At 65.8% G+C, this 89421-nt stretch carries 86 protein-coding genes, 2 tRNA genes and 1 riboswitch; of the genes, 39 read left to right on the forward strand and 49 right to left on the reverse strand.

Annotation, left to right across the window (positions count from 1 at the left end; translation table 11 throughout):
* Nucleotides 1-42: 42 nt before the first annotated feature.
* Nucleotides 43-381 carry a P-II family nitrogen regulator gene (locus ACE3RQ_RS10765; protein WP_374521979.1) on the forward strand — a complete coding sequence of 113 codons (339 nt, stop codon included), beginning with the start codon at nt 43-45 and terminating at the stop codon, nt 379-381.
* A 33-nt stretch (nt 382-414) separates the two neighbouring features.
* Here ACE3RQ_RS10765 and ACE3RQ_RS10770 read toward each other — a convergent pair whose 3' ends face one another.
* From ACE3RQ_RS10770 to ACE3RQ_RS10780, 3 genes are read right to left on the reverse strand one after another with little or no spacing between them, the layout of a single operon-like run.
* Nucleotides 415-1005: a TIGR00730 family Rossman fold protein gene (locus ACE3RQ_RS10770; protein ID WP_374521980.1), complete on the reverse strand. Its 591-nt coding sequence runs from the start codon at nt 1003-1005 to the stop codon at nt 415-417.
* Nucleotide 1006: 1 nt separating this feature from the next.
* Nucleotides 1007-1414 carry a diacylglycerol kinase gene (locus ACE3RQ_RS10775; RefSeq protein WP_374521981.1) on the reverse strand — a complete coding sequence of 136 codons (408 nt, stop codon included), beginning with the start codon at nt 1412-1414 and terminating at the stop codon, nt 1007-1009.
* A 4-nt stretch (nt 1415-1418) separates the two neighbouring features.
* On the reverse strand, nt 1419-1949 hold the full coding sequence (locus tag ACE3RQ_RS10780; RefSeq protein ID WP_374521982.1) for an RDD family protein: 531 nt from the start codon (nt 1947-1949) through the stop codon (nt 1419-1421).
* A 266-nt stretch (nt 1950-2215) separates the two neighbouring features.
* On the opposite strand from ACE3RQ_RS10780, the gene ACE3RQ_RS10785 reads away from it, so the two are divergent.
* From ACE3RQ_RS10785 to ACE3RQ_RS10810, 6 genes are all read left to right on the forward strand, one after another.
* The gene (locus ACE3RQ_RS10785; protein ID WP_374521984.1) at nt 2216-3988 is read left to right on the forward strand and encodes an acetolactate synthase 3 catalytic subunit; all 1773 of its coding nucleotides are present in this window, start codon (nt 2216-2218) and stop codon (nt 3986-3988) included.
* A gap of 110 nt (nt 3989-4098) precedes the next feature.
* Nucleotides 4099-4590, forward strand: a complete 492-nt coding sequence (gene ilvN, locus ACE3RQ_RS10790) for an acetolactate synthase small subunit (RefSeq protein ID WP_374521985.1) — start codon at nt 4099-4101, stop codon at nt 4588-4590.
* A 154-nt stretch (nt 4591-4744) separates the two neighbouring features.
* The gene (ilvC, locus tag ACE3RQ_RS10795; RefSeq protein ID WP_374521986.1) at nt 4745-5761 is read left to right on the forward strand and encodes a ketol-acid reductoisomerase; all 1017 of its coding nucleotides are present in this window, start codon (nt 4745-4747) and stop codon (nt 5759-5761) included.
* A gap of 122 nt (nt 5762-5883) precedes the next feature.
* Complete coding sequence (gene pssA / locus ACE3RQ_RS10800; RefSeq protein WP_374521987.1) at nt 5884-6693, forward strand: CDP-diacylglycerol--serine O-phosphatidyltransferase; 810 nt, start codon at nt 5884-5886, stop codon at nt 6691-6693.
* A gap of 235 nt (nt 6694-6928) precedes the next feature.
* The gene (locus ACE3RQ_RS10805) at nt 6929-8470 is read left to right on the forward strand and encodes a 2-isopropylmalate synthase (protein ID WP_374521988.1); all 1542 of its coding nucleotides are present in this window, start codon (nt 6929-6931) and stop codon (nt 8468-8470) included.
* Nucleotides 8471-8727: 257 nt separating this feature from the next.
* Entirely contained in the window at nt 8728-9798 is a 1071-nt protein-coding gene (locus ACE3RQ_RS10810) for a serine hydrolase (RefSeq protein ID WP_374522076.1), read from the forward strand.
* Nucleotides 9799-9853: 55 nt separating this feature from the next.
* On the opposite strand, the gene ACE3RQ_RS10815 is transcribed toward ACE3RQ_RS10810, so the two are convergent.
* The 14 genes from ACE3RQ_RS10815 to ACE3RQ_RS10880 all read right to left on the reverse strand — a co-directional run bounded on the left by ACE3RQ_RS10815 (nt 9854) and on the right by ACE3RQ_RS10880 (nt 22601).
* Nucleotides 9854-10648: an IclR family transcriptional regulator gene (locus tag ACE3RQ_RS10815; RefSeq protein ID WP_374521989.1), complete on the reverse strand. Its 795-nt coding sequence runs from the start codon at nt 10646-10648 to the stop codon at nt 9854-9856.
* A gap of 67 nt (nt 10649-10715) precedes the next feature.
* Nucleotides 10716-11453, reverse strand: a complete 738-nt coding sequence (locus tag ACE3RQ_RS10820) for an arginyltransferase (RefSeq protein WP_374521990.1) — start codon at nt 11451-11453, stop codon at nt 10716-10718.
* Nucleotides 11450-12217: a leucyl/phenylalanyl-tRNA--protein transferase gene (gene aat, locus ACE3RQ_RS10825; RefSeq protein WP_374521991.1), complete on the reverse strand. Its 768-nt coding sequence runs from the start codon at nt 12215-12217 to the stop codon at nt 11450-11452. The genes ACE3RQ_RS10820 and aat overlap by 4 nt, the downstream gene beginning before the upstream one ends.
* Before the next feature lie 4 nt (nt 12218-12221).
* Nucleotides 12222-12563, reverse strand: coding sequence for a VanZ family protein (locus ACE3RQ_RS10830; RefSeq protein WP_374521992.1), 342 nt, complete (start codon nt 12561-12563; stop codon nt 12222-12224).
* 98 nt (nt 12564-12661) lie between these two features.
* A tRNA-Asn gene (locus ACE3RQ_RS10835) sits at nt 12662-12737 on the reverse strand.
* 48 nt (nt 12738-12785) lie between these two features.
* Entirely contained in the window at nt 12786-14906 is a 2121-nt protein-coding gene (locus tag ACE3RQ_RS10840) for a TonB-dependent siderophore receptor (RefSeq protein WP_374521993.1), read from the reverse strand.
* A 67-nt stretch (nt 14907-14973) separates the two neighbouring features.
* Nucleotides 14974-15074: riboswitch (TPP riboswitch) on the reverse strand.
* Between the two features lie 56 nt (nt 15075-15130).
* Nucleotides 15131-16174, reverse strand: coding sequence for an NAD(P)/FAD-dependent oxidoreductase (locus ACE3RQ_RS10845; RefSeq protein WP_374521994.1), 1044 nt, complete (start codon nt 16172-16174; stop codon nt 15131-15133).
* Nucleotides 16175-16178: 4 nt separating this feature from the next.
* A complete protein-coding gene (fdxA, locus tag ACE3RQ_RS10850; protein WP_374521995.1) occupies nt 16179-16508 on the reverse strand; it encodes a ferredoxin FdxA in 330 nt (109 codons plus the stop codon).
* A 99-nt stretch (nt 16509-16607) separates the two neighbouring features.
* Entirely contained in the window at nt 16608-17897 is a 1290-nt protein-coding gene (locus tag ACE3RQ_RS10855) for a sulfate adenylyltransferase subunit 1 (RefSeq protein WP_374521996.1), read from the reverse strand.
* The gene (gene cysD / locus ACE3RQ_RS10860) at nt 17897-18856 is read right to left on the reverse strand and encodes a sulfate adenylyltransferase subunit CysD (RefSeq protein WP_374521997.1); all 960 of its coding nucleotides are present in this window, start codon (nt 18854-18856) and stop codon (nt 17897-17899) included. Before cysD ends, ACE3RQ_RS10855 begins: the two co-directional genes overlap by 1 nt.
* Nucleotides 18853-19602 carry a phosphoadenylyl-sulfate reductase gene (locus ACE3RQ_RS10865; RefSeq protein ID WP_374521998.1) on the reverse strand — a complete coding sequence of 250 codons (750 nt, stop codon included), beginning with the start codon at nt 19600-19602 and terminating at the stop codon, nt 18853-18855. Before ACE3RQ_RS10865 ends, cysD begins: the two co-directional genes overlap by 4 nt.
* 11 nt (nt 19603-19613) lie before the next feature.
* Nucleotides 19614-19997: a DUF934 domain-containing protein gene (locus ACE3RQ_RS10870; RefSeq protein ID WP_374521999.1), complete on the reverse strand. Its 384-nt coding sequence runs from the start codon at nt 19995-19997 to the stop codon at nt 19614-19616.
* A gap of 9 nt (nt 19998-20006) precedes the next feature.
* Complete coding sequence (locus ACE3RQ_RS10875; RefSeq protein WP_374522000.1) at nt 20007-21788, reverse strand: nitrite/sulfite reductase; 1782 nt, start codon at nt 21786-21788, stop codon at nt 20007-20009.
* A 21-nt stretch (nt 21789-21809) separates the two neighbouring features.
* Complete coding sequence (locus tag ACE3RQ_RS10880) at nt 21810-22601, reverse strand: sulfite exporter TauE/SafE family protein (RefSeq protein ID WP_374522001.1); 792 nt, start codon at nt 22599-22601, stop codon at nt 21810-21812.
* A gap of 181 nt (nt 22602-22782) precedes the next feature.
* Here ACE3RQ_RS10880 and ACE3RQ_RS10885 point away from each other — a divergent pair, with 181 nt between their 5' ends.
* Nucleotides 22783-23583 carry a hypothetical protein gene (locus tag ACE3RQ_RS10885; protein WP_374522002.1) on the forward strand — a complete coding sequence of 267 codons (801 nt, stop codon included), beginning with the start codon at nt 22783-22785 and terminating at the stop codon, nt 23581-23583.
* 4 nt (nt 23584-23587) lie between these two features.
* On the opposite strand, the gene ACE3RQ_RS10890 is transcribed toward ACE3RQ_RS10885, so the two are convergent.
* Both ACE3RQ_RS10890 and ACE3RQ_RS10895 read right to left on the reverse strand, forming a co-directional pair.
* Complete coding sequence (locus ACE3RQ_RS10890; RefSeq protein ID WP_374522003.1) at nt 23588-24718, reverse strand: FAD-dependent oxidoreductase; 1131 nt, start codon at nt 24716-24718, stop codon at nt 23588-23590.
* A 41-nt stretch (nt 24719-24759) separates the two neighbouring features.
* Complete coding sequence (locus tag ACE3RQ_RS10895) at nt 24760-25038, reverse strand: oxidative damage protection protein (RefSeq protein WP_374522004.1); 279 nt, start codon at nt 25036-25038, stop codon at nt 24760-24762.
* Between the two features lie 229 nt (nt 25039-25267).
* On the opposite strand from ACE3RQ_RS10895, the gene ACE3RQ_RS10900 reads away from it, so the two are divergent.
* The gene (locus tag ACE3RQ_RS10900; protein WP_374522005.1) at nt 25268-26038 is read left to right on the forward strand and encodes a ferredoxin--NADP reductase; all 771 of its coding nucleotides are present in this window, start codon (nt 25268-25270) and stop codon (nt 26036-26038) included.
* 5 nt (nt 26039-26043) lie between these two features.
* Entirely contained in the window at nt 26044-26553 is a 510-nt protein-coding gene (locus ACE3RQ_RS10905) for a disulfide bond formation protein B (protein WP_374522006.1), read from the forward strand.
* A 1-nt stretch (nt 26554) separates the two neighbouring features.
* Here ACE3RQ_RS10905 and argA read toward each other — a convergent pair whose 3' ends face one another.
* Nucleotides 26555-27895 (reverse strand): amino-acid N-acetyltransferase, encoded by a 1341-nt coding sequence (gene argA, locus ACE3RQ_RS10910; protein WP_374522008.1) that lies wholly within the window; start codon nt 27893-27895, stop codon nt 26555-26557.
* A gap of 36 nt (nt 27896-27931) precedes the next feature.
* Here argA and hrpA point away from each other — a divergent pair, with 36 nt between their 5' ends.
* Nucleotides 27932-31852 (forward strand): ATP-dependent RNA helicase HrpA, encoded by a 3921-nt coding sequence (gene hrpA / locus ACE3RQ_RS10915; RefSeq protein ID WP_374522009.1) that lies wholly within the window; start codon nt 27932-27934, stop codon nt 31850-31852.
* A gap of 81 nt (nt 31853-31933) precedes the next feature.
* Here hrpA and katG read toward each other — a convergent pair whose 3' ends face one another.
* The 6 genes from katG to lptF all read right to left on the reverse strand — a co-directional run bounded on the left by katG (nt 31934) and on the right by lptF (nt 39093).
* Complete coding sequence (gene katG, locus ACE3RQ_RS10920) at nt 31934-34108, reverse strand: catalase/peroxidase HPI (RefSeq protein WP_374522010.1); 2175 nt, start codon at nt 34106-34108, stop codon at nt 31934-31936.
* A 263-nt stretch (nt 34109-34371) separates the two neighbouring features.
* Nucleotides 34372-35547 carry a pyridoxal phosphate-dependent aminotransferase gene (locus tag ACE3RQ_RS10925; protein ID WP_374522011.1) on the reverse strand — a complete coding sequence of 392 codons (1176 nt, stop codon included), beginning with the start codon at nt 35545-35547 and terminating at the stop codon, nt 34372-34374.
* A 13-nt stretch (nt 35548-35560) separates the two neighbouring features.
* The gene (locus ACE3RQ_RS10930; protein ID WP_374522012.1) at nt 35561-36505 is read right to left on the reverse strand and encodes a CysB family HTH-type transcriptional regulator; all 945 of its coding nucleotides are present in this window, start codon (nt 36503-36505) and stop codon (nt 35561-35563) included.
* The gene (locus ACE3RQ_RS10935) at nt 36502-36867 is read right to left on the reverse strand and encodes a sirohydrochlorin chelatase (RefSeq protein ID WP_374522013.1); all 366 of its coding nucleotides are present in this window, start codon (nt 36865-36867) and stop codon (nt 36502-36504) included. Before ACE3RQ_RS10935 ends, ACE3RQ_RS10930 begins: the two co-directional genes overlap by 4 nt.
* Nucleotides 36868-36871: 4 nt before the next feature.
* The gene (gene lptG / locus ACE3RQ_RS10940; RefSeq protein ID WP_374522014.1) at nt 36872-37990 is read right to left on the reverse strand and encodes an LPS export ABC transporter permease LptG; all 1119 of its coding nucleotides are present in this window, start codon (nt 37988-37990) and stop codon (nt 36872-36874) included.
* Nucleotides 37987-39093 carry an LPS export ABC transporter permease LptF gene (gene lptF / locus ACE3RQ_RS10945; RefSeq protein ID WP_374522015.1) on the reverse strand — a complete coding sequence of 369 codons (1107 nt, stop codon included), beginning with the start codon at nt 39091-39093 and terminating at the stop codon, nt 37987-37989. Before lptF ends, lptG begins: the two co-directional genes overlap by 4 nt.
* A 23-nt stretch (nt 39094-39116) precedes the next feature.
* Here lptF and ACE3RQ_RS10950 point away from each other — a divergent pair, with 23 nt between their 5' ends.
* From ACE3RQ_RS10950 to ACE3RQ_RS10960, 3 genes are all read left to right on the forward strand, one after another.
* Nucleotides 39117-40616: a leucyl aminopeptidase gene (locus ACE3RQ_RS10950; protein WP_374522017.1), complete on the forward strand. Its 1500-nt coding sequence runs from the start codon at nt 39117-39119 to the stop codon at nt 40614-40616.
* Complete coding sequence (locus tag ACE3RQ_RS10955; protein ID WP_374522018.1) at nt 40613-41044, forward strand: DNA polymerase III subunit chi; 432 nt, start codon at nt 40613-40615, stop codon at nt 41042-41044. The genes ACE3RQ_RS10950 and ACE3RQ_RS10955 overlap by 4 nt, the downstream gene beginning before the upstream one ends.
* Before the next feature lie 193 nt (nt 41045-41237).
* Complete coding sequence (locus ACE3RQ_RS10960) at nt 41238-42416, forward strand: branched-chain amino acid ABC transporter substrate-binding protein (protein ID WP_374522019.1); 1179 nt, start codon at nt 41238-41240, stop codon at nt 42414-42416.
* 263 nt (nt 42417-42679) lie between these two features.
* Here ACE3RQ_RS10960 and ACE3RQ_RS10965 read toward each other — a convergent pair whose 3' ends face one another.
* The 4 genes from ACE3RQ_RS10965 to ACE3RQ_RS10980 all read right to left on the reverse strand — a co-directional run bounded on the left by ACE3RQ_RS10965 (nt 42680) and on the right by ACE3RQ_RS10980 (nt 46537).
* Nucleotides 42680-44008 carry a TRAP transporter large permease gene (locus tag ACE3RQ_RS10965; protein WP_374522020.1) on the reverse strand — a complete coding sequence of 443 codons (1329 nt, stop codon included), beginning with the start codon at nt 44006-44008 and terminating at the stop codon, nt 42680-42682.
* Entirely contained in the window at nt 44005-44562 is a 558-nt protein-coding gene (locus ACE3RQ_RS10970; protein WP_374522021.1) for a TRAP transporter small permease subunit, read from the reverse strand. Before ACE3RQ_RS10970 ends, ACE3RQ_RS10965 begins: the two co-directional genes overlap by 4 nt.
* 103 nt (nt 44563-44665) lie before the next feature.
* Nucleotides 44666-45736, reverse strand: coding sequence for a C4-dicarboxylate TRAP transporter substrate-binding protein (locus tag ACE3RQ_RS10975; RefSeq protein ID WP_374522023.1), 1071 nt, complete (start codon nt 45734-45736; stop codon nt 44666-44668).
* 105 nt (nt 45737-45841) lie between these two features.
* Complete coding sequence (locus tag ACE3RQ_RS10980; protein WP_374522024.1) at nt 45842-46537, reverse strand: TetR/AcrR family transcriptional regulator; 696 nt, start codon at nt 46535-46537, stop codon at nt 45842-45844.
* A gap of 130 nt (nt 46538-46667) precedes the next feature.
* On the opposite strand from ACE3RQ_RS10980, the gene ACE3RQ_RS10985 reads away from it, so the two are divergent.
* From ACE3RQ_RS10985 to ACE3RQ_RS11000, 4 genes are read left to right on the forward strand one after another with little or no spacing between them, the layout of a single operon-like run.
* Nucleotides 46668-47357, forward strand: coding sequence for a CoxG family protein (locus ACE3RQ_RS10985; protein WP_374522025.1), 690 nt, complete (start codon nt 46668-46670; stop codon nt 47355-47357).
* A gap of 9 nt (nt 47358-47366) precedes the next feature.
* Nucleotides 47367-48236 (forward strand): xanthine dehydrogenase family protein subunit M, encoded by an 870-nt coding sequence (locus tag ACE3RQ_RS10990; protein ID WP_374522026.1) that lies wholly within the window; start codon nt 47367-47369, stop codon nt 48234-48236.
* A 20-nt stretch (nt 48237-48256) separates the two neighbouring features.
* Nucleotides 48257-48742 carry a (2Fe-2S)-binding protein gene (locus ACE3RQ_RS10995; protein WP_374522027.1) on the forward strand — a complete coding sequence of 162 codons (486 nt, stop codon included), beginning with the start codon at nt 48257-48259 and terminating at the stop codon, nt 48740-48742.
* Nucleotides 48739-51156: a xanthine dehydrogenase family protein molybdopterin-binding subunit gene (locus tag ACE3RQ_RS11000; RefSeq protein WP_374522028.1), complete on the forward strand. Its 2418-nt coding sequence runs from the start codon at nt 48739-48741 to the stop codon at nt 51154-51156. Before ACE3RQ_RS10995 ends, ACE3RQ_RS11000 begins: the two co-directional genes overlap by 4 nt.
* 117 nt (nt 51157-51273) lie before the next feature.
* On the opposite strand, the gene ACE3RQ_RS11005 is transcribed toward ACE3RQ_RS11000, so the two are convergent.
* From ACE3RQ_RS11005 to ACE3RQ_RS11020, 4 genes are all read right to left on the reverse strand, one after another.
* Nucleotides 51274-51363 (reverse strand) — tRNA-Ser (locus ACE3RQ_RS11005).
* Between the two features lie 36 nt (nt 51364-51399).
* On the reverse strand, nt 51400-51795 hold the full coding sequence (locus ACE3RQ_RS11010) for a DUF2237 family protein (protein WP_374522029.1): 396 nt from the start codon (nt 51793-51795) through the stop codon (nt 51400-51402).
* Entirely contained in the window at nt 51795-52712 is a 918-nt protein-coding gene (locus ACE3RQ_RS11015; protein WP_374522030.1) for an SPFH domain-containing protein, read from the reverse strand. Before ACE3RQ_RS11015 ends, ACE3RQ_RS11010 begins: the two co-directional genes overlap by 1 nt.
* 10 nt (nt 52713-52722) lie before the next feature.
* Complete coding sequence (locus tag ACE3RQ_RS11020) at nt 52723-53157, reverse strand: NfeD family protein (RefSeq protein WP_374522031.1); 435 nt, start codon at nt 53155-53157, stop codon at nt 52723-52725.
* Nucleotides 53158-53333: 176 nt separating this feature from the next.
* On the opposite strand from ACE3RQ_RS11020, the gene ACE3RQ_RS11025 reads away from it, so the two are divergent.
* A complete protein-coding gene (locus ACE3RQ_RS11025; protein WP_374522032.1) occupies nt 53334-55616 on the forward strand; it encodes an Orn/Lys/Arg decarboxylase N-terminal domain-containing protein in 2283 nt (760 codons plus the stop codon).
* Nucleotides 55617-55686: 70 nt separating this feature from the next.
* On the opposite strand, the gene fabI is transcribed toward ACE3RQ_RS11025, so the two are convergent.
* Nucleotides 55687-56481, reverse strand: a complete 795-nt coding sequence (gene fabI, locus ACE3RQ_RS11030; protein WP_374522033.1) for an enoyl-ACP reductase FabI — start codon at nt 56479-56481, stop codon at nt 55687-55689.
* 38 nt (nt 56482-56519) lie between these two features.
* On the opposite strand from fabI, the gene ACE3RQ_RS11035 reads away from it, so the two are divergent.
* The 14 genes from ACE3RQ_RS11035 (at nt 56520) to ACE3RQ_RS11100 (ending at nt 73720) form a co-directional block, all read left to right on the forward strand.
* The gene (locus tag ACE3RQ_RS11035; protein WP_374522034.1) at nt 56520-58355 is read left to right on the forward strand and encodes an extracellular solute-binding protein; all 1836 of its coding nucleotides are present in this window, start codon (nt 56520-56522) and stop codon (nt 58353-58355) included.
* A 155-nt stretch (nt 58356-58510) separates the two neighbouring features.
* Nucleotides 58511-59539, forward strand: coding sequence for a microcin C ABC transporter permease YejB (locus ACE3RQ_RS11040; RefSeq protein ID WP_374522035.1), 1029 nt, complete (start codon nt 58511-58513; stop codon nt 59537-59539).
* A complete protein-coding gene (locus tag ACE3RQ_RS11045) occupies nt 59539-60576 on the forward strand; it encodes an ABC transporter permease (protein WP_374522036.1) in 1038 nt (345 codons plus the stop codon). The genes ACE3RQ_RS11040 and ACE3RQ_RS11045 overlap by 1 nt, the downstream gene beginning before the upstream one ends.
* A 6-nt stretch (nt 60577-60582) precedes the next feature.
* Nucleotides 60583-62181 carry an ABC transporter ATP-binding protein gene (locus ACE3RQ_RS11050; protein WP_374522037.1) on the forward strand — a complete coding sequence of 533 codons (1599 nt, stop codon included), beginning with the start codon at nt 60583-60585 and terminating at the stop codon, nt 62179-62181.
* Nucleotides 62182-62233: 52 nt separating this feature from the next.
* Nucleotides 62234-62974, forward strand: a complete 741-nt coding sequence (locus ACE3RQ_RS11055) for a DUF2189 domain-containing protein (protein WP_374522038.1) — start codon at nt 62234-62236, stop codon at nt 62972-62974.
* A gap of 1 nt (nt 62975) precedes the next feature.
* Nucleotides 62976-63197, forward strand: a complete 222-nt coding sequence (locus ACE3RQ_RS11060) for a DUF2788 domain-containing protein (protein WP_374522039.1) — start codon at nt 62976-62978, stop codon at nt 63195-63197.
* A gap of 134 nt (nt 63198-63331) precedes the next feature.
* Entirely contained in the window at nt 63332-63931 is a 600-nt protein-coding gene (rimP, locus tag ACE3RQ_RS11065; protein WP_374522040.1) for a ribosome maturation factor RimP, read from the forward strand.
* Between the two features lie 50 nt (nt 63932-63981).
* Nucleotides 63982-65481: a transcription termination factor NusA gene (gene nusA / locus ACE3RQ_RS11070; RefSeq protein ID WP_374522041.1), complete on the forward strand. Its 1500-nt coding sequence runs from the start codon at nt 63982-63984 to the stop codon at nt 65479-65481.
* A 29-nt stretch (nt 65482-65510) separates the two neighbouring features.
* Complete coding sequence (gene infB, locus ACE3RQ_RS11075) at nt 65511-68396, forward strand: translation initiation factor IF-2 (RefSeq protein WP_374522042.1); 2886 nt, start codon at nt 65511-65513, stop codon at nt 68394-68396.
* 12 nt (nt 68397-68408) lie between these two features.
* Nucleotides 68409-68780 (forward strand): 30S ribosome-binding factor RbfA, encoded by a 372-nt coding sequence (gene rbfA / locus ACE3RQ_RS11080; RefSeq protein WP_374522043.1) that lies wholly within the window; start codon nt 68409-68411, stop codon nt 68778-68780.
* Between the two features lie 2 nt (nt 68781-68782).
* Nucleotides 68783-69748: a tRNA pseudouridine(55) synthase TruB gene (gene truB / locus ACE3RQ_RS11085; RefSeq protein WP_374522044.1), complete on the forward strand. Its 966-nt coding sequence runs from the start codon at nt 68783-68785 to the stop codon at nt 69746-69748.
* The gene (typA, locus tag ACE3RQ_RS11090; RefSeq protein ID WP_374522045.1) at nt 69745-71571 is read left to right on the forward strand and encodes a translational GTPase TypA; all 1827 of its coding nucleotides are present in this window, start codon (nt 69745-69747) and stop codon (nt 71569-71571) included. Before truB ends, typA begins: the two co-directional genes overlap by 4 nt.
* Nucleotides 71572-71583: 12 nt before the next feature.
* Nucleotides 71584-72594, forward strand: coding sequence for a DMT family transporter (locus tag ACE3RQ_RS11095; protein ID WP_374522046.1), 1011 nt, complete (start codon nt 71584-71586; stop codon nt 72592-72594).
* A 28-nt stretch (nt 72595-72622) separates the two neighbouring features.
* Nucleotides 72623-73720, forward strand: coding sequence for an enoyl-CoA hydratase/isomerase family protein (locus tag ACE3RQ_RS11100; RefSeq protein ID WP_374522047.1), 1098 nt, complete (start codon nt 72623-72625; stop codon nt 73718-73720).
* A gap of 16 nt (nt 73721-73736) precedes the next feature.
* Here ACE3RQ_RS11100 and ACE3RQ_RS11105 read toward each other — a convergent pair whose 3' ends face one another.
* The 4 genes from ACE3RQ_RS11105 to smpB form a co-directional block, all read right to left on the reverse strand.
* Nucleotides 73737-74570 (reverse strand): anti-sigma factor, encoded by an 834-nt coding sequence (locus ACE3RQ_RS11105; protein ID WP_374522048.1) that lies wholly within the window; start codon nt 74568-74570, stop codon nt 73737-73739.
* A 13-nt stretch (nt 74571-74583) separates the two neighbouring features.
* Nucleotides 74584-75120, reverse strand: coding sequence for an RNA polymerase sigma factor (locus ACE3RQ_RS11110; RefSeq protein WP_374522049.1), 537 nt, complete (start codon nt 75118-75120; stop codon nt 74584-74586).
* Between the two features lie 9 nt (nt 75121-75129).
* The gene (locus ACE3RQ_RS11115; protein ID WP_374522050.1) at nt 75130-75507 is read right to left on the reverse strand and encodes a hypothetical protein; all 378 of its coding nucleotides are present in this window, start codon (nt 75505-75507) and stop codon (nt 75130-75132) included.
* A 93-nt stretch (nt 75508-75600) separates the two neighbouring features.
* Nucleotides 75601-76092, reverse strand: coding sequence for an SsrA-binding protein SmpB (gene smpB, locus ACE3RQ_RS11120; protein WP_374522051.1), 492 nt, complete (start codon nt 76090-76092; stop codon nt 75601-75603).
* Nucleotides 76093-76196: 104 nt separating this feature from the next.
* Here smpB and ACE3RQ_RS11125 point away from each other — a divergent pair, with 104 nt between their 5' ends.
* Both ACE3RQ_RS11125 and ACE3RQ_RS11130 read left to right on the forward strand, forming a co-directional pair.
* A complete protein-coding gene (locus ACE3RQ_RS11125) occupies nt 76197-76640 on the forward strand; it encodes a type II toxin-antitoxin system RatA family toxin (protein WP_374522052.1) in 444 nt (147 codons plus the stop codon).
* Complete coding sequence (locus ACE3RQ_RS11130; RefSeq protein WP_374522054.1) at nt 76637-76975, forward strand: RnfH family protein; 339 nt, start codon at nt 76637-76639, stop codon at nt 76973-76975. The genes ACE3RQ_RS11125 and ACE3RQ_RS11130 overlap by 4 nt, the downstream gene beginning before the upstream one ends.
* Nucleotides 76976-76996: 21 nt before the next feature.
* Here the strand turns inward: ACE3RQ_RS11130 and ACE3RQ_RS11135 are convergent, their stop codons facing one another.
* The gene (locus ACE3RQ_RS11135; protein WP_374522055.1) at nt 76997-77509 is read right to left on the reverse strand and encodes a DUF4124 domain-containing protein; all 513 of its coding nucleotides are present in this window, start codon (nt 77507-77509) and stop codon (nt 76997-76999) included.
* Nucleotides 77510-77632: 123 nt separating this feature from the next.
* On the opposite strand from ACE3RQ_RS11135, the gene guaB reads away from it, so the two are divergent.
* Nucleotides 77633-79102 (forward strand): IMP dehydrogenase, encoded by a 1470-nt coding sequence (gene guaB / locus ACE3RQ_RS11140; RefSeq protein ID WP_374522057.1) that lies wholly within the window; start codon nt 77633-77635, stop codon nt 79100-79102.
* 66 nt (nt 79103-79168) lie between these two features.
* On the opposite strand, the gene hpxZ is transcribed toward guaB, so the two are convergent.
* The 9 genes from hpxZ to ACE3RQ_RS11185 all read right to left on the reverse strand — a co-directional run bounded on the left by hpxZ (nt 79169) and on the right by ACE3RQ_RS11185 (nt 87481).
* Complete coding sequence (gene hpxZ, locus ACE3RQ_RS11145; protein WP_374522059.1) at nt 79169-79552, reverse strand: oxalurate catabolism protein HpxZ; 384 nt, start codon at nt 79550-79552, stop codon at nt 79169-79171.
* An 8-nt stretch (nt 79553-79560) separates the two neighbouring features.
* A complete protein-coding gene (locus ACE3RQ_RS11150; RefSeq protein ID WP_374522060.1) occupies nt 79561-80325 on the reverse strand; it encodes an ABC transporter permease in 765 nt (254 codons plus the stop codon).
* Nucleotides 80322-81170 carry an ABC transporter ATP-binding protein gene (locus ACE3RQ_RS11155; RefSeq protein ID WP_374522061.1) on the reverse strand — a complete coding sequence of 283 codons (849 nt, stop codon included), beginning with the start codon at nt 81168-81170 and terminating at the stop codon, nt 80322-80324. The genes ACE3RQ_RS11150 and ACE3RQ_RS11155 overlap by 4 nt, the downstream gene beginning before the upstream one ends.
* A 26-nt stretch (nt 81171-81196) precedes the next feature.
* A complete protein-coding gene (locus tag ACE3RQ_RS11160; RefSeq protein ID WP_374522062.1) occupies nt 81197-82183 on the reverse strand; it encodes an ABC transporter substrate-binding protein in 987 nt (328 codons plus the stop codon).
* Nucleotides 82170-82739 carry a VOC family protein gene (locus tag ACE3RQ_RS11165; RefSeq protein WP_374522063.1) on the reverse strand — a complete coding sequence of 190 codons (570 nt, stop codon included), beginning with the start codon at nt 82737-82739 and terminating at the stop codon, nt 82170-82172. The genes ACE3RQ_RS11160 and ACE3RQ_RS11165 overlap by 14 nt, the downstream gene beginning before the upstream one ends.
* Nucleotides 82739-83953, reverse strand: a complete 1215-nt coding sequence (locus tag ACE3RQ_RS11170; protein ID WP_374522064.1) for an FAD-dependent monooxygenase — start codon at nt 83951-83953, stop codon at nt 82739-82741. Before ACE3RQ_RS11170 ends, ACE3RQ_RS11165 begins: the two co-directional genes overlap by 1 nt.
* Nucleotides 83954-83977: 24 nt before the next feature.
* On the reverse strand, nt 83978-85381 hold the full coding sequence (locus ACE3RQ_RS11175) for an amidase (protein ID WP_374522065.1): 1404 nt from the start codon (nt 85379-85381) through the stop codon (nt 83978-83980).
* Complete coding sequence (locus ACE3RQ_RS11180) at nt 85378-86499, reverse strand: ring-opening amidohydrolase (RefSeq protein WP_374522066.1); 1122 nt, start codon at nt 86497-86499, stop codon at nt 85378-85380. The genes ACE3RQ_RS11175 and ACE3RQ_RS11180 overlap by 4 nt, the downstream gene beginning before the upstream one ends.
* Nucleotides 86500-86575: 76 nt before the next feature.
* Nucleotides 86576-87481, reverse strand: coding sequence for a LysR family transcriptional regulator (locus ACE3RQ_RS11185; RefSeq protein ID WP_374522067.1), 906 nt, complete (start codon nt 87479-87481; stop codon nt 86576-86578).
* Nucleotides 87482-87631: 150 nt separating this feature from the next.
* On the opposite strand from ACE3RQ_RS11185, the gene ACE3RQ_RS11190 reads away from it, so the two are divergent.
* The 3 genes from ACE3RQ_RS11190 to guaA all read left to right on the forward strand — a co-directional run.
* Complete coding sequence (locus ACE3RQ_RS11190) at nt 87632-87859, forward strand: type II toxin-antitoxin system Phd/YefM family antitoxin (RefSeq protein WP_374522068.1); 228 nt, start codon at nt 87632-87634, stop codon at nt 87857-87859.
* Nucleotides 87856-88278, forward strand: a complete 423-nt coding sequence (locus ACE3RQ_RS11195; RefSeq protein WP_374522069.1) for a type II toxin-antitoxin system VapC family toxin — start codon at nt 87856-87858, stop codon at nt 88276-88278. Before ACE3RQ_RS11190 ends, ACE3RQ_RS11195 begins: the two co-directional genes overlap by 4 nt.
* A 17-nt stretch (nt 88279-88295) precedes the next feature.
* Nucleotides 88296-89421: glutamine-hydrolyzing GMP synthase (gene guaA / locus ACE3RQ_RS11200; protein WP_374522071.1), on the forward strand; the 1126-nt coding region annotated here is incomplete at its 3' end.

Below are 89421 nucleotides of genomic sequence, written 5' to 3' on the forward strand. Positions count from 1 at the left end.
TACATTTTTGCGTTTGCCATACCCCACCCAGGAGCCCCTCGAATGAAGCAGATCACCGCCGTCATCAAACCCTTCAAGCTGGAAGAGGTGCGCGAGGCCTTGGCCGAGCAGGGCGTGACGGGGTTGACCGTGACCGAGGTCAAGGGCTTTGGCCGCCAGAAGGGCCACACCGAGCTCTATCGCGGTGCCGAGTACGTGGTGGACTTTCTGCCCAAGGTGAAGGTGGAAGTGGTCGTGAAGACCGACGACGTGGACCGCTGTGTGGACGCCATCATCCGCGCCGCCCGCACCGGCAAGATCGGTGACGGCAAGATTTTCGTCACGCCGGTGGAACGTGTGGTTCGCATCCGCACCGGTGAGCAGGACGAAGGCGCAATTTGAACGAGGTTGCAGGGGCGCACTGCGCCCCTGCTGTCAGATGGTGTCCAGCATCGGGGCGGGCGCCAGCCCGGCCTCTTGAACCAGAGCAGGCAGCAGCGCTGCGTGGTCTGAGTCGCTGCGAATCAGGTCCATTTGCCACGGATTCATGAAACCCTGGTCGACGCCCGTTTTCAGGAACGCGAGCAGGCCATCGTAATAGCCGCCTTGGTTCAGCAGGCCAACGGGTTTGTCGTGATAGCCCAGTTGTCGCCAAGTCCACACCTCGAAGAACTCTTCAAAGGTGCCGATGCCACCCGGCAGGGCCAGGAAGGCGTCGGCCCGCTCGGCCATCATGCGCTTGCGCTCGTGCATAGTGTCCACCACGTGCAGCTCGGTGCAGGCCGTGTGCGCCCATTCTTTCTCGACCAGGGCCTTGGGGATGATGCCCACCACCCGGCCGCCTGCCGCCAGGGTGGCGTCGGCCACCACGCCCATCAGGCCATTGCGCCCGCCGCCATAGACCAACTGACCGCCGCGGCGACCGATCCACTGCCCCACCAGCGCGGCAGTGGCCGCAAAGGAGGCGTCTTCCCCCAGGCGGGAGCCGCAGTACACACAAAGCGAAAAGGACGGCGACTTGCTCATGTCAGGCGTGAAAGTGGTGCCACAAGGCGGCGCCCCAGATGCCGGCGCACAGCAGCAGGCTGAGCAGCACGGCTGCACTTCCCATGTCCTTGGCGCGCTTGGAGAGGGCGTGCCATTCGGGGCCGATGCGGTCCACCGCGGTCTCGATGCCGGTGTTCAGCAGCTCCACCACCATCACCAGCACCACGCTGCCCGCCAGGGCCGCCACCTCAATCCACGTCCGGCCGACCCAGAAGGCCAGTGGCAGCATGAGCAGGGCGAGAGTAGCTTCCTGGCGGAAGGCGGTTTCGCCCCAGCCCGCACGCAGACCCGCCATCGAATAGCCAAAGGCATGCCAGACCCGGGAAAGGCCTCTGCGCTGCTTTTGAGCCAGGGGCGACTCTTGTTTTTCTTGGGGCATGGGGCTCATCGATTTATTTTTTGGGTCGGACAGGTGGCAGTTGCTGCACCAGACGTGTACCCGCGAGCGCGTCGTGCAGGAATTGGCGTTGTTTGTGCAGTCGCGAGAGCAGGGCGTAGAAGATCACCCAACCGGGGAAGAGCACCGCCAGGTCACGCCCGCTCAGGCCCAAGGCGTAGGTCAATCCCAGCGGTGGCAGCAACCAGAGCCATGAGAGCACATAGCGGGCCAATGCCCGCGCCTGGGTGAGCGGGCGACCTTGGGCGTCAACCACGCGGATGTGCCACGTCTTCATGGCCAGCGTCTGCCCCTTGGCCCAGAACCAAGTGAAGTAGATGCCGAACACCACGAACAAGAAGGCCTGTTGGGCATGGCGGTTGTCCAGAGCATGGCGCGTCTGGGTGAGCGTGGAGAAGAGATAGCCGGCGATGAAGACCACGCCGAAGAGCAGCATGCCTTCGTAGAGCCAGCAGGCCATGCGACGCTTGAGGGACGGCGCCGTGAGGTCGGGCGCGAGGGGGGATGGGGCGGGAGCCTGTGTCATGGAGTTACGCAAAAAATGCGCGCGCATTGTCGCATTCCTGCTTTTTTCATCGCTTAGGCAGGGGTCGGTGCGGCGCCGGGTGCTTGGCAAGCCTTGTTGCAGTGCGATAATGCCCGCTTGCAATTCATCACAAGGCAAACGGATCAGGGTTCGGCGGGGTATGTGTCCGCTCATGGCCACTGGTCTTAAGTCCCGACGTCGCCTCACAAGGGTGGGCCAAGGGGCACCCAAGGTTTTTCGTCAGAGAAATTCTCGAAAGGTTGATCATGGAAGTCACCAAGGCCGAAATGGCCTCCGCCGCTGCTGCACAGGCTGCCGGCCAAGAACTCCGCGGAGCAGAAATCCTCGTCAAGGCCCTTCAGGCCGAGGGCGTGAAGTACATCTGGGGCTACCCCGGTGGCGCTGTTCTGCACATCTACGACGCTTTCTACAAGCAAGACACCATTCAGCACGTGCTGGTGCGTCACGAGCAGGCGGCCGTGCACGCGGCCGACGGGTACGCACGCGCCACCGGCGAGGTGGGCGTGGCACTGGTCACCTCCGGTCCTGGTCTGACCAACGCCGTCACCGGTATCGCCACCGCCTACATGGACAGCATTCCCATGGTGGTCATCAGTGGCCAGGTGCCCACGGCCGCCATCGGCCTGGACGCCTTCCAGGAGTGCGACACCGTTGGCATCACGCGCCCCATCGTCAAGCACAACTTCCTGGTGAAGGACGTGCGCGACATGGCCACCGTGATGAAGAAGGCCTTCCACATTGCGCGCAGCGGTCGTCCGGGCCCGGTGGTGGTGGACATTCCGAAGGACGTGTCTTTCAACAAGACGGCCTACCACGGATACCCCGAGTCCATCGAGATGCGCTCGTACAACCCGGTGCGCAAGGGCCACGGCGGACAGATTCGCAAGGCCCTGCAGCTGTTGCTGAACGCCAAGCGTCCCTACATTTACACCGGTGGTGGTGTGCTGCTGGGCAACGCCACGGGTGAGCTGCGCACCTTGGTCGACCTGCTGAACTACCCCGTCACGAACACGCTGATGGGGCTGGGCGCCTTCCCCGCCACCGATCGCCGCTTCCTGGGCATGCTGGGCATGCACGGCACGATCGAGGCCAACAACGCCATGCAGAACTGCGACGTTCTGTTGGCGGTGGGCGCCCGTTTCGATGACCGCGTGATCGGCAACCCCAAGCACTTCGCGTCGGTGGACCGCAAGATCATCCACATCGACATCGACCCGTCGAGCATCTCCAAGCGGGTGAAGGTGGACGTGCCCATCGTCGGCGACGTGAAAGACGTGCTGACCGAACTCATCCACATGGTGCGCGAAAGCACGGCGAGAGCCGATGAGAAGGCCCTGGGCGAATGGTGGAAGACCATCGAGACCTGGCGCGACCGCGACTGCCTGAAGTACGACCGCGACAACACAGACGTCATCAAACCGCAGAAGGTCATTGAGACCCTGTGGGACATGACCAAGGACGCCGACGCCTACATCACCTCCGACGTGGGTCAGCACCAGATGTGGGCGGCCCAGTACTACCGCTTCAACGAGCCGCGCCGTTGGATCAACTCCGGCGGTCTGGGCACCATGGGCGTGGGCATTCCCTACGCCATGGGCATCAAGCTGGCCAAGCCCGAGAGCGAGGTGTTCTGTGTCACGGGCGAAGGCTCGGTGCAGATGTGCATTCAAGAGCTGTCCACCTGCTTGCAGTACAACACCCCGATCAAGATCCTGTCGCTCAACAACCGCTACCTGGGCATGGTGCGCCAGTGGCAGGAGATCGAGTACTCCGGCCGCTACAGCCACAGCTACATGGACGCGCTGCCCAACTTCGTGAAACTGGCCGAGGCCTATGGTCACGTGGGCATGCTGATCGAGCGTCCTCAAGACGTTGAGCCCGCGCTGCGTGAGGCACGCAAGCTCAAGGACCGCACCGTGTTCCTTGACTTCCGAACCGACCCCACGGAGAACGTGTTCCCCATGGTTCAGGCCGGCAAGGGCATCACCGAAATGCTGCTGGGGTCTGAAGACCTCTGATCCTTCCCTCCAGGCTGGCAGCGCCGGCCTGGCCCCTTAGACGAATCTATTGTCCGTCGAGCCCGCGCATTACCGTGCGCGGGGGAGGGCGGCGAAAAGAGGAATCGCACATGAAACACATCATTGCCGTGCTGCTCGAAAACGAGCCGGGTGCCCTGTCCCGCGTGGTGGGCCTGTTTTCTGCCCGTGGCTACAACATTGAGTCGCTGACGGTGGCGCCCACCGAAGACCCCAGCCTCTCGCGCATGACCATCCAGACCACCGGGTCGGATGACATCATCGAGCAGATCACCAAGCACCTGAACCGCCTGATTGAGGTCGTGAAGGTGGTGGACCTCACCGAAGGCGCCTACACCGAGCGTGAGCTCATGATGGTGAAGGTGCGCGCCGTGGGCAAGGAGCGCGAAGAAATGAAGCGCATGGCCGACATCTTCCGCGGCCGCATCATCGATGTGACCGAGAAGAGCTACACCATCGAGCTCACGGGTGACCAAGGCAAGAACGACGCCTTCCTGGAGGCCATCGATCGCGGTGCCATTCTGGAGACGGTGCGCACCGGCGCCAGCGGCATCGGCCGAGGTGAGAGAATCTTGCGCGTCTGACACGACCGCCATCTCAGGGCTCAGCCATACGGCCCGTTCTGGCTGAGCTTGTCGAAGCCCTGTGCAGCCACGGCATCACAGGGACTCCCAGAGCCCTTCGACAGGCTCAGGGCGAACGGCCAAATCCAATTTTTTATTTATCGGAGCCAACGACATGAAAGTTTTCTACGACAAAGACTGTGACCTGAGCCTGATCAAGGGCAAGACCGTGGCCATCATCGGCTATGGCAGCCAAGGCCACGCTCACGCCCAGAACCTGAACGACAGCGGCGTGAAGGTCGTGGTCGGTCTGCGCAAAGGTGGTGCCTCCTGGGACAAGGTCGGCAAGGCTGGCCTGACCGTGATGGAAGTCAACGATGCCGTGAAGGCCGCTGACGTGGTCATGATCCTGTTGCCCGACGAGCAGATAGCCGAGGTTTACAAGAACAACGTCGAGCCCAACATCAAGCAAGGCGCTTCGCTGGCCTTCGCTCACGGCTTCAACGTGCACTACAACCAGGTGGTGCCCCGCGCTGACCTGGACGTGTGGATGGTGGCCCCCAAGGCGCCTGGCCACACCGTGCGCAACACCTACACCCAGGGTGGCGGCGTGCCCCACCTGGTGGCCGTGCACCAGGACAAGTCCGGCAAGGCCCGTGACCTGGCGCTGAGCTACGCCATGGCCAACGGTGGTGGCAAGGCCGGCATCATCGAGACCAACTTCAAGGAAGAGACCGAGACCGACCTGTTCGGCGAGCAGGCCGTGCTGTGCGGTGGCGCTGTTGAGCTGATCAAGATGGGCTACGAGACCCTGGTGGAAGCCGGCTATGCCCCCGAGATGGCCTACTTCGAGTGCCTGCACGAACTCAAGCTGATCGTTGACCTGATCTACGAAGGTGGCATCGCCAACATGAACTACTCGATCTCGAACAATGCCGAGTTCGGTGAGTACGTGACCGGCCCTGAGGTCATCAACGAAGAGTCGCGCAAGGCCATGCGCAATGCGCTCAAGCGCATCCAGAACGGTGACTACGCCAAGATGTTCATCCAAGAAGGTCGCCTGAACTACCCCAGCATGACGGCTCGCCGCCGCAACACCGCCGATCACCAGATCGAAGTGGTGGGTGCTCAGCTTCGCGCCATGATGCCGTGGATCGCCAAGAACAAGCTGGTTGACCAGACCCGCAACTGATTGACGCGGGTCCATGCCCGCTCAGACAAAGGCCACTTCGGTGGCCTTTCTTTTTTCCTGCGCCCAAGGGGCTTCGGTACACTGTCCGACCCGCGTCCTTGTGGACGCTTGCCCTAATAGCCATGCACGACGGTCAAGACCTTTCCGATTCCGCGATTCCCGAGGCCCACAAGCGGCCCAAGGGCATCTACATGTTGCCCAACATGATCACCCTGGCCGCTTTGTTCGGCGGTTTCTATGCGGTGGTGATGGCCATGAACGACCGTTACGACCTGGCCACCGTGGGCGTGTTCGTGGCCATGGTGCTGGACAGCCTCGACGGTCGCGTTGCGCGCCTGACGAACACCCAAAGCGCGTTTGGCGAGCAGATGGACTCGCTGTCCGACATGGTGTCCTTTGGTGCGGCGCCGGCGCTGATCGCCTACGAATGGGCCCTCCGAGACCTGGGGCGCTGGGGATGGATCGCCGCCTTCGTGTACTGCGCGTGCGCAGCCTTGAGGTTGGCGCGTTTCAACGTCAACACTGCCGTGGTGGACAAGCGTTACTTCCAGGGCTTGCCCTCTCCAGCGGCCGCTGCGCTGGTGGCCGGTTTTATTTGGTTGATGACCGAAGCCAAGGTTGACCCGACCAGTCTGACTTGGGCCATGTTCGCGCTGACCCTCTACGCAGGTCTGACCATGGTGACCAATGTGCCGTTCTACAGCTTCAAGGACCTCAGCCTGAAGAAGAGCGTGCCCTTTGCGTCCATCGTCCTGGTTGCACTGGGAATTGCCGTGATCAATATCGATCCACCCACCGTGTTGTTCGGGCTGTTTGTGCTGTACGGGCTGTCTGGCTATGCGGTCTATATCTGGCGCAAGGCCAAGGGCAAGCCGGTGAGCGTCATCAGCACGTCCACCGACGAGCCTGACGAGCGAGGCCTTCACGATTGAAGGTGGAAGGCGCATTGCCCTAATGGAAGATCTCTATCAGGCGCGCCGTGTCTTTGTGATACATTGACCAGCATGTTCCAAGCTGTTGCACTGCTACTACTGGATGTCTGTCACGGGCAGAATCGGTAGCGCACGCGCAATCAACACCAACGGCCCGTATGCACCCGCAGCGGGCCGTTTGTTTTGGAACTGTGGGTTTTGAGTCCTGGCCATAGCGCCGAACCGGAGCATCTCGATGAGCGACCAACTGATCATTTTCGACACCACCTTGCGCGACGGCGAACAATCGCCCGGCGCGTCCATGACCAAGGACGAAAAGCTGCGCATTGCCCGCCAACTGGAGCGCCTGAAGGTGGACGTGATCGAGGCCGGTTTCGCCGCCAGCTCCAACGGCGATTTCGAATGCGTGCAGGCCATTGCCAATGCCATCAAGGATTCCACCATTTGCTCGCTGGCCCGCGCCAATGATCGCGACATCGGTCGAGCCGCAGAAGCCCTCAAGGGCGCTAATCGGGCGCGCATCCACACCTTCATTGCCACCAGTGCGCTGCACATGGAGAAGAAGTTGCGCATGACGCCGGACCAGGTGCTGGAGCAGGCGAAGCAGTCGGTCAGGTTTGCGCGCAATCTGTGCGCCGACATCGAATTCAGCCCCGAAGATGGTTACCGCAGCGACGTGGATTTCCTTTGCCGCGTGCTTGAAGCCGTGATTGCCGAAGGCGCCACCACCATCAACGTGCCCGACACCGTGGGCTACGCGGTGCCCGAGCTCTATGGCAACTTCATCAAAACTTTGCGTGAACGCATTCCGAACTCAGACAAGGCGGTTTGGTCGGTGCATTGCCACAACGACCTGGGCATGGCCGTGGCCAACTCTCTGGCCGGGGTGAAGATCGGTGGCGCGCGCCAAGTGGAATGCACGATCAATGGTCTGGGCGAGCGCGCGGGCAATTGTTCGCTCGAAGAGATCGTGATGGCGGTGAAGACCCGTCGCGATTATTTCGGCCTGACGGTGGGCATCGATACCACCCAGATCGTGCCGGCCAGCCGAATGGTGAGTCAGACCACCGGTTTCGTGGTGCAGCCCAACAAGGCCGTGGTGGGGGCCAACGCCTTTGCCCACGCCTCAGGCATCCACCAGGACGGTGTGCTCAAGGCGCGCGACACCTACGAGATCATGCGAGCCGAAGACGTGGGCTGGAGCGCCAACAAGATCGTGCTGGGCAAGCTCAGCGGCCGCAACGCCTTCAAGCAGCGCTTGCAAGAGCTGGGCATCGAGATGGAGTCTGAGAGCGAAATCAACACCGCTTTCGCCAAGTTCAAGGAACTGGCCGACCGCAAGGCTGAGATCTTCGATGAGGATATCTTGGCCCTGGTGAGCGACGAGAGCGTCACGGCGGAGAAAGAGCAGTACGGCCTGGTGTCCTTGTCGCAGCGCAGCGAGACGGGTGAGCGTCCCCATGCCAACGTCGTCTTCACGGTGGATGGTAAGGAGGTGCAGAGCGAATCGGATGGCAACGGTCCGGTGGACGCCTCGCTGAAAGCCATCGAGAAGAAAGTGCAGAGCGGCGCCGAAATGGTGCTGTATTCGGTGAATGCCATCACCAGCGGGTCAACCGAAAGCCAGGGTGAAGTGACGGTGCGATTGCAACACGGTGGTCGGGTGGTGAACGGCGTTGGCGCCGACCCGGACATCGTCGTGGCATCGGCCAAGGCTTACCTCAGTGCGCTGAACAAACTGGCCAGCAAGGCGGACAGGGTGCTGGCTCAGGGATAAAAGCCTTATTTATCAATCACTTGCAGTCATTCTGATGTCGAGGTGTGAAAACAGATGCAGAAAGTAGCATTTGTTCCATCGAACACTGAAGACATGACTGCAAGTTTTTGATATTGATGGATTTTTTTCAAAGGCCTATACTGCGCTCCTATTAGGTGCGTTGTGAAATTTGCTGGAGTGCAGTCATGGTCGTGAGCGTTACCCGCTGGTCTCGTGTCTTGTGGGGAGCCATTCTGGCGGCCGGTGTGGTGCTTTCGATGGCACCTGTCGACGCCGCAGCCGCCACCGAGAAGCATCGCTCCACGTCCAAGAAGGCAGTGGCCAAGAAGGCGGTGGCGCAACGCAGCGCCCAAAAGGCAACTCCCACTAAGAAGGCCCAACGTCAAGCGGCTAGGGTGTCGCCTCGCAAGACCACCGCAGTGGCGCGCAAGAAGGCCACCGAGCTCACCACCGTGAGTGCCAAACGCCGAGTGTCGGATTCTGTGGTGAGAGTGGCGACCCCTGTGATCGACCACGGTTCTGTCGGCGCTCAGCTCGGGCTTCACAAGGCAGACGATCCGCTTGACCTGAATTCCAGCGTTGCACTGGTGGTCGACCAGCAGACCAATGAAGTGCTGCTCAGCAAGAACGACTCCGCGGTTCTGCCTGTGGCCTCGCTGACCAAGTTGATGACCGGTCTCGTGGTGGCGGATGCCCACCTCGACATGAACGAGATGATCACGATCACCCAGGACGACGTTGACACCCTCAAGGGCAGTCGTTCGCGCCTGATGGTGGGCACGACGCTCACGCGCGGAGAGCTGATGCACTTGGCTCTGATGTCCAGTGAAAACCGCGCCGCGCACGCGCTCGGCCGCACCTACCCGGGTGGTCTGAACGAATTTGTGCGACTGATGAATCGCAAGGCAACCGAACTCGGCATGCGGGATACCCGTTATGTTGAACCGACGGGTCTGTCGAGCGACAACCGTTCGAGTGCCCGCGACCTGGCGTTGCTGGTGAGCGCTGCTTATCAACGTCCGATCTTGCGCGACCTCTCCACGTCACCGGGCTACGAGGTTGATCTGGGCCGCCGCACCTTGCAGTACAACAACTCCAATCGCTTGGTGAAGAGCCCGGATTGGGACATCGGCTTGCAGAAGACGGGTTACATCTCGGAAGCGGGCCGCTGCCTGGTGATGCAGGCCAAGATTGCAGGTCGCCAGCTCATCATGGTGTTCTTGGATGCGACGGGCAAGCTGGGGCGTATTCAGGATGCCGAGCGGGTGCGCCGTTGGGTAGAACTGCACTCCGATCGCGTCACGGCTTCTCACCGCCCTCAGGGCTAAGGCCTGGCGGATTCCCATAAAAAACGGCCCTTGAGGGGCCGTTTTTTTGTTGTGGTCAGCGGCCAGCGCCGGGGGGATTGGGGCAACCAAGCGCCGCTGAAATCTCGGCGGCGGTGGCGCGCAATTTGGGTGCCCAGCCTTCGTCGATGCGATCTGCGGGGGCCGAAATTGACAAACCGGCCACCAACTTGTTTTGGTCGTCGTAAATGCCTGCGGCCATGCAGCGAACGCCCATCTCCAGCTCCTCGTTGTCCCTGGCCATGCCGGCCATTCGGCATTGCGCCAGTTCACGCTCGAGGGCAGGGAGTTGGGTGAGGCTGTTTCGGGTGTTGCCGGCCAGACCGGTGCGGGTGGCGTAGGCGCGCACCTTCTGGGGTTCGTCATTGGCCAAGAACAGTTTGCCAACCGACGTGAGGTGAAGGGGCGCGCGCCCGCCAATGGCGCGAACCACTTGCATGCCTGAGCGCTCACTGTAGGCGCGCTCGACATACACGATTTCATCGCCCTGGCGAACGCTCAGGTTCACGGGTTGCTGGATCAGCTTGTGCAGTTCGCGCATGGGCACCAGGGCGGCGTCTCGCACGTTCAGCCTTGCCTTGACCAGGTTGCCCAGCTCCAGCAGGCGCATGCCCAGCCGGTAGCTGCCGGCCTCCGGCCGATCCACAAAGCGCCCGATGGTGAGGTCGTTGAGGATGCGGTGTGCGGTGGATGGGTGAAGTCCAGTCTTCTCACTGATCTCCTTCAGCGACACCGGCTCTTCACGAGCGGCCAGCACTTCCAGCAGGTTGAACATGCGCTCGATCACCTGAACGGTCGGCGCGCTGGGGAGAGTGTCGTTTCGTTTGCTCATGGTCCGGTGGTGATTTTACAAGATGAAAATCAATTCCGGTGGTCGCCAAGTGCGACAGGGCTTGCTCTCAGTTCTGCAGCACCCAGTCGTCGTTGACTCGCAGTTCGTGGGGGAGGAAGCGCGCCTTGTAGGCCATCTTGGGGCTTTGGGGAATCCAGTAGCCCAGGTAGACGTACGGGAGTTCCAGGCGCCGTGCCTGCTCAATCTGCCACAGCACGCCGTAGGTGCCATAGCTGCTGTGCTCCTCTGGCTCGTAGAACGTGTAGACGGCGGACAGTCCGTCGTTCAGTACGTCAATGACGGACACCATCTTGAGCACCTCAGGCTTGCCGTCAATGCCGGGCTCGAAGAACTCGACAAGCCGCGAGTTGACGCGGCTTTGAAGCAAGAACTGCGTGTATTGGTCGATGCTGTCTTGATCCATGCCACCGCCAGGATGCCGCGCGCTTTGGTAGCGCAGGTAGAGGTGGTAGTGGGCGGGCACGAAACCCAGCTTGAGCACGCGGGTGCCCAAGTGTTGGTGTTGATTCGCGCTTCGGCGCTGGCTTCGGTTGGGGCGAAACAGGTCGACGGGGATGCGCAGTGGGATGCAGGCTTGACAGCCGTCGCAATAGGGGCGGTAGGTGAACATGCCGCTGCGGCGAAAGCCCAGCGTCACCAGGTCGGAGTAGGCGTCGTTGTGAATGAGGTGGCTTGGCGTGGCGACCTGCGAGCGGGCCATTCGCTCAGGGAGATAGCTGCAGGGGTAAGGCGCCGTTGCGTAGAACTGCAAGGCGTGCAGTGGCAATTCTTTGAGGCGTGTCACGTGGTGGCACCGTCTTCGAGGACTGTGCGCCAGTATAGAGGCGCAAACCGCCACGAGGGTGCGGCGTGCCGAGTGGCCCTGCGCACGTGCTCTTGAAACTCGGCACGGGGAATGGGGTGGCCACCCATGGATGCCAAGTGGCTGGTTTCTTGCTGGCAGTCGATGAGAGGCAGGCCGTTGTGCCGGCAAAACGCCACCAGCGCCGCGAGCGCCATCTTTGATGCATCGGTACGGCGGGCAAACATCGATTCACCGAAGACCATGGCACCAAGGTTCACGGCGTAAAGGCCACCGACCAGTTCGCCGTCGATCCATGTTTCGACGCTGTGCGCAATGCCTGCCTGGTGAAGCTTTGTGTAGGCTTGCACCATGGCTGGCAGGATCCATGTGCCGTCCTGGCCGCGTCTGGGAGTTTGGGCGCAGGCGCGAATGACGCGGTCAAAGTCGTGGTCGAAGCGAATGTCCAGGCGACCTTCGCGCAAGAGCTTCTTGAGCGATTTTCGCAAGGAGTGGTGAAGCTTGAAAGATTGGGGCTCCAGCACCATGCGTGGGTCGGTGCTCCACCAGAGAATGGGCTGGCCTGCGCTGTACCAGGGAAATATGCCTCGGGAGTACGCGTTGACCAGGGTGGGCACGTCCAGTACACCACCGGCTGCCAGCAGCCCGGGTGCTGGGTCTTGCGGGCCCCAAGCCGTCTCGACCGGAGGGAAGGGTTCACCAGGTTCCAGCCAGGTGAGCGGTCGGGTCGGGGGGGATTGCGACATGCGCTTATTTTGCGCGCCGCCAGAGCCGGAAGGGAAGGTAGACCAGCAGAATGCCCAAGCCGTCGGCGATCCAGTCAAGCCATTCTCCGTAGCGCCAGCCGGTGGCGATCTGCAGTAGCTCGATCACACCGCCCCAGAGCAACACGCCAATGGCGACACGCCTCTGGTGGTCTGGAAAACCGAGCAGGCCCCAGAGGGTCAGCCAGCCAAAACCCAGGGCGTGCTGGGCCTTGTCCCACACGTTCATCACTTGCGGGGGAAGCTGATCGACTGGCGTGAGCGATGCCACCGTCAAGGCCGTGAAGCTGATGCCGAAAACAAGCCGGGATAAGGTGGTTGCGGTCATGGACGGTTCCTGAAGTCAGGAATGGGCCGAAGCGTTGGGGCTGGTGCGGTGGCCCCAAACAAAAACGCCTTGGATTTCTCCAAGGCGTTTCAAATTTTTGGCTCCCCGACCTGGACTCGAACCAGGGACCTGCGGATTAACAGTCCGTCGCTCTACCGACTGAGCTATCAGGGAACAGACTCAAATTATAGCGTCAAATTCCCGGGGTTGGCCAGCATCGGCTCAGAAGCGGGTGTCGAGCGCGACGCGAAGCGTTCGGCCGGCGCCGGGGAACAGGTAGATGTGCTCGTACTGATAGGGCGCTTCCTGGAAGTAGCGGCGGTCGAACAGGTTGTCGATGGCCAGGGTCCAGGTGGTGGGCTGACCGCCCAGGCGCGTGTCGTAGCGCACCGAGGCGTCCACGCGGGTCCACGACGGCAGCACGAGGCTTTGGTCGGGCAGCACGGCGCGTGTGCCTTCGTGGGACAGATGGGCGCCCAGGGTCACACCTGGCAGGCTGGCCAGGCGGTGGCTGAGGTTGGCGCGCAGGATCCAGCGCGGCACGTTGGTGGGGCGCAGGCCATTGATGGCGGAGTTGACGATTGAGCCTCGCCGTTCGGCGCCTAGCCACGTGAGGCTGGCGTCGTAGGCCCAGGCGCCGATGCGTCGTCCACCACCCAGTTCCATGCCATGGTGTTGCGCGTCACCGTCGATGAGCCGCGTGCAGGTGCCTGCGCCGCCGCAGGTGCCTAGGTCGCCTGCCACGGGCCGGGTGATGTGAAAGTAGTTGACGTTCCATTGCGCGCGATCTGTCTCTGACTTGAGACCGAGTTCCCATTGGCGGCTTTTGAGGGCCGGCAGTGGTTCGCCCTGGTTGGTGTAACGGGAGCGGCCGGGTGCGACCTCGGACTCTACGCCTTGGCCCCAGCTTGCGTATGCAGTTAGGGTAGGGGCCAGGCGCCAGGTGGCTGCCATCCAGGGCGTGGTGAAGCTCTGCGAGTAGTCAGTGGCGCGCGGGTCGCCGCTGGTGCGGATCGTTTGCCGCTCAAGGCGGGTGTGGCGCAAGCCCAGCCAGGTGTGAAGTGCCTCGTTCCAGCGGATCACGTCGGTCGCAAAGAACTCTGTGGTTCGCTCGGTGCGATTGGTAAACGGATCGCTGAACACCGGGAACGGCGCCACCGCCGGCAGGGTGTATAGGTTGCCCGTCATCGGTGGATAGTTGTTGTCGGCTTGGTCTTGGCCACGCAGGGCGAATCGGCTGAGCAGCACGCCGGCGGACACCTTGTGCTGGACCCCGCCCGCCTGAAGTTCACCGTTGATGCGCCACTGCGCACTGGTGGTGCGCCGCCATTCGTTGAGGCTGCGGAAGTCGTAGAGATCGAAATCGCCGTTGCTGCAATAGCGTTGGTAGGTACCTTCGGCTTCGCAGCCAAACGGGTATGCCAGGAAGTCGTCGGTCTTGAGCACCTGCGTGCCCACCTGTGCCTGCCAGTTCCACTGGCTGTTGATGGCCTGGGTGAAACGCAGGCTGCCGCTGAAGTTGCGGAAGTCCACGGGCTGGCTCCAGGGCTGGTGGTTGATGTTGAGCTTGGGGTCGGCCGGCGGCAAGTTGGGGCCAAGCAAGCTCAGGCCGGGCACGCTGCGCTGGGCGCGGCGCGACAGCTCGAACTCACCCTCGAGCAGGCTGTCTCGTGAGAGGCGCGCGTCCATGGCCAAGGCCAGCAGTCCGCGCTTGCCTTCGGTGCCAGGTGCTTCGCCATTCAGGCGCTCGCCCAGCACATTCAGGCGCCAGCCCATGTCGCCTTCGGCCACACGACCGCTGATGTCCACATGGGCCAGGGCATTGCCGTTGCTGTTGACCTCGGTGCGGAACACGCGTTGTGGCGTGGCGGTGGGGCGCTTGACGACCAGGTTGAACAGACCGCCGGGCGCGCTGGTGCCGGCCTGGATGCCGCTGGTGCCCTTGAGCAGTTCGACGCGTTCCAGGTGGTCCAGCGGCAGGCTGGTTTCGCCGCTGATGGGCAGGCCCTCGCGGCGGTAGTTGTAGGTGTTGTCGATCACGAAGCCGCGCACGCTGGCGTAGTCGTAGTAGCCGGCGGCGTTGTAGGCGTCGCTCACCGACGAGTCGAAGCGGTAGAGGTCGCTCAAGGTGCGAGCGCCTGCCTCGGCGATGCGTGCGCTGTCGATCACGGTGACGCTGGCCGGGGTGTCACGCAGAGGGGCGTCGAAGCCGGTGACATCGGCCACCGGGGCAGCGCCGCTGGTGGTGATGGTGACCGCCGGCAGCGTGGGTGCGGTCTGGGCGTGGGCCAGGGTGGCCAACAGGGTGGCGACGGCGAAGGTGGTGGGACGAATGGGTGCCATGTGTCGTTGGGACGGAATGGCAGGTGGGCTCGAGCGGTGGCGTTCGACGCCGTGCCAGTGCACGGTGAACGCGCCGTTTCTGCTTCCCTGCGCGAGGATTACCTCAATCAGGTTCGAAGGGACTTTCTCAGTCGCGGCCTGTCGGCCGCAACACCCCTAGCGGATGCGCTTTTTCAAGCGCGGGCGGATTGTAGAGCAGGGGCCAGCGCCCCCACGCCCATGGGTCAATTCGGGCTTACGCCCAAGAGTTGGTGCAGCCGTGGGCTGGTGGTGGTGTACTGCAGCATCTGGCGCTCATCGGGCCGCAGTTGGGCGGCAGCAGCAAAGGCGGCCAGGGTGGCCTCGTGGAAGCCGCAGAGGATGAGCTTCTTTTTGCCGGGGTAGGTGTTGATGTCACCCACGGCGTAGATACCGGGCTCGTTGGTCTGGAAGGTGTCGGTGCTCACCACCAGTTGTTTGCGCTCCATGGCCAGGCCCCATTGGCTAAGGGGGCCGAGGCGGGGGGATATGCCCAGAAACACGAGCAACTGGTCAACGGGAAGGGACTGTGTCTGGCCGTCAGGCATGGCCAGGTTCAGGGCAGTCAGGTGGTCTTCGGTTTGCTCGAAGCCCACTGGCTGGCCGATCACCAGGTGCAACTGCCCGGTGGCCACGCGCTCACGCACGGCAAGCACAAGTGCCTCATCGGCCTGAAACACGTCGCGGCGGTGAACCAGGGTCACGCGGCGGGACAGGCCGGAGGCCACCAGATCGAGGGCTGTGCGCAAGGCCTCGTCTTCGCCTCCGTGAACCACCACGTCACGACCCGCCAGCGTCGCGTCTGCGGGGCGGTGATAGTGCAGTTGACGGCCTTCAAAGGCGGCCACGCCTTCCAGGTTGAGCGGGCGGGGGGTGAAGGCCCCCACACCAGCAGCGACGAACAGGCAGCGGGTCAGCCAGGACTGACCTTGGCGCGAGCCCACGAGCAGCCGACCATCGGGCTGGCGCTGCACGGTGTCAATGGTGTGCCCGGCATGGAACGCGGGCGCGAAGGGGCGGACCTGCTGCTGCAGTCGCTCAATGAGTTCTTGCCCACTGCAGACCGGGATACCCGGGATGTCGTAGATGGGCTTGTCGGGATACAGCTCGGACGGCTGCCCGCCGGTGTGAGGCAGGGCGTCGACGACGTGGCAGCGGATGTCTTGTAGGCCGAGCTGAAAGACTTGCCACAGCCCCACCGGCCCCGCGCCGATCACCAGGGCATCGGTTTCGATGGGGAGGGTGGCCATGGCGTCAGCGGATGAGCTGGTCGAGCTTGCCCGTCTTGTCTTTCCAGTCTTCGGCGTCGGGCAGCGGCTCTTTGCGCTTGGTGATGCTCTTCCAGCTGGGCAGCTGTGCCAGCTCGGCGTTGATCTTGATCATGTGCACCTGGTCTTTGGGCACGTCTTCCTCGGCGTAGATGGCGCTGACCGGGCACTCGGGGATGCAGACCGCGCAATCGATGCACTCGTCGGGGTCGATGGTCAGGAAGTTGGGGCCTTCGCGGAAGCAGTCCACGGGGCAGACATCGACGCAGTCGGTGTATTTGCAGCGGATGCAGGCTTCGGTGACAACGTGGGTCATGGTGGTGCGGGTGGTCGGGGGAAACCCGGGATTTTAAAGTTTTCGGTGATGAAAAAACCGGGCATGCCCCTGCGGGCAGCCCGGTTGGACGCTTGGCGCTCAGCGAACCAGCACGGCGCCGGCGGTGCGGTGGCTGGCCGTGTCCACCAGCACCATCGAGCCCAGGGCCCGGGCGCGATCGAAGGGCAGCGCCGCCACAGGTTCCTGCAGGGCCAGTTCGATGTGGCCAATGGCGTTGGGCTCCAGCGCGCTGGCGTCTTCTTCGGCCAGGGTGTGAATGTCGAGCTTGTGCACGATGCGCTTGACCTTGGCCTTGATCCAGCGGTGGCCATGCAAGGTCCAGTAGACCCGACCCGGCACCAGGGCCTCGTCGTCCAGCCAGGCCACGGTGGCCTGAACTTCGCGCTGGGCTTCCAGCCCCGCCTCGGCGGCCAGCAGCCAGTCGCCTCGCGACACGTCCACCTCGCGGTCGAGCACGATGCCGGCGCTGTGGCCAGCGCTCACCGCTTGGGGCTGGCGCACGTGGTTCAGCACCTGGGCCACGGTGGCGGTCTGGCCGTTGGGCGCGATGCGCACCTGGTCACCAGGCTTCACTTCGCCGGAGGCCACGCGGCCCCAGAAGATGCGACGGCCTTGCGAGGTGTCGGCCGAGCTACTGAACTTTTCCACCCACTGAACCGGGAAGGCCAGGGGCAGGTGCGCATCTGCCTTGGTGACGGGCAGGCGCTCCAGAATCTGCAGCAGCGTGGGCCCTTGGTAGCCGCACCAGCCGTCGGTGTCGGCGGCGTCCACCACGTTCCAGCCCTTGAGGGCTGACACCGGTACGGTGGCGGTCACGGGAATGCCGGCTTGCTCGGCAAAGGCGGCCAGCGCATCACCAATGTGCTGGAAGGCCAAGGTGCTGTCTTCCACGGCGTCGAGCTTGTTGACGGCGAAGATCACCGAGGGCACGCGCAGCAGCTTGAGCAGCAGGCTGTGGCGGCGCGTTTGCGGCAGCAGCGCCAGGCCGGCGTCTTGCCACGGCAGCTTGGTGGCGTCCACCAGCACCACGGCGGCGTCGGCGCTGGACGCGGCGGTGACCATGTTGCGGGTGTACTGCTCGTGGCCCGGGGCGTCGCCGATGATGAACTTGCGCTCTTCGGTGCTGAAGTAGCGGTAGGCCACGTCAATGGTGATGCCTTGCTCGCGTTCGGCCTGCAGGCCGTCGGTGAGCAGGGCCAGGTCGGTCTGGCCCTGGCGCTGCACGCCGGCCAGGTGGTCTTGCAGCACGGCCTTGCTGTCCACCAGCAGGCGGCCGATCAGGGTGCTTTTGCCGTCATCGACGCTGCCGCAGGTGATCAGGCGCAGGGCAGCCGAGGTGTCCACGGCGGGGGTGGTGGTGGCGTTCATCAGAAGTACCCGTCTTTCTTGCGTTTTTCCATCGAGGCGTCGCTGGTCTTGTCGTCCATGCGGGTGGCGCCACGTTCACTGACCTCGGCCGCCAGGGTCTCGATCACGATGTCTTCGGGGCTGGCCGCCGTGCTTTCCACGGGGCAGGTGCAGGTGATGTCGCCCACGGTGCGGAAGCGCACGTCGCGCACTTCCACGGTTTCGCCGTCGCGCGGCGGGGTGAGTTCGGTCACCGGCACCAGCAGGCCGCGGCGGTCCACCACCTCACGCTTGTGCGTGTAGTAGATAGAGGGCAACTCGATGTTTTCACGGGCGATGTATTGCCACACGTCCAGCTCGGTCCAGTTGCTGATGGGGAAGACGCGGAAGTGCTCGCCCATGTGCAGCTTGGTGTTGAACAGTGTCCACAGCTCGGGGCGCTGGGCCTTGGGTTGCCACTGGCCGAAGCTGTCGCGGTGCGAAAAGATGCGCTCTTTGGCGCGGGCCTTTTCTTCGTCGCGCCGCGCGCCGCCGATGAGGGCGTCAAAGCGGAACTCTTCAATGGCCTCCAGCAGCGTGACCGACTGGTGCACGTTGCGGCTCTCGCCCGGGTGGGCCAGGCGCACGGTGCCGCGCTGCATGGAGTCTTCCACGCTGCGCACGATCAGCTCGGCACCCAGTTCCTTGGCCCGGCGGTCGCGGAACTCGGTCACTTCGGGGAAGTTGTGGCCGGTGTCGATCATCAGCAGCGGGTAGGGCAGGCGGCCCGCGCCAAAGGCCTTCTCGGCGCACTTGAGCATCACCAGCGAATCTTTGCCGCCCGAGAACAGCAGGGCGGGGCGCTCGAAGGCGCCGGCCACTTCGCGCAGCACGAAGATGGTTTCTTCTTCCAGCGCGTCGAGGTGGGCGTTGCTGAGGTGGTGGTCACCGGCGCGCTGAAGGGCGGTCTGGATCACGGCGTTGTCGGTGCGGGCGTTCATGCGGGGTTCCGTTCGATTGACGACACGAGGGGTTCGGCGGCGGGCTGCACGTGCAGCCCGCATTCCTTGGCGCTTTCCTGTTCCCACCACCAGCGGCCGGCGCGAAAGTCTTCGCCGACGCTGATGGCGCGCGTGCAGGGGGCGCAGCCGATGCTGGGGAAGAACTGGTCGTGCAGTTCGTTGTAGTCAAGGGCGTGCTGGGCGATGAAGTGCCACACATCGCCCCAGGTCCAGTCCACCAGCGGGCTGATCTTGACGCGGCCGGGCTCTTGCACCACCTCGGCCACCTCGGCGCGGGCGTTGGACTGCTCGCGGCGCAGGCCGGTGATCCAGCCATCGTGGCCAGCCAGCGCACGGGCCAGCGGCTCCATCTTGCGGATGTCGCAGCAGCCTTTGCGCAGCTCGACGCTGCGGTACATGGCGTCTTCGCCGTTGTGCCGCACGAAGCGCACCACGGCTTCCTGCTGGGGGCGGTACACCTGCACCGAGCGCGTGTAGCGCTTCTCGATCTTGGGCACCAGGGCCAGGGTCTCAGGGTGCAGCTTGCCGGTGTCGAGCACGAACACGTCGCTCTGAATGCCCGCCAGGTAAATGAGGTGGGTGACCACCATGTCTTCGGCGCCCAGGCTGGAGGCCTGGGTGAGCTTGGGGTGCTGGGCCGCCTGGGCGCGCAGCAGCGCCAGGGCTTGCGCCACCTTGGCGTCAAAAGTGGCGGAAGGCTTGTTGTAAAGGTCAATGGCGCTCATGGCGTGCTCTTTCAGGCCTCGGCAAAGTGGGGCTGGGCGTGCACCGCGTCGCCTTGGTAGAAGGCCGGGAAGTGCGCCAGCAGGCGCCGGCCGTGTTCCAGGTCTTGGCCCGTGGCCAGCACCGCCTGGGTGAAGCCACTGCGTTGCATTTGCAGCAACTGGTCGATCAGCACCTCGCCGGTGGCGCGAATGTGGCCGGTGAAGCCCAGGCGGCGGCGCAGCAGAAAGGCTTGGCTGAAGGCCCGGCCGTCGACGAACTTGGGGAAGTGCAGTTCCACCACGCGAATGCCGCTCAGGTCGTGCTCGCGCGGGTCGGCGTCGTTGGACAGCGTCAGGCGCTCGTGCTCGGCTTCGGTGGGCTGGAAGGCATCGGCCAGGAAAAGGTCAAGGCTCATGGTGGGCTCTCAAGCGGGGGTGGAAACACGGGCGGTGGAGGTGCGCACCGCGTTGGCCGCGACCTTGAAGGGCTCGGCGCCCACGCGGCGCAGCGTGGCCACGAAGGTTTCGCCAGCCTGGCGCTGGGCGCGGTAGGTGTCCAGAATGGCCTCGATCACTTCCGGCACTTCGTTGGCGGCAAACGACGGGCCGATCACCTTGCCCGGTTGGGCCTCGCCCGACAGGCGCGTGCCGTCAGACCCGCCCAGCGTGATCTGGTACCACTCTTGCCCGTCCTTGTCGACGCCCAGGATGCCGATGTGGCCGCTGTGGTGGTGGCCGCAGCTGTTGATGCAGCCGCTGATGTGCAGGTCAATCTCGCCCAGGTCGTGCAGTTCGTCCAGGTCTTTGTAGCGCGACAGGATGGCCTGGGCCAGCGGCAGCGAGCGGGCGTTGGCCAGGTCGCAGAAGTCGCCGCCGGGGCAGCTGATCATGTCGGTGAGCAAGCCGATGTTGGGCTTGGCCAAGCCCAGCCGGCGGGCTTCGCGCCACAGCTCGGGCAGTTGGTCGCAGCGCACCCAGGGCAGCAGCAGGTTTTGCTCGTGGGTCACACGGGCCTCGCCAGCGGAGAAGCGGTCGGCCAGTTCGGCGGCGCGTTCGAGTTGCTCGGCCGTGGCATCGCCAGGGGCTTGGCCAATGCGCTTGAACGACAGGGTCACCGCGCGCAGGTCACCGTTCTGGTGGGGCTGCACGTTGCGGGTCAGCCAGCGGCTGAATTCCACGTCATCTTCCGCAGCGGCCTTCAGGATGTGGGCGATCTTCGCGTCGGCGCTCTTGCGGTCGCAGTTGAGCAGGGGCGTCACGAAATAGGCGCTCACCCGGTTCAGTTCGTCCTGGGTAATGGTGTGCGGGGCGCCGTCTTTCTCGATGATGTCGCGGTACTCGGCCTCGACCTGATCGACAAAGGCCTGGCCTTCGGCCTTCACCAGAATCTTGATGCGGGCCTTGTAGGCGTTGTCGCGGCGGCCAAAGCGGTTGTACGCCCGCACCACGGCTTCCAGGTAGTTGAGGATCTGGTGCCAGGGCAGGAACTCGCGGATCACGGTGCCAATGATCGGGGTGCGGCCCATGCCGCCGCCCACGCGCACCTGGAAGCCCAGGTCACCGTCTACGTTGCGCAGCAGGCGCAGGCCCACGTCGTGCCACGGGGTGGCGGCGCGGTCTTCGCGGGCGCCGGTGATGGCCACCTTGAACTTGCGCGGCAGGAAGGCGAACTCGGGGTGCAGCGTGCTCCACTGGCGCATGATTTCCGCGAAGGGACGCGGGTCGGCCACCTCGTCCACCGCGATGCCAGCCAGGGCATCGGTGGTGATGTTGCGAATGCAGTTGCCGCTGGTCTGGATGCCGTGCAGATTGGCGCTGGCCAGCAGGTCCATCACGTCGGCGGCCTTGTCCAGCGGAATCCAGTTGAACTGCACGTTTTGGCGCGTGGTGAAGTGGGCCGTGCGGTCGGGCAGGGTCGGCACTTCGCTCAGGCCCGCGTTGGCCTTGGACGTGTCGTGGGCTTCCTTGTGGTCAAAGTCCCGCGCCACCTTGGCCAGCACGCGCAACTGGGCGCTGTTGATCTCGCCGTAGGGCACGGCCACCCGCAGCATCGGCGCGAAACGCTGGACGTACCAGCCGTTCTGCAGTCGCAGGGGTTTGAAGGCGTCGCCGGAGAGGGTGCCAGCTTGCCAGCGCTGCAACTGGTCGCGGAACTGGTCGGCGCGGCGTTGCAGGAACTGGCGGTCGAACTCGGAGTACTGGTACATGTTCGTGGAGTGGGTGGGAAATCAGAAAGCGATCAACTTGACGCCGGCATAGGCCAACAAGACCGACAGCAGCGAGCGCACCAGGCGCTCGGGCGTGTGGCGCATCAGCCGGGTGCCCAGCCAGATGCCTGGCAGCGAGCCCATGAGCAGCTGGCCCAGCAAGGTCCAGTCAACCGAGCCCAGGGTGGCGTGGCCCAGACCGGCCAGCAAGGTGAGGGGAACGGCGTAGGCGATGTCGGCGGCCACGACGCGTGGCAGCGGCAGCAGGGGAAACAGCAGCATGAGCACCGACACGCCAATGGCGCCGGCACCCACAGAGGTGAGCGTGACCAGGGTGCCGATGGCCGCACCAAACAGCACAGGCAGGGCCCAGTGGCGGGCGCGGGTGGCAGCGCCGAGGTCGGCCTCAACGTCAGCGCGCTGCGTTACCCGGCCACGCGCCGCCTTGTAGAACATGGCCAGAGCCGTCAGCAGCAGTGCCACGCCCAAAGTGCTGGTCATCAGCGACTGCACGCTGGGACTGGCGGGGCCAAGGCGGTGAAGCACCACCAGCGTGATGGCGGCGGCTGGCAGGCTGCCCAGGCACAACTGCCCCACGATGCGCCAGGGCACCAGGCGCTGGCGCGCCAGGTTGAGCGTGCCGCCCGACTTGGTGACGGCGGCGAACAGCAGGTCAGTGCCCACGGCCAGATAGGGCTTGATCCCGAAAAAGAAGATCAGGATCGGCGTCATGAGCGAGCCACCGCCCACCCCGGTGAGCCCCACGATGAGGCCCACGGCGAATCCGGCGATGACGATGGCGACTTCAGGCATGGGCGGCACTCTACGAGCGCCTCTTTATTCTCCAAACTATTTTTTATTCATGCCGGCATAACGAATGAATATAAAGGGGCGATGACTTGCGTCCGATCGATGGTGTGCAATTGAGCACGGGCGGTCACACAATTGCATGCTCGCGACCAGCGAGGGTGTTAACCATCGGTAACATTTCGGCATGCACAAACAACGGATCCTGGTGAGCGCGGTCGGATTTACCGACGTGGAGCGACACGCGCTCAACACAGTGTTCCGTTTGTCCCAAGAGCGAGAGTTGGCCTACGAGCCTTGGGTGCCGCCCAACATGCCGTCGGCCAACCCGCCCATCAACGAGGCCCAGGTCATCTTGGTCGATGGCGACTGCGCCGAGGCTGTGCTCTTTCACGTGCGCCCCCCTGAAGGCCCGAGGCTGATCTGGGTGGGGGACGATCCGCCCGCGCACGCCTGGCGGGTGTGGAAGCGGCCCATTGACTGGGCCGAGGCCCTGATGGACTTGGATGCGGTGTTTGCTGCTCACCAGGTCGACTCCGGCCTGCTAGATCTGGACATCAGCCTTCCCGCCGGATTGACGGCGGCCGAAGAGCAGGCATTGCCCGGCGGCGATCGGCGGGCTTTGATCGTGGCGCCCGAGTCGTCCGAGGCGGCTTGCTTGCGCGAATGCCTGGCCCTGGCCGCCGTGCGCCGGGTGGACGAGGCCGCCACCACCGAAACCGCCCTGGAACTGATGGCGCGCCACCGGTATGTGTGCGGTGTTTTCAACCTGGACAACCACCAGGTCGATGGCTGGGCGCTGATGCGTTTTTTCGTGGAGCGCCAACCCCAGGCCATGACCCTGGCGGCCAGCCAATGGGCGGGGCCGGTGGCCAACTGGTGGACCCGTCGCCGCATGCGTCGCAGTGCCGAACAGGTGGGCACCGGGGCGCTGTTGCCTCGGCCGCTTACGGTGGCCGCCCTGGCGCCCTGGATGGAACTCCTGTAGCCCTTCAGGCTTGGCGCTTGGCGGCGCGCCAGACAAACCGGGCCGGGTCAATGGCCGCGAGCAAATCGGCCTCGCCGGCGGGGGTGTGCCCGGTGATGTGTTCTGCCACCCGTTGCGCGCACCAATGCGCCAAGGTCAGTCCCCGCGAGCCCAAAGCCGTGAGCGTGTAAAGGCCCCGCACGCGAGGGAAATCGCCCAAAGCAGGGCGACGGGCTTTGGGGGCTTGTTGCCGGTGCTCTTGCCAAGCCTGCACGTCCGGCACTGGGCCCGCCAGGGGCAAGCGGTCCAGCGAGGCGCAACGCACTTGGGCCCAGCCCAGCAGTCGCCCTTGCGCCAAGTCCTCGCGCAGCCGCCGCGCTGCGGCTGGCGCCAGCGCCTCCAGGCTCTGTGCGTTGCGCTCGTGGGCGGTTTCGCGAACGTCGGTGTGGGTGGCGCCGCGTTCGTAGGTGGAGCCCATGGCCCAGATGCGGCCGGGCCATTGAGGTGGCAGGCCGCTGTCTTCGTACACGGGCACGAACACGCCGTTGTCGCGTTGTGGCCGGTCTGCCAGCGGTTCACCCTGGCAGGGGCCAAGGCTCATTTGCCCTTGCACCGGACGCAAGGGCAGGGACATCGCGTCCAGGCCCGCCACGCTCTGTCCCAACAATTCGTGGCTGCCCCAGGCGCATGCCACCACCGCCACGGGCGCTTGCGCCAGCAACTCGCCGCTTGCGCCAAGTGCTTGCCATTGCTGGGTGATGGGGTCGCGCCGCAACCGTTGGACGTTTGCCCCCAAGGTGGTGCTCAGGCGCTGAGAAGCCTCGGCCTCGCCCAGCCAGGCCTGTACCAGTGCGGCTGGCCGCACCAGCGCTGCTGGCCAGCGGCCTGGGTCATGGCCGCGGTTGTCCACTTCGGTGGGTTGCCAGCCCTGACCTGGAGCGATCAGGCGTTCCAGCTCGTGTCGGGTGTCGGCCACGCCCAGGGCAGACAGGCGCGACAAGGGCGTTGGGGCGCGGGTGACGTGCGGGCTCAGCATGCCCACCGGCAGGGCGGAGGCGCCCTGAGCGGGGCCGCTGGCCTGATCCAGCAAATGGACTTGCCAGCCTTGCCGGGTGAGTGCCGCGCTCAGCGCGGCCCCGGCAAGCCCTGCGCCCATGACCAGGGCCCTTCCAGGCGCAGTTGAGGCGTTGCGTGAAATCAATTGCCTTCGCTGGGGGGGACGTACCCGGCGGCGGCGTCGGCACCTTCACCAAAGAAGTGCTTCTCCATCTGGCGGGCCAGGTACTGACGCGCGCGGGCGTCGGCCAGGTTCAGGCGGTTCTCGTTGAGCAGCATGGTCTGGTGCTTCAGCCAGCCGGCCCAGGCTTCTTTGCTCACGTTTTCATAGATGCGCTTGCCCAGTTCACCGGGGTAGGGGGGGAAGTCCAGACCTTCGGCTTCTTTGCCGAGCTTGATGCATTGAACAGTGCGAGCCATAGGGGTTCCTCGTGTGGATCAGATGTTTTGGTTATAAGGCTCAAAAGAACTGATTCGTTCCCTTGAGCGGCGCAAACGGGCAATATCGCGCCCTTGTCCGGCGGCGACCGGCTTGCGCCAGCGAGCCCGCACTGTATCAAGCCCGCTGCCGTCAGTGGCAACCGGGCCCAGCCGACCGCAGGGCAGCCCGGGTTTTTACAATACGCGTTTCCCCTGACTGGAATTTCCCATGAGTGCATTTCTGGAAGAGCGTGTCCTGAGCGTTCACCACTGGACCGATCGCCTCTTCAGCTTCACCACCACCCGCGATACCTCGCTGCGCTTCTCCAATGGCCACTTCACCATGATCGGCCTGAAGGTGGACGGCAAGCCGCTGCTGCGCGCCTACAGCATCGTCAGCCCCAACTGGGCCGAGCACCTGGAGTTCCTGAGCATCAAGGTGCAAGACGGCCCGCTCACCTCGCGCCTGCAGCACATCCAGCCCGGCGACACCATCATCGTGGGCCGCAAGCCCACCGGCACGCTGCTCATTGATTACCTGCTGCCTGGCAAGCGCCTGTACCTGCTGGGCACCGGCACTGGCCTGGCGCCGTTCATGAGCATCATCCGTGACCCCGAGACCTACGAACGCTTCGAGCAGGTGGTGTTGGTGCACGGCGTGCGGCAGGTCAAGGAACTTGCCTACCGCGAGTTGATCAGTGAACAACTGAAACAGGATGAATTCCTGGGTGAGATGGTTCAGCAGAAGCTGCTGTACTACCCGACCGTCACCCGCGAGCCCTTCGTTCACCAAGGTCGCATTCCCCAACTGCTGTCCGATGGCGTCATCGCCAAAGACTTGGGCGTGCCCTTGCTGAACCCGGCGGAAGACCGCGTGATGATCTGTGGCAGTCCAGAGATGCTGCGCGACCTGAAGGGCCTGTGCGAAAAGCTCGGCTTCAAGGAAGGCAACACCACCACGCCCGGCGACTTCGTGATCGAACGCGCTTTCGTGAGCTGAACCCCATGACCTTCTCCCTCGCCCAGTTGGGCCAACACCCCCGTCGCGTGATGGGGGGCATTGCGCTGGTGTGCGTGGCCTTGCTGGGCTTTGGCCTTTACCTGCAGCACGTGGTGGGCCTTGAGCCCTGCCCGATGTGCATCGTGCAGCGCTACGCCCTGGTGTTGGTGGCCGTGCTGGCGGGTGCCACGGCGCTGGCGGGCCATGCGGGCTGGCGGCGGGTGGGGTTGGTGGCGGTGGGTGCCCTGGCCGTGTTCGGTGCCTTCGTGGCTGCGCGGCAGAGCTGGCTGCAGTGGAACCCGCCCGAGGTGCTGACCTGTGGCCGCGATTTCTACGGAATGATCGAATCGTTTCCGCTCAAGCGCGCCGTGCCCATGATCTTTCGCGGCAGCGGCGATTGCTCGGCCATCGACTGGACCTTCCTTGGCCTGTCGATCGCCAACTGGTCTTTCCTGTGTTTCAGCGCGATCGCGCTGGCGGCCCTTGCCCTGCTGCTGAGCCGCTCGCGCCACTGATTCAGCTGAGCTTCTTCACCAGCACCTGGCTGCGACGGTCCCAGTTGTACTTGCGCTTGCGGGCCTCGGGCAGCCAATCGGCGTTCACCTGAACAAAACCGCGCTTGATGAACCAGTGCATGGTGCGGGTGGTGAGCACGAAGATGCTCTGCAGGCCCTGCGCCTTGGCGCGCGCCTCAATGCGCTTGAGCAAGCGGTCGCCGTCGCCCTGGCCCTGTGACTGCGGCGACACCGTCACCGCGGCCATTTCGCCCGTGCGCTCCTCGGGGTAGGGGTACAGCGCGGCACAACCGAAGATCACGCCGTCGTGTTCGATGATGGTGTAGTTGGCCGCGTCGCGCTCGATCTCGGTGCGGTCGCGCTTGACCAGCGTGCCGTCGCGCTCGAAGGGCTCGATCAGCGCCACGATGCCGCTCACGTCGTCGATGGTGGCCTCGCGCAGGCTTTCCAGCTTTTCGTCCACCACCATGGTGCCGATGCCATCGTGGGTGTAGATCTCCAGCAGCGGCGCGCCGTCCACCGCGAAGGGCAGGATGTGGCTGCGCTCCACGCCACCCTCGCAGGCCTTGATGCAGTGCTTGAGGTAGAAGGCCGTGTCGGTGGGTTCCGCCGCTGGCGGCAGTGCGGCGATCAGTTTCTTGGCGTCGGCCAGGGGCAGCTCGGTGTCGATGGCGCTTTCCGGGTCGCTTGGGTCAACGCGGATGCCGGGCACTTCCGTCAAGAACATCAGCTTGTCGGCCTGCAGCGCAATGGCCACGGACGTGGCCACGTCTTCCATGGTGAGGTTGAAGGCCTCGCCCGTGGGCGAGAAGCCAAAGGGCGAGAGCAGCACCAGCGCACCCATGTCCAGCGTGCGCTGGATGCCCTCGGTGTCCACCTTGCGCACCAGGCCAGAGCTGAGGAAGTCCACGCCGTCGATCAGGCCCACGGGGCGGGCGGTGATGAAGTTGCCTGAAATCACCCGCACCGTGGCGCCGGCCATGGGCGTGTTGGGCAAGCCTTGGCTGAACGCGGCCTCGATTTCGTAACGCAATTGCCCGGCGGCTTCTTGTGCGCAATCCAATGCCACCGAGTCGGTGATGCGCATGCCATGCGAATAGCGGGCCTCGTGGCCCTTCAAGCGCAGTTGTTCGTTCACCTGCGGCCGAAAGCCGTGCACGAGCACGATCTTCACGCCCATGCTCTGGATCAGGGCCAGGTCTTGCACGATGTTGGGCAGCTTGCCCGCCGCAATCGCCTCACCCGCAATGCCCACCACCAGCGTGTTGCCTCGGTGCTTGTGGATGTAAGGCGCAACCGAGCGGAACCACGGGACAAAGGTGAAGTTGAAGACGTTGGACATGAGTGGGGGGATAAGGGGCAAGGCCCGCGCGGGATAATGCCGGGTTGCCCGATTTTGACCGAAGTTCCCACCTTGACCGCTGCCGCTTTGTCCATTGAGTTTCCCGAGTCTCTGCCCGTTTCCGCGCGGCGCCACGAGATTGAGGCCGCCATCCGCGACCACCAGGTGGTGATCGTCTGCGGTGAAACCGGCTCGGGCAAGACCACGCAGTTGCCCAAGATCGCCCTGGCCATGGGGCGCGGCCGCCTGAACGCCAAGCCGGGGCAGCGCGGGCAGCTCATCGGCCACACGCAGCCTCGGCGCATTGCGGCCAGCTCGGTGGCCAAGCGCATTGCCGACGAACTGAAGACGCCGCTGGGCGAGGTGGTGGGCTACAAGGTGCGCTTTCAAGACCGCCTGAGCAAGGACGCCTCGGTCAAGCTGATGACCGATGGCATCTTGCTGGCCGAGACGCAGACCGACCCCGACCTGCGCGCCTACGACACCATCATCATTGACGAGGCGCACGAGCGCAGCCTCAACATCGACTTCCTGCTCGGCTACCTGCGGCAATTGCTGCCACGCCGGCCCGACCTGAAGCTGATCGTCACCTCGGCCACCATCGACGCCGGCCGTTTTGCCGACTACTTTGCATCGGCCAAAGGCAAGGCGCCGGTGCTCATGGTGTCGGGCCGCACCTACCCGGTGGAGGTGCGCTACCGCCCATTCGAGGAAAGCCGCGACTACGACCTGAACAACGCCATGGCCGATGCCGTGGACGAGCTGTGGCGCGGGCCGGGCGGTGGCGACATCCTGGTCTTTCTGCCGGGTGAGCGCGAGATTCGCGAAGCCGCCGACCACCTGCGCAAGCACCTCAGCCACCAGCCGCTGAACCGCAATGCCGAGGTCTTGCCGCTGTTCGCTCGCCTGAGCCAGGCCGAACAAGACCGCATCTTCCAGCCCCATGGCGGGCGGCGCATCGTGCTGTCCACTAACGTGGCCGAAACCTCGCTCACGGTGCCGGGCATCCGGTTTGTGATCGACGCCGGCACCGCTCGCGTCAAGCGCTACAGCTTTCGCCAGAAGGTGGAGCAACTGCTGGTGGAGCCCATCAGCCAGGCCGCGGCCAACCAACGCGCCGGGCGCTGCGGCCGCGTGGCCGATGGCATCTGCATTCGGCTGTACGACGAGTCCGATTTCAACCAGCGCCCGCGCTTCACCGACCCCGAGATTCTGCGCAGCTCGCTGGCCGGCGTGATTCTGCGCATGAAGGCGCTGCGCCTGGGCGCGGTGGAAGATTTCGCCTTCGTGGACATGCCGCAGCGCCGCGCCATTGCCGATGGCTACCAACTGCTGGCCGAGCTGGGCGCGGTGGACGAGGCCAATGAGCTCACCCCCATCGGCCAGCACCTCTCGCGCCTGCCGCTGGACCCTCGCGTGGGCCGCATGATTCTGGAGGCCCGCGACCGCGGTGCGCTCGACGAGGTGCTGGTGATCGCCTCGGCCCTGAGCGTGCAAGACGTGCGCGACCGCCCCATCGACAAGCAGGCCCAGGCCGACCAGGCCCACGCCAAGTTCGATGACGAGAAAAGCGAGTTCACCGGCACCCTCAAGCTCTGGAAGTGGCTGGAGGACGGCAAAGGTGGCCACGGCAAAGACTACAAGCTCAGCCACCGCCAGTACGAAAACCTGCTGCGCGAGCACTTCATCAACGTGCGCCGCGTGCGCGAGTGGCGCGACACGCACAGCCAGTTGCTCACCGTGGTGGCCGAACACGGCTGGAAGGCCAACACCCAGCCCGCCACCTACGAGCAGCTGCACCTGTCGATGCTGGCCGGCCTGCTGGGCAACGTGGGCTGCAAGAGCGACACCGAAGACTGGTACCTGGGTGCACGCGGCATCAAGTTCCACCGCCACCCGGGCGCCAACCTGAGCAAGAAGCCCGGGCGCTGGATCGTCTGCGCCGAACTGGTGGAAACCGCCCGCCTGTTCGGTCGCGGCATTGCCGCCATCGAGCCGCAGTGGCTGGAGCAGGTGGGCGGCCACCTGCTGAAGAAGCAGGTGCTGGACCCGCATTGGGAGAAGAAGGCAGCCCGGGTGTCGGCCCTGGAGCGGGCCACGCTCTACGGCCTGGTGGTGTACGCCAACCGCCGCACCGACTACAGCCGGGTGGACCCGGCCGGTGCGCGCGAGCTGTTCATTCGCGAGGCCCTGGTGGGCGGCGACTGGGACACCCGCCTGCCGTTCCTGGCGGCCAACCAGCGCCTGGTGAAGCAGGTGATGGAGATGGAGCACAAGTCGCGCCGGCAAGACGTGCTGGTGGACGACGAAGTGATTTACGCCTACTACGACCAGCACATTCCGGCCGATGTGTGCAGCGGCGTGGGCTTTGAGCGTTGGTACGGCCAGGCCTTGCGCGAGAGCCCCAAGCTCCTGTTCCTCACGCGCGAAGAGTTGATGCGCCACGAGGCCGCCGGCATCACCGCCCAGGCCTTTCCCAAGACCTTGCGCCTGGGGGGCGTGGACTGTGCCTGCAGCTACCTGCACGAGCCGGGCGATGCCCGGGATGGCCTGTCGGTGGCCCTGCCGCTGTTTGCCCTGAACCAGGCCAGTGAAGAGCGCTGCGAGTGGCTGGTGCCCGGCATGCTCAAGGACAAGGTGCTGGCCTTGCTCAAGACGTTGCACCAACGCCCGCGCTCGCGCCTGGTGCCGCTACCGGCCACTGCCGAGAAGTTCGCCGCCGAGCTGTGCGAGCCCGAGGTGTTTGGCCACGGCAGCCTGACCGACGCGGTGCTGAAGAAGGTGCGCGCTGCTACGCAGCTCGACATCCAGCGGGCCGACATCAAGCTCGACCAACTGCCGGTGCACCATTTCATGCACCTTCGGGTGATCGACGAAAACGGGCGACAACTGGGGCAGGGGCGCAGCCTGGGGGCATTGAAGGCCGAGTTGGGCTCGCAGGCGCGAGGCGCCTTTCAGGCACTGGCCGCGCTGAAGGTGCAGACCGTCAAGCCGGCGGCCCCCACCGCCGACGCGGGGCCCGACAGGGTGCCGGCCCAGGCGGCCAAGTCGGCCAAGGCGGCGCCACCGCCGGCCCCTGCTGTGCAGGCCGCCCAGCGCCACACCGGCTGGGACTTTGGCGAACTGCCCGAGCTGATGGAAATTCGCCGCGGCAACCAGACGCTGATCGGCTTTCCGGCGCTCATTGACGACGGCGATGCCGTGCGCCTGGAGGTGTTTGACGAGCCCGATGTGGCCCAGGCCAAGCACCGCGAGGGGCTGCGCCGCCTGTTTGCCCTGCAGATTCGCGACGCGCTGAAGTACCTGGAGAAAAACATCCCGGGCCTGCAGGCCATGGGCACCGCCTACATGCAAGTGGGCAAAGACGCGGGCGGTGGCACGCTGGAAGAGCTGCGCGCGCAGCTCATCGAGCTGTCGCTGGACCGTGCCTTTCTGGTGGACCCGTTGCCGGCGGATGCCGCCAGCTTCAAGCGCCGGGTGGACGAAGGGCGAGGGCGCTTGAACCTGATCGCCGCCGAGATCGCGCGCAGCGCGGGCGCCATCCTCACCGAGTTCAGCGCGGCCCAGCGCAAGCTCAAAGACGCCAAGCCACCGGCCGACGTGGCCAGTGACATCGCCCAGCAACTGGCCCGGCTCATGCCCAAGCGCTTTCTGGTGCAGACGCCCTATGCCCAGTTGCAGCACCTGCCGCGTTACCTCAAGGCGGTGCAATTGCGGCTGGACAAGCTGCGCGGTGACCCGGCCCGAGACGCTGCCCGGCTGGCCGAGCTGCGGCCGCTGGACCAGCGTTTCTGGCGCCTGGTGGCCGAGCGCAAGGGCGTGCAAGACAGCCGCCTGCAAGAGATGCGCTGGCTGCTGGAAGAGCTGCGGGTGAGCTTCTTCGCCCAAGAGTTGCGCACGCCGCAACCCGTGAGCGTGAAGCGCATCGACAAGGCCTGGGCCCAGATCAACCAGTGATGGCCCCGTGAAAAAGCCCGAGCGGCTGAAAGCGGCTCGGGCTTTGGGGCCTGGCGCCTGTCTGCGCCAGGTGGCGTGGCATCAGGCCAGGTCGAAGCGGTCGGCGTTCATCACCTTGGTCCAGGCGGCCACGAAGTCGCGAACGAACTTCTCGCGGTTGTCGTCCTGGGCATAGACCTCGGCGTAGCTGCGCAGCACCGAGTTCGAGCCGAACACCAGGTCCACCCGGGTGGCCGTCCACTTGGTGGCACCGCTCTTGCGGTCCACGATGGCGTAGCTGTTGCGGCCGGTGGGCTTCCAGGTATAGGCCATGTCCGTCAGGTTGACGAAGAAGTCGTTGCTCAGGGCGCCCACGCGCTCGGTGAACACGCCGTGCTGGCTGCCGCCATGGTTGGTGCCCAGCACCCGCAGGCCACCCACCAGCACCGTCATCTCTGCGGCGGTCAGGCCCATCAACTGAGCGCGGTCGAGCAGCATTTCTTCCGGCTGCACGGTGTAGTGCTGCTTTTGCCAGTTGCGGAAGCCATCGTGCAGCGGCTCCAACACCTCGAAGGACTCCACGTCGGTCTGCTCTTGCGTGGCGTCGCCACGGCCCGGGGCGAAGGGCACCATCACCTCAAAGCCTGCGGCCTTGGCGGCCTGCTCAATGCCCACATTGCCGGCCAGCACGATCAAGTCGGCCACGCTGGCGCCGGTGTCGGCCGCGATCTTCTCCAGCACGGCGAGCACCTTGGCCAGGCGCGCCGGCTCGTTGCCTTCCCAGTCTTTCTGCGGGGCCAGGCGAATGCGGGCACCGTTGGCGCCGCCGCGCTTGTCCGAACCCCGGAAGGTGCGGGCGCTGTCCCAGGCGGTGCTGACCATGTCGGCGATGCTCAGGCCGCTGGCGGCGATCTTGGCCTTCACGGTGGCCACGTCGTAGTCCTTGCGGCCAGCGGGCACCGGGTCTTGCCAGATCAGGTCTTCGGCCGGCACGTCCGGGCCAAAGTAGCGCGCCTTCGGGCCCATGTCGCGGTGGGTCAGCTTGAACCAGGCACGGGCGAAGACGTCTTCAAAATAGGCTTGGTCGGCAGCGAAGCGCTCGGAGATCTTGCGGTATTCGGGGTCCACCTTCAGGGCCATGTCGGCGTCGGTCATCATCGGCATGTGGCGGATGCTCGGGTCTTCCACGTCCACCGGCATGTCTTCGGGCTTGATGTTCACCGGCTTGTACTGCCAGGCACCGGCCGGGCTCTTGGTGAGTTCCCACTCGTGCTTGAGCAGCATCTGGAAGTAGCCGTTGTCCCACTTCGTCGGGTTGGTGGTCCAGGCGCCTTCGATGCCGCTGGTGACGGTGTCGCGGCCGATGCCACGGCCCTGGTGGTTCATCCACCCCAGGCCTTGTTCCTCCACATCGGCCCCTTCTGGGGCCGGGCCCAGCTTGGCGGCGTTGCCATTGCCGTGCGCCTTGCCCACGGTGTGGCCACCGGCGGTCAGGGCCACGGTTTCCTCGTCGTTCATGGCCATGCGGGCGAAGGTCACGCGCATGTCGCGCGCGGTCTTCAGTGGGTCTGGCTGGCCGTCCACGCCCTCGGGGTTCACGTAGATCAGGCCCATCATCACGGCGGCCAGGGGGTTTTCCAGGTCGCGTTCACCGCTGTAGCGGCTGCCCTCGCTGCCCGACTTGGCCAGCCACTCTTTTTCGGAGCCCCAGTAGATGTCCTTCTCGGGGTGCCAGATGTCTTCGCGGCCGAAGGCGAAGCCGAAGGTCTTGAAGCCCATGGACTCGTAGGCCATGTTGCCGGCCAGGATCATCAGGTCGGCCCAACTGATCTTGTTGCCATACTTTTTCTTGATGGGCCACAGCAGGCGACGGGCCTTGTCGAGGTTGCCGTTGTCAGGCCAGGAATTCAGCGGGGCGAAGCGCTGGTTGCCGGTGCCGGCGCCGCCGCGGCCGTCGGCGATGCGGTAGGTGCCCGCCGAGTGCCAGGCCATGCGGATCATCAGGCCGCCATAGTGGCCCCAGTCGGCTGGCCACCACTCTTGGCTCTCGGTCATGAGCGCCTTGAGGTCTTTCTTGAGCGAGTCCACGTCGAGTTTCTTCAGCTCTTCCCGGTAGTTGAAGCCCGCGTCCAGCGGGTTGGTCTTGCTGTCGTGCTGGTGCAGGATGTCCAGGTTCAGCGCGTTGGGCCACCAATTCGCATTGGTCTGGCTGGCCGAGGTGGCCCCGCCGTGCACCACCGGGCACTTGCCCGTGGAAGTTGCCGTGTTCTTGTCCATGTTGCGCTCCTTAGCTTGCGAGGTTGACTGAAATGGCCTTGCGGCCCCGGATGCTGGCTTGCCAAGTTTCAATAGAAACCATCAATGCATCGGTGACGGTTAATATATCCAGTTAAATGCGATGCGCGGTTGTCAGGGCCGCCATCAATCTTCATCGCCACGATAGGACAAAACCATGGCGCGGCGGCGGCCGACCCGTCAGCGCAAGAAAAAAGCCGAACAGTCTTGCGACTGTCCGGCTTTGGCAAGGGTTCCCCTGGCGCTCAGAGCCTGGCCAGCCGGCGAATGCCCTCGTCCAGCGTTTCGTCTTTCTTGGCAAAGCAGAAACGCACCACTTTCTGGTCAAAACCATCGCCGTAGAAGGCCGACAGGGGGATGGCGGCCACGCCGATCTCGCGCGTGAGCCATTGGCAGAAATCGGCCTCGGGCAGGTCGCGCTCGGGCACGGCCAGAGTGGAAATGTCCACGCACTGGAAGTAGGTGCCTTGGCTGGGCAGCAGGCGAAAGCGGGTTTTCGCCAGCCCGGCACGGAAACGATCGCGCTTGGCGGCGTAAAAGTCGCTGAGCTGCAAATAGGGCGCCGGGTCGGCCATGTAAGCGGCCAGCGCGTGCTGCATGGGCGTGTTCACGGTGAACACATTGAACTGGTGCACCTTGCGGAACTCGGCCATCAGCGGTGCCGGCGCCACCACGGTGCCAATCTTCCAGCCCGTCACGTGGTAGGTCTTGCCGAAGCTGCTGACGATGAAGGCCCGGCCCGCCAGGCCGGGAAAGCGCGCGGCGCTCTGGTGCTGCTGGCCGTCGAACACCATGTGCTCGTACACCTCGTCGCTGATCAGCAGCACGTCGGTGGGCGCCAGGATCTCTTCGAGTCGGCGCATCTCCGCCTCGCTCCAGACCATGCCGCTGGGATTGTGCGGGCTGTTGATGAGGATCGCTCGGGTGCGTGGGGTGATGGCCGCCGAGATGGCGTCGAAGTTGGGCCGGAAGGTGCCGGGCGTGAGCGGCACGCGCACCACCACGCCCCCGGCCAGTTCAATGTTGGGCACATAGCTGTCGTAGCAAGGCTCCAGCACGATCACCTCGTCGCCCGGGTGCACCACGGCCAGAATGGCCGTGAGGATGGCCTGGGTGGCTCCGGCGGTGACGGTGATCTCGGTGTTGGCGTCGATCTCCAGCCCGTACAGGGCCCGCACCTTGTCGGCCATGGCCTGGCGCAAGGCCGGCACGCCCGGCATGGGGGGGTACTGGTTGTGGCCGGCGCGCATGGCGGCGTCCACGGCGTCCAGCAGGCGCGGGTCACAGGCGAAATCGGGGAAACCTTGGCCCAGGTTCACCGCCTGGTGCTCGGTGGCCAAGGCCGACATGACGGTGAAGATGGTGGTGCCCACCTGGGGCAGGCGCGAGACAAGGGCAGGGGTTCGGTCAGCAGGGCGCATGAATGGCAGGGGATCAAATGTCGTATTCGTCGGGCGAGCCGGCCATGGCTCGCATGATCAAGGCGCGGTTCAGGCGGTCACTCAGCAATTCGGCGAAGCGCAGCACGAAGTGGCGCAGGTAGGTGCCGCGCTTGAAGGCCACGCGCGCCAGGTTGTGCCCGAAGAGCTGGGCCGCTGGGCGCGCCACCAGGCCGGGCGTCAGGTTCTCGCCCTGCATGGCCATCTCGGCCACGATGCCCACGCCCATGCCCAGCTTCACGTAGGTCTTGATCACGTCAGAGTCGATGGCCTCCAGCACGATGTTGGGCTGCAGGTGGCGCAAGGCAAATGCCTGGTCGATGCGGGTGCGGCCGGTGAAGCTGGGGTGGTAGGTGATCAGCGGCTGCTGGGCCAGGTCTTCCAGGGTGATGCGCTCGCGCTCCACCAGCGGGTGATCGAACGGCAGCACCAGCACGTGCTGCCACTCGTAGCAGGGCAGGGTGACCAGCTCGGGGTAGTTCACCAGCGACTCGGTGGCCATGCCGATCTCGGCCACCTCGTCCATCAGCATGCGCGCCACCTGATCGGGCGAGCCCTGGTGCAGGCTGATGCCCACCTTGGGGTAGGCCTGCCGCAGCGCGGCCACCGGCCCGGGCAGCACGTAGCGCGCCTGGGTGTGCGTGGTGGCAATGCTCAGCGTGCCGCTGTCCTGGGCCGAGTACTGCTCGCCAATGCGCTTGAGGTTGTTCACCTCGCGCAGGATGATGTCGATGCTCTTGAGCACCTGCTGCCCGGGCTCGGTGACGCGCTTGATGCGCTTGCCGTGCCGGGCAAAGATTTCAATGCCCAGCTCGTCCTCCAGCTCAATGATGGCCTTGGACACGCCGGGCTGCGAGGTGTGCAACGCCTTGGCGGCTTCGGTGAGGTTCAGGTTGCGGCGCACCGCTTCCTGCACGAACTTGAACTGGTGCAGGTTCATGGGGCGTTCTCCAGTGCCATTTCGGCCAGCAAGGCCGTAAGGCGGGGGTTTTCGCCAGCGGTGGGCAATTGCTCGAACGCCACGCCGGGGTGCCGGGACCGAAGTTCGGTCAGCAGCACCGGCAGGTCTTCTCGTGCGTGTTTTCCCATGCCAAAGAACAGCGGCAGCACCCGAACGTGAGTGGCCCCGCGGTCGATCAGCCCAGCCGCTGCCGTGGGCATGTCGGGTTCGCTGAGTTCCAGGTAGGCGCAGGCCACCAACGCCTGCGGGTCGCGGGCGGCGATCGCCCGTGCCACCGCCTCCACCGGCTCGCGCCACAGCGGGTCTCTGGACCCATGGGCAAACACCATCACACCGAGCATTGCGTCACCTCTTCAAAACCAGCCAGCCGAAGGCCCCGAGAGAGACCAGGGAATAGATCAGCGCGGGTGAGGCCGCGGCCAGCCAGGGTTGCCATTGGTTGAGGTTGCCGATGTAGCCAAACACGTTGTTGAGCAGGAAGAAGCTGATGCCGATCATCACGCCGCCAAACACGTAGCCGGTGATGCTGCCCGACCGGAAGTGCAGGTAGGCAAAGGGCAGGGCCAGTACCACCATCACCAGGCACGACAGGGGGTAGAACACCTTGCGCCAGAACTCGATCTGGTAACGCTGCGCGGTCTGGTTGTTGGCCTCCAGGTGCCGGATGTAGGCAAACAGATCGGTGGTGCGCATGCTCTCGGGTTTGAGCAGGGCCACCGACACCATTTCAGCGTTCAGGCTGGTGGGCCAACGGAAGGTCTCCAGCTCTGATCGCGCAATGCGCGCTGATGCCTGCCCGGCGGTGTCGAACTCGCGGCGCTGCACGTCGCGCAGCGTCCAGCTGTCGTCGGCCTCGATCTGGCCGCTTCTGGCGTGCAGCGTGGACACCAGGAAACCCTGGTTGTTGAACTCAAACAGCCGCACGTTGCTCAGTTCGCCCTGCGGCGTCATGGCGCCCACGTTGACCGAGAAGTTGGCGTAGTCCTGTCTTTCCTTCAGCCAGGCCCCGGTCTGGCCCACGCTGATGTTGCCTCTGTACCGGGCCTTCAGCAGCTGGGCGCTTTTGTCGGCCAGCGGGGCGAGGTAGTCACCAAAGGCAAAGGTGATCAGCACAAAGATCACCCCCAGGCCCAACAGCGTGCGCAGTGCCTTCCATGGGCCCAGGCCGCTGGTGCGCAGGATGGTGTATTCCGAGTGCTGGGCCATGCGGGCGAGCACGAACACCGAACCGATCAGCACCGCAATCGGCATCAGCTCGTAAATGCGCCCCGGCACCAGCAGGCCCACGTACAACAGGGCGTGAGGCAAGCCGTACACGAGCGACGGGTCAAGCGCAGAGGCGCGGCCCAGCGAGGGCAACTCGTCCACGAAGTCAAAGAAGAAGAACAAGGAGAGAAACGCCAGCAGCACGAAGGCCACTGCGGCGAACACCTCGCCGTACACCAGGCGGCGGATCGTCTTCATGCTGCGCTCCTCGCTTGGCGCTGGGCAGCCAGCCAGCCTCGCAGGCTCCAGCCGTGGTGGCGCTTGTACAACCAGGCCAGTGACAGCGCGAACACTCCGCCATGCAGCATCAACATGAAGGGCACCAACCCCACCAGCCCGCTGGACACCCAGCTTTGGCCCAGGTTGAGCAGGTTGTAATAGAAGACGAACGCAAACAGCGTGAAGAACAGGTTGCCGCCACGGCCGGCGCGCGGGTTGCCGGTGGTGGTGGCCAAGGCAATGAGCACAAAGTTCACCGCCGTGAGCGACATGCCCAGGCGCCAGCCGAATTCGCCCAGGTTGGCGGCATCGGGCTCTCGCAGCAACGTCCACGATGGGCGCGACTTCAAGGCCTGAGCACCACGTGGGCTGAGGGGCGCGTTGCCGATCTGCGTGCCGTATTCCTCAAACTCACTGACCTTCTGCGTGTCTTCCACCGAGGTTTCCAGTCGCTGCCCGTTGTTCAGCATCAGGAACTGGCGCTCACCCAGCCACTCGATGCGCCCAGATCGGGCTGACGTGACGGTCTCACGGCCATCGTCTTCGACACTGGAGATGAAGATGTTGCGGCCCTCGGTGCCATCGGCGGTGTCTTTGTCAATGAAAAACACCCGGCGTCCGCTGGACGATTCCTGGAACTGCCCGGGCGCGACACGCTCCAGGTCGCCCCGGCGCTCGAAGCGGTCACGCAGGTCATCCACCTGCGCGTTGGCCCATGGCCAGACAAAGAACACCATCAGCGTGATCACCACCAGGATGGGCCAGGCAAATCGCAAGATGGGCGACAAAAATCCCCCCAGCGAGCGCCCGCTGGACAACCAGATGATCATTTCGCTGTCGCGGTACATGCGCGAGAGCGAGAAGACGATGGAGATGAACAGCGCCAGCGTGAGGATGGTGGGCATGCGGCCGATCACGGTGTAACCCAGCACCAGCATGATCTCCTGCGGGTTCACCTGGCCTTGCGAGGCGGCACCGAGCGTGCGAATCAGCAGCATGGTCAGCACGATGGTGAACAGCACCACCAGCGTCGCCCCGAAGCTGCGCGCCAACTCTTTGCGAATAGAGGAATGGAATAACATTGATCGAGAAGGAAAACACGATTATGGACTTTGAACTGAAATCCCTTTCCGTGGCGCAGGCCGCCACGCTCGCGGTCGATGCCTTGGTGGTGCTGGTGCCCGAATCCGATCCCAAGGCAGAAGGTGCGCTGGGGCAGTTGATCTCGCAGGCCATTGCCCACAAAGACCTCGACAATGGCCCGGGCCAGTTGGTCAGCGCCTATCGCCCGGCGGGCATCAAGGCTGCCCGCCTGGTGTTGGTGCGCGCCGGTGATGGCAATGCCAGCGCGGTGCGAAAGGCCGTGTCGGGTGCCATTGCCAGCTTGAAACACCCGAGCGTGCAGAAGCTCGCGTTGGTCACCAGCCTGCTGACCCTGAGCGAAGACGCCGTGCGCGCCGCCATGGTGGCCCTGGCCGATGCTTCTTACAGCTACACCACCACCAAACCCAGCGCCAAGCCGCGCCACCTCGGCAAGGTGGTGGTGGGCGTGGCCGATGCGGGCGCTGTGCGCGCCGGTTTCGAGGCCGGGCGGGCCACCGTGGCCGGTGTTGAATTCGCCAAAGAGTGGGCCAATCGCCCCGGCAACCACGCCACGCCGACGCACCTGGCCGATGCCGCCAAACAACTCGCCAAGAAGCCCGGCATTCGCGTAGACGTGCTGGGCCCCAAGCAGGTGGCGGCCCTTGGCATGGGGGCATTTCTGGCGGTGGCCCAGGGCTCAGAGGAGCCTCTGCGCTTCATCGTGATGCACTACCAGGGGGCAGCCAAATCCCAGGCGCCCGTGGTGCTGGTGGGCAAAGGCATCACCTTCGACACCGGTGGCATTTCGCTCAAGCCCGGCGCCGAGATGGACGAGATGAAGTTCGACATGGGGGGCGCCGCCAGCGTGTTGGGTACCTTCGCGGCCCTGGCCGAACTCAAACCCGCCATCAACGTGGTGGGCCTCATTCCCAGTTGCGAGAACATGCCCGACGGTCGCGCCATCAAGCCCGGTGACGTGGTGCGCAGCATGAGCGGTCAGACCATCGAAATCCTCAACACCGACGCTGAGGGCCGGCTGATCCTCTGTGATGCGCTCACCTACGCGGCGCGCTTCAAGCCCCGCAGCGTGGTGGACATTGCCACCCTCACGGGTGCCTGCGTGATCGCCCTGGGGGCGGTGCGCAGTGGCCTGTTCAGCCCCCGCGACGAGCTGGCGCAGGCGCTGCAGCAAGCGGGCGACAAATCGGGCGACCTGTGCTGGCGCATGCCACTGGATGACGAGTACGCCGAGGGCCTCAAGTCCAACTTTGCCGACATGGGCAATGTGGCGGGCAGGGCCGGTGGGTCCATCACCGCTGCCAAGTTCCTGCAGAAGTTCACCGCCGATCTGCCCTGGGCGCACCTGGACATCGCCGGCACGGCCTGGAAGAGTGGTGCCGCCAAGGGCGCCACCGGCCGCCCCGTGCCACTGTTGGTGCAATACCTGCTGGACGAGGCCCAGCGCGACGCTGGTGCGCCAGCAAGCGCCAAGCCCCGCGCCCGGGTCAAGGCGAAGGCATGACGCGCGAGGTCGCTTTTCACTTCAACGCGCCCGACAAGGTGGGCTACGCCTGCCGCCTGCTTCGCAAGGCCTATCGCAGTGGGGCGCGCCTGTGGGTGAGGGCACCAGCTGATCTGCTGGGCCCCCTCGACACCGCGCTGTGGACGCAAATTCCAGGTGAATTCATTCCGCACAGCCGCCCTGGCGATGCGCAGGCGGTGCGAGAGCGATCGCCCATTCACCTGGACACCGAAGTGCATGCGGATGCGTCGCGCGAGGTATTGGTGAACCTGTGCAGCGACCTGCCACCCAATGCGGACGCCTATCAGCGGGTGATCGAGGTGGTCACCCTGTCTGAGGCCGATCGGGAGGCCGCCCGTCAACGGTGGCGGCATTACAAAGCCAATGGCGTCGAGCCCTTGCGCCACGATCTCAAGCTGTCGTCTTGAGATGGGCGCGGGCTGGGTGCCTGCATGCTCTTGGCTAATGTGGCATTCGCGCGATGATTGCCCGCTGGAAAACCCTTGTTGTGCGGGATTCCAGCCCTGAAATGGCCAATTGGGCGCGGGAATTGGAGTATCTTTGTGCCGTGGAGAAACAATATACGCTCCGCGCAATTCATTCATCCTTCCCGAGGAACCTATGCAACTGAAACTCAAACTGGCCGTCATCTCCGCGGCCGTTGTGCTTGCCGCTTGCGGCAAAAAAGAGGAAGCTGCTCCCGCGCCTGCCGCAGCCCCTGCGGTTGAAGCTCAGGTCGTCAAGATTGGTCACGTCGGTCCCACCAGCGGCCCGATTGCCCACCTTGGCAAGGACAACGAAAACGGTGCGCGAATGGCCATTGAGGAGCTGAACGCCGCTGGCCTGTCGATGGGCGGCAAGCCCGTGAAGTTCGAACTGCTGGCCGAAGACGACGGCGCCGATCCCAAGCAAGGCACCGCCGCCGCCACCAAGCTGGTGGACGCCAAGGTGGCGGGTGTGATCGGCCACCTGAACTCTGGCACCACCATCCCGGCTTCGCAGATCTACAACGACGCCGGCATCCCGCAAATCTCCCCGTCTGCCACCAACCCCAAGTACACCCGTCAGGGCTTCGCCGGTGCTTTCCGCGTGGTGGCCGATGACGTGCACCTGGGCGGCACGCTGGGCAAATACGCCATCGAGACCCTCAAGGCCAAGAACGTGGCCGTGATCGACGATCGCACCGCTTATGGCCAGGGTGTGGCCGATGAGTTCGAGAAGGGCGTGATCGCCGCGGGCGGCAAGGTGGTGGGCCGTGAGTTCACCAACGACAAGGCCACCGACTTCAACGCCATCCTGACCACCTTGAAGGCCAAGAAGCCCGACGTGGTGTTCTTCGGCGGCATGGACGCCGTGGCCGGCCCGATGCTCAAGCAAATGAAGCAACTGGGCATCAACGCCAAGTTCATGGGCGGCGACGGCATCTGCACCACCGAACTGCCCAAGCTGGCTGGCGACGGCATCGGCGACGACCAGGTGTTCTGCGCAGAAGCCGGTGGCGTGGAAGGCGAAGAGAAGGCGGGCATGGACAAGTTCCGCGCCGACTTCAAGGCCAAGTTCGGTGCTGACGTGCAGGTGTACGCCCCGTACGTGTACGACGCTGTGAAGGTGATGGCCAACGCCATGGTCACCGCTGGCTCGGCCGACCCGAAGGTGTACCTGCCGGCGCTGAAGGCCACGAACTACAAGGGCGTGACCGGCAACATCGCCTTTGACGAAAAGGGCGACATCAAGAACGGCGCCCTGACCCTGATGACCTACAAAGCTGGTGCCCGCACCACGATCGCGGTCATTCGCTGATCCGCTTCGCGCAAGAGAAAGGCTGCCCCCGGGCAGCCTTTTTTTATTGGCAGTCTTGAAAATGCCTTAGGACCGACCGGTGCCAGCCCGGGATGGCGCAGGCCGAGCCGCCGGGGGAGTGCGCGTTGATGGCCGAGGTAGGCACTCGGTGCCCGGAGCGCACACCAAGTTGGGCTAGGTCTGGGGTGAGGGCGCCGGTTGGCTCACCGGCGGCTGGCGGCCCCTGCCAGCCGGTGGCAGGGGCAAGCCTGAGGGGCGCTGGTTCAGGTGAGCGCCAGCGACATCCAGGGGAAGATGGCCACCAGCAGCAGCACCAGCAGCATCACACCCACGAAGGGGAGCGAGCCGGCGAAGATGCTTTCCACCGAGACCTTGGGGTCGTTGAGGGTGGACTTGACGGTGAACACCGAGATGCCAAAGGGCGGCGTGAGCAGACCAATTTCCACCGCCAGCACGGTGAGCACGCCGAACTGGATGAGGTTGAAGCCGAGGTCGGCCGCGATCGGCACTGCCACGGGCGTCATGATCAGCAGGATGGAGCTGCTGTCCAGGATCATGCCCAGCAGCAGCAGGATCAGCACATAGACCAGCAGGAAGCCGTAGGGCCCGAAGCCGCTGTCTTGCACCAGGTCGCTGATGGCCACTGGCACGCCGGCCACGGAGAGCATGCGGCTGTAGAAGCCTGCGGCCACCAGCAGGATCAAGATGCCCACCGACACCGCGCCGGTTTCGGTGAGCACGCGCCACAGGTTGCCGCCGCCCAGCTTGCGCCGCAGGATGGCGATCACGAAAGCACCGAAGGCGCCCACGCCGCCCGCTTCGGTGGGCGTGAAGAAGCCGGTGTAGAGGCCACCCAGCACCAGGGCCACCAGGGCGGCAATCGGCACCAGTTTGCCCAGCATCTCGCCGGTGCTCAGCATGCGCACGGTGCTGCGTTCGGCCGCAATCGCGGCCTGGCGCTTGAGGTCAAACACCAGGTGCGGGGTGAAGCGGGCCATGAGCATGATCATCACGGCAAAGGCCACCGCCAGCAGAAAGCCCGGGATGACGCCGGCCACGAACAAGGTGCCGATGGACTGCTCGGCCAGCACGCCGTAGATGATCATCAGCAGGCTGGGCGGGATCATCATGCCCAGCACCGAGCTGCCGGCCACCGTGCCGGCGGCGAAGCTGGTGCGGTAGCCGTGGCGCGCCATTTCGGGCACGGCCACGCGGGTGAACACCGCCGCCGAGGCGATGGACACGCCGGTCACGGCGGCGAACACCGTGTTGGCGGCCACCGTGGCCACGCCCAGGCCGCCCCGGATGCGGCGCAGCATGGCCTCGGCCACGTCAAACGTGTCCTTGCCTACGTTGGCAATGGACACCAGCAATCCCATGAGCACGAAGAGCGGGATGGTGGCGAAGATGTAATCGGCCACGCCGTTGTAGGCCGACAGGTACAGCAGGCGCATGGCCATTTCCAGGTCTTCGCGCATCAGCCAGATGCCGGCGAAGCCCACGGCGGTGAGGGCCACCGCGATGTGCAGGCCAATGAGCACCAGAAAGACCAGGGCTCCAATCAGGAGCCCGCCCAGGGCGAGTTCGCTCATGCGGAAGCTCCTTGAACGGTGGGTTGGCGCAGCAAAGACGGGATGCAGCCGAGGTAGGCCACGGCGGCCACGGCTGAGCCCAGCACGATCAGCGCGCGAAAGGGCCAGGTCACCACGGTGAACACGCCTTGCACGCCCATGTATTCCTTTGTCTGGTAGGCCTCGGCCAGCTCGGGCCAGGCAATGGCGGCGAGGGCCGCGAAGAGCAGCGCACCGACCACCACGTTGAACACGTCGAGCGCCTTCACCGCCGACGTGGAGCGCTTGGCGATGAACTGCAGCAGGAAGTCGCTGCGCGTCATGCGGCCTGAACAGACGGCGGACGCCAACTGCAGGAAGACGATGGAGGCCACCGAGCGGGCGGCGAATTCGGCCACGCCGGTGATGGGGGCGTCGAAGAAGTTGCGGCCCAACACGTCGGCCACCACCAGCAACATCATGGCGAAGATCCAGACGGTGCCGATGGCGGCCAGCACGTTGGCCAGCCCTTGCAGGGGATTGGTCAGGCCGGCGACCGCGGGGGTTTCGCTGGCGAAGTCAGGTTCGTTGTGCACGGTTCACCCGCAGGAGGTGGGTCAAAAAATCCGCCGCTGGCGCGTGGGCCAAGCGGCGGAGGGCTGTCCCTGAGAAATGTTGTGGTTGGGGCGTATCAGGGCTTCAGCGGTTCTGGGCTTCCCAGTCGCGCAGCGGCTTCACGCCACGGGCGCGCAGCTCGTCGAAGTAGGCCTTGAGCACTTGCTTGCCGCTGTCGCCGGTGGTTTGCAGCCAGGGCGCCACCAGGTTGGGCAGGCTGTTGACCCACTTGGCCTTCTCGGCCTGCGGCAGCTCGGTGATCTGCAGGCCGGCGGCCTTCATGGTGTCGAGCGCGGCATTGGCGGTTTTGGTGACGTGCTGGCCGTGGGCCTTGGAGGTGGCCTTGCCGGCTTGGAGCATGGCGTCTTGCACCTCTTTGGGCAACTTGTCGAAGAACTTCTTGTTCACCGCCACGCTGCCGAAGTACATGGCGCCAATGTCGATGCGGGTGAGGTGCTTGGCCACTTCGTACACGCGGGCCGGGCCGATGCCGCTGGCAAACGACAGGGCGCCCTGGGTCACGCCGGTCTGGATGTTGGTGTAGTAGGTAGTGAGCGCGCCGTCCACCGGGGTGGCGCCGGTGTCGCGCAGCCAGTTGGCCGAGGTGCCGGGCGCGTTGATGCGCTTGTTTTTCAGCGCCTCCATGTTGGTGACGGGGAAGTTGGCGTAGATGTCGTAGCTGTCGGTGATCAGCGACGACAGCGGCACCATGTTCTGCGCGGCCCAGCTGTCTTTCAGGGCGGGCACCGTGGCGTTGAGCTTGTCGAAGATTTCGATGAGCTGCTCATGGTTGGTGGTGGCGAACGGGGTGAAGTAGGTCACGTTCTGCAGCGGCATGGCGGAGTTTTCCCACACCGTGCCCACCATGCCCACGTCCACGATGCCGTCTCGCACGGCGGCGCGGGTGTCGGTGAACTTGTAGAGGGTGCCACCGTAGTTTTCGCGCCAGCGCACCTCGTATTTGCCGCCGCCTTCCTTGAGGATGCGGTCCACCTCGGGCTGGAACACCTCCTTCATGGCGAAGGCCCAGATGTTGGTGGTGGGGTGGCTGGAGCCGATGTTGACGGTGACGCGCTGCTGCGCGAAGGCCGAACCGACGGTGACCGTGGCCCCGAGCGCGACCAGGCTGGCCATGGCGAATTTCGTGATCTTCATGTTGTCTCCTCGGTGGGTGGTTATGGCTGTGGCTGTGGGTTCAGCCGGGTTGGCGTGATGCCGGTGTTCCCGCACCGGCCTTATCGAACAGGGTGGGTGACTGCCTCATGGCTTGCGGGCGGCCTTCTTGCGGGCCGCGGCCGGCGCTTCGGCGGTGGGGGCGAACAACTCGCGGCTGGCGATCAGGTAGGCGCGCACGCGGTCGCGCACCAGGGCCTCGTCGTAGCCCTCGTGCTGGGCTTCGCTGTAGACGTCTTGTGCGTAGATCCAGCGCCGCATGGTGATGTAGAAGAAGCCACCGTGCAGGCCCATGAGCAGCTCCATCTCGCGCTCGGTGGGGCGTGCGCGGCTGACCAGGTTGCGGAAACGGCGCGTCTCGCGGATGAGGCGCGGAAACAGGCGCACCCGCAGCATGGCGAAGAAGCGGTCGGTGATGGTGTGGTCGCTCAGGCCCGAGAACACCAGGATGCGCACGAACTCTTTGGAGAGTGTGATGTTCACGTACTCGGCGTAGAAGGCGGTGAGCTTGTCTTCCACGCTGATGTCGGGGTCATCGAGCAGGTTGTCCCACTCGGCGCGCCAGCGGCCCTCGAACACCTCAAGGTACACGCGGTCCACCAGCGCCTGCTTGGTGGGGAAGTAGTGGTAGAGCAGGGCGTGGGTCACGCCAATGCTGCGCGCCAAGTCGCGCAACTGGCCGCCGAAACCGTGTTCGGCGAAGAAGGCAATGGCGCCGTCGAGGATGTGTCGCTCGCGTTCGGCCACGCCCATGCGCCGGCGAGCAGGGGTTTCAGGGGTCACGGATTCGGGTTGGGCGACCTGCTCAGGGTTTGTCTGGATGCGCACACTATTTACCCAGTGGTCAATGATTCGTACCATTGTTAACCGCCTGGTAAACAAAAACACCCGTGAAAACCCGAGGATCCAAGACATGGAATTGACAGGAGACATCCTGATCGCCGCACCGCGTGAGAAGGTGTGGGCAGGACTCAATGACCCAGAGGTGCTGGTGCGCTGCATCCCGGGCTGCGAGGCCATGGAGGCCACCAGCCCCACCGAACGCACCGCCCGTGTGGCCGTGAAAGTGGGTCCGGTGCGGGCGCGCTTTGTTGGCCACATTCGCATGGAGGACGTGCGCGCGAACGAGGGCTGCACGCTGAACTTCGAGGGCTCAGGCGGTGCGGCCGGCATGGCCAAGGGCCACAGCAATGTGGTGCTGGCCGACGAGGCTGGCGGCACGCGCCTGAGCTACACCACCCAGGCCTCGGTGGGTGGCAAGCTGGGGCAGGTGGGCGGCCGCATGATTGATGCCGCGGCCAAGCAGATGGCCGACCAGTTCTTCTCCGCCTTCAATGGCCTCATGGCCGAGCCGGCGGGCGCAGCGGCAGCCGAGCCCGAAGCCCCCGCAGCGGTCGAGGCACCAACCCCGGCGGCACCAGAGGCGGGCGCGTCTTCGCCGGCGGTCGCCCCGGCCACCCCCTCCTTCACCCCGACGGTGGCCACCCGCCCGGCTGCCCCCGCGCCGGCCCCCACGCCCGAAAGCCTGCGCGTGCTGTGGTTCGCCCTGGGCGCCCTGTCCACTGGCTTCGGCGTGTGGATCGCTTCCCTGTTGCATTCCTGAGGACCGCCCATGAAAGCCGCTGCCTTCGATTACATCAAACCGCGCTCGCTTGATGAGGTGCTGTCGCTGCTGCAAGCGCATGGCGACGACGCCCGCCTGCTGGCGGGTGGCCAGACCCTCATGGCCACGCTCAACATGCGGCTGTCCGAGCCGCGCCTGGTGATCGACATCACCGGCATCGATGCCCTGCGCGGCATCGGCCTGCAGGGCAATGTGTTGCGCATCGGCGCGCTGGCCACCCACAGCGACATCGAGCACAGCCCGCTGGTGGCGCAGCACGCGCCGCTGCTGAAGGCCGCCGCGCCGCACATTGCGCACCGCGCCATTCGCAACAGTGGCACCTGGGGTGGCTCGATTGCCTATGCCGATCCGGCGGCCGAGTGGCCCACCTGCCTGCTGGCCCTTGGTGGCACGGTGGTGGCGCGTGGCCCGAAGGGCGAGCGTCGCATCGCCGCTGATGACTTTTTCCAGGGCCTCTACGCCACCGCACTGGAACCCGATGAGGTGTTGGTGGCCAGTGAACTGCCCGTGGCGGGCCCTGACCATTGGTTCGGTTTTCAGGAACTGGCCCGCCGCCATGGCGACTACGCCATCGTCGGTTTGGCCGCCACCGCGAAACGGCAAGCGGGCGTGCTGCGCGATGTGCGCGTGGTGCTGCTGGGCGTGGACGCCACGCCCCTGCGTGTTCCCGCCGCCGAGGCCGTGCTGGAGGGGCGCACGCCCGATGCGGCGCTGATCGCCCAGGCGGTGCAGGCGCTGCGCGACTCGATCGACCCGCTGCCCGACCTGACCAACAGCCCGGACACCAAGCGCCACCTGGCTGGCGTGCTGCTGCAGCGCCTCATGAACGGCGCCACCCACGGCGCCCTTGCCGCCTGAGCCACCCGAAGGACATTCCCATGGCAGACCTCTATCCCATCCAAGTCACCGTCAACGGTGAACGCCGCCAGTGCAGCGTGCAGCCCCGCACCCACCTGGTGGACTTTCTGCGCGAAGACCTCGGCCTCAAGGGCAGCCACCTGGGCTGCGAACACGGCGTGTGCGGTGCCTGCACGGTGGAACTCAATGGCCACATCGTGCGCGGCTGCCTGACCTTGGCCGTGCAGGCCGACGGCGGCGAAGTGCAGACGATTGAAGGCGTGAGCCGCAGCGGCGTGATCCGCGACCTGCAGGAAGCCTTTGTGCGCCGCAACGCGCTGCAGTGCGGCTTCTGCACCTCGGGCATGTTGATGGCGGCCAAGGAACTGGTCGAGACGCAACCGCAAGCCACCCGCGCCGAGGTGCGCGAATGGATTTCGGGCAACTACTGCCGCTGCACCGGCTACCACGCCATCGTGGACGCCATCTGCGAGGTGCTGCAACAACGCCAGGAGGCCAAGGCATGAAACGCGACATCCTGAACCTGGAGCCGGGTGTGGAACAGCCCCGCCCGCTGACCCCGGTGACCGAAGACCCGCGCTACATCGGCGCCACCGTGCCGCGCGGCGGCATCGAGCGCCTGACGCAAGGCCTGGGTCAGTACGTGGACGACATCGAGCTGCCGCGCATGGCCCACGTGGCCTTCTGGCGCAGCCCGGTGGCGCACATGCGCATCAAGAAGATCCACGCCGACGAAGCCCGAGGCATGCCGGGCGTGCTGATGGTGGCAGACGGCCACGACATCGCCAAGGTCTGCAAGCCCTGGGTGGCGGTGCTGGGCCACCTGGCCGGCATGAAATCGGCCCCGCAGTACCCGCTGGCGGTGGAGCGCGCCTGCTGGCAGGGCGAGCCGGTGGTGGCCGTGGTGGCCGAAACCCGCGCCCAGGCCGAAGACGCGCTGGCCCTGATCACGGTGGACTGGGAAGAGCTGCCGGCGGCCACCGAGATGTCCACCGCGCTGGATGCCACCACCCCACTGATTCACCCCGAGCTGGGTGACAACCTGTGCTTCACCCGCAGCCTGGACGTGGGCGAGGTGGACCGCGTGTTTGCCGAGGCCGACGAAGTCGCCGAAATCGATTTCGAGTTCGGCCGCCACACCGGCGTGACGCTGGAGCCACGTGCCCAGATCGCCCACTGGAACCCGGCCGAGCAGCGCCTGACGGTCTACCACTCGTTCCAGGCGCCGCACATGATGCAAGACCTCTACGGCCGCCAGTTTGACCTGCCGGCCAACGCCATTCGCGTGGTCTGCAAAGACGTGGGCGGCTCCTTTGGCATCAAGGTGCACGCCTACCCGGACGACTTCGCCACCGTGGCCCTGTCGATCATGCTGGGCCGCCCGGTGAAGTTCGTGGCCGACCGGCTGGAGAGCTTCACCAGCGACATCCACGCCCGCCACCACGAGGTCAAGGCCCGCATTGCGGTGAACCGCGACGGCGAGATTCTGGGCTTCGACATGGTTGACCTCACCGGCATCGGGCCGTATTCCATGTTCCCGCGCACCAGCGCCATCGAAGGCAACCAGGTGGTCAACCTGGTGGGTGGCCCCTACAAGCACAAGCACTACCGCGCCAAGCTCAACGTGGTGTTCCAGAACAAAACGCCCACTTGCCAGTACCGCGGCGTGGGCCACCCGATTGCCTGCGCGGTGACCGAGGCCCTGGTGGACCTGGCCGCCCAGAAGATCGGCATGGACCCGCTGACGATTCGCGAGCTCAACGTCATTCCCGACGACGCCTACCCCACGGCGGGTGCCTCGGGCATCAAGCTGGAAATCCTGTCGCACCAGGCCAGCCTGAAGAAGCTGCGCGAGCTGATGAACTACGACGCCTTGCGCGCCGAGCAGGCCGCGCTGCGCAAACAGGGCATCTACCGCGGCATTGGCTTTGCCACCGTGATCGAACTCACCAACCCCAGCGCCGCGTTCTACGGCGTGGGCGGTGCGCGCATCGCCTCGCAAGACGGCGCCACCATGCGGCTTGACCCCGAGGGCGACATCACCGTGCTGGTGGGGGTGGGCGAACAAGGGCAGGGCACCGAAGGCATCTACCGCCAGATCGCGGCCGACGCGGTGGGCGTGGACATCCAGAAGGTGCGCATCGTCACCGGCGACACCGATGTCACGCCCTACGGTGGCGGCACCTGGGCATCGCGCGGGGCCGGTGTGGGCGGCGAGGCGGTGCTGCTGGCTGGCCAGGCGCTGCGCGAGAACATCGTCAAGGTGGCGGCGGTCATCCTCAAGCGCGAGGGCAGTGGTTTGGCCGTGCGCCGTGGTCGCATCGTGGACGCTGCCACCGGCGAAGAACTGTTGCCGCTGGCCGAACTGGGCCGCATCGCCTACTTCCGCTCCGACACGCTGCCGGCCGACTTCACGCCTGAGCTGATGGTGACGCGCCACTACGCGCAGCGCGACTACCCCTTCATCTTCACCAACGGCGTTCAGGCCTCGTATGTGGAGGTGGACCCCGACACCGGCTTCGTGAAGCTGCTCAAGCACTGGGCGGTGGAAGACTGCGGCCGCGTGCTCAACCCCATGCTGGTGGACGAGCAGATGCGCGGTGCCATCGTGCAGGGCATTGGCGGTGCGCTGTTCGAAGAATGCCTCTACGACGACCAGGGCCTGATGGTCAACGCCAGCATGGCCGACTACCTGGTGCCCATGTCATCGGAGATGCCCGACATCGAGGTGGCCCACGTGCAGACGCCCACCGCCAGCTCCAAGCTGGGCGCCAAGGGCGCGGGCGAGGCCGGCACGGCCGGTGCGCCGGCGGCAGTGATGAACGCCGTCAACGACGCCATCGCCCCTTTCAGCGCGCACGTGTTCTCACAACCCATCACGCCGCAGAAGGTGTTGCGCGCCCTGGGCAAGGTGCGCTGAGTGACGTGTTCGAGCGACTGGTCCCGCCAGCCGCTCGAATGCCCAAAACACCAAGACACCAAAACAAAACCCTCTCAGGTATTGCACCTGAGAGGGTTTGTTGTTGGGTGTGTTTGTTGGCGGAGAGGGCGGGATTCGAACCCGCGGTGGGGATTAGCCCACACACGCTTTCCAGGCGTGCGACTTAAACCGCTCATCCACCTCTCCGCGAAGCTCGACATTGTAGCAGGGGATTTGCTCGGTTCAGCCGGTTCGCTGCGAAGAACTTGGTGGCGCCCAGGCGTGCTGGCGCAACACGTCCAGCGACACATAGGCCAATGCGCTGTCGTGAGTGCTTTGCAGCACCACCGGTGGCGCCACACCGGCTTGCAGGGCTTCCAACCACCGGTTGACGCACAGGCACCAACGGTCGCCGGGACGCAGCCCGGCAAAGCGCCACTCGGGACGCGGGGTGATGAGGTCATTGCCCCGCGCCAGCGAGAACGACAGAAACGCCTCGGTCACGCGGGCGCACACCACGTGAGTACCGTGATCGGACTCATCGGTGCGGCAACAGCCGTCGCGAAAGTAGCCGGTGAGCGGGTCGTACGAGCAGGGCACCAGCGGCTCGCCCAGCACGTTGTAGGCGCCGGTTTCCATCAGGAACCTTTACCCGTGGCGCCCACCATCTTCATGGCCGAGCCGATGAGGGTGGACACCTCGGTCATGTTGCTGGGCACGATGAGCGTGGTGGTGGCGTCAGCGGCCACCTTGGCGTAGGCGTCCACCGCGCGCTCGGCCACCTTGAGTTGAACCGCCTGTTCGCCGCCGGGCTGGCGGATGGCGGCGGCCACTCTCTCGATGGCCTGGGCCGTGGCCTCGGCCACAGCGGTGATGGCCGCGGCTTCGCCTTGCGCGTTGTTGATGGCCGCCTGCTTCTCGCCCTCGGAGCGGGCGATGAAGGCTTCGCGCTCGCCGGTGGCGATGTTGATCTGCTCTTGGCGGCGGCCTTCCGAGGCGGCAATCAGGGCGCGTTTTTCGCGCTCCGCCGTGATCTGCTGCTGCATGGCGTGCAGGATTTCCTTCGGCGGCGTCAGGTCCTTGATCTCGTAGCGCAGCACCTTCACGCCCCAGTTCAGCGCGGCCTCGTCGATGGCGGCCACCACCTGGGCGTTGATCATGTCGCGCTCTTCAAAGGTCTTGTCGAGTTCCAGCTTGCCGATCACCGAGCGCAGCGAGGTTTGTGCCAGCTGGGTCACGGCCACGATGTAGTTGGACGAGCCGTAGCTGGCGCGCATGGGGTCGGTGACCTGGAAATACAGGATGCCGTCCACCTGCAGTTGGGTGTTGTCGCGGGTGATGCACACCTGGCTGGGCACATCCAGCGGAATTTCCTTCAGGCTGTGTTGGTAGGCCACTTTGTCGATGAAGGGCACGATGAAGTTCAGGCCCGGCGCCATCGAGGTGTGGTACTTGCCCAAGCGTTCCACCACCCAGGCGTGCTGCTGGGGCACCACCTTCACGGACCGGGTAATGAAGATGGCGGCGATGACGAGCAGAAGAATGGCGATTTCCATGGCGTGCAATTCAGTTGGATGAAGGGGTTTTTTCGACGATCAGGCGGTTGCCCACCAGTTCGGTGACACGGTGGAGACCCGGTTGGGGCGGTTCACCCGAACGAAGCACGGCCGTCCACTGGGTGCCACGGTATTTCACGGTGGCGGTGCCATCGGCCTGCCAGGCATCAACGTGCACCTGCTCACCGATGTCCAGGTTCACGCTGCGCTCGGCGCGGGCCGTGCGCTGGGGCCGCCGCCGCTGCACCAGCGTCCAGCCCACCACGGCGGCCGATCCCACCACCGCGGCGCTGACCAGCTGCCAGGCCAGGGCCAGCCCCAGGTGGGCGGCCACGGCGCCTGCGGCCAGGCCAATGGCCACCATCAGCAGGTAAAAAGTGCCGGTGAAAAGCTCCAGGGCCACGGCCGATCCGGCCAGCAGCCACCACCAGGTTGTGTCTGTCATGTGTCCTTCCCTTTGATGGGCGACGGCTGTCGCCCTGGCGGGACATTCTGCGACAAAAAGATGGCACGTCTGGACCACAGCGGCGCGGATTTCCGTACACTTCGGCCCGAGCCTGGCGGCACCGCGTCGCCGGGCCTTTTCTTTTTTGCAATGGGCCGGCGCGACAGGAGGCTGCCATGAAATTTCGTTTTCCCATCGTGATCATCGATGAGGACTTCCGCTCCGAGAACACCTCGGGCTTGGGCATTCGCGCCCTGGCGCAGGCCATCGAGACCGAGGGCTTCGAGGTGGTGGGCGTGACCAGCTATGGCGACCTGTCGCAGTTCGCCCAGCAGCAAAGCCGGGCCAGCGCTTTCATCCTGTCCATTGACGACGAGGAGTTCACCCCGGGCCCCGAACTGGACCCGGCGGTGCTGAACCTGCGCAGCTTCATCGAAGAGGTGCGCCGCAAGAACGCCGATGTGCCCATCTACATCTACGGCGAGACCAAGACCAGCCGACACCTGCCCAACGACATCCTGCGCGAACTGCACGGCTTCATCCACATGTTTGAGGACACGCCGGAGTTCGTGGCGCGCCACATCATCCGCGAAGCCAAGAGCTACCTGGAGGGCATTCAGCCACCGTTCTTCAAGGCGCTGCTCGATTACGCCGAAGACGGTTCGTATTCCTGGCACTGCCCAGGGCATTCGGGTGGCGTGGCCTTTCTGAAGACGCCCGTGGGGCAAATGTTCCACCAGTTCTTTGGCGAGAACATGCTGCGCGCCGACGTGTGCAACGCGGTGGAAGAACTGGGCCAGCTGCTCGACCACAACGGCGCCATTGGCGCGTCTGAGCGCAACGCGGCGCGCATCTTCAACGCCGACCATTGCTTCTTCGTCACCAACGGCACCAGCACCTCCAACAAGATGGTGTGGCACCACACGGTGGCGCCGGGCGACGTGGTGGTGGTGGACCGCAACTGCCACAAGTCCATCCTGCACTCGATCATCATGACGGGCGCGATCCCGGTCTTCCTCAAGCCCACGCGCAACCACTACGGCATCATCGGACCGATCCCGCAGAGCGAGTTCGAGATCGAGGCCATCCAGGACAAGATCCGCGCCAACCCGCTGCTGGCCGGTGTGGACGCCGCGGCCGTGAAGCCCCGGGTGTTGACGCTCACGCAGTCCACCTACGACGGCGTGCTTTACAACACCGAGGCCATCAAGGAGATGCTTGACGGCTACATCGCCAACCTGCATTTCGATGAGGCCTGGCTGCCGCACGCGGCCTTCCACCCCTTCTACGGCAACTACCACGCCATGGGCAAGAAGCGGGCGCGGCCGAAAGAGTCGGTGGTGTATTCCACGCAGTCCATCCACAAGCTGCTGGCTGGCATCAGCCAGGCCAGCCACGTGCTGGTGCAAGACTCGCAGAACGTCAAGCTCGACCGGCATCTGTTCAACGAGTCGTACCTGATGCACACCAGCACCAGCCCGCAGTACGCCATCATCGCCAGCTGCGACGTGGCCGCGGCCATGATGGAGCCGCCCGGTGGGCGCGCACTGGTGGAGGAGAGCATTCTGGAGGCGCTTGATTTCCGCCGCGCCATGCGCAAGGTGGAGGCCGAATTCGGCGCCGACGACTGGTGGTTCCAGGTGTGGGGCCCCGACCAGCTGGCCGACGAGGGCATTGGCCAAGCCAAAGACTGGGTGCTCAACCGCAAGAACGACGAGGTGGCCACCGAGCGCGATTGGCACGGCTTCGGCGACATGGCGCCGGGCTTCAACATGCTAGACCCGATCAAGGCCACCATCGTCACCCCCGGTCTGAACCTGGACGGCAGCTTTGGTGAAACCGGCATTCCGGCGTCCATCGTCACCAAGTTCCTGGCTGAGCACGGCGTGGTGGTGGAGAAGACCGGCCTCTACAGCTTCTTCATCATGTTCACCATCGGCATCACCAAGGGCCGCTGGAACACGCTGCTGACCGCGCTGCAGCAGTTCAAGGACGACTACGCCAAGAACCAGCCGATGTGGCGCATCATGCCGGAGTTCTGCGCCAAGCAGCCGCGCTACGAGCACATGGGCCTGCGCGACCTGTGCCAGCACGTGCACGAGCTGTACGCCCGCTACGACATCGCGCGCCTGACCACCGAGATGTACCTGAGCGACCTCACGCCGGCCATGAAGCCCAGCGACGCGTTTGCGCACATCGCCCAGCGCACCACCGAGCGCGTGCCCATCGACGAACTGGAAGGCCGCATCACCACGAGCCTGGTCACGCCATACCCGCCTGGCATTCCGCTGCTCATCCCGGGCGAGGTGTTCAACAAGAAGATCGTCGATTACTTGAAGTTCGCCCGCGAGTTCAACCAGCAGTGCCCTGGCTTCGAGACCGACATCCACGGTCTGGTGGAGGTGGTGGGCGCCGATGGCCGCAAGGCCTACTTCGCCGATTGTGTGAAGAAGGGCTGAGCCCGCGCTCCGTTCCCAACAACAAAGGCCCCGCATGCGGGGCCTTTGTTTTGGTGGCGTCTGCTGGGTATCAGGCCTGGGGTGCTTCGGCGATGCCGCCCACCACGTTGTTGAAGCCACCGTCCACGTAGACGATTTCGGCGCTCATGCCGGCCGACAGGTCAGACAGCAGGAAGGCGGCCACGTTGCCCACGTCTTCGATGGTGACGTTGCGGCGAATCGGCGAGGTCTCGGCCACCACCGACAGGATCTTGCCGAAGCCCTTGATGCCGCTGGCAGCCAGGGTCTTGATGGGGCCGGCGCTGATGCCGTTGACGCGCATGCCCTTGGGGCCCAGCGATTCGGCCAGGTAGCGCACCGAGGCCTCCAGGCTGGCCTTGGCCAGGCCCATGGTGTTGTAGTTGGGAATGGAGCGCAGCGCGCCCAGGTAGGAGAGGGTCAGCAGCGCCGACCTGTCGTTCAGGTAGGGCAGGGCGGCCTTGGCCATGGCCGGGAAGCTGTAGGCGCTGATGTCGTGCGCCACCTTGAAGGCTTCACGCGACAGGCCATCGAGGAAATCGCCGGCGATGGCCTCGCGCGGCGCAAAGCCGATGGCGTGCACAAAGCCGTCGAACTTGGGCCAGGTCTTGGACAGGTCGGCGAACAGACGCTCGATCTGGGCGTCATCGCCCACGTCGCAGTCGAACACCAGGTTAGAGCCGAAGTCGGCTGCAAACTCGGTGATGCGGTCCTTGAAACGCTCGCCCACATAGCTGAAGGCCAACTCGGCGCCTTGCTCGTGACAGGCCTTGGCAATGCCATAGGCAATGGAACGGTTGGACAGCACGCCAGTGATCAGCAGCTTCTTGCCCGCGAGAAAACCCATCTTTGAATCTCCAGAAAAAATTGCGTGAGAATTGTCGCATGCAGCTTCCCCGCCCCCGACTGCCCGCGCGACTTATGGCCCTTTGTGTGGCGGCGCTGGCGCCGACCGTGTGGGCGGCGCATGGTTACGCCCTGTGGGGTGAATTGAAGTACCCCGCTGGATTCACGCATTTCGACTACGTGAACCCGCAGGCGCCCAAGGGGGGCGAGCTGCGCCTGGTCAGCAACCTGCGCACCAGCACCTTCGACAAGTACAACCCCTTCACCCTGCGCGGCAGCGCACCGGCCTACCTGTCGGACTTGATGTTCGACTCGCTGCTGACCGGCGCCCTGGACGAGACCGGCGCGGCCTACGGGCTGCTGGCCGAAGACGTGCAGGTGGCGCCCGATCGGCTCTCGGCCACCTTCAAGCTGCGCGACACCGCGCGCTTTCACAATGGCGCGCCGGTGCTGGCCGCTGATGTGAAGCACAGCTACGACACGCTGATGGGCCCACACACCTCGCCGGCCTTCAAGACCATTCTGCAAGACGTGGCGGGTCTGGACGTGTTGGGTGAGCGGGTGGTGCGCTACCGTTTCAAGAAGCCCAACCGCGAACTGCCCCTCACGGTGGGCGGGCTGCCGGTGTTCAGCCGCGACTGGGGCAACCAGATTGACCCGAAGACCGGCCAGCGCAAGACCTTTGACCAGGTGGTGACCGACATCCCCATTGGCAGCGGCCCCTACACGATCGGCCCGGTGGTGTTTGGCAAAGACATCACCTATGTGCGAGACCCGGGCTACTGGGCGCGCGATTTGCCCGTGCGCCGGGGCACGGCCAACTTCGATCGCATCACGGTCAAGATCTACAAGGACAGCACCGCGCGGCTGGAAGCCTTGAAGGCCGGCGAGTTTGACCTGATGCGCTTCTTCTCGGCCGGTGACTGGGCGCGACGGGTCAACGGCAAGCGGTTCGACACCGGTGAGCTGGTGAAGGGCGAGTTCCAGCACCGCCTGCCCACGGGCTTTCAGAGCTACGTGCTCAACACGCGCCGCCCGCCGCTGGACGACATCCGCGTGCGCGAGGCCCTTGGGCTGGCACTGGACTACGAGTGGATGAACCGCCAGATGTTCTACGGCGCCTACCAACGGGTGGAGGGCCTGTTTGGCAACACCGACTGCCAGGCCAAGGGCGAACCCGGCCCGGACGAACTGGCATTGCTCACGCCCTGGCGTGCCCAACTGCCCCCGGCCGTGTTTGGCCCGGCCTACAAAGCCCCTCGAACCGATGGCGACAGTTCATTGCGGCAGAACCTGCGCCGCGCCCAGGCCTTGCTTCGTGAGGCGGGCTGGACGGTGCAGGACGGCGTGCTGCGCAACGCGCAGGGAAAGGCGCTGGAACTGGAATACCTGGACAGCGCCGAGACCGGGGTGCGCGTGGTGTCGCCTTGGACGCGCAACCTGGAAAAACTGGGCGTGCGGCTGCGGTTTCGCCCGGTGGACTTTGCCCTTTACCAGCAACGCCTGCGCACGTTTGATTTCGACATCGTTTCTCTCGCCTTTGGTGGCACGCACAACCCCGGCGCCGAGTACGCCGATTTGTTTGGCTCGCAAGCGGCCAAGATGCCGGACTCGGGCAACTTCAGCGGCCTGGCCAACCCGGCGGTGGACGACCTGATCCGGCGCATGAGCAGCGCCGACCAGCGGACTGACTTTCTTGCCGCCTGCCGCGCGCTCGACCGCGCGGTGAGCCACAGCCACGTGCTCATTCCGCAGTGGTCGGCTTCCACGCACCGCATCGCTTACAACGCCTGGCGCTTGGCGCGCCCGGCCCAGATGCCGCCTTACGCCAGCGGCGAAACCTGGGCCATTGATACCTGGTGGTCGATGAAATGAATTCCTCCCTGCGCCGCTTCGCGTCTTCCCCCCTATGGGGGGACGCACCCTTTGGCCGGGCGGAGCCCGTTCTTCGGGTGCCCTTGGCTGGATCCCCCGCGCCGGCAGCAGCGCGTCAGGCCTGGCATCCATTCTTCTGGAGGGGGTGAATCGCCATGTGGGTCTACATCCTCAAGCGCTTGCTGCTCATGATCCCCACGCTGCTGGGCGTGCTGCTGCTCACCTTTGTGGTGATCCAGTTCGTGCCAGGTGGCCCCGTGGAGCAATACCTGGCCGAGGCGCGGGCCGCAGGCGGCGCTGCGGGCGCCGAGGGCGGAGCGGTGTACCGGGGCGGGCAGGGCGTGGACCCGAAGCGGCTGGAGCAGATCAAGGCGCTCTACGGCTTTGACAAGCCGGCGCACGAGCGCTTTTGGCAGATGCTGGGACAGTTCGCCCGTTTTGACCTGGGGACCAGCTTTTTCCAGAACAAGGCGGTGTCCGACCTGATCGTGGAGAAACTGCCGGTGTCCATCACCCTGGGGCTGTGGACCTTCTTCATCAGCTACGGCGTGGCAGTGCCACTGGGCGTGGCCAAAGCGGTTCGCGCCGGTAGCCGCTTTGACCTGCTCACCACCCTCATCATTCTGGTGGGCTACGCCATCCCGGGTTTCGTGTTGGGCGTGGCGCTGCTGGTGATCTTTGGCGGGCAGTTGCAGTGGTTTCCCTTGCGCGGCCTGACCTCATCCAACTGGGAAGAGCTGTCTTGGGGCGCGCGCATCGTGGACTACCTCTGGCACATCACCTTGCCCGTCACGGCCATGGTGCTGGGGAGCTTCGCCGTTACCGCCATGCTCACGAAAAATGCTTTTCTGGAGGAGATTCGCAAGCAATACGTGATGACCGCCCGCGCCAAGGGCTTGAGTGAGCGGCAGGTGCTGTGGAAGCACGTGTTTCGCAACGCGCTCATCCCCATCGTCACGGGTTTTCCGGCGGCTTTCATCGGCGCGTTTTTCGCCGGTTCGCTGCTCATTGAAACGCTGTTTTCGCTCGATGGCCTGGGCTTGCTCAGCTACGAGAGCGTGATTCGCCGCGACTACCCCGTGGTACTGGGCACGCTGTTTCTCTTCACCCTGATCGGCTTGGTGACCAAGCTGATCTCTGACCTTTGCTACGTGTGGGTCGACCCACGCGTGAAGTTCGACTGATGGCCAGCTCCGCATCGCTCTCACCCTCGCGCCGCGCCTGGTTGCGCTTTCGGCGCAACCGCCTGGGCTTCTGGAGCCTGGTGCTGTTCGTGGCCCTGGTGCTGGGTAGTCTCGCGGCCGAGCTGTGGTCCAACGACCGGCCGCTGGTGGTGCGCTACGACGGGAAGACCTATTTCCCGCTGGTGCAAGATTTCCCCGAGACGGTGTTCGGCGGTGACTTCGACACCCCCACCGACTACCTCGATCCCTTCATCCGCGAGCAGATCACCCGGGGGGACAACTGGGCGCTCTATGCGCTCAATCCCTATGGCGCGAAGACCATCAACTACTTCGCCGAGAAGCCCAACCCCTCGCCACCGAGTGCGGCCAACTGGCTGGGCACCGATGACCGCGGTCGCGATCTGCTGGCGCAGCTGGTGTACGGCTTTCGGGTGAGCGTGCTGTTTGGCCTGGCGCTCACGGCCATCGGCGTGGTGCTGGGCGTGATCACCGGCGCCATTCAGGGCTTCTTTGGCGGCAAGACCGACCTGGCCTTCCAGCGCTTCATCGAGATCTGGGGCTCCATGCCCGAGCTGTACCTGCTGATCATTTTTTCCGCCGTGTTCGCCCCCAGTGTCGGCCTGTTGCTGGTGCTGCTGAGTCTGTTTGGCTGGATGGGCCTGTCCGATTACGTGCGCGCAGAGTTCCTGCGCAACCGGCAACTCGACTACGTGCGCGCTGCCCGTGCCATGGGCCTGAGCCGCTGGCAGATCATCTGGCGGCACGTGCTGCCCAACAGCCTCACCCCGGTGGTCACTTTTCTGCCGTTTCGCATGAGCGCGGCCATCCTGGCGCTCACCTCACTGGATTTTCTCGGCCTGGGCGTGCCGCCCGGCACCCCGTCGCTGGGCGAATTGCTCAGCCAGGGCAAGAACAACATCGACGCCTGGTGGATCTCCATTTCCACTTTCGCCGTCTTGGTGGTCACGTTGTTGCTGCTCACCTTCATGGGCGATGCCCTGCGAGACGCGCTGGACCCCCGCAAGCAAGACGCCTGACACCCCATGAGCCTGCTCGACGTTCAGAACCTCACCGTCGCCTTCAATGGCCAGCCTGTGGTGCATGGGGTGAGCTTCACCATTGCCGAAGGCGAAAAGCTGGCACTCGTGGGCGAGTCCGGCTCGGGCAAGACTGTGTCGGCCCTGTCGCTCCTGAAACTCGTGCCCGATGCCCAGGTGCAGGGCAGGGCGCTGCTGAATGGCCAGGACTTGCTGAGCCTGAGCGAGCGCGGCCTGCGCGCTGTGCGTGGCGACGAGGTGTCGGTGATCTTTCAAGAGCCCATGACCTCGCTGAACCCGCTGTACACCGTGGGCCAGCAGGTGGCCGAGGTGCTGCAGCTCAAGCGTGGCCTCACGGCCAAGCAGGCCTGGGCGGGGGCGGTGGAATGGCTGGCCGCCACCGGCATTCCCGAGCCGGCCCGCCGCGCCAGGGCCTATGCGCACCAGCTCAGTGGCGGGCAACGCCAGCGGGCCATGATCGCCATGGCGCTGGCGTCGCAGCCCAAGCTGCTGATCGCCGACGAGCCCACCACCGCGCTCGACGTGAGCCTGCGCCTGCAGATGCTGGACCTGCTGTCCGACCTGCAGCGCCAGCATGGCATGGCGGTGCTGCTCATCACGCACGACTTGCCGCTGGTACGGCGCTTCGCCGACCGGGTGGCCGTGATGGAGAGGGGCCACTTGGTGGAGGCTGGCCCGGTGGCGCAGGTGTTTGCGGCTCCTCAGCATCCTTACACCCAGATGCTGCTCAGCAGCCGCCCCGAGCGCCTGGTGGACGAGTCGCCACTGCCTGTGGCTTCAACGCCGGTGCTGGCGGCGCAAAAACTGCGCGTGGCCTATCCGGTGCCTCTGCCTGGTTTGCGCGGCTGGTTCCGCCGTGGCGAGTTCGTGGCGGTGAAGGGCGCCGATCTGCGCCTGGGCAAGGGGCGCACCCTGGGCGTGGTGGGCGAATCAGGTTCGGGCAAGTCCACCTTGGCCTTGGCTGCGCTGGGTCTGCTGCCGCACGGCGGCGAACTGCAAGTGGCGGGCACCGACTGGGCCTCGGCAGAGCGAGGCGGCGGCACCCGCGCGCTTCGCCAACGCGTTCAGGTGGTGTTTCAAGACCCGTTCTCGTCCTTGTCGCCACGCATGACCATTGAGCAGATCGTGGGCGAGGGCCTGGGCATTCACCACCCGGGGCTCAATGCCGAACAGCGACGCCAGCGCGTGTTGCAGTCCCTGGTGGACGTTGGCCTGGCTGCGCAGCCCGAGGACGCTGCGCCCTGGCTGTCGCGTTACCCGCACGAGTTCTCTGGCGGCCAACGCCAGCGCCTGGCCATTGCACGCGCCTTGGTGGTGGACCCTGAGCTGCTGGTGCTGGACGAGCCCACCAGCGCCTTGGACGTGACAGTGCAGAAGCAGGTGCTGGGACTGTTGCAGCGCCTGCAGCGCGAGCGCGGTTTGGCCTACCTGCTGATCACGCACGACGTGGCGGTGATCGCCGCCATGGCCCACGACGTGATCGTGATGAAAGACGGCGAGGTGGTGGAGGCCGGGCCTGTGCTGTCCATCCTGGAGCGGCCACAGCATCCCTACACCCAGTTGCTGGTGCAGGCGGCGGCCTGAGACCACCGTGGCGTGAAGGTGTGGGCGCAGTCGCGGGTGAGACAATCGCCCGATGAGCACGCGCCCTCCCATTACCTTGTTTTCACCGCTGCGCTGGCTGGCCCTGGGTTGGGCTGACCTGCGCCGCAACCCCATTCCTGGCCTGGTGCACGGGCTGCTGGTCACCGCCTTCGGCGGTCTGCTGCTGATGCTGGCGCACGAGCGGTTCTGGCTGTTGGCGGGGGCCTTCTCGGGCTTTCTGATCGTGGCCCCCATCGTGGCCACGGGGCTATATGCCGTCAGCCGTGCCTGCGAGGCAGGGCGCTGCATTGGCATGCCCGAGGTGGTGGCGCTGTGGCGGTCGGGCGATGGGCGACTGGTGCGCTTCGGCCTACTGCTGGGCTTGGCGGGTACCGGGTGGGTGTTGACCTCGGCGGGGTTGATCACGGTGGCGTCTGACGTCCCCATCTTGAAGCCAGTGGATTTCCTGCGGCACGTGGTGTTGCGCCCGGACGTGGGCCTGTTTGAGGTGTGGCTGCTGCAGGGCGCCTTGCTCGCCGCGCCGGTCTATGCCTCCACCGTGGTGGCCTTGCCCATGCTGGTGGACAAGAAAGTGCCCGTGCACGTGGCCGTTGGCGCCAGTTGGCGCGCAGTGGCCACCTATCCGGCGCCTCTGGTGCTTTGGGCGGTGGTGATTGGCTTGCTGGTGGTGCTGGGCATGGCGTTGGCCTTGGCTGGTCTGATCGTGGCGATTCCCGTGGTCGCCCACGCCAGTTGGCACGCCTACCGCGACATCAGCGGGCAGGAGAGCTGACATGGAGGGAACGCTTTTTGGTTACACAGAAGGCCAGATCGCCCAGTTCGGTCTTACCTTCGGGGTGGGCGCCTTCATCCTGTACATGCTGTTCATCGTCTTCAATCTCGCGCGCGAATCGAAGGCGGGCAAGTTCGGCACCTTTGTCTTGTTCATGGTGCTGTCCTTTGGCATGCTCGGGTTTCTGGCCAAGAACCTGATTCAGTGGATATTGGGCATGTAATCCCGCAGGGCGGCTTGGCAAACCGCTGTCTTGCGCGTTACAATGCGCGCTTCACGACCAAATGGGCGGGTAACTACCGGCCCTTTTTTTTTGGCCTAACGTTTTCCTTACTTTCGACCACGAACACGCACTCAATGGCTTGGCAAGACATCGTCGCGCAAACCGTCACCGGACTGGGTTTTGACCTGGTGGACCTCGAACGCTCTGCCGGCGGCTTGTTGCGTGTCACGATCGACTGGCCCTGGCAGCCGCCGGTTCCCGGTGAGGCGACTGTCGAAGATCGCTTTGTCACGGTGGAAGACTGTGAGCGCGTGACCCGCCAGTTGCAGTACCTGCTGGAAGTGGAAAACGTGGACTACCGCCGCCTGGAAGTCGGCTCGCCGGGCATTGACCGGCCCCTGCGACACGAGGCCGATCTCCAGCGCTTCGAGGGCGAGGTGATTGACGTCACCCTCAAGGCGCCCATTGGCGCCACGGGCGGCGCGGTGGCGGCCAATCGCAAGAAGTTTCGCGGCACGCTGGAGCGTGCCGCCGATGGGGTGCAGTGGCAGATCGTCTGGAGCGACGAGCCTGAGCGCAAACCTGGGCAGCGGGTGAGCAAGAAGCGCGCGGCCGCGCCTCTGCAAGCGCTGACCTTCGCGCTGGCCGACGTGCAGCAGGCGCGCCTGGCCCCGATCGTGAATTTCAAAGGCCGTCAGGCCAAGGGAGCGCCGGCGGCCGATGCCAGCGAGTGAACCCAGCACATGAACCAGAAAAGAGTCATCCGGAAAGGTGGGCGAGTGAAATGAACCGCGAAATGTTGATGCTGATCGATGCGATCTCTCGCGAGAAAAACGTCGAGCGCGATATCGTGCTGGGTGCTGTTGAGCAGGCCCTGGCCTCGGCCACCAAGAAACTCTACAGCGGCGAGGTGGACATCCGTGTCGCAATGGACCCGGACACCGGCGCCTACGAGACCTTCCGGCGCTGGCTGGTGGTGCCCGATTCGGCCGGCCTGCAGAACCCCGATGCAGAAGAGCTGCTGAGCGATGCCCGTGAGGACATCCCCGACATCGAAGAGGGTGACTACATCGAGAAGCCGGTGGAAAGCGTGCCGATCGGCCGCATCGGCGCGATGGCCGCCAAGCAGGTGATCCTGCAGCGCATCCGCGACGCCGAGCGCGAGATGTTGCTCAACGATTTCATGTCGCGTGGCGACAAGGTTTTCGTGGGCACCGTCAAGCGCATGGACAAGGGTGACCTCATTGTGGAGAGCGGCCGCGTCGAAGGCCGCCTCAAGCGCAGCGAGATGATCCCGAAGGAAAACTTCCGCACCGGTGACCGCGTGCGCGCCATGATCATGGACGTGGACCTCACCCTGCGTGGCGCCCCCATCCTGCTGTCGCGCTCGGCGCCCGAGTTCATGATCGAACTCTTCCGCCAGGAGGTGCCCGAAATTGAGCAAGGCCTGCTGGAGATCAAGAAGTGCGCCCGTGACCCGGGTTCGCGCGCCAAGATCGCCGTGCTCAGCCACGACAAGCGCATCGACCCCATCGGCACCTGCGTGGGTGTGCGCGGCTCGCGTGTGAACGGCGTCACCAACGAGCTGGCTGGCGAGCGCGTGGACATCGTGCTGTGGTCGGAAGACCCGGCCCAGTTCGTCATCGGTGCGCTGGCCCCGGCCAACGTGCAGTCCATCGTGGTGGACGAAGAGCGCCACGCCATGGACGTGGTGGTGGACGAGGAAAACCTGGCCATCGCCATCGGCCGTGGTGGCCAGAACGTGCGGCTGGCCTCCGAGCTCACCGGCTGGCGCATCAACATCATGACCGCCGACGAGTCGGCCCAGAAGCAGGCAGAGGAAGCCGACGGCATCCGCAAGCTCTTCATGGCCAAGCTCGACGTCGATCAGGAAATCGCCGACATCCTCATCGAAGAGGGGTTTACCAGCCTGGAAGAAGTGGCCTATGTTCCGCTGCAGGAAATGCTGGAGATTGAGTCCTTCGATGAAGAGACGGTCAACGAGTTGCGCACCCGAGCCAAGGACGCGCTGCTGACCATGGAAATCGCCCGTGAGGAGAGTGTGGAAGAGGTGTCGCAGAACCTGCGAGACCTGGAAGGCATCACCCCCGAGCTGATCGCCAAGCTGGCAGAAGCCGGCATCCACACCCGCGACGAGCTTGCCGATCTGGCGACCGACGAGCTCACCGACATCACCGGCCAGACGCCGGAAGAGGCCACCGCCTTGATCATGCAGGCCCGCGCTCACTGGTTCTCCGGTGATGACGCCTCGTCCCAGTCTTGATCACCGGAGGCCCACGGAGCACAGAACCTATGACCAGTACCACCGTCGCAGAATTGGCCGCCGAGCTGAGCAAACCCACTTCCGTCCTGCTGGAGCAACTCTCCGCAGCCGGGGTGCCCAAGAACGCCGGGTCTGACCCGATTACCGAAACCGACAAGCAAAAGCTGCTCGGTTACCTCAAGGCCAGCCACGGAACGGCTGGCGGCGAGCGCAAGAAGATCACCCTGGTGAAGAAGTCGACCTCAGAGATCAAACAGGCCGACGCCACCGGGCGCGCCCGCACCATTCAGGTGGAAGTCCGCAAGAAGCGCACCTTCATCAAGCGCGACGACGAGGTCGCCGTGCCTGAGGCCGCTGAAGCGCCGGCAGCCCCTGCTGCTGACGTGATCGCCCAGGAAGAACTGGCCCGCCGCGAGGAAGAAGCCCGCCGCCAGGCCGAGTTGCTGCGCCGCCAGGAAGAAGAACTGGCCGAAAAGCGCCGCCTGCGCGAAGAGGAAGAAGCCCGCGCCGCAGAGGCCGAGGCGCGCGCGAAGGCGCAAGCCGAAGCCAAGGCTCAGGCAGAGGCCGAAGCCGCCAAGGCCGCAGCCGCCAAGGCACAGGCATCGTCCCCCGTTGCCGCCGCTCCTGCCCCGGCACCCGCGCCCGCCGTGGACGTCGCCGCCAAGGCACAGGCCGATGCGGCCGCGAAGGCCAAGGCCGATTCGGAAGCTGCCAAGGCGGCCGAGCTCAAGCGCGCTGAAGAGCAGCGCGCTGCCGAGTTGCTGGAGCGACGCCGCAAGGCCGAAGCCGAGGCAGCCAGCATTCGCGCCATGATGTCGGCGCCGGCCCGCACACTCGTGGCCAAGAAGCCCGAACCGGCCGCAGGCCTCAAGGGCACGCTGCACAAGCCTGCAGGCACGCCAGCGGCCAAGGGCACGACCACTGCGCCGGCCACGCCCACGGCCGGCGCCGCTGCGGGTGCGGCAGGCAAGAAGGAAGTTAAGTCGGAGAACCTGTCCTCCACCTGGAAGGACGACGCGGCCAAGAAGAAAGAGATCAAGACCCGCGGCGACACCTCTGCTGGTCGTTCCAACTGGCGCAGTGGTCCAAAGGGCCGTCGCAACGACCGCGATTCCCGCGATCAGGGCGCCAGCAACTTCCAGGCCCCCGCCGAGTTCAAGCAAATCGAAGTGCACGTGCCCGAGACCATCACGGTGGCCGAGCTGGCGCACAAGATGTCGGTGAAGTCGTCCGAGCTGATCAAGCAGCTCATGAAGCTGGGCCAGATGGTCACCATCAACCAGTCGCTGGACCAGGACACCGCCATGATCTTGGTGGAAGAGCTGGGCCACAAGGCCATTCAGGCCGCGCTGGACGACCCCGAGGCCTTCACCGAAGAAGAAGTGCAGGGCCAGCAGGCCGAGGCCATGTCGCGCGCGCCGGTGGTCACTGTCATGGGCCACGTGGACCACGGCAAGACCTCGCTGCTCGACTACATCCGCCGCGCCAAGGTGGCCGCTGGCGAAGCCGGTGGCATCACCCAGCACATTGGCGCCTACCACGTGAACACGCCCCGCGGCATGGTCACTTTCCTCGACACCCCGGGTCACGAGGCCTTCACGGCCATGCGTGCCCGCGGTGCCCAGGCCACCGACATCGTGATTCTGGTCTGTGCCTCCGACGACGGCGTCATGCCGCAGACCAAGGAAGCCATCAAGCACGCCAAGGCGGCTGGCGTTCCCATCGTGGTCGCCATGACCAAGGCCGACAAGCCCGATGCCAACATCGAGAAGGTGAAGGCCGAGCTGGTGGCAGAAGAGGTGGTGCCGGAAGAATTCGGTGGCGATTCGCCCTTCGTGGCCGTGTCGGCCAAGACCGGCATGGGCATTGATGACCTGCTGGAGCAGGTGCTGCTGCAGGCCGAAGTGCTGGAACTCAAGGCCCCGGTGGACGCCATGGCCAAGGGCCTGGTGATCGAAGCCCGCCTGGACAAGGGGCGTGGTGCTGTGGCCACTGTGCTGGTGCAATCGGGCACCCTGCGCGTGGGCGATGTGGTGCTGGCTGGCCAGACCTCTGGCCGCGTGCGTGCCATGCTGGACGAAAACGGCAAACCCGCCAAGGAAGCCGGCCCCTCCATTCCGGTGGAAATTCAGGGCCTGGCCGAGGTGCCGCAGGCTGGTGACGAGTTCATGGTGATGGCCGACGAGCGCCGTGCCCGCGAGATCGCCACCTATCGCGCTGGCAAGTTCCGCAACACCAAGCTGGCCAAGCAGCAAGCCGCCAAGCTGGAAAACATGTTTGCCGACATGTCGGCGGGCGAGGTCAAGACCCTGCCCATCATCATCAAGGCCGACGTGCAGGGCTCGCAGGAGGCGCTGTCGGCGTCGCTGCTCAAGCTCTCCACCGACGAGGTGCGCGTGCAGTTGGTGTACGCGGGCGTTGGCGGCATCAGCGAGAGCGACGTCAACCTGGCCATTGCCTCCGGTGCGGTGGTGATAGGCTTCAACGTGCGCGCCGATGCCGGCGCCCGCAAGCTGGCCGAGGGCAACGACGTTGACCTGCGCTACTACAACATCATCTACGACGCGGTGGACGAGCTGAAGGCGGCCATGTCGGGCATGCTGGCGCCGGAGAAGCGCGAAGAGGTCATCGGCATGGCCGAGATCCGCACCGTGTTCGTGGCGTCGAAGATCGGGACGGTGGCTGGTTGCATGATCACGCAAGGCATGGTCACCCGCAGCGCCCACTTCCGCCTGTTGCGCGACAACGTGGTGGTCTACACCGGCGAACTCGAGTCGCTCAAGCGCCTCAAGGACGATGTGCGCGAGGTCAAGGAAGGCTTCGAGTGCGGTATCAAGCTCAAGAACTTCAACGACATCAAAGAGGGCGACCAGCTCGAGTTCTTTGAAGTCAAGGAAGTGGCCCGTACCCTGTAAGGAGCGAGCACCATGCCCCGCAAGGCTTCTTCCGTACCCAACCGCGGCTTTCGCGTGGCCGACCAGATCCAGCGCGATCTGGCGGAGCTGATCGCCCGCGAGTTGAAGGACCCGCGGGTGGGCATGGTCACGCTCAATGCCGTGGAGGTCACGCCCGACTACGCCCACGCCAAGGTGTTCTTCAGCCTGCTCACCGGCAACCCCGAGGAAACCACGGAAGGCCTGAACGCCGCCGCTGGTTTCCTGCGCAACGCGCTGTTCAAGCGCCTGCACATCCACACCGTGCCCACGCTGCACTTCGTGTTTGACCGCACCACCGAGCGTGCGGCCGACATGAACGCCTTGATTGCCAAGGCGGTCTCCTCGCGCGCAAAGGAAGACTGACCGTGAACGCGCCGCGCACAAGGGTGCAACGGCGCCCTGTGCACGGGGTGTTGTTGCTCGACAAACCGCTGGGTCTCTCCAGCAATCAGGCCTTGCAAAGGGCCAAGTGGTTGCTGCGCGCCGAGAAAGCGGGCCACACCGGCACGCTGGATCCTCTGGCCAGCGGCGTGCTGCCCTTGTGTTTTGGCGCGGCCACGAAGTTCAGCCAGCTCCACTTGGACGCTGACAAGACCTACGAGACGGTGGTGCGCCTGGGCGTGGTCACCAGCACGGGCGATGCCGAAGGCGATGTTCTGGCCACCGCCGCCGTCGCTTGCACGCCGGGACAGGTGGTCGAGGTGCTCGACCGCTTCACCGGCCCCATCACCCAGGTGCCGCCCATGCACAGCGCACTCAAGAAAGACGGCAAGCCGCTCTATGAGTACGCGCGTGACGGTCAGACAGTCGAGCGCGAGCCCCGGCAGGTGGTCATTCACGAGCTGGAACTGCTCGACATGCAACTGGCGGGAGAGGAGCCCTTTTTGCGTCTGCGCGTGCGCTGCAGCAAGGGCACCTACATCCGCACGCTGGGCGAAGACATTGGCCAGGCGCTGGGCTGTGGCGGACACCTGCGCTTCCTGCGCCGCGTGGCCACCGGGCCGTTCGAGCAATCGCAGTGCGTCACGCTCGAGGCCCTGGAAGCCCTGCCCGAGGCCGAGCGTCAACAAGCCTTGCAGCCGGTTGACGTGCTGCTGGGCGATCACCAGACCGTCACGCTGGACGCGGAGAATGCGGCTCGCTTTCTCAGCGGCATGCGGCGTCGCGGCCCATGGCCCAACGCCAGCCATGTGGCGGTGTACGGCCCGCCCACACAGGGCGCCACCCAACCTGTGTTGCTGGGCACCGCCCACGTGCAGGGCGGAGAACTCATACCGGGGCGCTTGCTGAGCCCCAACGACATTCAGCAAATCTTGGAAGCCCAATCATGAGCAAGCAAATCCGCAACATCGCCATCATTGCCCACGTCGACCATGGCAAAACCACCATGGTCGACCAACTCCTGCGCCAGTCTGGCACCTTCGCCGAACACGAGAAAGTCGTGGACACGGTGATGGACAACAACGCCATCGAACGCGAGCGTGGCATCACCATCCTGGCCAAGAACTGCGCCGTGAGCTGGGAAGGCACCCACATCAACATCGTCGACACCCCCGGCCACGCGGACTTCGGTGGCGAGGTGGAGCGCGCACTGTCGATGGTGGACGGCGTGGTGCTGCTGATCGACGCCCAGGAAGGCCCGATGCCTCAGACCCGCTTCGTGACCAAGAAGGCCCTGGCCCTGGGCCTGCGCCCCATCGTGGTGGTCAACAAGGTGGACAAGCCCGGCGCCAACTGCGACAAGGTGGTCAACGCCGCTTTTGACCTGTTCGACAAGCTGGGCGCCACCGACGAGCAGCTCGACTTCCCCGTGGTCTACGCCTCGGGCATCAACGGCTGGTCGTCGCTGGAAGAGGGCGCGCCGGGCGAGCAATGGGGCCCCGATATGTCGGCCCTGTTCAACACCATCCTGAAGCATGTGCCGGCCCACCAGGGCGACCCGTCTGCGCCCCTGCAGCTGCAGATTTCCGCGCTGGACTACAACAGCTTCGTCGGCCGCATCGGCGTGGGCCGCATCAGCCAGGGCACCATCAAGCCCAGCATGGACGTGCTGGTGATGGAAGGGCCGGACGGCAAGAGCGTCAAGGGCCGCGTCAACCAGGTGCTGACCTTCCAGGGCCTGGACCGCACGCAGGTCACCGAGGCGGGCCCTGGCGACATCGTGCTGATCAACGGCATTGAAGAGATTGGCATCGGCGTCACCCTGACCGACCCGAACAACCCCATGCCGCTGCCCATGCTCAAGGTGGACGAGCCCACCCTGACCATGAACTTCTGCGTGAACACCAGCCCGCTGGCTGGTCGTGAAGGCAAGTTCGTCACCAGCCGCCAGATCTGGGACCGCCTGCAGAAAGAGCTGCAGCACAACGTGGCCCTGCGCGTGAAGGAAACCGGTGAAGACGGCATTTTCGAGGTGTCCGGCCGCGGCGAACTGCACCTGACCATCCTGATCGAAAACATGCGCCGCGAAGGCTATGAGCTGGCCGTGTCGAAGCCGCGCGTGATGTTCAAGGAAATTGACGGCGTGAAGTGCGAGCCGATGGAGCTGGTCACCGCTGACGTGGAAGAACAGCACCAGGGTGGCGTGATGCAGGCGCTGGGCCTGCGCAAGGGCGAAATGATCAACATGGAGCCGGACGGCCGTGGCCGTGTGCGCCTGGAGTACCGCATCCCGGCCCGTGGCCTGATCGGTTTCTCCAACGAGTTCCTGAACCTGACCCGCGGCTCGGGCCTGATCGCCTCCATCTTTGACGGCTACGAGCCGCACAAGGGCGACATTGGCGGCCGCAAGAATGGTGTGCTGATCTCCATGGACGACGGTGAAATCTTCACCTATGCCCTGGGCAAGCTCGACGATCGTGGCCGCATGTTCGTCAAGCCCAACGACCCGGTGTACGAGGGCATGATCGTGGGCATCCACAGCCGCGACAACGACCTGGTGGTGAACGCCACCCGCACCAAGCAGCTGACCAACTTCCGCGTCAGTGGCAAGGAAGACGCGATCAAGATCACCCCGCCGATCGACCTCACGCTGGAATACGGCGTCGATTTCATCGAAGACGACGAACTGGTCGAAATCACGCCCAAGAGCATTCGCCTGCGCAAGCGCTTCCTGAAGGAGCACGAGCGCAAGCGCGCCAGCCGCGAGGCCTGATCCCACCCAGCCATGCCATTTCGGGCCCTCAGCCGCCTGACGCATACCCAGGCGGTCTTCCTCATGGTGGCGGTCACCCTGATGTGGGCGATCGCTGGTGTGGTGTCTCGGCAGCTGGAGTCGGCTGCGCGGTTCGAAGTGACCTTCTGGCGCAGCGCCTTCACGGCGCTGTCACTGCTGGTGATCCTGCCCCTGTGGCGCTCGGCAGACCGGCAGAACGGCACCATTCCCGACGAGCCTGGCGCGGGGCGGATGGCCTTTTTGCACAGGCACTGGGGCCTGCTGCCGACCTCTGGTGCGTTCTGGCTGAGTGGGGTGTGCTGGAGCGTGATGTTCACCGCCTTCATGCTGGCGCTCACGCTCACCACTGTGGCCAATGTGCTGGTGATCATGGCGGTGGGGCCGCTGCTGACCGCTCTGGTGGCCCGCGTGGCGCTGGGGCAGCGCCTGGCCTGGCGCACCTGGGCCGCCATCGTGGTGGCCGGCGCGGGCATTGTCTACATGTACGGCAGCCAGTTCCTGGCGGCCTTGTCGTCCCCCGACACGGCCGCCAGCGGCTTGGTGGTGGGCTCGCTGGTGTCGCTGTGCGTGCCCATGGCGGGCGCCATCAACTGGACGGTGGTGCAGCGCAGCCAGACCCATGGCGAGAAGATTGACCTGGTGCCTTCGGTGCTGGTGGGCGGCACCTTGTCGGCCCTCGTCACCCTGCCCATGGCCTGGCCATTTCAGGCCACTGCCGCCGATGTGACGTGGTTGGCCCTGCTGGGTCTGGTTCAATTGGCCATCCCGTGTGCGCTGGCCGTGGTCTGCGCCCGATCCCTCAAGGCCCCCGAGGTCTCGCTCCTGGCCTTGCTGGAAGTGATCTTCGGCATTTTGCTGGCTTGGCTGGGCGCTGGTGAGGCGCCGGGCCGAGAGGTGCTGGTCGGGGGCAGCGTGGTGATCGGCGCACTGGTGGTGAACGAGCTGCTGGGCTGGCAGTCGCGTGCCGGCACGCCACGCATTCAAACCATTGACCGCGCCTGATCGCGCCGGTCTCACGACTGGAGACAACATGTCGGACAACGAACAACACCTGATCGCAGAAGTGCGCGGCCGCGTGGGCTGCCTCACCCTCAACCGCCCCAAGGCCATCAACGCGCTGTCGCTGGGCATGATCCGCGGCATCACGGCGGCACTGCTGGCCTGGCGAGAAGACCCGCAGGTGCTGGCGGTGGTGATCCGTGGCGTCAACAAAGAAGGGCCGTTCGGGGCCTTCTGCGCAGGCGGCGACATCCGCTTCTTTCACCAGGCCGCGCTGGCCGGCAATCCCGAGCTGGAAGACTTCTTCACCGAAGAGTACGCGCTCAACCACCTGATCTTCAGCTACCCCAAGCCCTACATGGCCTTCATGGACGGCATCTGCATGGGCGGTGGCATGGGCATCAGCAAGGGCGCGAGCCTGCGCGTGGTGACCGAGCGCAGCCAACTGGCCATGCCCGAGACCAACATCGGCCTGTTCCCTGACGTGGGCGGCGGCTATTTCCTGAGCCGTTGCGCCGGTCGCCTGGGGGAGTACCTGGGCCTCACCGGCCAGGTGCTGCACGGGGCGCAGGCCATCACCGCTGGCTTGGCCGATGGCCTGGTGGCGTCTGACCGACTGCCCGCCATCTGGAGCGGCCTGGCCGATGAGGCCGCCTTTCTCAGCGGCGAGGACGTGCAGCGCTGGGTGCGCGAGCAACTCGACGACACGCCGGCCCCGGCGCCCTGGCCGCGCGCCGAGGTGGACCGCGTCTTCGGCCTGGACAGCATCAAGGCCATCATCGCGGCGCTGGAGGGCAGCGACAGCGACTGGGCGCGCCAGACCGCGAAAGTGCTGCGCCAACGCTCGCCGCTGATGCTGCACGTGGTGCTGGAGCAAATCCGCCGCGCCCGCCCCATGACCCTGGCCCAAGACCTGCGCATGGAGCGTGGCCTGGTGCGCCGCTGCTTCCACCTGCGCCCTGGCACCGCCAGTGAGACGGTGGAGGGCATTCGCGCCCTGGCCGTGGACAAGGACAAGCAGCCCAAATGGAACCCGGCGCGCATCGAAGACGTGCAAGACGCCGAGGTCGAGGCCTTCTTCGAGAACCCCTGGCCGGTCTCGGGCCATCCTCTGGCCCACCTGAACTGAGCGCCGACCCAGCGGCTCAGAGCTGCTGGTACACGGTGGTGGCCAGCGCCATCAGCTCGCGCTGGCTCAAGGGGCCGCTGAGTGCATAACCAAAGCCTTGGTCGACCCAGTAAAACGCGGGCACCGGGCCGTCCTGGGTGAAGCGAAAGGCGGTGTCCTCGCGCGAAGGCTGGTCGTCACCGGCCGGTGCTGCGCCTGGGCCTGCCAGCGCCCCCAGGTACAGCGTCAATCGCACACCGTCGGCGTTCTGGAACATGAACAAGGCCCTGGCCCCCGCGGCCCCCGGCAGCAGGCGCCCGCCCACCAGCTGGTAGCCCTGGCGGGCAAGGTCGGGCACCTTCAAGGCCTTGCCCGTGCGGCGCGACAGCCACTGCACCAAGTGCTCCTGTTCGCTGGCCCCCACCTCCACCGGGTGCCGCTTTTCCGGGGAGTAGACCACGTGGGCCAGCACGGCATCGCGGGCAAAGCCAGGCAGGCCGTTGGCGGTGGTCGCCGCCTGCTGCTCAGTGGGCAAGGGCCAATGCGATCGCCCCATCCATCCTGCCCCGAAGGCCACCACCACTCCTGCGGCCATGCCGCCCCAGCGTTGCCAGCGCAGCGCCCGGGCACTTGCCGCCTGTGCGCCTTGTGCCGCCGCCAGCAACGCGGTGGGCACGGGTTCGCCCAGCGCGTCCCGGTGCAGGGCGCGCAGGCGATCCCGCAAGGCCAGTCCTTGCGCAATGCGTTCGCGGGCCTGTGCGTCGTGGTTCAGGCGTTCCTGCAAAGCGGGTTGATCGGCGGGCGGCACCTGGCCGTCGATCCAGGCGTCGATTTCGGCGTCGCTCAGTGGGGTGTGGAGGGATGGCTTCATGGCGGCATGGGGCTCACTTGAGCCGCTTCAGTCGGGGTGCACCAGCACCGGCGTCCACGTGCTCGGCGCTGCCAGGGGCGTTCAGGAGAGCAAGCAAACGGCTGCGAGCGCGCGACAGGCGCGACATCACCGTACCGATCGGCGCACCCGTGATGCGGGCCACTTGCGCGTAGCTCATGTCTTCCAGGCTCACCAGCAGCAGCACGGCCCGCTGCTCTTCGGGCAGTTGCAGCAGGCAGCGCTGCAGGTCAAGGGCCAGGCCATCGGCGGCGACTGGCGCCACCAGCTCGGCCTCGACATCGTCCACGTTCACCAAGGGCAGCATGGCCGAGCGCCGCGAGTCTTGTCGCGCCTGGCTGGCGTGCAGGTGGTGCATCAGCGTGAAGAGCCAGGCGCGCAGGTTGGTGCCCACCGTCCACAGCCGCCACTTGCTGCAGGCCCGCTCCAGCGTGTCCTGCACCAAGTCATCGGCCGCCCATGCATCCCCCGTCAAGGCCCGCGCGTAGCGGCGCAGGCTGGGGATGTGGGCCGTGAGTTCGGTGGGGCTCATGAACCTCAATCAGGGCTTGACCACGCGCCAGACGTTGTTGAAGCCATCACCGGTCTTGTCGCCCGGCTTGCTGTCCTTGGCCCAGTAGTAGAGCGGCTTGCCTTTGAAGGCCCACTGCTTGCCACCGTCGTCACGGGTGATGATGCTGTAGTCGCCCGAGGCCTTGTCGCTCGCACCCGCCATGAAGGGCGGCCAGTTGGTGGCGCAGGGGCCGTTGCAGACCGACTTGCCACTGCCGGCCACGTCGCGGTCAAAGGTGTAGAGCGTCATCTGATTGGGCCCCACCAGCACGCCATCGGCGGTCTTGGCCGGAGAGGCGGAGGCATACATCGACGCGCAGCCGCCCAGCAAGGCGGCGGAAAGAACCAGGGGCATCAGCAATTTCATGGCGTGTTCTCCAGAAGGGAAGAGGGCGCAGAGGGGTTCTGCACCGGCATTAACGCCATGGTGGGGCGGTTTATTCCACCGCCCACGAAAAAGTCAGCGATTGCGGCTCTTCATGGCGCGCTCCACTTCGCGCTTGCCTTCGCGGTCTTTGATGGTGTCGCGCTTGTCGTGTTCGGCCTTGCCCTTGGCCAGCGCAATTTCGCACTTCACCTTGCCGTTTTTCCAGTGCAGGTTCAGCGGCACCAGGGTATGGCCTTTTTGTTCGACCTTGCCGATGAGGCGGCGGATCTGGTCTTTGTGCAGCAGCAGCTTCTTGGTGCGGGCGGCTTCGGCCGTGACGTGGGTGCTGGCGGTGCGCAGTGGGTTGATCTGGCAACCGATCAGGTAAAGCTCACCCTCGCGGATGACAACGTAGCCGTCGGTGAGCTGGACCTTGCCTTCGCGCAGGGCCTTGACTTCCCAGCCTTGCAGCACCATGCCCGCCTCGAAGCGCTCTTCGATGTGGTAGTTGAACAGCGCCTTCTTGTTGTCGGCGATGCGGCTGTCGGTGGTCTTGCGCGGAGCGCCTTTGGGGTTGCTGGCCATGGGCTTTCAATTGGGGGCGGCGGGGCAAGGTGCAAGCCCGCCTAAAATCGCGGGTTGCTCGTCGCCCGGCGAGGGCCGACAGGCGTCGACCGGGCGCTGATTGTATGAAAACCATTCACAAGTCTGTTTTGCTGTGGCACAGCGCGCCCGAGATGTTTGCGCTGGTCACCGATGTTGCCCGCTATCCCGAATTCCTGCCCTGGTGTGACCGGGGCGAGGTGTTGGAGCAGACGGACGACGGCATGCTCGCTCGGGTGGGCATGTCCATCGGCGGCCTGCGCCAGGCCTTCACCACCCGCAACACCCACGTCAATGACCGCGAGGTGCACATGGCCCTGGTGGACGGCCCGTTTTCCCAGCTTGATGGCCACTGGACCTTCACCCCGCTGGGCAATGGCGATCAGTCGGCCTGCAAGGTCGAGTTCACGCTGCGTTACGGCTTTTCCAGCAATGCGCTGGCCGCGGTGGTGGGGCCTGTGTTCGAGCGCATCGCCGGCAGCCTGGTGGACGCGTTTGTGAAGCGCGCCGATCAGGTGTACGGCACATGAGCGCCATGCGCGTGAGCCTGCTGTACGCCGAGGCGCCCCGCACGGTGCATGAGGCGCAGGTGGAGCTGGCGGATGGCGCCACCGTGGCACAGGCCCTGGCCGTGTCTGGCTGGGCGCAGCGCTTCCCGAGTTTGCTGGCGGCTGAGGTGACGCTGGGGGTGTGGGGCCGCCGGTGCACTGGCGAGCAGGCGCTGCGCGATGGCGACCGAGTTGAGGCGGTGCGCGCCTTGCGCGTTGACCCGAAGGTGGCGCGGCGCGAGCGTTTCCAGGGCCAGGGAGCGCGTGGCGCCGGTTTGTTTGCCAAGCGCAGGCCCGGCTCCAAAGCCGGCTACTAAGGCGCCAGCGGGCAGGGCGACTTACTGCGCGGCCGGTGCGCAGTCGGTGCGGATGATGCCTTCCAGACGGCGCAATTCGCTGGCGCGGCGATCGTCGCTCATGAATTCGCGCTCGCCCTGGGCGTTCACGGTGGCGATGCGCTGGCCCGATTGCAGGGCTGCGCGGTTCTGCTGGGCCCTGGTGCAGACCTCGGCGCGTGCCTTGGCCAGGCGATCCGCCTCTGCCTTCTTCTTGGCGGCTTCGGCGTTCTCTGCCTCTTTCTTGCGGGCTTCCAGTTGGGCGTCTGCCTTGGCCGGTTCAGGTTTGGCGGCATCTGTTGCCGCAGCGGGAGAGGCCGCGGCCACAGGCGCGGCGCCGGGTCGCTTGAGGATGCTTTTCTCGGGCACGCTGGCGGGAGGTGCCGTGTCGCTGAACACCTTGCGCCCGGTGCTGTCCATCCACTGCCATTGGGCCTGCACGCTCAGGCTGGAGAACAAGGCAAGCAGCACCAAGGCGCTGCGGGCGGGGAAGGGGGGGCGGCGCAGGAAGCTCATGCGCGGCAGTGTATCGCCGAGCTTTTGGGCCGCAATGCCACGTGGCGCCTGACCGGTTGAGTGGAGCGGCCAGCCGGCTGGGCTTGGGGCCGCAGGTACAATCGTGTTTTTGGAGATTGACCCATGCGCCTCCTCGGCAAAGCGCTCACCTTCGACGACGTCTTGCTGGTGCCAGCGTACTCCCAGGTCCTGCCCAAGGACACTTCGCTCGCCACCCAGTTCACCCGAAACATCCGCCTGAATCTGCCCCTGGTCTCCGCGGCCATGGACACCGTGACCGAGGCCCGTCTGGCCATCGCGATCGCGCAAGAAGGCGGCATCGGCATCGTTCACAAGAACCTCACCGCGCAGGAGCAGGCCGCTCACGTGGCCAAGGTCAAGCGCTATGAGTCGGGCTTGCTGCGCGACCCCGTGGTCATCTCCCCGCAAACCACGGTGCGCCAGGTGATGCAGCTCTCCGAAGAGCTGGGCGTCTCGGGCTTCCCGGTGGTGGACGCTGGCCGGGTGGTCGGCATCGTCACGGGCCGTGACCTGCGCTTTGAGACCCGCTACGAACTGCCGGTGAGCGAGATCATGACCCCGCGCGAGCGCCTGGTCACGGTGCCCGACGGCACCACGCCGGCCGAGGCGAAGGCGCTGCTGAACAAGCACAAGCTCGAGCGCCTGCTGGTGGTGAACGAGGCCTTTGAGCTCAAGGGTCTCATCACGGTGAAGGACATCACCAAGCAACTCAATTTCCCCAACGCCGCGCGCGACGCCGCCGGCCGCCTGCGCGTGGGCGCGGCGGTGGGCGTGGGCGCTGGCACCGAAGAGCGCGTGGAAGCCCTGGTGAAGGCGGGCGTGGACGCCATCGTGGTGGACACGGCGCACGGCCACAGCAAGGGCGTGATCGACCGTGTGCGCTGGGTGAAGCAGAACTACCCGCAGGTGGACGTGATCGGCGGCAACATCGCCACCGGCGCGGCCGCCCTGGCCCTGGTGGAAGCCGGTGCCGATGGCGTGAAGGTGGGCATTGGCCCCGGCTCCATCTGCACCACCCGCATCGTGGCGGGCGTGGGTGTGCCCCAGATCATGGCCATTGACAGCGTGGCCACGGCCCTCAAGGGTACGGGCGTGCCGCTGATTGGCGACGGTGGCATTCGCTACAGCGGTGACATCGCCAAGGCCATTGCGGCAGGCGCCAGCACCGTGATGATGGGCGGCATGTTCGCCGGCACCGAAGAGGCGCCGGGCGAGATCGTGCTGTTCCAGGGCCGCAGCTACAAGAGCTACCGTGGCATGGGCTCGATTGGCGCCATGCAGCAGGGCAGCGCCGACCGCTACTTCCAGGAAAGCAGCACCGGCAACCCCAACGCCGACAAGCTGGTGCCCGAAGGCATTGAAGGCCGCGTGCCCTACAAGGGCTCGGTGGTGTCGATCATTTTCCAGATGGCGGGCGGTCTGCGCGCGGCCATGGGCTACTGCGGTTGCGCCACGGTGGAAGAGATGCGCGAGAAGGCCGAGTTCGTGGAGATCACCTCGGCCGGCATTCGCGAGAGCCACGTGCACGACGTGCAGATCACCAAGGAAGCGCCGAACTACCGCGCCGACTGATGCCGTGATCCAATCCCTCAAGAGAAACGCCCCTTCCGGGGCGTTTTTTTTTGGGCGCTCGCGGGCTCAGAGCATCAGGCTGACGTGGGCGGCCACCACGCGCCAGCCCTCGGGCATGCGCACCCAGGTCTGGCTCTGGCGGCCGATGCGCTCGCTGCCGGCGCGCACGAACTCGATGTTGGCCACGGCGGTGTGGTCGCCAAAGGTGGTGACTTGCCGGGCCGTGACGGTGCGCGCCAGGTTGCCGGTGGGGCGGCCCTGGCGGAAGGCCTGGATGGCGTCGAAGCCGTACAGGTTTTCGCCTGCGCCGTAGCGTAAGGTGAGCGGCGAGTGCCAGAACAGGGTGTCCAGCACCTCGATGTCGTTGCTGACCAGGGCTTGCTCGTAGGCGTCGAACACGGCGTTCACCTCGGCCAGCACCTCGGGGCGGTTGATGTCGGTGGTTGGCATGGCTCGGTTCATTTGCCGCCCCAGTGCACGAAGCGGCGCTCGGCCACGATGAAGACCAGGTTCATCACATAGCCCAGTGCACCGGCCGCGAAGATGGCCGCGTACATCTCTGGCATGTCGAACACCATCTGGGCGTTCATCACGCGCTGGCCCAGGCCATCGGTGGAGCCGATGAACATTTCGGCCACGATCACGATGACCAGCGCCAGCGACACGCCCGAGCGCATGCCCACGAAGACCTGGGGCATGGACTCCAGCAGGGTCACGTCGGTCAGCACGCGCCAGCGCGGCGCGCGCATCACGCGGGCGGCGAGCTGGCGCTGCTTGCGCGCACCCATCACGCCGTAGGCCACGTTGAAGAGAATCACCAGGGCCGCGCCGAAGGCCGCCACGGCGATCTTGGTCTGCTCGCCGGCGCCAAAGATCACCAGGAACAGCGGGAACAGGGCCGAGGCCGGCGTGGAGCGGAAGAAGTCGATGGCGAACTCGATGGACTCGTACAGGCGCTGTGAGGCGCCCAGCACGATGCCCAGCGGCACGGCCACCACCAGGGCAATGGCGAAGGAGCTGAGCGTGCGCACGATGGTCTTGTAGAAGTCGGCGCCCAGGGTGCCTTCGTTCATGCCGTGCCAGAAGGCGCGGGCTGCCTCGCTGGGCGAAGGCAGCAGCACCGGGTCGACCGCGCCAATGGCGTGCAGGATGGCCCAGCCCGCGATGAGGATGAAGGCGCCCAGCAGGGGGCGCAGGCGGCGAAGCCACAGCGTGGTGTTCATGCGCGAACCTCCCGTTGAAAAATCTCCAGGGCCCGGGTCTTGGTTTGCACGAAGGCCGGGGTGACGGTGGTGTCGGCGCTGCGCGGGCGCGGCGCGTCGAACACCAGGCGCTCGGCCACCTGGGTGGGGCGCTTGGTGAGCAGCAGCACCTCGTCGGCCAGCAGCACGGCCTCGTCGAGGTCGTGCGAGACGAGCAGGGTGGTGACCTCGCGTTCCTTCAGCACCTTTTGCAAGATGCCGCGCAGGAACATGACCATCTCGTAGTCGAGCGCGGAGAAGGGCTCGTCCAGGAACAGCACCTCGGGCTCGACCACCAGCGCCCGCATGATGGACACGAGTTGTTGCTGGCCGCCCGACATCTGGTAGGGGTAGCGGTTCAGGTCGAAGGGCACGTCGAAGGCGCTGACGATGCGGTCCAGCCGCTCTTGCCGCTCGGCCTTGGTGAGGTCGAGAAACTGCAGCGGGTAGCGGATGTTGTCGATGGCCTTCATCCAGGGGAACACGGCTTCGCGGTAGTTCTGGAAGACGTAGCCGATGCGGGTCTCGCGCGCCTCTTTGCCCTCGAACAGAATCTGCCCGCTGTCGTAGGGCAGGATGCCCGAGATCATGTTGATGAGCGTGCTCTTGCCGCAGCCGTTGGGGCCGAAGACCGAGGTGATCTTGCCCTTGGGGATGTCGAGGTCGAAGTGGTCGTAGACGGTGACGCCATCAAAGCGCTTGACCAGGCCGCGCACGGTGATGTGGGTGCCGGGCGGGTACCAGCGGTGGGGGGCAACGCCTGGGGTGGCAGCCGCCTGCGCAGCGGCGGGCGCCGCCGGTGGCTGGCTGTGGGCAAAGACTCGCATGTCGGGCTCCTTCATCGTGCCGGCCGTCAGAACGCGCGCACCAGGGCGCGGCCGTCGAGCTTTTCTTTCACCACGCCCAGTTCCACGCCCAGGTCCAGGAATTTCTGGAAGTCGGTCACGTCGGCGGCGCTGAGGTCTTTGGCCATCACGATGCGCGGCAGCGGCACCACGGCGGCCAGTTCTGGCGGCACCTTCATGCCGGCGATCAGGTAGCCGCGCGTGCTGCTGTCGCGCTGGGCCTCTTTCACGCCGCGCGCCCAGGCCTCGGCGAAGCGCTTGGCCACGTCGGGGCGCTCGGTCGAGAACTTGTCGGCCAGCACCGCGCCAGCGGCGAACGCGCTGGCTTTCTTGTTGCCCAGCAGGTGGGTGGCGATCACGCCGGCCTCCACTCGCTTGCCAATTTTTTGGCCTACCAGGATGGTGGCGGCGGGCTCAAGGGTGTAGCCGCCGTCGAAGGTGCCGGCCTGCAGCACGCTGGCGTGCATGTTCACGGGCTGTTCCTGGATGGTGAAGTCGGTGCCTTCGGTCAGCCCCACCTTCTTGAGCACGGCGCGGGCGGCGCCGATGTTGGCCGGGCCGGGGGCCGAGAACAGCTTGATGCCGCCCTTGAAGTCTTTGAGCGACTGCGCCTTGTGGCCGGCCTTCACCACGAACTGCTCGATCATGTGCTCGGCGTTCTGGCCGTTGAGCGAGAGGTACTTCAGCGTCTTGGGGCGGCGCGCTTCCATGTTGGCGCCTTCCAGCGTCACCAGGTTCACCGCGCCGTCGATGTTGCCGGCCACGATGGCCTGCACTGTGAGGGGGTGGCTGGTCATGGGCACTTCTTCCACCTCCAGGCCCAGCTCTTTGAAGTAACCCCGGTTCTGGGCAATGTAGAAGGGCAGCGCGGCGCTGGAGGGGAACACGCCGATGCGCACCTTGTCGGCGGCATGGGCGGCGGGCAGCAGCGCGGTGGACAGGGCCAGGGCGGCAAGGCCTTTGGTGGCGAGGGCGAGGAAGTCAGCGCGTTGCATGGTGGGTTTCTCCGTGAAGTGACAAAAGGGTCTGCCGGGGGTAAGCCGACGCGGTGAAGAACGACTGGCCGGCGCGGTAAACGCGGCCGTCGCGCCTGTCGGGCGGGGCGCCGGCTTCGGCGCTGCCCTCGAATGTGAGTTCCAGTTGCACGCCGCTGGGGTCGTACACAAAGAGCTGCCACAGGCTGGTGCCGGGCACGAGGAACTCGCGCCAATCCAGGCCGGCTGCCTGGAAGCGGGCGCGGTAGGCGTGGTAGCCCGCGCAGGCCAGCGAGACGTGGTCGATGGCCGCGGTGCCGCTGGCCACGCGGGCGGCGCCGCCGAGGGCCGGGCCACCGGCGTAGATGTGCACGATGGCTTGCCCGCCGGGCTGGGGGCAGGCCAGCCAGGCACCGGGGTAGCCGAAGTCGGGCCGGGCCACCTCGCGCAGGCCGATCACGCCGCACCAGAAGGCGCGGGTGAGGGCCAGGTCATCGGTCTTGATGGCCAGGTGGAACAGGCCCAGGGTCAGCGCGCCGTCGTGCGCGGGGCCGGCAGGGGCGACAGGGGTGTTCATCACGCGCCTTGCCCCATGGCGATGTCGCGGAACAGGCGCGAGAGGTCGTCCAGAAAGGGCGGCTCGGTTTTCCAGCGCGCCCCGGCCACCGGGTCGGCGCCTTGCAGCATGGTGTCGGTGGCGCGCACCGAGAGTTCCATGGCGAAGCGGATGCGCTCATGCCGCGCGGCGTCGATGGCGTCCATCCAATGGCGCACGTTCAGGTTGCCTGCGGCCACGGCCTGCTCGATCAGGCGAGCGGCGCAACTGGCGTCTTCCATGGCCTGCGTGGCGCCCTGGCCCAGCGTGGGCGCCATGCCGTGCGCGCTGTCGCCCAGGTAGAGCACTTGGCGCACCGGCTCGGCAAAGAGCACGTCGGACTCTTGCATGCGGGCCCAGTGCGCGTCGGCCACCTGTTCGCACATGGCGTCCACCAGCCATTGCACAGCGGGCGAGGCGGGCCGGCCTTCGGGCAGGAAGGCGTGGCGCATGGCCTCGGGGGTTTTCCAGCTGGCGGGAATGGGCGCGCCCGCGGCCACCGGGAAGGTGCCGGCGATGTAGATGTGGTTCGGCGGCACGCGGAAGGCCAGCAGGCGGTGGTGGCGGTTGAACCACTGCTCGTAGTCGTCCACCAGGCCGCCGCTGCGGTCTTCCACCAGCACGCGCAGGATGGCCACGCCCACGTGGCGCGGGGTGGGCAGGCCCGAGAAGGCGGCGCGGGTGGTGGAGTAGCGGCCGTCGGTGCCGATCAGCAGGTCAATGCCGTCCAGTTCGTGGGCCACGCCGTTTTGCGTCCAGGCCACGCGGGTGCGGGTGTCGTCGCGCTGGCTGGGGCCGATGTGGGTGATCTCGCAGCCATAGTGAATGGCCGGGCCGGCGCCTTCGCGCAGGATGCGGTACAGCTCTGACCAGCGAATGCGGATGCCGGCGTTGTCGGCCACGCGCGCCAGGGGCAGGTCAAACAGCAGCGAGCCGTCGGCCAGCGAGACGCGCCAGTTGGCCCAGGGCAGGCTCTGGGCCACCACCGCGTCGGCCAGGGCCGGGTCGCAGGCGCGCAGGGCCTTGATGGCGTTGGGGCCCACGTTCAGGCCGGTGCCGGCCTCGCTGTGGTCGTCGGGGGCCACGCGCTCCAGGCAGGTGACTTTCAGGCCAGGCAGGGCAGACAGGCGACGGGCCAGGATGGCACCGGCGACACCGGCGCCCAGGATGGCGATGTGGCGGATGGGTTCAGACATGCGGCGGTTCTCCAGAAAAATCGGTCAGGGCCACAAAGGCCACGCAGGGCAGGGGCCGCAGGTGCTTTCCCATTGCAAGCCCAATGCCAGCAGCAAGGCCTCGGCACCGGGGCGACCCACCAGTTGCATGCCCACGGGCAGGCCATGGGTGCGGCCGGCCGGCAGGGCGAGGGCGGGCAGGCCGGTGGCGTTGGCGAAGGCGGTGAACACGGCGTGGCCGCGGCCGTCCACCGGCTGGCCGTCGATCTCGGCGGGGTGGGTGTCGGCCGCTGGCCAGGGCAGGGCGGCCGAGGTGGGGGTGAGCAGCAGGTCGTGCGTGGCCCACAGGCCCTGGGTGGCGGCCTTGAGCTGGCGCACCTGGGCCTGGGCCGTGGCCAGGTCGGTGGCGCGCAGGGCCTGGCCGCGCGCCAGCAGGGCGGCCATGGCCGGGCCCATCTGGGCCGCGGCGTCGGGGCGGTCGCTCAGGGCGTGGGCCAGCCCGGTGGCGCTGATGACGGGCCAGGCCGACTGGTTGAACGCGTCCACCTCGGGCGGTGCGTCGGCCTCCACCACGGTGTGGCCCAGTTCGCGCAGTTGCTGGGCGGCGGCGTCGCAGACGGCCAGCACCCGCGGGTCGATCGGCCGGCCGGCGATGTGGCGCCAGTAGGCGATGCGCTGGGGCGCTGCCAGGGCGTGGCGCGGGCCGCGCCAGGCGCCGGGGCGCTCGCCTGCCATGGCTTCCAGAGCGTGCACCAGGTCCAGCACGCGGCGCCCCATGGGGCCCACCACTTCCATCTCGGGCAAGGTGTCGGGCAAGCCATCGCGCCGGGGCACCGTGCCCCAGCCGGGCTTGAGGCCACAGAGCCCGGTGAAGCCGGCGGGGCGGCGAATCGAGCCGCCGCCGTCTGTGCCAATGGCCAGCGCGCCCACGCCCGCCGCCAGCGCGGCCACCGCCCCACCGCTGGAGCCGCCGGGCGTGAGCGACGGGTTCCAGGGGTTGCGGGTGAGGCCGGTGAGCGGGCTGTCGGTGTGGCCCAACAGGGTGAATTCGGGCACGGTGGTCTTGCCCAGGACCACCGCGCCGGCCTCGCGCAACCGCGCCACCGGGCTTTCGTCGCGCAGGGGCCAGTGGTCGGCGTACACGCGGCTGCCCCAGCGGCAGGGCATGCCGGCCACGGGGATGTTGTCTTTCACGGTGATGGGCACGCCGTCCAGGGCGGAAAGCGGCTGGCCCCGGCGCCAGCGCTCGGCGCTGGCCTTCGCTGCGGCGCGGGCACCGGGCTCGTCGACCCAGGCCATGGCGTTCACGATGGGCTGCACCGTTTCAAGGCGATCCAGGTGCGCCTGCAGTGCACGCACCGGGTTGGTGCGGCCTTCTTGGTAGGCCTGGTGCAGGTCGTGCGCGCCCAACTGCCACACCGGCCAATCGTGCAGGGTGGCGGTGCTCATGCGGTCTCCGCGATCACGGCGATCAGGCCGCCGCCGTCGGGGCCCTGGTGCTCGGCGCCACCCGACACAAACACGCGGCCGTCGCCCAGCGCGCCGGCCACCAGCCCGCCCACGGCGCCGCGCACGTGGCGCTGGGCGTTGATGTCGGTGTCGTCCAGCATGGTGTGGCGCGCACCGCGCACACGGCCTCGCCGGTCGGGCTCGCACTTCACCAGCGCGGCGGCCACGCGGCGGCTGTCGGCGGGGCTGAGTTGCGGGTTGGCCGGCAGCCCGAGCTGGGCCAGGGCGCGGGTGACGGCGGGCAGGTCAAGCGCATCGCTCATGGGCTCACAGGCCATGCGCAGTGGCCCGCGCCAATGGCGGCTGTGGCCCAGCAGCACCACCTCGTTGGCCTGCACTTCCACGCCGCTGGACACGCTGGCGCGGCCACACCAGAGGTCAAAGCGCGAGAGCAGGGCGGCCTCCAGCGCGGGGTTGTCGTCGATCTCGCCCAGCGCCAGGGCCACGCCAAAGGCGCCGGCCGCGCGCGACAGGGCCATGGAGCGGTTGGGGTCGGCGCTGGCCACGCTCTGGCCGGCGGCCAGCGCGGCGGCGGCGCGGGCGGCGGTGACGCAAGGGCCTTTGACCTGCACGAAGCGCACGTCCGCCGGGTCGTCGATGAGGGCATCGGCCATGGCCGCGCGCACGGCTTTGGCCACGGCCCGCACCTGGGCCCAGCGGCCCACCACCGTGGCCACCATGGGCGGGCTGAAGGCGCGCCCCATGGCCAGGGCCGGGCCGGCAGGGGCGCCGGGCGCGGCGTCGGTGCGGGCGAACACGGTGTAGTGGGGCGAGAGCACGCCCTCGGTGCCGCCGGAGAGGATGCAAGGCAGTTCGTGCTGCAGCAACAAGGGGTCGCGGCCCAGGCGCTGGCCCAGCAGGTGCATGAGCGACTGGGTGAAGTAACCGCGGGTGAAGTCGTTCACGCCGCCATTGCCTTCGGTCTTGCCGATCACGGCCTGCACCTGGTCGGCGCGCAGGGTGCCGTCGTCCAGCAGGGCGGCCAGTTCGCTGAGGTCTCCCGGGTGGGCCATGCCCAGGCGAAAGACCTGAAGTTGGGGGGCGTTGTCGCGGTTCATGTGGCCCAGTATCTGGACGCACAGCGCTGCTTAGAAGCTCAATGTTTCGCTCGGGGTGAGCGAAAAATGTGTGCGCTCAGGGCGTCAGCTCGGCCAGGCGCGACACCAGCAGCTCAATGAAGCTCATGGTGGCAATGGGCAGGCGCCGCCCTTCGCGCACCGCCAGCACCAGTTCGCTGCGGCCCAGGGCCGGGTCGCTCAGGGGAATGGACACGAGTTCGCCGCGCCGCGCCTCCTGCAAGGTGCCGATCTGGAACTGAAAGCTGATGGCCCCGGTCTGGCGCGTGAACTCCTTGAGCAGTTGCACCGTGCTGGCCTCGATCAGGGGGCGCAGCGCCATGCGCGAGCGCGCCATCACCGCGTCGAGCAGGCGCCGGCTGCCAAACGACTGGTCGCCCAGGGCCACCGGGTACTTCTGGCAATCGGCCAGGCGCAGGCGCGTGCGCCCGGCCAGGGGGTGGTCGGGGCGCACCATGGCGCACAGGGGCTGGGGCAGGCGGGTGATGACGCGCAGGTCGTCGCTGGGGGCCGGGTCGTGCACCAGCACCAGCTCGATTTCGTCTTGCGCCAGCAGGCCCAGCAACTGGTTCGTCACGCCTGAGACCACCTGGAACTGCACGCCTGGGTGCTGCGCCTGGTACTGCACCACCGCGCTGGGCGCCAGATCGGTGGCCACCGATTCGGCGCAGCCCAGGCGCACGGTGCCGCGCACCAGCCCGCGCAATTGCTCGATCTGCGATTGCGCCGAGCGCAGATCGGCCAACGATCGGCGCACCGTGTGCACCAGTACCTCACCCGCGGCGGTGAGGCGCACGCCGCGCGGCAGGCGCTCGAACAGCGGCGTGCCAGCCTGTTCCTCCAGCTCCAGAATCATGCGGTTCAGGGCGGTGGAAGCCACGTGCAGCTTCTCGGCCGCCTGGCGGATGGAGCCGGCGCGGGCCACGGCGTCGAGGTATTGGTAAGCGCGGGGAGGGTGCAGCATGGGCAGTGGCAATCGCAAGACAGTCCACCCGCTCAAGCACGGGCCGTGCCGCCGGTAGGCGGTTCGCCCTCAAGGCAAAAGTTGGTCCATAAATCTCTGGTCCATATTCACTTGCTCTGGCACAATGTCGGGTTTTTCCGCCACCGCCCCATGCTCTCTGTTCCCATCCACCAGGCCAAAGGCCAGCTGTCCGAGCTGATTCGCGCGGCCGAGCAGGGCGAGCAGGTGGTGCTGACCCGCCACGGCAAGCCGGTGGTGCGGCTGGTGGCCGAGGTGCAAGACCTGGCCGCCACCGAGCGCGACCGGGTGGCCCAGCAGGCGCTGGACGACTTGCACGCCTTTCGCGCGGCCTGGCCTGCGCCGAAAGGGCAGGCATGAAGCCCCTGGTGATCGACGCCAGCGTGGCCGCCGCCTGGCTCATTCCCGAACAGCAGCACCCGGTGGCCGACCGCCACTACGCCCAGGCCCGCGCCGACAGCGGCCTGTACCACGCGCCCAATTTGTGGCCTTGGCAGGTGGGCAACGAGTTGCTGCTGGCCTGCCGCCGCCACCGCTTGCCCCGCGCCCATTACGAACGCGGGCTGGAACTGGTGGCGCAAGCCCAGGTGGACATCGACGCCGCGCCCAGCCTGCACCGGCGCAGCCAGGTGCTGCGCCTGGCCGATGCCCACCAGCTCAGTTACTTCGACGCCGCCTACCTGGAACTGGTGGTGCGGCTCAACGGCACCCTGGTGTCACGAGACAACGCCCTGCTGCAGGCCGCGCGCGCCTGCGGCATCACTTGCGACCCTTTCTGAAACCCCTTGAGGCCCCCATGCAACACGACAAGATCCTCATCCTCGACTTCGGCTCCCAAGTCACCCAGCTCATCGCCCGCCGCGTGCGCGAGGCCCATGTGTACTGCGAGGTGCACCCCTGCGACATGACGGACGAGCAGGTGCGTGCCTTCGCCGCCGATGGCCGCCTCAAGGGCGTCATCCTCTCGGGCAGCCACGCCAGCGTCTACGAGGTGGACGACAAGGCGCCTGCCGTGGTGTTCGAGATGGGCATTCCCGTGCTGGGCATCTGCTACGGCATGCAGACCATGGCCCAGCAACTGGGCGGCAAGGTGGAAGCCGGCCACACGCGCGAATTCGGCTACGCCGAGGTGCGCGCCCATGGCCATACCGCGCTGCTCAAAGACATTGCCGACTTCACCACCCCCGAGGGCCACGGCATGCTCAAGGTGTGGATGAGCCACGGCGACAAGGTCACCGACATGCCGCCGGGCTTCAAGCTCATGGCCAGCACGCCCAGCTGCCCCATCGCCGGCATGGCCGACGAAGCCCGCCGCTTCTACGCCGTGCAGTTCCACCCCGAGGTGACGCACACCGTGCAGGGCCGCGCCATGCTCGAGCGCTTTGTGCTGGACATCTGCGGCGCCAACGCCGACTGGATCATGCGCGACCACATCGAAGAGGCGGTGCAGAAGATCCGCGAACAAGTGGGCGACGAAGAGGTGATCCTGGGCCTCTCGGGCGGCGTGGACTCGTCCGTGGCCGCCGCGCTCATCCACCGCGCCATTGGCGACCAGCTCACCTGCGTGTTCGTGGACCACGGCCTGCTGCGCCTGAACGAAGGCGACATGGTCATGGACATGTTCGCCGGCAAGCTGCACGCCAAGGTGATTCGCGTGGACGCCAGCGAGCTGTTCCTGGGCCAACTGGCCGGCGTGACCGACCCCGAGAAGAAGCGCAAGATCATCGGCGGCCTGTTCGTGGACGTGTTCAAGGCCGAGGCCGCCAAGCTCAAGGGCGACGGCGCCAAGGGCGCCAAGTGGCTGGCCCAGGGCACCATCTACCCCGACGTGATCGAGTCCGGCGGCGCCAAGAGCAAAAAGGCCGTGACCATCAAGAGCCACCACAACGTGGGCGGCCTGCCCGAGCAGCTGGGCCTGAAAC

Source organism: Hydrogenophaga sp. (assembly GCF_041913525.1).
Taxonomy (GTDB): domain Bacteria; phylum Pseudomonadota; class Gammaproteobacteria; order Burkholderiales; family Burkholderiaceae_C; genus Hydrogenophaga.

Excerpts from the sequence above, each read along its gene's own strand:
- ACE3RQ_RS10765 (WP_374521979.1), top strand. The coding sequence starts at position 43 with ATGAAGCAGATCACCGCCGTCATCAAACCCTTCAAGCTGGAAGAGGTG.
- ACE3RQ_RS10770 (WP_374521980.1), bottom strand. The coding sequence starts at position 1,005 with ATGAGCAAGTCGCCGTCCTTTTCGCTTTGTGTGTACTGCGGCTCCCGC.
- ACE3RQ_RS10775 (WP_374521981.1), bottom strand. The coding sequence starts at position 1,414 with ATGAGCCCCATGCCCCAAGAAAAACAAGAGTCGCCCCTGGCTCAAAAG.
- ACE3RQ_RS10780 (WP_374521982.1), bottom strand. The coding sequence starts at position 1,949 with ATGACACAGGCTCCCGCCCCATCCCCCCTCGCGCCCGACCTCACGGCG.
- ACE3RQ_RS10785 (WP_374521984.1), top strand. The coding sequence starts at position 2,216 with ATGGAAGTCACCAAGGCCGAAATGGCCTCCGCCGCTGCTGCACAGGCT.
- ilvN (WP_374521985.1), top strand. The coding sequence starts at position 4,099 with ATGAAACACATCATTGCCGTGCTGCTCGAAAACGAGCCGGGTGCCCTG.
- ilvC (WP_374521986.1), top strand. The coding sequence starts at position 4,745 with ATGAAAGTTTTCTACGACAAAGACTGTGACCTGAGCCTGATCAAGGGC.
- pssA (WP_374521987.1), top strand. The coding sequence starts at position 5,884 with ATGCACGACGGTCAAGACCTTTCCGATTCCGCGATTCCCGAGGCCCAC.
- ACE3RQ_RS10805 (WP_374521988.1), top strand. The coding sequence starts at position 6,929 with ATGAGCGACCAACTGATCATTTTCGACACCACCTTGCGCGACGGCGAA.
- ACE3RQ_RS10810 (WP_374522076.1), top strand. The coding sequence starts at position 8,728 with ATGGCACCTGTCGACGCCGCAGCCGCCACCGAGAAGCATCGCTCCACG.
- ACE3RQ_RS10815 (WP_374521989.1), bottom strand. The coding sequence starts at position 10,648 with ATGAGCAAACGAAACGACACTCTCCCCAGCGCGCCGACCGTTCAGGTG.
- aat (WP_374521991.1), bottom strand. The coding sequence starts at position 12,217 with ATGTCGCAATCCCCCCCGACCCGACCGCTCACCTGGCTGGAACCTGGT.
- ACE3RQ_RS10830 (WP_374521992.1), bottom strand. The coding sequence starts at position 12,563 with ATGACCGCAACCACCTTATCCCGGCTTGTTTTCGGCATCAGCTTCACG.
- ACE3RQ_RS10840 (WP_374521993.1), bottom strand. The coding sequence starts at position 14,906 with ATGGCACCCATTCGTCCCACCACCTTCGCCGTCGCCACCCTGTTGGCC.
- ACE3RQ_RS10845 (WP_374521994.1), bottom strand. The coding sequence starts at position 16,174 with ATGGCCACCCTCCCCATCGAAACCGATGCCCTGGTGATCGGCGCGGGG.
- fdxA (WP_374521995.1), bottom strand. The coding sequence starts at position 16,508 with ATGACCCACGTTGTCACCGAAGCCTGCATCCGCTGCAAATACACCGAC.
- ACE3RQ_RS10855 (WP_374521996.1), bottom strand. The coding sequence starts at position 17,897 with ATGAACGCCACCACCACCCCCGCCGTGGACACCTCGGCTGCCCTGCGC.
- cysD (WP_374521997.1), bottom strand. The coding sequence starts at position 18,856 with ATGAACGCCCGCACCGACAACGCCGTGATCCAGACCGCCCTTCAGCGC.
- ACE3RQ_RS10865 (WP_374521998.1), bottom strand. The coding sequence starts at position 19,602 with ATGAGCGCCATTGACCTTTACAACAAGCCTTCCGCCACTTTTGACGCC.
- ACE3RQ_RS10870 (WP_374521999.1), bottom strand. The coding sequence starts at position 19,997 with ATGAGCCTTGACCTTTTCCTGGCCGATGCCTTCCAGCCCACCGAAGCC.
- ACE3RQ_RS10875 (WP_374522000.1), bottom strand. The coding sequence starts at position 21,788 with ATGTACCAGTACTCCGAGTTCGACCGCCAGTTCCTGCAACGCCGCGCC.
- ACE3RQ_RS10880 (WP_374522001.1), bottom strand. The coding sequence starts at position 22,601 with ATGCCTGAAGTCGCCATCGTCATCGCCGGATTCGCCGTGGGCCTCATC.
- ACE3RQ_RS10885 (WP_374522002.1), top strand. The coding sequence starts at position 22,783 with ATGCACAAACAACGGATCCTGGTGAGCGCGGTCGGATTTACCGACGTG.
- ACE3RQ_RS10890 (WP_374522003.1), bottom strand. The coding sequence starts at position 24,718 with ATGGGCGCAGGGCTTGCCGGGGCCGCGCTGAGCGCGGCACTCACCCGG.
- ACE3RQ_RS10895 (WP_374522004.1), bottom strand. The coding sequence starts at position 25,038 with ATGGCTCGCACTGTTCAATGCATCAAGCTCGGCAAAGAAGCCGAAGGT.
- ACE3RQ_RS10900 (WP_374522005.1), top strand. The coding sequence starts at position 25,268 with ATGAGTGCATTTCTGGAAGAGCGTGTCCTGAGCGTTCACCACTGGACC.
- ACE3RQ_RS10905 (WP_374522006.1), top strand. The coding sequence starts at position 26,044 with ATGACCTTCTCCCTCGCCCAGTTGGGCCAACACCCCCGTCGCGTGATG.
- argA (WP_374522008.1), bottom strand. The coding sequence starts at position 27,895 with ATGTCCAACGTCTTCAACTTCACCTTTGTCCCGTGGTTCCGCTCGGTT.
- hrpA (WP_374522009.1), top strand. The coding sequence starts at position 27,932 with ATGCCGGGTTGCCCGATTTTGACCGAAGTTCCCACCTTGACCGCTGCC.
- katG (WP_374522010.1), bottom strand. The coding sequence starts at position 34,108 with ATGGACAAGAACACGGCAACTTCCACGGGCAAGTGCCCGGTGGTGCAC.
- ACE3RQ_RS10925 (WP_374522011.1), bottom strand. The coding sequence starts at position 35,547 with ATGCGCCCTGCTGACCGAACCCCTGCCCTTGTCTCGCGCCTGCCCCAG.
- ACE3RQ_RS10930 (WP_374522012.1), bottom strand. The coding sequence starts at position 36,505 with ATGAACCTGCACCAGTTCAAGTTCGTGCAGGAAGCGGTGCGCCGCAAC.
- ACE3RQ_RS10935 (WP_374522013.1), bottom strand. The coding sequence starts at position 36,867 with ATGCTCGGTGTGATGGTGTTTGCCCATGGGTCCAGAGACCCGCTGTGG.
- lptG (WP_374522014.1), bottom strand. The coding sequence starts at position 37,990 with ATGAAGACGATCCGCCGCCTGGTGTACGGCGAGGTGTTCGCCGCAGTG.
- lptF (WP_374522015.1), bottom strand. The coding sequence starts at position 39,093 with ATGTTATTCCATTCCTCTATTCGCAAAGAGTTGGCGCGCAGCTTCGGG.
- ACE3RQ_RS10950 (WP_374522017.1), top strand. The coding sequence starts at position 39,117 with ATGGACTTTGAACTGAAATCCCTTTCCGTGGCGCAGGCCGCCACGCTC.
- ACE3RQ_RS10955 (WP_374522018.1), top strand. The coding sequence starts at position 40,613 with ATGACGCGCGAGGTCGCTTTTCACTTCAACGCGCCCGACAAGGTGGGC.
- ACE3RQ_RS10960 (WP_374522019.1), top strand. The coding sequence starts at position 41,238 with ATGCAACTGAAACTCAAACTGGCCGTCATCTCCGCGGCCGTTGTGCTT.
- ACE3RQ_RS10965 (WP_374522020.1), bottom strand. The coding sequence starts at position 44,008 with ATGAGCGAACTCGCCCTGGGCGGGCTCCTGATTGGAGCCCTGGTCTTT.
- ACE3RQ_RS10975 (WP_374522023.1), bottom strand. The coding sequence starts at position 45,736 with ATGAAGATCACGAAATTCGCCATGGCCAGCCTGGTCGCGCTCGGGGCC.
- ACE3RQ_RS10985 (WP_374522025.1), top strand. The coding sequence starts at position 46,668 with ATGGAATTGACAGGAGACATCCTGATCGCCGCACCGCGTGAGAAGGTG.
- ACE3RQ_RS10990 (WP_374522026.1), top strand. The coding sequence starts at position 47,367 with ATGAAAGCCGCTGCCTTCGATTACATCAAACCGCGCTCGCTTGATGAG.
- ACE3RQ_RS10995 (WP_374522027.1), top strand. The coding sequence starts at position 48,257 with ATGGCAGACCTCTATCCCATCCAAGTCACCGTCAACGGTGAACGCCGC.
- ACE3RQ_RS11000 (WP_374522028.1), top strand. The coding sequence starts at position 48,739 with ATGAAACGCGACATCCTGAACCTGGAGCCGGGTGTGGAACAGCCCCGC.
- ACE3RQ_RS11010 (WP_374522029.1), bottom strand. The coding sequence starts at position 51,795 with ATGGAAACCGGCGCCTACAACGTGCTGGGCGAGCCGCTGGTGCCCTGC.
- ACE3RQ_RS11015 (WP_374522030.1), bottom strand. The coding sequence starts at position 52,712 with ATGGAAATCGCCATTCTTCTGCTCGTCATCGCCGCCATCTTCATTACC.
- ACE3RQ_RS11020 (WP_374522031.1), bottom strand. The coding sequence starts at position 53,157 with ATGACAGACACAACCTGGTGGTGGCTGCTGGCCGGATCGGCCGTGGCC.
- ACE3RQ_RS11025 (WP_374522032.1), top strand. The coding sequence starts at position 53,334 with ATGAAATTTCGTTTTCCCATCGTGATCATCGATGAGGACTTCCGCTCC.
- fabI (WP_374522033.1), bottom strand. The coding sequence starts at position 56,481 with ATGGGTTTTCTCGCGGGCAAGAAGCTGCTGATCACTGGCGTGCTGTCC.
- ACE3RQ_RS11035 (WP_374522034.1), top strand. The coding sequence starts at position 56,520 with ATGCAGCTTCCCCGCCCCCGACTGCCCGCGCGACTTATGGCCCTTTGT.
- ACE3RQ_RS11040 (WP_374522035.1), top strand. The coding sequence starts at position 58,511 with ATGTGGGTCTACATCCTCAAGCGCTTGCTGCTCATGATCCCCACGCTG.
- ACE3RQ_RS11045 (WP_374522036.1), top strand. The coding sequence starts at position 59,539 with ATGGCCAGCTCCGCATCGCTCTCACCCTCGCGCCGCGCCTGGTTGCGC.
- ACE3RQ_RS11050 (WP_374522037.1), top strand. The coding sequence starts at position 60,583 with ATGAGCCTGCTCGACGTTCAGAACCTCACCGTCGCCTTCAATGGCCAG.
- ACE3RQ_RS11055 (WP_374522038.1), top strand. The coding sequence starts at position 62,234 with ATGAGCACGCGCCCTCCCATTACCTTGTTTTCACCGCTGCGCTGGCTG.
- ACE3RQ_RS11060 (WP_374522039.1), top strand. The coding sequence starts at position 62,976 with ATGGAGGGAACGCTTTTTGGTTACACAGAAGGCCAGATCGCCCAGTTC.
- rimP (WP_374522040.1), top strand. The coding sequence starts at position 63,332 with ATGGCTTGGCAAGACATCGTCGCGCAAACCGTCACCGGACTGGGTTTT.
- nusA (WP_374522041.1), top strand. The coding sequence starts at position 63,982 with ATGAACCGCGAAATGTTGATGCTGATCGATGCGATCTCTCGCGAGAAA.
- infB (WP_374522042.1), top strand. The coding sequence starts at position 65,511 with ATGACCAGTACCACCGTCGCAGAATTGGCCGCCGAGCTGAGCAAACCC.
- rbfA (WP_374522043.1), top strand. The coding sequence starts at position 68,409 with ATGCCCCGCAAGGCTTCTTCCGTACCCAACCGCGGCTTTCGCGTGGCC.
- typA (WP_374522045.1), top strand. The coding sequence starts at position 69,745 with ATGAGCAAGCAAATCCGCAACATCGCCATCATTGCCCACGTCGACCAT.
- ACE3RQ_RS11095 (WP_374522046.1), top strand. The coding sequence starts at position 71,584 with ATGCCATTTCGGGCCCTCAGCCGCCTGACGCATACCCAGGCGGTCTTC.
- ACE3RQ_RS11100 (WP_374522047.1), top strand. The coding sequence starts at position 72,623 with ATGTCGGACAACGAACAACACCTGATCGCAGAAGTGCGCGGCCGCGTG.
- ACE3RQ_RS11105 (WP_374522048.1), bottom strand. The coding sequence starts at position 74,570 with ATGAAGCCATCCCTCCACACCCCACTGAGCGACGCCGAAATCGACGCC.
- ACE3RQ_RS11110 (WP_374522049.1), bottom strand. The coding sequence starts at position 75,120 with ATGAGCCCCACCGAACTCACGGCCCACATCCCCAGCCTGCGCCGCTAC.
- ACE3RQ_RS11115 (WP_374522050.1), bottom strand. The coding sequence starts at position 75,507 with ATGAAATTGCTGATGCCCCTGGTTCTTTCCGCCGCCTTGCTGGGCGGC.
- smpB (WP_374522051.1), bottom strand. The coding sequence starts at position 76,092 with ATGGCCAGCAACCCCAAAGGCGCTCCGCGCAAGACCACCGACAGCCGC.
- ACE3RQ_RS11125 (WP_374522052.1), top strand. The coding sequence starts at position 76,197 with ATGAAAACCATTCACAAGTCTGTTTTGCTGTGGCACAGCGCGCCCGAG.
- ACE3RQ_RS11130 (WP_374522054.1), top strand. The coding sequence starts at position 76,637 with ATGAGCGCCATGCGCGTGAGCCTGCTGTACGCCGAGGCGCCCCGCACG.
- ACE3RQ_RS11135 (WP_374522055.1), bottom strand. The coding sequence starts at position 77,509 with ATGAGCTTCCTGCGCCGCCCCCCCTTCCCCGCCCGCAGCGCCTTGGTG.
- guaB (WP_374522057.1), top strand. The coding sequence starts at position 77,633 with ATGCGCCTCCTCGGCAAAGCGCTCACCTTCGACGACGTCTTGCTGGTG.
- hpxZ (WP_374522059.1), bottom strand. The coding sequence starts at position 79,552 with ATGCCAACCACCGACATCAACCGCCCCGAGGTGCTGGCCGAGGTGAAC.
- ACE3RQ_RS11150 (WP_374522060.1), bottom strand. The coding sequence starts at position 80,325 with ATGAACACCACGCTGTGGCTTCGCCGCCTGCGCCCCCTGCTGGGCGCC.
- ACE3RQ_RS11155 (WP_374522061.1), bottom strand. The coding sequence starts at position 81,170 with ATGCGAGTCTTTGCCCACAGCCAGCCACCGGCGGCGCCCGCCGCTGCG.
- ACE3RQ_RS11160 (WP_374522062.1), bottom strand. The coding sequence starts at position 82,183 with ATGCAACGCGCTGACTTCCTCGCCCTCGCCACCAAAGGCCTTGCCGCC.
- ACE3RQ_RS11165 (WP_374522063.1), bottom strand. The coding sequence starts at position 82,739 with ATGAACACCCCTGTCGCCCCTGCCGGCCCCGCGCACGACGGCGCGCTG.
- ACE3RQ_RS11170 (WP_374522064.1), bottom strand. The coding sequence starts at position 83,953 with ATGTCTGAACCCATCCGCCACATCGCCATCCTGGGCGCCGGTGTCGCC.
- ACE3RQ_RS11175 (WP_374522065.1), bottom strand. The coding sequence starts at position 85,381 with ATGAGCACCGCCACCCTGCACGATTGGCCGGTGTGGCAGTTGGGCGCG.
- ACE3RQ_RS11180 (WP_374522066.1), bottom strand. The coding sequence starts at position 86,499 with ATGAACCGCGACAACGCCCCCCAACTTCAGGTCTTTCGCCTGGGCATG.
- ACE3RQ_RS11185 (WP_374522067.1), bottom strand. The coding sequence starts at position 87,481 with ATGCTGCACCCTCCCCGCGCTTACCAATACCTCGACGCCGTGGCCCGC.
- ACE3RQ_RS11190 (WP_374522068.1), top strand. The coding sequence starts at position 87,632 with ATGCTCTCTGTTCCCATCCACCAGGCCAAAGGCCAGCTGTCCGAGCTG.
- ACE3RQ_RS11195 (WP_374522069.1), top strand. The coding sequence starts at position 87,856 with ATGAAGCCCCTGGTGATCGACGCCAGCGTGGCCGCCGCCTGGCTCATT.